This is a genomic window from Hymenobacter sp. NBH84, assembly GCF_014217645.1.
In the GTDB taxonomy this organism is placed as follows: domain Bacteria; phylum Bacteroidota; class Bacteroidia; order Cytophagales; family Hymenobacteraceae; genus Hymenobacter; species Hymenobacter profundi.
This window is the reverse complement of record NZ_CP043644.1, coordinates 4,187,843-4,303,185: the sequence shown is the minus strand read 5'-3', so window position 1 is coordinate 4,303,185 and position 115,343 is coordinate 4,187,843. Positions and strand designations below refer to the sequence as shown.

The following is a 115,343-nucleotide window of genomic DNA, read 5'->3' as shown; positions in this document are numbered from 1 at the left end:
GCGTACGGCGGCCAATTTCTTCGAATTTGTATTTCAACAGTTTGTGGTGGGCGATGCCGCTGTGCCCAATCTTGGCATACAGGCCATTCCAGAGCAATTGGCGGCTCGCCTACCCACCGGCAGCGTGCGCCTCAACTCACCCGTATCGGCCATCGATGGTACCCGCGTGCGCCTCTGGACAGACGAGGTACTGGAAGCCGCTGCCGTGGTCATAGCCACCGATGGCACGGCAGCGCAGCAACTCCTACCCACCCAGACGCTCAGCGCGCCTACCTCCGAGTGGCGCAAGACTACCTGTACCTACTTTGCGGCGCCCCACTCTCCCGGCCATGGCGATAAGCTCTTGCGTCTCAATGCAATGCCGGGCACCCTGGCACACAACGTCGTATTCCCCAGCGATGCGGCCCCCGGCTACGCCCCCGCTGGTCAAACACTGGTTTCGGTGAACACTCACGGCGCGCACGGCCTTACGGAGGAGGACTTACTAAACCGGCTGCGAGCCGAACTGGCTGCCTGGTTTGGGCCGGCCACGGCCCAGTGGCAGCACCTGCGCACCTATGAAATTGCGCACGCCCTCCCCGCCTACCCCGCAGGGCAGCCCTACCGCCAGAGCCTCCGCCTGGCCGACAACCTCTACCAGTGCGGCGACTACACCGCATATCCGTCGCTGAACGCCGCCATGGCGACTGGCCGCGAGGTAGCGGAGATGTTACTGGTGTAAAAGCTACTCCTGCTCACAAACTACCCGTACGGCCGCCATCTACAGCCAGATTGGTGCCTGTGACGTAGCCTGCCGCCGGCGAGGCGAAGAACACAGCCGCGGCAGCTATTTCGTCTGCTTCGCCAAAACGGCGGGCAGGAATTTGTTGCTTGGCGGCGGTTTCTACCTCAGCTACTTGCTTGCCGGCTGATGCAGCCTGCTTTTCCAGCAGACTTTCCAAGCGCTGGGTTTGCGTCATGCCGGGTAGCACGTTGTTGACGGTGATGCCATCGGCCGCCAGTTCGTTGGCCAGCGTTTTGGCCCAGTTGGCCACCGCCGCCCGGATGGTATTGGACACGCCCAGCCCCGGCAGCGGCACCTTCACAGAGGTGCTGATGATGTTGATGATGCGCCCATACTGCCGCGCCCGCATAGCCGGCACCACGGCTTGCACAAGCAAATGGTTGCACACCACATGCTGCTCAAACGCTGCCCGAAAGGCATCGACAGACGCCTCGATAATAGGCCCACCGGGCGGGCCGCCCGTGTTATTGACGAGCACGTGAAAGCCTATTGGGTGCGCCTTGAGGTAGTCGGCCACGCGTGTGGCTACTTGGTCGGGCTGGGTGAAATCGGCCACGATGTAGTCGTGCGGCTGGTTGGTGGGCGTGGGTAGGGCGGCAGCCGTTTCGCGCAGCGTGGTTTCGTTACGGGCCAGCAGCGTAACGGTAGCGCCTTGCCGGGCTAGTTCTTTGGCAATGGCTCGCCCAATTCCCTGCGTGCTGCCGCTCACAAGAGCTTTTTGATCGGAGAAAGGAGTAGTGGAACTCATACTATTAGAAACCGAGATGGAAGCCGATGTTTTGAGATATTTGTTGAAATCATGAGCAAATAGCTTATAGGTCGTCATGTTGAGCGGAGTCGAAGCATCTCGCTCGCGTCGTCGAGTTAGTGACATAACATCAGCATGCGAGATGCTTCGACTCCGCTCAGCATGACGAGCGAATAACCTCCTTCTCTCTTCAAAACCAAACCACATGAATCGACCGATCAATTTACAAAAGTGGGTGGATGAGCACCGCCATCTGCTGAAGCCGCCCGTGGGCAACCAGCAGGTATTCAAAGACAATAAAGATTTTATTGTGATGGTGGTGGGCGGTCCCAATTCCCGCAAAGACTACCACGTGGACGAGGGCGAGGAGTTGTTTTGGCAGCTGGAAGGCGACATCGTCGTGAAAATCATCGAAGACGGGAAGCCGGTAGATATTGAGATTAAGGCCGGCGAGATGTACCTGCTACCTCCTGGTGTGCCCCATTCGCCGCGGCGGCCTGCCAATACCATAGGGCTAGTGGTGGAACGCTACCGCACGGCCGGCGAGCTAGACGGTTTTCAGTGGTACTGCGAAAACTGCGGCCACAAGCTCTACGAGGAATTTGCTGAGATTACCGATATCGTGGCGCAGCTGCCGCCTATCATGAACCGCTTCTGGCAAGACGAGCACAAGCGCACGTGCACCGTGTGCGGCACCGTGATGGCGCCACCCACGCCTGCCCCTGCTCCGTAAGTACTTCCTGGCGGCCCTCGCCTTTGCCCCCTACCTTTGCCCGCATGACCTTTGAACCCACCCCCGCCTTTGCCGCCCACCTCGATGCCCAGGACCCGCTGCGCGATTTTCGCAGCCGCTTCCTGATTCCGCCCGCGCCAGGTGGTGGCGAGAGCCTCTATCTGTGCGGCAATTCGCTGGGTCTGCAACCCCGTGCCGTACGCGAAGCGCTGGATCAGGAGCTGAATACCTGGGCCACGCTGGCCGTAGATGGGCACTTCGAAGGTCCTTCGCCGTGGATGCACTACCACGAAACCCTGGCCGAAACGGAAGCCCTGGTGGTAGGCGCTAAGCCCATAGAAGTGGTGGTGATGAACAATCTGACCACCAACCTGCACCTGCTGCTCACATCGTTCTACCGTCCTACCCCTACCCGCTACAAGGTGCTGATGGAAGGCGGCGCGTTTCCTTCGGACCAATACGCCCTGGAAACCCAAACCAAGCTGCACGGTTTCGACCCCGACGACGCCATTGTGGAGCTGGTGCCCCGTTCCGGTGAGCACACGTTGCGCACGGAGGATATAGAGGCCAAAATTGCTGAGCTAGGCGATTCGCTGGCGACCATTATCATGGGGGGCATCAACTACTACACCGGGCAGGTGTTTGATATGCAAGCCATTACGCGGGCTGGGCACGCGGTGGGCGCTATGGTAGGCTTCGACCTGGCACACGCGGCCGGCAACGTGGAGCTGCACCTGCACGACTGGGACGTGGATTTTGCCTGCTGGTGCACCTATAAGTACATGAACTCGGGGCCGGGTAGCGTGGGCGGCACGTTTGTGCACGAGCGATTCGCTGACCGTCCTGACCTGCTGCGCCTCGCCGGCTGGTGGGGCCACGATGCCGATGAGCGCTTCAAAATGCAAAAAGGCTTTAAGCCAATGGTTGGCGCCGCAGGTTGGCAGCTCGCCAACGGCAACGTGCTGACACTAGCGGCACACCGGGCGGCGCTGGCGCTGTTTGCGGAGGTAGGCGGCATGGGCCCGTTGCGCCGCAAAAGCGAGCAGCTCACGGCCTACCTGGAGTTTCTCATCAACCGTCTGGAGCTACCCACTTCGCGCCTCGAAATCATTACGCCCACTGACCCCGCGGCCCGTGGCTGCCAACTTTCCTTGCTGGTGCACCAGGGCGGGCGTGATCTGTTCGACCACCTTACGCAGGCCGGCGTGGTAGGCGACTGGCGCGAGCCCAACGTGATTCGGCTAGCGCCGGTGCCCTTCTACAACTCGTTTGCCGATGTGCAACGGGTAGGCGAAGTACTGGCCGCCTGGGCTGGACAATAGCGCAGGCAAGAAAATTTGGGCATTTGTTACCTATTCAACACAACTTGCGTTCAGTCTAGTAGCAACCTAGCAGCTGCTTTCATGTTCGGTTTGGCCTTGCAACCCAGCCGCACCCATTTGAGTCTATTTTTCAATTACCGTTTTCACTATCCCAATGGCTGAAGACTACGCGGCCAAGATGGGCCGCAAAACCGACGCCGAACTGCGCCAGTACGTCGACCAGTATACTAACTACCTGGAAGAAGCCGTATTGGCTGCTCTCGATGAGCTGGAACGCCGGGGGAAGGTAGTGGCGGAAGCCAGTGCCATCCGCACGAACGTGCAGCCCGTGGTGGCGCAGCGTGCCGCCGAGGCCGCTACTGTTCGCGCCGCCGAAGCTGCTGTAGCAGAACCGGAGCAAGAACAAGCAGCCGGACCCGCGCTGTACTCGCCGGCTACCATTGCCATTTTCTCCGTCATATTTTCTTTTCTGGCGGGAGGCGTGCTGATGGTTATCAACTTGTTTAAGTTGGACAAGCAAAGCAAGGCGTTACGCCTGCTGTTGTTTATTGTTCTGTATCTCTTGGGGAGCTCCTACTTGCTGCAATGGGCTGTTTTACAGTTTGGTGAGAGTGCCAAATGGATCAGTGCGGCCGTTAACCTAGGTGCTGTGGTGGCGTATCTGTGGTTTTTTTGGCCGCGCTACGTAGGCCGGCGCTCCTACCTTAGTCGGGGTTGGCTGCCTGCCCTGGTGGTCTGCTTGCTGATCTTCGGGATTATGTATTACCTGATGATGCCCATGCTGGGGCAAATGGGCGGTGCCGCGCTGCCGTAGCAGCTACCCTATGCCGCTCACGCTACTACCCTTACTTAACGCCGAAATCTGGCTCGACGAGCGTTTTTTGCCGTTTGATGCTGCTACTGCCCTGTCGCACGAGTTGGAGCAAACCATTGCGTGGCGACAGGAAGCCATTCGGCTCTATGGGCGCGAGGTGCTCCAACCGCGCCTCACGGCTTGGCACGGCGACCCGGCCGCTACCTACCGCTACTCTGGTCTTCAACTTACGCCTCAGCCCTGGACGCCGGCACTGCAAAAACTACGTGGGCAAGTGGAAACCGCTACCGGAACCGCTTTCAATAGCGTACTACTCAACCTCTACCGCTACGGGCAGGATAGCATGGGCTGGCATGCCGACGACGAGCCGGAACTAGGCCCCGCACCGGTTATCGCTTCCTTGAGTTTGGGTGCTACCCGCCGTTTCCGGTTGCGTCCCCGCGATGCCCGCGAAACGCCGCACGCGCCTGTTTCTCTCGATTTGTCCTCTGGCAGTTTGCTGGTGATGCGTGGCCCTACCCAACAGCACTGGCTGCACGCCGTGCCGAAAACTGCCCGGCCCACGGATGCTCGCCTCAACCTAACTTTTCGATTAATTGTAAACGCTATGTAAGCCTCATCGGCTTAGTAGCGGATTTCTGGGTGCCCGAAAAGGTTGATGTCCACGTTTTCGCCAATGCTGTATGTGCCAATCTGTAGCTGGTCGTTTGCTAGCTGCAAGTGTGCAGATGGCATTTTTGGGGTGAAAACCTGCTGATCTTCTGTGAGTAAGGCAGTCCAGATCATGGCCGACCACGTGAGATAAGTAGCTGTTGCCAGCGATGAGTAGGAATGTTGCACAGGCCGATAAGCAGCCTTAGAAACGCAGGGGGTAGAAATTGGCATAGAAACAGAGCAAGTGGTTCGTCTTACAATACAACCCTACGATGCGCTGTAAGCCACCGGATTCTATTTAAGCTTAAACAAATTGTATTACTCGATGAATAGCTTTTCCTACCCGACAAACGACGCTATTTCGTAACCGTTTACCTTCGCTGTTCCATTCCCTTTTTGCCGTGTCTATGTCCGCTCCTGTTCCTGCCGCTACTTCCGAGCCGCTCACCATTATTGGCGGAGGTCTGGTAGGCTCCCTACTCGCCCTCTACCTGGCGCGGCGCGGCTATCAGGTAGCCATCTACGAGCGTCGGCCCGACCCGCGCTACCAGGAAGCCGCCGAGGGGCGTTCCATCAACCTGGCTCTTTCGGACCGGGGCTGGCGGGCGCTGGAAGGCATTGGCGTGCAGGAAGACGTGCGCCAAGTGGCCCTACCCCTCTACAAGCGCGCCATGCACAGCCTAGACGGACAGCTCACCTACCAGGCCTATGGGCAGGAAAACCAGGCTATTTATTCCGTTTCGCGCGATGGCCTCAACCGCACCCTACTCGATCTGGCGGAGGCGCACCCCAACATCACCCTGCACTTCAACCAGCGGTGCCTGGAGGTAGACCTGCGCCGGCGCCAGCTTACCCTGCGCGACACGACCACCCAACAGACGCACACGCTTGCCTACCACCGGCTGTTTGGTACCGATGGAGCCTTTTCGGCGGTGCGGGGGGCTATGCAGAAAACTGACCGCTTCAACTACGCACAGAGCTACCTGGAGTACGGTTACAAGGAATTGCAGATTGCGGCCGACGCAGCCGGCAACTGGCAGCTCGATAAAGAAGCGCTTCACATCTGGCCGCGCGGGCAGTACATGATGATTGCCCTACCCAACCTCGACGGCTCTTTCAACTGCACTTTATTTTTCCCCTACGAAGGCGAAACGTCGTTTGCTTCCCTGCAAACGCCCGCCCAGGTACAGGACTTTTTTGAGCGCGTATTTCCCGATGCGGTACCTCTCATGCCCAATTTGCTACCCGAGTTTGCTGAGCACCCTACCAGCTCCCTCGTCACGGTGCGCTGCTACCCGTGGTCCTACCAAGGCGAGGTGGTGCTGATTGGGGATGCCTCGCACGCCATTGTGCCCTTCTACGGCCAGGGCATGAACGCGGGCTTCGAGGATTGCACCGTGCTCGACCAACTGCTGACAGAGTTTGACGGCGACTGGAACACCGTTTTTGCAGAGTTTCAGCGCCGCCGCAAGCCTGATGCCGACGCCATGGCCGACCTAGCGGTGTATAACTTCCAGGAGATGCGCGACCGGGTGGCCGACCCGCGTTTTCTGCTGCAAAAGAAAATCGAAAGCAAAATCTCCGCGCAGTATCCCGATCAGTGGCTGCCGCTGTACTCGCAGGTCACGTTCTCGCACACGCCCTACGCCGAGGCCCTGGCCAATGGCACCCGACAGGAGCACATTATGCAGCGCCTGATGCCCCTTATTCAAACAGAAGCCGACTACGACACGCCCGCCGTGCAGGAAATGGTGCAGCAGGAAATGGCCCAACTGGCTTAGCAGTAAACTCTGCGTTTTCGCTATTCTTGATGCACTCAACTAATTGATAGCATTTTGCTTCGGGGCTATCTATGCATATTATTTTGGCCGATTAATTGCAACTATCTTGATTAGTACTAACGGTTTTCTCGGCGTAATACCTTCTTTTATAGGTGAGTTGTACCTTTACCTAGTCAAACGCTCCTTGGCCACGGCGGCCATCTACAGTTTCTTTGTGTATGCCTGCTACCTCTGCGCTTTCCTGCCTCATTGTGGATGATGACCCCATCAACCGCCTGACGCTGGAGCATTACATTTCCCTGACAGATTCACTCTCGCTCACCGCTTCCCTCACCGATGGGTTGGAAGGGCTGACTTTCTTTCGCAATGGTAACCAGGTAGACATTCTGTTCTTGGATGTGCAGATGCCCCAGCTTAGTGGCCTGGAGTTGCTGCGGGTGTTGCCCAATCCCCCGCTGGTTATTCTGACAACTGCCCACGAGGATTTTGCCGTTGATGCCTTCAACCTGCAAGTGACCGATTACTTGGTCAAGCCCTTCGACTATGCCCGTTTCAGCCGGGCCGTGCAGCGGGCACAGCAGCAAGCCGGCGCCCTCACCCACGCAACGGCTACGCAGGCACCAGCCCTCCCCGATTCCGACCTGTTTGTGAAGGTCAACAACAAGATGGTGCGCATCAATTTCGATGATGTGCTCTACGTGGAAGCGCTGTCTGACTACGTTATCATCGTGACCGACAAGCAGAAGCATATTGTATACACCACGCTGAAGGCTTTTGTGGAGCGCCTACCCTTCGACCACTTTGTACGGGTGCACCGCTCCTACATCCTGAATCTACGGCGGGTAGAGGCCATTGAAAACAACATGGCGCTGATGCCTAGCGGCCAGGAAGTACCCATCAGCAAATCCTATCAGGACATCGTTTTCCGGAAGATCAACCGCATCTAGCACACCGGAGTACCACAACAAGGCCCGTTTCGTAGCTACGAAACGGGCCTTGTTGTGGAGCAAACTTTCTCGCCTACCTAATAACCAGCGGCCTGCAACTCAGCCACCACCGCCGCGGTGGTATTCAGGAGCGTTGTGGCCGCAGCCTGCAAGGTCGTTTCTGTAGGACGGTCGGCGGGGGATGCGTGGGGGTAGGATTCCAGCAAGCGCACTGGTTCCTCGGTGGTTGTCACGGCCAGCAGCTTCAGCGTGGGTTTCAGGCGGTGCGCTATGGCGGCCGCCGCGGTCCAGTCGGATACGGCGGTGGCAACCTTCAGTTGGTCCAGCGCGGGCGGGGTATGTTGCAGGAAAGTCGTCAGGATTTTTCGCACGAAGTTCTCGCTGCCGTGAGCCGCTTCCTGCAACTGGGCCAAGTGGTAGAGCGGCGCAATGGGCGCGTTGCGCACAGCGGCTACCTCGGCCGCGGCCTCCACTGTACGACCCAGCTGAGCCGCAATTTTCAGGAACAAGTCGCGCTCCTCGAAGGGCTTAAGCAGGTAGTCGTTGATGCCAGCCTTTTGGTACACCTCGTGGTCGGAGCGCATGGCATTGGCTGTGAGCGCAATAACAGGTAGCACGGCTTTCAGCGGGTCGGCGTGCTGCCGAATCAGGCGGGTAGCCTCCAAGCCGCTCATGCCGGGCATCTGAATGTCCATCAGCACCACGTCGTACATGTGCTGGTCTAGGAGCGCCAGGGCTTCGGGGCCGCTGTCGGCGGCATCCACCTCAAAGCCCCACCCTTGCAGAATCAATAACGCCAATTGCTGATTGACGGGGTGGTCTTCTACCAGCAGCACGCGCGTGCCGCGCAGGGTAGCATAGTCGGGTAGGGCGGGCTCAATGGCCAGGGCCGTCTGCTGGGCTTTGGGTAGCGTGAGCACCAGGAAAAACGTGCTGCCGCGGCCTGGGGTGCTCTCTACCCACAGGCGCCCGCCCAACTGCTCCGACAAGCGCCGGCTGATGGTGAGGCCCAGTCCCGTGCCCCCAAATTGGCGGGTAGTATCTGTATAGGCCTGCCGGAAGCTCTCGAAAATGGCTTCCTGCTTTTCGGCCGGAATGCCAATGCCGGTGTCAGTCACCTGAAACTCAATGCTGAGCTTCTCGGGTGAGTCGTGCAGCACGCGGCCGGTAAGCTCCACGAAGCCCCGGTCCGTGAATTTGATGGCGTTGCTGAGCAGATTCAGCAAAATTTGATTCAGGCGGAACGGGTCGCCTACCACCACGGGCTCGGGTAGGGTAGGCGGCTCCACGAAGAACCGAATGCGCTTCTCTTCGGCTTTATAAGCCAGCGTTTGGGCCGCCCCGCGAATCGACTCGATGATATCGAAAGGAATTTCTTCCAGGTGCAATTGCCCCGATTCAATCTTGGCAACGTCCAGCACATCGTTGATAACCGCCAGCAAGTGCCGGCCCGAGCTTTGAATAATGTTGAGGTGGTCGCGCTGGGCCTCCTGCAATTCCGTTTTGGCCAGCAGCCCGGCCATGCCCAGAATCCCGTTGATGGGCGTGCGAATCTCGTGGCTCATGTTGGCCAGGAAATTTTCCTTGGCCTGCGCCGATTCCTCGGCTGCTTCTTTGGCCCGCTTCAACTCCTTTTCCATTAGGATGCGGTCCGTAACGTCTTGCCCGTAGGCAATGACGTAGGGTTCCTGGCCGGTTTCGTCTACTAGGGAATTGTTGTAGAGGATGAAGCGCCGCTCTCCTGTGCGCGACATCAAAGTCATCACGCCGCCTAGCTCGCGCTGCTGCGCAATGGTAGTGAGGTAGGCGCCCATGTCGGCGTGCAACTCGGGCGGCGATACCATCTGCAAGGGCTGCCCGATTATTGCTTCCGCCGGACGGCCAATTACGGCTGCCGCGGTGGGGTTAATGGTCAGGATCCGGCCCTGTAAGTCGTGCGTACAGATGAGCGCCTGACTGAACTGCATCAGGTCGCGGTACTGCTTTTCACTGCGAATTAGCGTTTCGTGGGCCAGGCGGGCCTCCGTGATATCGGTGCTCACGCCCAATATGCTAACGGTGCCATCGGCGCGGCGCAAAGGGCGCTTCACTGACCGCAGCCAGCGGGTTTCGCCATTTCGTAGCGTTGCGGATACCTCGACGGTTTGCTCCTGCCCCGTTGTAATAATCTGAATGTCATCATCTACTACCTTTTGCAGCTCGCGCCAGATCGATAGGTCTTCGGGGGCTACCTCTGCCTCCGTTAAGCCCACCAACTCGATGTGCTTGGTACTCTGCACAAAATCCCTCATTGATTGATTCATGAAGGAAATCTTCGTGTTGATATCACGCACGAAGATGTAGTCAGGCACCGTGTTTACTACCTGCTGCACAAAGGCTTGCTCTTCTTGCAGGCGCGCTTCGCTTTCCCGCAACCGGCTCTCGGCCAAGTAGCGCTCCGTAATGTCGAGGCCATAGCCCAGCATCAAGCGCAGGGAGCCATCGGGGTTATATACGGGCAGCATGTTGCGCAATGCCCGGCGCTGGCCCTGCGGACTTTCCAACGACTCTTCCCACTGCACGGCCTGCTTGGTAGCCAGCGCCTGCTCGAAACGGGCATGGCGCTCCTCGGCCAGCGCCACAGGGCGCTGCCGGTATTCGCAAAACTCGAAGTCGTTGCGGCCAATAATCCATTCGCGCACTTCGGGGTTGGCAATAGCCGCCGGGTTCAGGAACAGGTAGCGGTGCTCGGGGTCGAACACGGCTACATCTACCGGCAACAGGTTTAGGATGGTTTCGTAGAACTCGCGCTGCTGCTGCATCCGCCGCTCGACATCCTTGCCCTGCGTGATGTTGGTGAGGTAGACATCCGCGTACTGCTCGTTGCAGGAAGGCACCACAAACAGCAGGTAGTGGTTGAAGTTCAACGCGATTTCCTGCTGCACTACCTTGTCAGTTGCCAATGCCTGCCCAATGGCTTGCTGCACCAACTCCTCCAATTGCGGCAACATACCCGCCTCTTCTTCACGTTGCCGCAGATTTTCGGCTGCTTGGTTCAGAAAGAGCGTTTCGGCGGTAGCGCTCAGGCGCCACACCGGATTAGGGTTGCGCCGGGGTAGCTGTCCCAGGTCGAGGGTAGGCGAAGAGGGAGCGCACAGCTGCTCCAGCTCCGCTACGCGCTCCTCGGCAAGCTGTCGGGCGGCGCGCTCCTGCTGCAATTGCGCTAGCAGATCGGCCGTTGTAAGATCAGAAGTAGAGGAAGAAGCCATAGCCACAAGCAGACAAATACCGCGCCCAGAGGCAGGGGCGAAAACTGAATTTCGGGAATGATCTATATTGTTGGAGCTCGGGCAAAGCCATGGCTACCAACAGCCACGCTACCTTCTGTAAAGCTACAATTCCAGTGCTACCCTCCTGCTTTTCGGAATGACTTTTTACGGCCGTATAGTCCCGCTCTCCTACCCGTCAGGCCAGTGCTACCCCTACGCCTACCCCCGCCACCAGACTCACGCCCAACACCAGTCCGGCCCACACCTGAGTAGGTGTGTGGGACTGTAGCTGTAACCGGGCACTTAACACAGCCCCCGCTAGCAAAATGCTACCCAGCAGCCACCACAGTGCTTCCTGATCGGCGAGGCCGCTGAGCTGCAACAAGGCCAGCAGTCCCACGGCGCCCCCCACCCCCACGGCATGGGCGCTGATTTTCCAGCGCAATGAGATTAATAGTGTCAGCAGCACGGCAATGGCCATGCCCACCATCATATAGCGCAACAGAGCATCCAGGGCAAAGCCAGTATGCGTGAAAAACCAGGCCGCTACCCCAAAGCTGATGGCCGCAGCCAGAAAGGGTAGGGCGCGTTGCCGCCTGTCGTACAGCTCCAGCGAGTCGATAACGCCGGCCCAATATAGCCCACTCGTGCAGAGGGTAGGCAGCAAAAAGGTAAACCCGAACGCAAACGCTACTACCAGCCACCGGTCGGGCAGCAACGGGTAGAGCACCACGCCCGGCAATTGATAACAAACAATATAGTAGAGATACGATGGGACCAGCAGCGGGTGAAAAATCACCGATAACGCCAAAGCCAGGGAGTTTTTCAACGGAACCGGATTAAAGCCGAATACGAATATAGAGCTTGAATCCTAAAAAAACAGGATAAAGTACATTAGATAAAATGGTGGGATAGTAATTTTGCAAAGATGCGTGTCATCCTGAGCGCAGCGAAGGACCTTATGCCAGTTGAACGAGTCGTTGATACGTCAATCGTTCTAGCGTGATAAGGTCCTTCGCTCCGCTCAGGATGACACGCATCTTCGCAAAATCACTATCTCACTACCCAATATATCAGCACTTTACAACTCTTTCCGCAGGCGCGCTACCGGGATATTCAATTGCTCGCGGTATTTGGCTACTGTGCGGCGGGCAATGTTGTAGCCGCGGGCATTGAGCATCTTTTCCAGTTTGTCATCCGACAGTGGCCGGCCTTTGCTTTCGCCGTCGATGATTTCCTTCAAGATGTGCTTCACCTCGCGCGAGCTAGCATCCTCGCCCGAGTCGGTGGCGATGCCTTCGGAGAAGAAATACTTGAGGGGGTAGATGCCAAACTCCGTTTGCACAGCCTTGGAATTCACTACCCGGCTCACGGTGGAAATATCCATCCCGATTTCTTGGGCAATGTCCTTTAGAATCATGGGGCGAAGGCGGCCTTCGTCGCCCTCGGCAAAGAAGTCGTGCTGGTAGCGCACAATGGCATCCATAGTGCGCAGCAGGGTTTGCTGGCGCTGCCGGATGGCATCAATAAACCACTTGGCCGAGTCGAGCTTCTGCTTCACGAAGGTAACGGCCTCCTTCATCTTCTTGTCCTTTTTCGAGGCTTTGTCGTAGGCCTGAAACATCTCCGTGTAGGCCGGCGACACGCGCAAATCCGGCGCGTTGCGGGCGTTCAGCGACAGGTGAAACTGGCCGTTGTCGTTGGTCAGGATGAAGTCGGGAATGATGTACTGCACCTTGCCCATACCTACCGGGCCAGAGCCGCCGGGCTTAGGATTCAGCTTCAGAATCAAAGCAATAGCATCCCGTATTTCCTCGTCTTCTAAGTCCAGCCGCTGCTGAATGCGGGCGTAGTGCTTCTTGGTGAACTCCTCGTAGGTTTCGGCCAAAATACGCTCGGCGTTTTCCACGTCGGGGTCGGCGGGGCGGCGCTCTAGCTGCAACAATAAGCACTCCTGCAAGTCGCGGGCCCCAATGCCGGGCGGGTCAAACGACTGAATCAGGCGCAGCACGGTTTCGATTTCCTCAGTCGTGACTTCCACATTCTGGGAGAAAGCCAGGTCGTTGGCAATGGCCGACAAGTCACGCCGGATGTAGCCGTCGCTATCGATGGAGCCAATGAGCTGGGTGCCAATGATGCGCTGCTTATCCGAGACGGCCACAAAGCCTAGTTGGTCCAGCAGGCTGTCAATCAGCGAAGCGCCATTGTCGGCCAGGGGCATTTCGCGGTCCTCGTCGGCGTCGCCGGGTCCGTCGCCTTGCATCTTATAGCCGGCTATTTCGTCGTCGTTGAGGTAGTCGCCCAGGTCTAGGTCGTCGCTGGTCTCTTTTTCGGCCGTAGATTCTTCGATTTGCGGTAGCTCCAGCTCGGGCTGCTCTTCGGCACGGTCGAAATCCTCGTCGAGGGTGTTGTCGTCGTTGTCGAACTCGGCGTCTGGGTCGTCGAAATCGTCGTCGGCGTCGTCGTCCTCCCGGTCCTGCTCCTCAAAGTCCTCTGCGTCGTCGCCCTCTTCCAGCGCCGGATTCACTTCCAGCTCTTCCTTAATGCGGGCTTCCAGCTCGGCAGTCGGAATCTGCAGCAGCTTGATAAACTGTATCTGTTGGGGTGACAGCTTCTGCGAAAGAAGCTGTTTCATATCCAGTCGTTGCATACTATTTCGGCGCTTTCTAAATCCTCGGCACAATGCTTGTGGCAGCTCTCAAATATATGCCTTTCTGCACTTTGGCATAGGCAAAAAAGTTGGATAGCGGGCAGCTATTGTATCATTCGAGGGCTGCTCAGGATTTTGAATAGAAAGCTTGGCAATAAGCCAAAATTTTATACATCAATAGCCAATCTCTTCTTTTGTACTGCTACCCCTGCTAAAACTTCTACCTTTGCGGCTCAGAACTTTAACCTGAATCTGAGTCCCAATGACTGTAAGAAGAACGAACGTGCAGGCGCTGCTCGGCAGCCAGGAGCTGGAGCGCGAAGTAGTGGTGAACGGCTGGGTGCGTACGCGCCGCGGCAATAAATACGTGCAGTTCATCGCCGTGAATGACGGCTCTTCGATTCATAATATCCAGGTAGTAGCCGACGCCGAGAAATTCCCGGAGGAGTCGCTGAAGGACGTGACGACGGGTTCGTGTGTGGCCGTGCGCGGCCAGTTGGTAGCCTCGCAAGGCAAAGGGCAAAGCGTAGAAATTCAGGCCGCCGAAATAACGGTGCTTGGGAAAGCCGATGCCGAAACCTACCCGTTGCAGAAGAAAGGGCACACCCTGGAATTCCTGCGCGAAATAGCTCACCTGCGCCCCCGCACCAACACCTTTGGGGCGGTGCTGCGCGTACGCCACGCGCTGGCCTTTGCCGTGCACCAGTATTTCAACGACCACGGCTTCTATTACATCCATACGCCCATCATCACGGGCTCCGATGCGGAGGGCGCGGGCCAGATGTTTCGCGTGACCACCCTACCCGACCAAAACCCGCCCCTCACGGAGGACAAAGCCGGCGTAGACTACAAGCAGGATTTCTTCGGCAAGCAAACCAACCTCACCGTATCGGGCCAACTCGAAGGTGAGGTAGCGGCTATGGCGCTGGGCAAGGTATACACCTTCGGTCCTACCTTCCGGGCCGAGAACTCCAACACGGCCCGCCACCTAGCTGAGTTCTGGATGATTGAGCCGGAAGTGGCCTTCAACGATTTGCAGGACAACATGGAGCTGGCCGAGGACTTCCTGAAGTACCTCGTGCGCTACGCCCTGGACAAATGCGCCGATGACCTGCAATTCCTCAACGAGCAGTACGATAAGGAGTTGCTGGAGCGCCTGCGCTTCGTGGTCGACAATGATTTCCAGCGCCTGACCTACACGGAGGCAGTAGAAATCCTGAAATTGGCGAAGAAGAAGTTTGAGTTCCCAGTAGACTGGGGCACCGATTTGCAGTCGGAGCACGAGCGCTACCTCGTAGAAAAGCACTTCAAGAAGCCCGTTATCCTCACCGACTACCCCAAGGATATCAAGGCGTTCTACATGAAGATGAACGACGACGACAAGACCGTGCGCGCCATGGACGTGCTGTTTCCAGGCATCGGCGAAATCATCGGCGGCTCGCAGCGTGAGGAGGACTTAGAGAAGCTGCGCGCCCGCATGGCTGCTATGCACGTGCCCGAAGACGAGCTGTGGTGGTACCTGGAACTGCGCAAGTTTGGTACGGCACCGCACGCTGGTTTCGGCCTGGGCTTCGAGCGGCTGATTTTGTTCGTGACGGGTATGGCCAACATTCGGGACGTGATTCCCTTCCCGCGCTTCCCGAAAAACGCGGAATTTTAAGTTGCGGATTCGCTCAGATTATAGTGGATTTCACGGATTTTGTGAATGGTTTCCGATGGGCGGCTTCCTTATGGAGCCGCCCGCTTTGTAACAGCGCAAACATATTGCGCTGGGCCTGCGAGTTGTACGGTACAGCGTTACCTTATATTGCACCCTCCGGTTGGTAGCGTAAGAGCCAACTGCTTATCACATATGCTTCTTATTATCGTGTTCTGGGCATGGGCGGCTGGGGTAGGCCTGGGGTTTGGCCTAGGCTTAGAAAAATTGCTGAAACGGATTTGGGGGCCTCTACCTTGCCTGCTAAAAGACAGCCCAGAATTATTAATAGTCGGTGGCTTATCGGTACTAGCGTGGTTAGTAGCAATCCTTAGCTTCGCGCTACCAGTCGCTCTACCTATGCAATTAGGATTAAGCGCTTTATCTAGTGTACTACTCGTCACAAACCGCGTTCGACTGCGCTTATTGCTGCTCACCTACGGTGGTAGTTGGCAAGAAGCGGGGGCCCTTGCTGGCCTGCTGGCCGGAGCGCTGGTGGTACTAATTCTGACACACGCAGCCCAACCACCAACATTTCCTGACTCGGCCCTGTACCATGCGCAGTTTATTCAGTGGATGCATCGCTACCCCCTGGTACCAGGATTAGGTAATCTGCGTGGACAGTTGGCTTTCAACTCACATGCTCACTTATTAACGGCTTTTTTCAGTCCAGCCACCCCCACTTAGCCAAGCTCCAGCATTTCAGCAAACGGTGAGTAGTCTAGGCTTTTTGTTGCTGACCATTCACCACGTACGTCGGGCCGGCAGGCAGCTACGGGTAGGCCCTCGACCCTGGTTGGCCATTTTCTATCTAGGTAGCATACTCCTGCTGCTGATGACGATGCGTCCTTGGATTTCTTCCCCCCTAGCCGATAGCACCGCAGCCGTACTCGGCTTGTTACTACTAGGGCTGTTGCTCGAAACGCCCCGTTTGTCTTCCGCTGGCCTTATTTGGGTAGGCGTAATAGCTGCTACAGCCGTTACTGTAAAGTCATCAGCTGGCACTATGCTGCTGTGGCCGTTGGTGGCGGCTTGGTGGCCCGCACAGGGGCGTTGGCGACGTTTGGGGTTGCTATTGGGTGTCATCGTGCTGGTGCTGCTTCCTTGGGTAGGGCGGAACGTAGGGTTATCAGGCTACCTCGCTTATCCGCTGGCGGGCAGTTTGGGGCCTGTCGTACGCGATTGGGCCGTAACGCCTACCCAACTAACTGCTGATTTAGTAGAGATTCGCCTTTTTGCCCGACGTCCTTTGGGCGACTGGCCCCTGGCAGCGAAGCAGCCCTTAGAGGAGTGGCTACCGTTGTGGTGGATGCAGCAGGAACCAGCTGATAAGCTGCTGCTGCTAGTGGTTGTAGCAGGCATCGGGTTGATAGCAGGATGGCTGGTTTGGCAATTAGTAGCGAAGAAAACTGCTTACAGCGCTTTGATAAAACGCATAGATCTAACACTTTATTTGCTGCTTTTGCTTGGCTGCGGTAGTTGGTTTGTGGCAGCCCCCGCTATGCGTTTTGCTTACGCCTATCTGATTGGGGCTGCTCTGCTGAGCCCGTTGATTATTGCTCGTGAATTGCCCATTCGGTGGAGCCAAATAGCTGGCTGGGGCTTGTGTGCTCTTAGTCTGCTCTACACACTAAACGGCCTGCGCCATGAATTGGCAAAACCGGCCGCCCTAACGGCCCACGTCACTTGGCCAGCCGACTACCCGGAAGTACGCACGCAGGTGGCTGGTCAGATGGGCTCCTACCCTGTACGAACAGGCGCATGGCCCAACAGACGCTGCGGCAACGCCCTACTGCCTTGTACCGATTCGCTGTCACTGGGTCTGCAATTGCGTGGTACTACGCTACGTCAGGGCTTTCGGATGGTGCGATATTAATTATCGCATACATCCTTTTAAAGACACCATATATCAATAGTTTTAAACACAACTACATAGCTTCATTTTAATAGCCAAAAAATGCTGACACAGGAGATAACAGCCCCCTTCCCGCGCTTCCCGAAAAACGCGGAATTTTAAGTTTCGCACAACTGTTTATCTCTTACCAACCGGCCAAGTTTAGTTGCCCATGGGGGCACCTGAATTTGGCCGGTGGCGTATGGAGATACTCGTTATGCAGAACATTATTTTCTTTGGCGACAGCCTCACGGCGGGTTACCAGTTGCCCGGTAGCGCCGCATTTCCTTCACTTATTCAACAGCGTATCAACACGCTTTCCCTACCCTACAAAACCTTTAACTACGGCGTAAGCGGTGAAACCTCCGCTGGTGGTCGGCAACGCATTAGTAGTGTGCTGGCGCGGCAGCCCGTGGATGTATTTGTGCTAGCGCTGGGAGCCAATGATGGCCTGCGTGGTATTCCGCCCCGCGATACCATGCAAAACCTGCAATTCATTTTAGACGAGGTGAGTCGCAGCTACCCACAGGCGCGGCAGGTGCTGGCGGGCCTGGAGTTTCCGTTTGACTTGGGACCGTTGGGTGGGCACCACTTAGGTGCATATGCCACGGAGTTTAAGGCGCTGTTTCGTACGCTGGCCGAGCGTAATCAATTGGCTTTCGTACCCTTCCTGTTGCAGGGTGTGTTGGGCCACCGCAACCTCAACCTTCCTGATGGCGTGCATCCTAACGCGCAGGGCCAGAAAATTCTGGCTGAGAATGTGTGGGAAGTGCTGGAAGGAGTGGTGACATAGGGCGCACGGATAGCATGTACTAAAAAGCGTCTGCCATCCCGACCACAGCGAAGGACCTTCTCATGTTTGAACGAGTCGTTAGTATAACCGTCGTTCTAGTGTGAGAAGGTCCTTCGCTGTGGTCGGGATGACAGACGCTTTTTGTTGTCTTACGATTTACTATTTCACCTTATATAGCTTCTCGTAATACTCAGTAGCCATGCGGTTTGACCCGAACGCAGGCTCTACCTCGTGCATGGCGGTTTTTACGATTTGCAGGAATTTCTTTGGTTCCTGGTAATAGGTAGGTATAGCTTCTTGCTCTAGCACGTCGAGCAGAGCGGTAGCCTCCTGATCATCTTTCACCTTCTCCTCATTCTGCATATCAGCGTGGGGAATCACGAAGCCGTTTTCGCCGTGACGGATGAACTCGGGAATCCAACCGTCGGCGATGCTCAGGTTCACGGAGCCGTTCATGGCGGCCGTCATGCCGCTGGTGCCGCTGGCCTCGCGGGGGTAGCGTGGGGTATTCAGCCACAAATCTGAACCCTTTTTCAGCGCTGCTGATAGACCCAGCTCGTAGCCCGTGAGCACTGCGCAGTTTTTGAACTGGCGGGTAGTTTTGATGATGTTGTTGAAGATGCCAATGGCCCCGAAATCCTTGGGGTAGGGCTTGCCAGCCCAAATCACCTGAATGGGCTGATCCGTATTTTCAATAATGCTGCGGAACCGCTCGAAATCGCGCAGGATGAGGTCGGCGCGCTTATAGGCGGCAAAGCGGCGGGCCCACACCAGCGTCAGCACTTCGGGGTCGAAGAGGTTGCCGGTCTGGTCGGCCACAATCTTGAACAGTTCCTGCTTCAGCTCTTTCTTACGCGCCAGTAAGGCCTCGTCGTTATCAGCTTCTAAGGCCGCGTGCAGGGCCTTGTCGCGCCAGTAGGTGCCGTTTTGGGCGTTGGTGATGGACGTGATGGGGCAGATGCCTTCATAGTGTCCCCACATCTCGTTAGCCACGTCGCCGTGCACTTTCGATACGCCGTTGGCGATGCGTGAGAAGCGGAGGGCCGTGAGCGTGTAGTTGAGCTGGCCGTTTTCGGCACCCGCTACGCGTACGACTTCCTCGGTAGGCACGGGGCCAAAGAAGCTCATTTTGGCGAGGAGCGCCACGGGGTGCTCCTCGTTGCCGGCCAACTCGGGCGTGTGCGTCGTGAACACGAGGTGCTTCTGCACTTCTTCTAGGTTACGACCAAACTTTTTGTAGAGATAGAACGCCAGCGGCAGGCCGTGGCCTTCGTTGAGGTGATACACATCCACCTTACGCTCAATGATATCCAGCAGCTTGCCACCGCCTACCCCCAGCAGAATGCTCTGGGCCACGCGGGCAGCCGTGTCTGGGTCGTAGAGGTGGTGGGAGATGGTGCGCGAGAGGTAGTCGTTTTCCTCGATATCGGTGGTGAGGAAGAACATGGGCGCCGTGCCAAACGTGTCGGGCGCCAGGTAGAGGGCCTTCACGTACACATCGGCATCGTGAATGGTGATGGGGAACACAATGCCCGTATCCTGCAAGAAGGAGTAATACTTGTGGCGGAACTCGGCTTGCATCAGCTGGTTCTGGTCGCGGGTCTGGTCGTAGTAGCCATCCGTCCACAGGATGGCAATGCCTACCAGGTTCTGCTTCAGCTCATACACTGAGCGCATGTGCGAGCCGGCCAGAAAGCCCAGGCCGCCAGAGTAGGTTTTCAGCGCCTGATCGAGCGCGAACTCCATGGAAAAATACGCCGCCGAAGTCTCAAACTCGGGGTTGATAGGGTACATGTTCAGGTCAAATGCCATGAAGAGAAAGTCAGGTGAAAGGAAACAGCCGCTTACCAAGCAGGATAGTTGGCGCGGCTAATATCTACAGATTCTGCCCAATAAAAAGCGGAAGCCAATCTATAGAATTGACTTCCGCTCACAACGGGAGAATAGCCTTCAAGGTTTATGGATGACTTTGGCCACCCATACTTTTGAGCTTATCATAGGTTTGTTGCGACGTTTGATACTGACGCTCTACGGCTTGCTGTACAGGCTGGGGCAGGTCGCCACTGTCGAGAGCTTCTTTGTAGGCTTTCAGAGCCCACTCTTCGCCGTACACGTTGGAATCGAGGATAGCCTTTTCGTCTTTACCGGTTACGGCCGACTTCACATCCATCCAGCCACGGTAGAGCTTGCCTTTGGTGGTGGTGCTATCCTCGCCCTCGCCGCCGTAGTTGCGGGCGAAGCCATTCAGCTCGTCGGCAAACCGCTGGCTCTGGTCGGCCAGCTGCTGGTAATAAGACTTATGTTGCACGTCTTTGGTGTCTTCAGCAGCGGTTTTATATCCTTCGATGCGGTCGTTGACAAATTCGGTCAGCTCGTTAAGCGTACTGGAAACGTTGGAATTAGAAGCCATACTAATCAGAAGGTTAGTAGTGAAAAAATCGAATTACACACTACTTCGCAAACGGCTGATACTACGGGTGGGTTGAGACAGCCCGCAATTTTGCACCTAATACAACCGCAGCCGATTTATGCTCTGTAGAGACGCTGAGGCAATGGTTGCTGTCGGTACGCTGCTTACCCTGGCATAAGGGGTAAGGCGGTACCATCAATCCGTTATTTTACATTGTAAAGCGCTTGCAGATAATGCTTTTCATAACAAAAGCATAACGTCCAGCGGGTGAGGCCGGGAAAAATAGGCTGTAGTTTCGCGGCGCCGAATAGGCTTTTGCGCTCTTCTACCCTTCACTTCCTTTTCATGCACTTCTCTTTTCGCTGGCTGGCTGCTCCTGCGCTGGCTCTCTCGTTGCTGGGCTGCGCCCAGCAGGACACCGACCCTACCCCTACCCTGCTTGCCAGCGTAACGTCGGCCAACGTGGCAGCCACTGGCTTCCCCGAAACCTTCGAAACGGGCACCAAAACCGCCTACTCTACCGGCAGCGTCACGCTGGCATCGGGTAGCTGGACGCTGAACGACGCCCTACTTGGCAACACCACCGCCGACCGCAAAACTGGCAGCCAGTCGGCGCGCGTGCGCAATACCGGCTCGCTCACCATGAACTTCAACACCACTGCCGGGGTAGGCGCCGTTACGGTGCAGCACGCCGTGTATGGCACCGATGGCAGCAGCCAGTGGGAGCTGTGGGCCAGCACTAGCAGCGGCAGCTCCTACACCAAGGTAGGCAGCACCATCACCAGTAGCAGCACCGCCCTCAGCACCGCCTCGTTTGCCGTGAACCTGAGTGGCAGCGTGCGTTTGCAGCTGCGCAAGATTTCTGGCGGCACCAACCGTGTTAACATCGACAACATCACGGTGGAGCAGTACGGCGGCACCACTACGCCCCCGCCTACCACGGGCGGCAAGAAATTTCTGATTGATGCCTCGCACGGCGAGCTGGCCGGCAACGCCGACTGGGTGCTGGACGTGGACAACGGCGCCACACCGCGCTACCCTACCCCCGCAGCCTCGGGCATCACCAGCACCACCGCCGAAACGTACTGGACCGGCGCTATTTCGGCCTGGGGCGTGGCCCTCGTGAAGCTGGGGCACTCTGTGGAGCAGTTGCCCACGGGTACGGCCATCACCTACGGCAACACCTCCAACCCGCAGGACCTAGCCAATTACAACGTATTTGTGGTAGATGAGCCCAATATCATCTTCACGGCGGCTGAAAAAACGGCTATCCTGCGCTTTGTGCAGAACGGCGGAGGCTTGTTTATGATTTCGGACCACGACATCTCAGACCGCAACAACGACGGCTACGACTCGCCCGATATTTGGAACGATCTGATGCAGAATAACTCCGTGAAAACGAACCCATTCGGCTTCAAGGTGAACCTCGACAACATTGTGGAGGACAGTCCTAATGTGCTCAATAGCACCACCAATCCTATTTTGCGCGGTTCGCAGGGCGCTGTGTCGCAGCTTTCTTTTCACAACGGCGCTACCATGACCTTGAGCCCTACCGCCAACAGCACCGTGCAGGGCCTGATCTGGCGCAAGAGCGTGACCCAAAACACCACCAACGTGATGGCGGCCAGCAGCACCTTCGGCACGGGCCGCGTGGTGATTATCGGCGACTCCTCCCCCGCCGACGACGGCACTGGCTCGCCCGGCAACACCGTCTACGACGGTTGGCGCGAGAACGTGAGCCACGCCCGCCTGCACCTCAATGCGTCGCTGTGGTTAGCTAAGGCGCAGTAAGCTATAGCCGCTACTGTATTAAAAAGGAGCTCTGCCGATTGGTAGGGCTCCTTTTTTTGCATCTACCTAGTAACAGATGCGTTGCTGTTGGCCATTGATAGTTGTTGGGTACCGTGAACCACAGTGGCTTTAGTGGCGCTTCTGCACACCTCTGCAGGAAGCAGTATCTTGCATTTCTTTTCCCACACTGCATGAAAATTTCCCACCTACTCCTCGCCGCCCTACTCTGTGGTAGCGCTGCCCCAGTGGCCACTGCCGCCGCTGTTCCTGTGGAAGCTGTCAAGAAGGCTGCTCCCATTGCCCGCATCGACCCTACCTTTTGGTGGGTAGGGATGAAGAACCCCAAGCTGCAACTGCTGGTGCACGGCCCCGGCATTGCCGATAGCAAAGTAGCCCTGGCCGCCTACCCCGGCGTGACGATGGACGGTTTTCAGCGCCTCGAAAGCCCGAATTACCTACTCGTTAACCTCACCATCGGCCCCGATGCCAAACCCGGTAAGCTGAAGCTAAGCTTCGATGGCAAAAGCAAAACGAAATACGAATATGAGCTGCGCGCCCGCGAAACCGGCAAAGGCCGCGTGCAGGGTGTGAATAGCTCCGATTTCATCTATTTCCTGATGCCGGACCGCTTCGCCAACGGCGATACGAAGAACGACATCATCAAAACGGAGCGCGCCCGCACCATTGCCCGCGACTCGATGTACGCCCGCCACGGCGGCGACCTGAAAGGCATTGAGCAGCATTTCGACTACCTGAAATCGATGGGCGTGACGGCCATTTGGCCTACCCCGGTGGTAGAGAACGACATGCCCAAGGCCAGCTACCACGGCTACGCCCTCACCGACTACTACCAGGTAGACCCACGCTACGGCACCAACGAGGAGTATCGGCAGTTTGTGCGCAACGCGCACCAAAACGGCCTAAAGGTGATTCACGACGTGGTACTCAACCACGTGGGTAGCCACAACTACCTGTTCCTCGACCAGCCGGCTAAGGACTGGTTCAACCGCTGGCCTACCTTCACGCGCAGCAACTACAACTCGCAGGCCCTGAACGACCCCTACGGCTCGAAGCGCGACCTGGACCTGTATAACCGGGGCTGGTTTGATACCACCATGCCCGACGTAAACCAGAGTAACCCGCTGGTAGCCACCTATATCATTCAGAATTTTTTGTGGTGGCTGGAGTACACCGGCCTCGACAGCTACCGCATCGACACCTACCCTTACTCCGACCCGCAGTTCCTGATGGCCTGGAACAAGGCGCTGCTGGACGAGTACCCGCAATTGGGCATGTTTGGCGAGGCGTGGGTAGGCAGCACGGCGCAGCAGGCGTTTTTTGCCCAGAACATTTTTCAGCCGGTCGATGGGTTTAAGTCGAACCTACCGGGTGTGCTGGACTTTCAATCGCAGGGCGCCATTTGGGATGCGCTCAAGGAAAAAGGCAACGTAGGCAAGCTCTACGATGCATTGCAGGGCGACTGGATGTACCAGGATGCCACCCGCAACGTGGTATTCATGGACAACCACGACATGAGCCGCGTCTACTCTGTCATCGGCGAAAGTCTACCACGCTTGAAGATGGGCTTTGCCTGGCTGCTGACTACCCGGGGTATTCCGCAGCTCTACTATGGCACTGAGATTCTGATGAAGAACTTCTCGAACCCCGACGGTCTGGTGCGCGCCGACTTCCCCGGCGGCTGGAAAGAAGACAAGCGCAGCGCCTTCACCCAAGCCGGCCGCACGGCCCAGGAAAACGAAGCCTACGAGTACGTGCGCACGCTGGGCACCTACCGCAAGGCGCACCCGGTGCTGCAAACCGGCAAGCTGATGCAGTTCATCCCGCAGGACAACATCTACACCTACTTCCGCTACGACGACCAAGGCAACACGGTGATGGTGATGCTGAATGGCAATGAAGGCGAGAAGTCTGTGGACCTGACCCGCTTCGCGGAGCGGCTCAATGGCTATTCTGCCGCTTCGGACATTATGACAGGCACTACTGTGTCGGATTTGAAAGCGGTGAAAGTACCGGGCTACACGGCGCTGGTGTGGGAGTTGAAGAAATAAGAACGGATGCCGCAAAAGTAGAACCGCATTCTTTGACGCCACCTAATGCCCTTCACCCGTATGAAAACTATCCTGCCAGCCGTAGCCGTTGCGCTTAGCCTGGCCGCCTGTTCCGCTTCCCAATCGCCCCAAGCTACTGTACCTGCCGTGCCGAATACCACTTCCTTAGCCAACGACCCCAACACCACCGCAGAAACGCCCCAGGACCACAAGCTCATCATTTACCAAGTGATGACACGCCTGTTTGGCAACAAGAATACCACCAACAAATTCTATGGCTCGGTGGAGGAAAACGGGGTAGGCAAGTTCAACGACATCACCAACCCGGCCCTGCAAGCCATTAAGCAGCTGGGCGTAACGCACGTGTGGTACACCGGTGTGTTGGAGCACGCCACCATGACCGACTACACCCGCTACGGCATCCCCCTGGACGATGCCGACGTGGTGAAGGGTAGGGCCGGCTCGCCCTACGCCATCCGCGACTACTACGACGTGGCGCCCGACTTGGCTGTGAATGTGCCCCGGCGTATGCAGGAATTCGAAGCCCTGGTGCAGCGCACCCACCAAAACGGCCTGAAGGTGCTCATCGACTTCATCCCGAACCACGTAGCACGCAGCTACAAGTCGGATGTGCGGCCGGCGGGGGTAGTAGACCTGGGCGAGCACGACGACAAAACGCAGGCTTTTAGCCCCAGCAACAACTTCTACTACATTCCGGGTCAGGCGTTTCGGGTGCCGGCGGGCTACAATCCGCTGGGCGATTTGAAAGGCCCCGGCGAGGATAAGAAGTACCAGGAAGTGCCCGCCAAAGCTACCGGCAACGACGTATTCTCGGCCACGCCGACCATCGACGATTGGTTTGAGACCATTAAGCTGAACTATGGCGTCGACTACGCCAACAACCGCCAAACGCACTTCGAGCCCATACCGGATACGTGGCTGAAAATGCGCGATATTCTGCTGTACTGGGCCAAAAAAGACGTGGATGGCTTCCGCTGCGACATGGCCGAGATGGTGCCGGTAGAGTTCTGGGGCTGGGTGATTCCAGAGGTGAAGAAGGTAAAGCCCGACATCATCTTCGCCGCCGAGATCTACAATCCCAAGCAGTACCAGCACTACATTGAGGCAGGCAAGTTCGACTACCTCTACGACAAGGTAGGGCTCTACGACGGTCTGCGCCGCCTGATGTCTGGCCAGGGCACCACCGACGACATCACGCACGTGTGGCGGGAGGAAAGCCGCGGCTTTGCCGGCAACATGCTGCGCTTCCTGGAAAACCACGACGAGCAACGCATTGCCGCTAAGGAGTTTGCCGGCAACCCCCGCGCCGCTATTCCGGCCATGACCGTGACGGCTACCCTCGCCAACGGTCCCGTGATGCTCTACATGGGTCAGGAGGTAGGCGAACCGGGCCGCGGCGCCAGCGGCTTCAGTTCCGACGACGGCCGCACCACCATTTTCGACTATTGGGGCGTGCCCGAACACCAAAAATGGATGAACGGTGGCAAGTTCGACGGTGGTCAGCTCAGCGAAAGCCAGCGCCAGCTACGCAGCTTCTACCAGCGCCTGCTCACGCTCACCAACCAGAGCGACGCCATTCGGCGGGGCCGCTACTACGAGTTGCAGCAAGCCAACCAAAGCAGCTCCGGCTATAATCCGCAGCAACTCTACGCCTACCTGCGCTACACTGACAAGCAGAAGTTGCTGATTGTGGTCAACTTCAGCTCTAGCCAGAGCGCCCAAACGCAGGTACAGATTCCGGCGGCCGCCATGCAGGCGATGGGCCTGGAGGACAGCAACTCCTACACCTACACCGACCTGCTCAACCAAGCGCCCCCCATCGACAATCTGAAGCTGACCGTAGCTCCGCAGAGCGCCTGCATCCTCGAAATAAAAGCGAAATAATAGCTTGCTGCGCCCGTAAACCGTATGCCGGCTTCCTGTTTCAATGGCAGGAAGCCGGCATTTTTGCGTAAAGTGTGTACCTTCAAAGTTGCGTTTGCAAACGATTTCGCGCGACTTTTCAACCCGTTCAATTTTTATGGCAGGTAGCACCGTGGCGGCCCCTTCCGCTACCCACAACAAACCCCGACTCTCCTTCTGGCAAATCTGGAACATGAGCTTCGGCTTCCTGGGCATTCAGTGCGGCTTTGCGCTGCAAAACGCCAACATGAGCCGAATTTTCGAAACCATGGGCGCCAACCCCGACGACCTGGCCTTTCTGTGGCTGGCGGCCCCCATCACGGGGTTGCTGGTGCAGCCGGTTATCGGTTACGTCTCCGACCGCACCTGGAGCCCGCGCTGGGGTAGGCGCCGGCCCTTCTTTCTGATTGGGGCCGTGCTGGCCTCGCTTTCTTTGCTGGTGATGCCCAACGTATCGGCGCTGTGGATGGCTGCGGGTATGCTGTGGATTATGGATTCCAGCATGAACATTTCCATGGAGCCGTTCCGGGCCTTGGTAGGCGACTTGCTACCTTCGGAGCAGCGCACGGCCGGATTTGCGTTTCAAACGTTTCTGATTGGTATTGGGGCCATTATCGGCTCGTCCCTACCCTGGGTGATGACGCATTGGTTCAACGTATCGAACGCGCCGGTGCCGGGCCACATTGCGCCGTCGTTGAAGTACGCCTTCTACATTGGCGGCGGCATCTTCCTGCTAGCTGTGCTCTGGACGGTGTTCAACACCAAAGAATATCCACCGGAAAACCTGGCCGAGTTTGAGGAAGAGAAGCGCCGCACCGCCGGCTTCGCCAACGGGTTCCGTGAGTCGTTTATGGGCATTTTTAACATGCCCCGCACCATGCAGCAGCTGGCGCTGGTGCAGTTTTTTACGTGGTTTGGGCTCTACGCCATGTGGATTTACACCACACCGGCCGTCACTAGCCACATCTACCACACCACCGATACCAGCTCCAAGCTCTACAACGAAGGCGCCGACTGGGTAGGCATTTGCTTTTCGGTATACAGCGGTGTCTCGGCCATTTTTGCGCTGCTGCTACCCTTTGTAGCGCGGGCTACCAGCCGCCGCTTCACGCACATGCTATGCTTGCTGGCTGGCGGCGCTGGCCTGATTTCCATCTTCTTCATTCAAAACCCTACCCTGCTCATTCTGTCGATGGTAGGCGTGGGCATTGGCTGGGCCAGTATTCTGTCGATGCCCTACGCCATGCTGGCCGGGGCGCTGCCCGCCAACCGCATGGGGTACTACATGGGCGTGTTCAACTTCTTTATTGTGATTCCGCAGAGCATTGCGGGCCTAGTGTTGGGGCCGCTCACCAAGCACTTGTTTCACGGCGAAACGGTGTATACGCTGGCGCTGGGCGGCGCATCGCTGCTCATTGCCGGCTTGCTGTCGTTGCGCGTAGATGATGCTGATGACGTGCGCGCCGTAGGCGCGGAACCCGTAACCCTACCCGCCACCGCCTATGAAGCCCCGGTAGAATTGGACCCACGCACGTAACTCGGTCGCCTCAAACAACTGTTGAGCACGGAAAAGGGCCCGGTCTTTCAATAGCTGAAAGACCGGGCCCTTTTCCGTGCTCTTGCCCTTGCAGCCCTACGGGGTAGGATGTGTCTGTTTAGCTCGTATCTTCCGACACGTTTTTACAGCAATTCATCTTTATTTTTTCCTGCATGATTCGGAAACAGCTTTGGCTATTGGGCCTGGGTACTACGCTGGCTATGCAGCCAGCCGTGGCTCAGAAGAAGACGCCCGTTACAACACCTAAACCTCCTACCGTAAAAGCTCCTACCAAAGCTACTAGCGGTAGCGCCAAGCTAGTAGAGAAAGTAACCCGCAAAGGCAACGAGCTGGTAATTCCCTACGAGAAGTACGTGCTGCCCAACGGCCTCACGGTGGTAGTCGCCGAAGATCATTCTGACCCGCTGGTGCACGTAGACGTGACCTACCACGTAGGCTCTGCCAGGGAGCAGATTGGCAAGTCGGGCTTTGCGCACTTCTTCGAGCATATGATGTTCCAGGGCTCCGACCACGTGGGCGACGAGCAGCATTTCAAAACCGTAACGGCCGCCGGCGGGACCCTCAACGGCTCTACCAACCGCGACCGGACCAACTACTACGAAACCGTACCCAGCAATCAGCTCGAAACCGCGCTGTGGCTGGAAGCCGACCGCATGGGCTTCCTGCTGGATGCCGTGACGCAAAAGAAGTTTGAAGTACAGCGCGCTACCGTAAAAAACGAGCGCGGTCAGAACTACGACAACCGCCCCTATGGCCTAGCCCAGGAGCAGATTGCCAAAACGCTTTACCCCTATGGTCACCCCTATAGCTGGCTTACCATTGGCTACCTCGAAGACCTGGACCGCTCGGACGTAAACGATCTGAAGAACTTCTTTCTGCGCTGGTATGGCCCCAACAACGCTACCCTCACGGTAGGTGGCGACGTGAAAGCTGCCGAAGTAGTGAAACTGGCTGAGAAGTACTTCGGCCCCATCAAGCGCGGCCCCGAGGTGAAAGAGCAGAGCTTGCCTGCACCCGTGCTCAACCAGGACCGCTACGTGAGCTACGAGGACAACGTGCGCTTCCCGATGCTGCAAATGGTATTCCCCACCGTGCCCCACGGTCACCCCGATGAGGTAGCGCTGGATGCCATGGCCGAGATTATTGGCGGCGGCAAAACGTCGCTGGTATACAAGAATCTGGTAAAAGCACAGAAAGCCGTGCAGGCGCAAGCCTACCAAAGCAACTCGGAGCTGGCCGGCGAGTTTGTGATGCTAGCCATCAGCTACCCCGGCAAAGGGCTGGACAGCACGCAAGCGCTGTTCCGCAAAACCCTAACGGAGTTTGAGAAAACTGGCGTGACCGACGAGCAGGTGGCCCGTTTCAAGGCCAGCACCGAAGCCAACGTGGTGAACAGCCTGAGCAGTGTGGCGGGCAAGGTGAGCCAACTGGCTGCCTACCAGACTTACGAGGGCAACCCCAACCAGTTGCCCGTGGAAATGCGTCGCCTGCGCGCCGTCACTAAAGCCGATGTGCAGCGCGTGTACGACAAGTACATCCGCGGCAAGCACGCTGTGATTCTGAGTGTGTTGCCGAAAGGCCAGATGGCCCTGGCCGCTGGCAAAGACAACTACACCGTATCGCAGGCGGGCTACAAAGCGCCCAACTACGGGTACGAGGGCCTGAAATACGTGAAGGCCACCGACACGTTCGACCGCAACAAGCAGCCGGCCTCCGGTGCCAACCCCGTTGTGAAGGTGCCCACTATCTGGCAGGATCAGTTTGACAATGGCCTGCGCCTGATTGGCACCAAAAACACGGAAATCCCGACGGTGACCATGCTGATGACCATCCGGGGCGGACACCGCCTGGAGCAGCAAAACCGCAACAAAGCCGGGGGTAGCAGCCCTCACGGCCCAAATGTTGAATGAAGGCTCGGAGAAGTATACCAGCGAGGAGTTCTCGGCCGCCCTCGACCGCTTGGGCAGCACCGTGAGCGTATATTCTGGTGACGACAATACTACGGTGTACGTGCAGTCGCTCACCAAAAACTTGCCTGCTACCATGGCCCTGCTGGAGCAGCGCCTGCTGCACCCGCGCTTCGACCAGGCTGATTTTGACCGCTTGAAAAAGCAGACGCTGGAGGGCATTGCCAACCAGACCACCCAGCCCGTAGTCATTGCCAACAACGCTTATTCACGCCTACTCTACAGCCCCGGCGATATTATGTCGGTGCCGGTGAGCGGCACCACGGCCACCGTCTCGGAGCTGACGCTGGACGACGTGAAGCAGTTTTATCAGCAGAACTACGCGCCCAACGTGAGCTACGTGACGGCTGTGGGTGATGTGGACGAAGCCACCGTGGAAAAGTCGCTGGCCTTCCTGAAAGCCTGGCCGCGCAAAGGCGTAACCATTCCGCCCGGCGAAAGAACCCAGCAGCCCGACAAAACCCGCATCTACTTCATCAATAAAGATGGCGCGGCGCAATCGGAAATTCGGGTGGGCTACCTCACCCCCCTCACCTACGACGCTACCGGCGACTACTACCGCGCCTACCTGGCCAACTACCTGCTGGGTGGTGCCTTCAACTCGCGCATCAACCTAAACCTGCGCGAGGACAAGGGCTACACCTATGGTGCCCGCTCGGGCTTCCAGGGTACGCGCTACATCGGCCCCTACACGGCCTCGGCTGGCGTGCGCGCTGATGCTACGGCCGCTTCGGTGAAGGAGTTTATGAAGGAAATCACCAACTACCGCAACGGTATTACCGACGAGGAATTGGCCTTCCTGCAATCCTCCGTAGGTCAAAGCGACGCCTTGCGCTACGAAACCGGCCAGCAAAAAGCTGGCTTCCTGTCGCGCCTGGTAGAGTATGACCTGGCTCCCGACTACGTAACCAAGCAAAGCGAAATCCTGAAGAACCTGACGAAGGAAGACGTGCTGGCCTCGGCCCAGAAATACCTACCCGCCGATAAGATGTACATCGTAGTGGTAGGCGACCGGACCAAGGCTTTCCCCGGTCTGGCAGAGTTAGGCTACGATGTAGTAGAACTGGATGCCAACGGCCAGCGCGTGACTCCCACTGCTACCCCCGCCCCCACAGCCGAGGCTCCGGCCACTACCGCACCGGCCGTCGATACGGACATCACCGTGAAAGAAGGTCGGCGCAAAGCCAAAGCCAAGGACGAGAAAGGCCGCAAGATCAAAGTGAAGCACAAAGCCGGCGACGAGAAAACAGACGCCGGGCAATAGATTGCCTGTGGTTGCAAACGAAAGCGCCCGGTTTCCAAGGAAGCCGGGCGCTTTCGTTTGCATCTCGCTTGTCCCTTTCAGCAGCTGGATGACACCATAGCATCAACCAATATCTCGTAGCTTTGACGCTAAAGCGGCGCTTGACTGCTCGTCTGCTATATCTGTTTTGCCTTTCTTTATTTTTCGCAGTGTTATGAAGATTTCTATTGTTATACCTGCCTACAACGAAGAGGAAAACCTGCCGGAGGTAGCGGCTCGCATCAAGGAAAACCTAACGGGCCGATACGAGCGGGAGTTGATTTTTGTGGACGACGGCAGCCGCGACGATACCCAACGGGTTCTACGCGAGTTGCACAGCCAGGACCCTGAGATTCACTACGTGGCTCTTTCTCGCAATTTCGGGCACCAAAGTGCGTTGCGTGCCGGTCTGGACTATGCCACCGGTGACTGTATCATCTCCCTGGACGCCGATATGCAGCACCCCCCCCAGCTATTGCCCGAGCTAATTGGGCATTGGTTGGCCGGATATGATATTGTATATACTCAACGAGAAGATGACGAGAAGCTGTCGTGGTTTAAACGGAGCACGTCGAATGCTTTCTACGGCCTGATGAACTCGTTGTCGAGCGTGAGCTTCGAGCCGGGTACGGCCGACTACCGCCTCATTGACCGGCGCGTAGCCGACGTAGTGCGTAACAGCCCCGATGTGGAACTTTTTCTGCGTGGCTTTATTCACTGGGTAGGATTTCGGCGGAAGAAGGTAGCGTACACGCCGGCGGCCCGCTTCCGGGGCAAAACAAAGTACACCCTACACAAGATGGTAAAGCTGGCCCTCAACGGGGTGACCTCCTTTAGCGTTCGGCCCTTGCACCTTGCTACTCTGGCCGGGGCAGTAGTATCAGCCTTGGCTTTCAGCTATGCCTTCTATGCACTGTACATTTTGCTATTCACGGATGACGCTGTGCCGGGTTGGACCTCTACCCTCGTGAGCGTGTTATTTATCGGTGGCATCCAACTTCTGGTGCTAGGCATCATGGGTGAATACTTAGGGCGCTTGTTTGTGCAGTCGAAGCAACGCCCGCCTTATCTCGTGAGCGAGACGGATGGTGGTTTACCTGTACCTCCCCCTCGTGGCTCTGTAACGCCTGACACGACGCCCCGTTCTCCACACTCTACCCCTATTTAGTTTTGGAGCTCAGAAAGCAAAGTATTCATTGAAACAACTATGTGTATATTGCAACTAGTTGAAATTAAAGCATTAACACCTTTTAAAGAGTGCATTTCACGACTTAAATGAGGTAAAAGCTTATTCAATCACAAGTATCTGTATTTGCTTGTATTATGACGCAATAAGACTTGCTTACTTCCTAAGCCCCCATATTTTTACTAGTAGACTCGTTGCTCAACGTACACCTCTACTCTACAGATTTGTCATTCCGCAATGTCACATCGTCCAAGAAAATGGCTTTGTCGCCGCCAGTGCGCCATAAATAGATCGAAAGCCGATTAGTGTCATCTGCTTCTGCTGGTATCGTAAGTTCTCTCGATACATTTACCCAACGACCATATTCCCCCTTTACTTCCTTTTGCAGATTAATTCCTTCCCAAAGCATATTTCCCGGTTTTGCGCCCTGGTTGGAAATAGAAATCACTAGTGTAGCTTGTGCCTGTGCATCGGGCACAAAGACCCATGCATTGACTTTCATTTTGCTAATGCGTGTATCGTGCAGATCACCTAGTGTGGAGCGGTAAGTAAGGCTATACTCATGTTGTGGATCAACCTTCGTTGAATACAGTCCAGAATGAGATTGTTCCCGACTCAGTAAATCACTTTGTGAGGCAGGAAGCCAGCCGTAAAGTGTTTCAAAGCTGGTAGTCATGAGTGTGCTCTCATCAACAACTGCTTTATCACTGCATCCCACCAAAGCAAATAATACTGCGCAGAAGAAAAAACGTTTCATAAGGTGAAAATAGAAGCAGAGGGAGCTTGTTGATGTAATTGTATTTGATACGTAGAGCTGGCTTACCAGAGTTCCGTCAGAGTAATGTCATCCATGTACACTGGCTGCTTCGCGTAGCCTAACCATAGATATACTACTAACTCACTATCGGCGTGAATATCAGCGGGCAAGTCTATGCTGCGACTTACCTTCTTCCATTTTTGAAAATGAATTGGGCTACTATTCGCTAAGTACACGTTTTTGGTAAAGACAGGGTGTTCTCGGTCGTTTGGATGAGTGATGGCTACTACAATCATGGCATCATCAGCAGACCTTGGCACCCATACCCAAGCGCTGATTGTGAGGCGTCGTGGTCGGTGTTTGACTAGCGTTCCTAACGGCACTCGATACGTAGGCGAATAGGGCTCTGCAATGTTAACCCGGACAGCATAGTGCCCCGTATGTGCTTTCTCCGTCACTATTGTAGCTGGTCGCTCACCGTGCCAACCTCCTAGCTCCTCGAAGCTATTGTGCATCAACTCACGCTCCTCCAATTTCTGACGGCCATCTTTAGGCTGACAGCTTATCAGCAGCATTACTGCTGCGAGTAATCCTATTAGCCCGCTAGTAGCGTAGTAATTTATTTGGCCGGTCATTTTTCTAAGCGTCTGCATCCATATACTGCTACCACGAACGGCTCATATCGCGGCGACGCAGTACAACACCCGGCCGCCTAGCTACTATTGTAAATTCCTGCGCCAGACCAGCATGGATAGGCGCCAGCTGCGCGTAGGTTTCCGGGCGCATGATCAGGTATTCCAGACTATCGGCGCTCATCGGATTTAGAAAGTCAGCAGGCGACAGCGCGCTCGGATCACTTGGCTTCCATGCAATGCCGCGGCGGTCGAAGTAAATCTGCGGGGTATTAACGGCTTCTTCTAGAATGAGTACTCGGGCAGTAGGTGATACTCCTGCTTGCTTCAATTCAGCTGCTCCACCCCGCATCCAGATATGTGAGTAGTAGAGAGAAAAGGGTGGGTAGTTATCACTCATGCGCCGATTAAAGCGCTTATAGCCAGACACTACAAAAAAAATCCCCAGTATTCCCAACCCGATGGATGTAGCATAGCGCATTCGTCCTACGTAGCGCCCTATATTCAGTAAGGCGACTACTAGTAGTAATACTGTCGGTGGTCCGAAGGAGCAAATCATATGATAGTCGTGTCCCCCAAGGCCGCCACCCATCACTTGTACAAATAGGTAGGCAATACCAATGGACAGTAGCAACAGCAAAGTGAGAGGTAAGTAGCGCCGTAAAGTTGGTCGTATGAAGACAAACAGTAGTACGATACAAACCGCTAGTGTAAAATAGTGTACGCGAGTGAGATACTCCGTCAACCAGTCCCTACGTATTGACTGTACGATAGCATGCCAGGCATCCGGGTCAGCAACTGGGTTGGGGTTGGCAATAAATTGCCATGACTGATAGGTAGTATTTAAGTGTTGATTATGTAGAAAAAAGAAGCCGATAAGTCCTACGCCACTTACTGCCCATATAACTAGTTCCAAGCGCTGCCGCTGCTGTAGTAGCTGCATATCTACAAAAGCCCATAGCATAGTGATGCCGACTACCGCCCCGAAATGCAGTGCCGTAGTTGTTTTAATTAAGCCCGCCAAAACAAGTAGGCTCAATGCTATGCGCAAGTCTGGAAAGCGTCGTTGCTCAAAAAAGCGCAGCCAGTAATAATAACCGATGAAGCTTAGGCTCAAACTAAACGGATCGGGCACGAAGTTGCCCGCATAAAATGCATATGTAGGCGAAGCGAATAGGAAAGCAGCCGGTAGTAGTCCAGCAACAAAATGCCCGGTTCGATCATAAATTAGGCGAAATAGGTAAAAGAAGCCGACCGTTACCATTAGCACATCCAGCGTGCGAAAGCAGCCACTGATGGCATCGCGACCAAATATGACTCCGCCTAATGCTGCCAGATAGGCCGGTAGTGGAAATTCTACCCCTGTTACACCATCAATAGATGTTAGGCTGGAAGTACGTGGCGTTAAAAAATGAAAGCCGTAGTCGTAGAAATTGATGGCCAGTGCTAGTCTGTCTGACTGCGCCCAAGTATGAACTCCGGTAGGCAACTCGTGCAGGTAAGGAACGTAGAAAAGGGCACTAGTTGCCAGCAATAAAACAGCGGCGGCTATATGATATGGATGCTTTAGCGCCGCTTTATTGGCAGCGGCAAAGGAAGTAAAGGCCAAAGCGGAAAGGTTATGTTAGAAGGTATCTGCAAAAATAACGATGTAGAACTAGCGTTGAAGCTATATCCTGAAAGCAGGTTTAGAGCCTTATAAACTAAGCATCATCCCAAGCAGACGACAAAGAGTAGAGAGATACTCAGCATCAAGTAGTTTAGCACTACTCTTCTTCGCTGATTATCAAATCATCTAAGTACAATGAATTATCGTTGCCATTCCGCTGCCAGAGGTATAGCTTTAGTACATCATCTGATGTGAGTTGCGGACTCATCATCACTTTTTGATCCAAGTGTTGCCAGCTTTTGTAACCTTTTACTGTATTAGCCAACTGAATACCCTCCCAAGATACAACGCCTTTGGAGTTAACAGCAGTTATCACTAATGTGGTATTATTGGTCTCTTCCGGCACCCATACCCAAGCTTGCACTCGCAACTTTCGTGGCTTGGTGAGGCTAAGTTGGTCAAACGGTGCCGAAAAGGTTAGACTATAGTCAACGCCTGGACCAGCTTTCAGAGAAAACTGTCCGCTATGGGCCCTTTCTTGCGTTAAAGAAGCAGTATACTCTCCACCACTCCACCTCTGCAGGTCGTCAAAGTCTTGGTGTATCCATTCTTTCTGACCAGAGCCTACCGGTGGCACGTTGGCCGCACGCTTACAGCCAGCAAGTAGGCCTAGTAATCCTAGCATCAGAAGGCAATACGACGTAGACATATTAAAGCTGATGTTGTATAAAACCAGGGATAAAAAGAACTGAAATTTCACCACTTCACCGGCCGTTGCAAGGGTTGTAAGATGGCGCTTTGATCTTCTATATTCACCTCCCGGAACGGCGTCAATAAGGCTGGGTTTTGCTGCTTTATCTGGTCTAGCAGATCCCGACGCATAATTAAGTATTCTAAGCGACGGCCAGCCATTAAGCGCAATACTGTATCCGCCGTAATTTTGCCGATATCAGGGTTCCATACAATACCAGGTCGGTTGAAGTGGATAAGCGCTAGATTGGATGGGCCTTCCCCCATCACCAAAATAAAAGACGACTCCGGCACACCCAGCTTTCGTAGCTTTTCTGCCCCACCCAACTCCCATCTATATACGTAGCCCTCACTGTAAGGACTGTACGGCTCGTGCATACGAGCCCGGTGGTGGCGTAGTCCTGCCACCGTGGGAGCTACAGTTGCCACTAGCAGCAAGACTGTGATCAGCAAGCGTCCTCGTTCTCCGCTAATTTTGCATAGGATCCACAATGCGCTGCACAACACCATCATCAGCAGCGGAAATAGAGGCGCAATGATGTAGTAGTCATGTGGCACTAGCTGGATACCCAGCAGCAGATACATGATAGTGATACCGAGCAACGTTACTCCAAATAACGCCAGCAGTGGTAGGTAGGCAGAAGCATGCCGCCATTGCACTATGGCATAAACGACCAGCAGCCCCCAGCTAATTTTCAGCAAGGCATAATCGACGTGAGTGAAATATTCCGATATCCAACCAATCCATATTTTCGTCCATATGGCTCGGTGAGCGGGCCAACTACTGATAGGTAGCGTTGTATTCAGAAATAATCCGCTGCCGTACGCCTTATTCAGGTGCTCGTGGTACAGAAAGTAACCTATCAAGGCCAGCACCACTAACATTATCATTCCTAGAAACTGCACCTTCTGCCGGGCAGTGAACAAGGTAGGCCAGAAGTAGGAAATTAATACAATGACGCCGGTGAACGCGAAGAAATATACGCCGGAGGTGACCTTCACCAGCATAGCTAGTCCCGCTAGGACCGTGGCTACTATCAGATGTCGAAACTGCCGGTCGCGGTAGTAAAAACGCCAATAGTGATAAATAGCTACGAATAAAAGAGAGGCGCTGAATGGGTCGGGCGTGTAGTTACCGGAGTAGTAAATAAATATGGGTGACCCTAGCAGAAACGCTGCTGGCACTAGGCCAGCCACGAAATTGCCCGTGCTTTCATACATCAACCGAAATAGGTAATAGAAACCAACTACCATCATCGCCAGATCCAAGCAACGGAAGGCCACTGTGATATGCTGCCGCCCCACCAACAGCCCAAACAAGCTGGCTATATAAGCTTGTAATGGCAATTCGGTCCCAGTTACCCGGTCTACCGTTACCAAGGATAGCGTGCGTGGGTGAAAGAAATCAAATTGGTAATCGTAATATCCTAGCGCCAGCGCTAAACGGTCCGACTGTGCCCATTCGTGTAAGCCACGAGGAAGCCAACTTAGATATGGTGCGTTAAATACCAGTGCAAGCCCGATAAAGAGACATACAGCAATGCTTTGATATAACTTTTCTTTTCGTAAGGAGTCTGTTCTCTCAGATAATAACATGTACATAAATGTTGCGCCGAAACAAATATAGGTCGATTAGCGAACTACAGGCAGTGGCTTTCAAGTAGAACCGAGTAGGAGCTTTTGCATCCTCCTATCTTTGTGATCTATACTTGGTAAGCTTGCTCCCTCATGAACCTATCGATTATCATCCCTATCTATAATGAGGAAGACAACATCCAGATACTTTACGACCGGCTGAATGGCGTACTAGCTTCACTTGGCCGTTCCTACGAACTCATCTTTGTCAACGACGGCTCCCGCGACCAGTCGCTGCGCCTGATTAAGGCTCTTACGGAGCGCGACACGCGCGTACGCTACATTGATTTCAGCCGCAACTTCGGGCACCAGATTGCCGTCACGGCCGGATTGGACTTGTCGCAGGGCGAAGCGGTAGTCATTATCGACGCCGATTTACAGGACCCGCCGGAGCTGATTCCGCAGCTCTACCAGAAACTGCACGAAGGCTACGAGGTAGTATATGCCCGCCGCCGCTCGCGCCAGGGCGAAAGCGCCGCCAAGAAGTTCACGGCCAAACTGTTTTATCGTATTCTGACCAACATCACCAACATTTCCATTCCTGTGGATACCGGTGATTTTCGCATTGTATCCCGTAAGGTAGTGGATGCGCTCAAGCAGATGCCGGAGCAAAACAAGTTTATTCGTGGGCAGATTTCTTGGATTGGCTACCGCCAGACCTACCTCGAATACGACCGGGCCGAGCGGGCCGGTGGTGCCACTGGCTACACCTATAGCAAGATGATTCGGCTGGCATTAGACGGCATCACGGGCTTCTCCGATGCGCCGCTTAAGTTTGCGACCATCAGCGGGTTTGTAGTATCGGGCATTGCCTTTGTGGTCGTCCTCTACACGCTATACGAGCGGTTTGTAGTGCACGACTACCAACCGGGCTGGGCCTCGCTGATGGTAAGTATCCTGTTTCTGGGTGGCGTGCAGCTAATTGCTGTCGGGATTATTGGTGAATATTTGTCGCGGTTGTCGGCCAACGTGCGCCAGCGCCCGCTTTACATTATTTCCGATACCAATATTCCAGTTACCAGCGTTGCTCCTGCCGCTAGTCCTGCTACGCATCCGGGTCCTGTTTTTCCAACGTAGCCAGTAGCTTTGGTCCGCTTTATTTTAACTCCTGTACTAGCCGCTCCAACTCGGCCAGTGTGGTTTCGCGGAAGCTAAGCGGCTCGCTGCTATGGCGCCCGGTTGTGATTTCCCGTACCGCCACGTAGGGCGTGCCGCTCATATAGCGGATACCTAGTAGCACGGCCTTTTTGTTGGCAGGCACGTCCACAAAGTCGTAACCTGTGTCGGTGGGCTGGCCTAGCACAATGGTAGCCGCATCGTGTAGTACCAGCCGTACGCTGGTGTGCGTGTCGGGCTCTACGGCCGCCGTGAGGGTAGTAACGGCTTCGGCCGCGGGACGCGGGCGGGCAGCCGCCACCCACCCTAGCTGCCCTACCCGAAATGCCTGTCGATTAGCGGCCGATGCTTCTTCGTCAGCTACCGGTGGTGTTGGCGAATCAGTTGAGTCGGCGCGGACCAGTAGGTCAGACGTTTCGGGTAGGGTGAAGCGGATGGGCACCAGCACTTTCACCTTCACAAAACGGCCTTCGCGCTGGCCGGGCGTCCAGCGGCCCGAGCTTTGCCGCACTACCCGCAGGGCCTCCACATCGAAGCTGCTACCCAAGCCGCGCAGCACCTTAGGCGTTAGCACCCGCCCTGCTTCGTCAATCACCGCCGATACGTAAACAGTGCCTTGCGTGTGGCTATCGGCTGCGGCGGGGTAGCGCACGAGTTTGTTTAGGGCAGCCGGGCCACTCTCATACGCGGGCATGGGTTGCGCCTCTGGGTATATTTGGTTGTCTACTACTGCTTCCGGGCCAGCCGCCATCCACCGGATAGGCTGCCGGCGCCCGCTCCGCCCATAATATAGCGGCATTCCCGATCGGGCAGAAGCCGGAAACTCTACCTGTACGGCGCGGCCCTCGGCTAGGCGCAGGGACTGGCCGTTGCCCGTGGCCCGCACCAATACTGCGCCACCCGGTATAAGCAGTTGGTCATCATTGGTTTCGGACACAATGTTGGAGAGCAGTACATCAGCCAGCCCGTAGCACTCTTTCAGTTCCACAAACACAGGGCCGGTTACGGGCTCCCCACGCGCGTCGACCAACGTGCCCGCCGGAATACGTACAACGGTGCCTTCCCTACCCCGCACTTCGGCCAGGTGGGTAGGGTCTATCTTATGGTACTCGCTGGCTTTCAGGGTGAGGTCGTAGAGACGCGCTTCGGCGGGTGGCGGCGCGGCGGTGTCGCGGGGCGCTATGGCGCGGCGCGCGGCTCCTGGCCGGATGAGCGGAGCATTAGCTTGGGTAGGGCGCTCTACTCGGTGCCAGGTTAGGGTATCGAGGCGGCGGGGTGTGGGGGCAGGCAGTGTGTCAACGGGTGATTCGGTTTCAGTGTCTGCTACCTCTGTATGAGCGGGCGTGTCGGACTGACAGCTGTAGAATAGGAAAGAAGCTAGGCCGCTGAGCAGCAAAAGGCGAAGGGTAGGCATCGGACAAAATAACGGCTTCAGCAGCTATTCTGGTACAAATAGGGCGAAAGCATCAGCAATGGTACTAGGGTGGGCGATATATACATCGGTTATCGATAAAACCCTATCTCGCTTAAGCAGCTATTTATTCTGCAATCGTCTTTACATCAATTACTTAAAACAAGTACTCAAACATATTTTCAATTTTGAGCACCGGATCAACGTATAAATACGTTATTAAACGTATTTATACGTTATACTTACAACATGGAAGAGCTAACCAAAACGGAGGAGCGCATTATGCATGTGCTCTGGAAGCTGAAACGGGCTTTCGTTAAAGACATTATTCAGCATTTAGACGAAGATCCTGCGCCACCTTACACCACCATTTCTTCGGTGGTGCGCATTCTGGAGCGCAAGGGCTATGTGAGTTTTAAGGCTTACGGCAAGACGTATGAGTACTCGCCTGTCATCAGCAAGCTGGAATACCGCGCGGCTTCTCTTAAGCGTATGCTGACACAGTATTTCGACAATTCGCCGTCGGCGCTGGTGTCTTTTATGGTAGAAGAAGAAAGTCTGAGCCCTGAGGAGGTGCAGCGCCTCCGCCAACTGTTGGACCAGGCTTCCCCCGATACAGCCCCTACCGATGATGCCCACTAGCTTGCTGCTCTATCTGGCCGAGGTTAGCTTCGGCACATTGGTCTTTGCGCTGCTTTACCAACTGGTATTTGCCCGGCTGCCCACTTTCCGCTGGAACCGTTGGTACTTGCTGGTTAGCCTGGCTGCCAGCTTTGCGCTGCCGTTGCTGGTCGGATTTGCTTCTCGGATGGCCCCTACCACTGGTAGTGCCTCAAGCGGCCCGCTGCCTGCCCTACCCCTACAGTGGACGCTGGCAGCCACCTCCACCTCTCCCCTTCTTGATACTCCTGATTATCTGCATAGCCTGGGGTGGGTGGTACTGGCAGTATACGCTGCTGGCGTCTGCTACCAGGTATGGCGTACGAGCCGCAGTTTGCGGCAACTGCATACGCTGGTGACTTCGCACGACAGCATTCGTCTGCCGACGGGCCGCCTGGTGCAGTTGCCTACGCAGACGTTACCAGCATTTTCCTTTGGGCCGTTCATTTTTCTTTCGTCGCTGCATAAGTCGCTTAGTGAGACAGAGCGGCAGCTGTTACTCCGGCACGAACAAGTGCATGTGCGCCAGCACCACACGTTGGATCTGCTGGGCTATGAGGTGGCCGGTTGGCTACTCTGGTTCAACCCAGCTGTGCGCTACCTGGGTCGGCAGGTGCGGCAGGTGCACGAATATCTGGCCGATGCCACTGTAGCACAACTACCCGGCATCGGGATTCGCCACTACGGCAACCTACTACTAAAGCTAGTGGCTCAGCAGCCTCCCTTCCACCTGACGCATACTTTTTCTTCTTCCATTTTAACGCAACGTATTCTTATGCTCACCACCTCTGTTCCTACCCGCTGGCAAAAACTTCGTTTTCTGCTCGTTGTCCCTGTGGCCGCTATGGCATGGGCTGTTACTTCCTACGCGGGCTCCCCGTTGCCGCCTACCTCACCCTCGACAGCAACCGCTTCGTCTTCGCCTACGACCGCACAAACAGGCCCTACCATCCGACGTATCACATGGCGGGGCAATAAAGTGGTATCGTCAGCGCGCCTTACGCAGGCGCTGGGACTAGCCACCGGTAGTGCGTATGACTCGACAGCGCTCAGCCAGCGCCTGAACTATCGTCCCGATGGAGTTGATGTTACATCGCTATACATGGATCAGGGCTACTTGTTTTTCTCGATTGAGCCTAGCGTAGTTCCGCAGCCGAATGGCACCGTAGATTTGGTTTTTACCATTTCGGAGGGAAAGACAGCCCGGCTAGGAAAGATTACGCTACAGGATACACGTACCCCTGCGGTATCTACTGCACCACTGCTGGCTCAATTGCCTCTGCGCACCGGCGACCTGTTCAGCCGTAAAAAGCTCCTCGAAAGTCAGAAGCTGCTAGCAACAGCCAATGCAAGTGCCCCGACCGCCGTGCATGTGAATCCCATACCCGTAATCCAGCCTGGTGGAGCGGCAACAGTGAATATAGAATTTGTGTTGCAGCCGAAGTAAGCGCTCCTGAAAAGACTACCCGGCCGCTTTGTGCGTTAAGGTCGGCAGGCTGGCTTCTTGCGCTATGGTAGCGCAAGTCTGCGCTCGTCTGCCGATCTTTATACCCACTATGCTTCTACGTTTTTCTTTGTGGCTGTTGTTGGGCACGCTGCTCACCGCCTGCCAGCCCGATTTGGATTCTGGGCCGTTGCTCGATTTTGTGGGAGGCTCACGCTACACTGCTTATACGCGCATTATCAACACGCCAGCCGATACACTGACGTATAAAATATTCGCAGCCACGACCAAAGCACAGAACGCAGATACAGCTGACGCGCCTAACCTGACCAATATGCGCATTGAGGTAACATATAATCCACGCTTAAATCCTGTCGACTACACTGGTCTATCAATTTCAGACCATTATGATCGAGGTGATACGCTGGTCGTATTTAACCGAAGTATGAAGCGGAAAACGTTCGCTTTCCAGAATACATTTAGCACGCGTTCAACCCCCGGCTACGAAACCTGGAAGTTTACAAGCACGGATGATCAGAATCAGACAAGCACCGCCAGCTTCCGGATTACCGTACGTCCAAATAATAATGACTCTACGCTTGCCTACCACCGTTACACAGTAGGCTTGCAGGCACCGCGCACATTTACTAGCCGTTCATATATAGCTCTTCTACCGGGCCTGACGTTTCCGCGCTACATAGGATCCCAAACCGACTCTCCTGGGGTTCCTTATTCGGATGTGTACGGACTGATTGATCTAGTCTACCTACCCGGTGCCGATAACTCTGCTGTACTAGCTTCGCCTTCATCGGTACCCGCTTTAAGCACGCTATGGCCCACAGATAGCACCACACGCCGTACCACACGCCTGCGCACTACCGCCTTAAACGCCAGCACCTTCGCCGCAACTGCCTCTCCAGCCGACCTAACCGCTGCGTACAACAGTGCTACTACCCCCGCCTCTACCCGCACCGAAATCCTAGTGAAAGGCCGCGTCTATGCTTTCCGAACGCAGGATGCTAAGTTTGGGCTTATCTATGTAGAAAACCTGATTACTACGCCTATCCCGGCAGCCAAGCTGCAAGTGCATATTACGAAGTAAATGATTAGCCAAGAGCCTCAACACAGAAACGCCGCTACGATGTTCGTAGCGGCGTTTCTGTGTTGAGACACTACCCTTAAAAAGTCGTTCCGATGGTAAGGGAAGTCGTAAAGCGGTTGGAGTCGATGCTTACTACTGGCTGATCACCTGCATTGAGTACATAAGGTGAGTAGTAGTTATTAGCCGACTTGTACACACCCGCTATATCCAGGAAAAAGTTTTGCTGCCGCAGACCCAAGCCCACCGTATAGTAATTCTGGGTACGGTCAAAGTCGTTGGCACGATAAGGGTCGCCGTAGCGGGCATACCCCAAACGAAACCGGAAAGCCTCGTAGCGTGCCTCACCCCCAAAGCGGAGGTTCACAGTAGAGCGGTACAGGTCGCTGATGTATTGGTTCGTGCTGGAGTAGTCGTACCCAGGAGCCGTCCCATTAGCAGTAGCATTATCACGGAAGCGCGGTTGAGAATAATCCACATATTCTACGTCGCCCGTTAGGAAGCCGTACTTACCTAGCAATATTGCTATCCCTCCATTTGCCCGGAAGGGAGTAGTTAGGCTGTAGGAGAATTGTTGGCTGCCCGTTTGCGCATCACCTCCATTAATTGTCTCGACTATTTGCCCTGCGTCGTCTCGTATATATCTGGGTGGGGTGAAAGTAGAGCTTAGCTGTGTGCTATACGTGTCCGTTAGTCGGAACCAAGTAGGTGTTTGCACCGAAGCACCGATGCGTATTCTATCCGTAGCACGATAGATGGCTCCGATACGAGCGTTGAATCCCGTTCCACGTGTTTGCAAGTAGTCACGTAAATACACATTCACATCACTGGTTGTCTCATAGAAATCGCGCGTCATCTCATAGCGCGTGCCCACAACACCAATGGCACCACCGATATACAGCTTGTCGCGGTAGCTAGCCCCGTAAGCAAAGTCGTACTGCGACTGCGAACCAGTATTTAGCGTGCTCTCTCGCTGCGTGATAGGTCCGTTGCGAGGGATGGTAGATACTTCGTTGCCGCCCTCCAGATTATTCAAATATCCACCATAAGCCAGCGCGTCTAGATCAACGTAGGCATTGTTGGCGTATTGGTCATCTATTTCCTGGTTGTCAATGCGTGGCTCCCGCAAACGCTGAAATAACGACTGCTGGTCACCAACCGTACCGGAATAAACGGAATTCTGGTTGAAGTCATTGATGCGCGTAACGCCTATACCGAACGAGCCCGCACGCCAATCCGATGTGTTGTCACTATCAGGACGGCGGTTAGTAAAAATCAATCCTACGTTTCCAATATGTAAGCTATTACGGGAATCGGTAAGGCTACCACTCCCCTGCAAGGCACTACTCGTATTGCCAACACCAAAGCCCGGCGTGAAACTCACCTCCGAACGTTGGAACAAACCCAGGCCAGCTGGATTGCTGCTCAGGTTACCAACGTCTGCACCTAGCGCCACGTTGGCCCCACCGATTCCGAGCGTACGGGCTCCGCCGCCAAACTGTAGTTGAGAATACCGCAAAGCATCTAGCTCACTTTGGGCAAAAGCGTGGCTGGCCCAGCCCACAAGGGCCAAGCCTAGCCAATATTTCATGTTTTTCATTCAGGAAAGAAAGGAAAATGAGACATCTACGAGCATAAGCCCGGATGCATTAGCGTACGCGTCCACGGCTGCCACCGCCGCCACCGCCTACTGAGCTACCGCTGGACGAACCACCGAAGGAGCTGCGTGAAGGCGAAGGCTGGCTGTACGAACGCGAGGGTTGCTGCTGCTCGTACGAACGAGTGGGCTGGCTATATACTTGGCGCTGCGTTGCTTGACCATCGCCACTGAATAGCCGGTTACGACGGGGCTGTGCTACATTGCCCTGGTTGCTGTATCCTTGGCTGCCAGCATCGACACTGCGCCACCGGCGCCCGCCCGAGCGGGTATCCAAGTTGGGCTGATCGGCGGGCACGTTCACAGCATTCTGGCGCTGGGGATTACCAGCGGCACCACCGCTTACAACCCGACCACGGCTCCAACCACCGTTGCTACCATTCACGACTGCACCACCTGAACCATTAGACAAGACCGCGTTGCCACCTGAGCGGCCACCACGTATACCCGTATTGGGAGCCGACGACAACGCGGCGGCACTCCGCTCGCGACGTGGCTGGTAGTTGACGCGGCTACGCGTATCGCCGGTATAGCCATAATTCCCACTGTAGTAAGGAGAGCCATATCCTAGACCACCATAGCCTAAACCGTAGCCATATCCTAAGCCCGGTCCATAGCCATAACCTAGTCCGCCGTAACCCAAGCCACCATAACCACCATAAAAGGGGTCATATAAACCACCGTAGCCTAAGCCGCCATAGCCCAAGCCATACGGCCGATAGAGAGAGCCAAAGCCCAATCCTAAACCAATACTCAGGCCCGAGCCGTAGTAAGGCGAGTAGAAGGGGCTGTAAAGCGAGCCAAAGCCGTAGGGGCTATAGCCACCATACCAAAAGGGGTCGGTATAGGCGAGGCTGGAGTAGCCCAGACCACTGTATGTAGAGCTATTGAAACGACGCAGACGAGAGGCATAGCCATAATCGTCGTCGTAGTATTCTGTAGTTCCGGTAGCGTCCTGCATGGTGCCATCACCGGAGTACTCGGGGTTTACATCGCCCGATGCGGCGTAGCCACCGCTGGTTTGCTGTTGCCCGTAGCGGGCATCCAGCGCCTCCTGGGCGGCAGGGGTCAGTGTAGTTTTATCCTTTGAGGTATAGTACACTCCATCGTCTTCGGTAGAGGTAGTAAGGGCCGATGTGCCCGCGCACCCGCCGAGTGCTAGTGCACTCAGGGCAGATAAAATGAAGGTGGAATATTTTTTCATGGCTAAGTAGAGAAAGAGAGATACAGAAGAAGAAGCAGGCGAAGGTGGAGCGCATTTACTACCCGCTTCACCTGATCGGGAGGAATGCTTCGTTTTAATAACGTAATTTGAGGCCGAAACGGTGCCCTATTGGTAGACAAATGTTCTACCACTATTTCGGACTTTTTTTGCACTTCTACTTTCAAAGATACTCCAAAACATGAGCAAAAGTTTGCCGAAGCGCAGCGAAGATTACTCTTTATGGTACAATGAGTTAGTAAAGCGCGCAGGCCTGGCCGAAAATGCCGCCGTACGGGGTTGCATGGTCATCAAGCCATATGGCTATGCTATCTGGGAAAAAATGCAGCAAACGCTGGACGGTATGTTTAAGCGCACCGGCCACCAGAATGCTTATTTTCCGCTGTTCGTCCCTAAAAGCCTGTTCGAGGCGGAAGAGAAAAACGCGGAAGGTTTCGCCAAGGAATGCGCCGTGGTGACGCACTACCGGCTCCAAACAGACCCCGAAAGACCCGGCAAGTTGCGCGTAGACCCCAACGCCAAGCTGGAAGAAGAGCTGGTGGTGCGCCCTACCTCCGAGGCCATCATCTGGAGCACGTATAAAAATTGGATTCAGAGCTACCGCGACCTGCCGCTGCTCATCAACCAGTGGGCCAACGTGGTGCGCTGGGAAATGCGTACGCGTTTGTTTTTGCGCACAGCGGAGTTTTTGTGGCAGGAAGGCCACACCGCACACGCCACCGCCGAAGAAGCCCTGGCCGAAACCCGCCAGATGCTAGACGTATACGCCGAGTTTGCCGAGGAATGGATGGCCCTACCCGTGGTGAAAGGCGTAAAGTCGGAGAACGAGCGATTTGCCGGTGCCCTAGAAACCTACTGCATCGAGGCCTTGATGCAGGATGGTAAGGCCTTACAAGCCGGTACCTCGCACTTCCTGGGGCAGAACTTTGCCAAGGCGTTCGACGTGCAGTTTCAAACCAAGGAAGGCACACTGGAGCACGTATGGGGCACCAGCTGGGGCGTGAGCACTCGCCTGATGGGCGCATTAGTGATGGCGCACTCCGATGACGAAGGCTTGATACTACCTCCCAAGCTGGCGCCTATCCAAGTGGTAATTGTGCCCATCTACAAAACTGGTCAGCTCGATGAGCTGCTGGAGCGCATCCGCCCCATGCAGCAGGGCTTGCTGGAGCGTGGTATCTCGGTGAAGGTAGACGACCGCGACACCGAGCGGCCTGGCTTTAAGTTTGCCGAGTGGGAAATGAAGGGCGTGCCTGTGCGCTTGGCCGTGGGTATGCGCGATCTGGACGCCGGTACCGTAGAAGTAGCCCGTCGCGACACCAAGGAGAAAATGAACCTCCCCCTGGCCGACATCGTGCAGAGCGTAGACCAATTGCTCCAGGATATCCAGACCAATATCTACAACAAGGCTATGCGTTACCGCGAGCAGCACACCACGCGCGTAACCACCTACGAGGAGTTCAAGCGGGTGCTCGATACCACTGCCGGCTTCGTGCTGGCCCCCTGGGACGGCACCCCCGAAACGGAGGAGCGCATCAAGGAGGAAACCAAAGCCACCATCCGCTGCCTAGCCCTCAACGAGCCCGATGAAGACGGGGTAGACATGCTGACGGGCAAGCCCTCGGCACGCTACGCCTATTTTGCGCGGGCGTATTGATGCACTGCCGGTTACTGCTAAGTTAGGAGTTGTGTGCCCGTAGATTTTTCTAGTGGGCGCGCAACTCCTTTTTTGTTACTCACCCTTACGCTTTTGGCCTTCAGAACCTCCTATTATGCCTACTACCACTGCTCCGCGCTTTTTTTCTCGGCTGCTTAATCCGTGGCTACTAGCTTCTATAGTTATTCAATTAGTACTGGTTCTATACGGGTTCCGCACGCTCATCTTCCATCCTACCCAGTATCTAATTGTTACCCACTTCGATGGCATCAAAAGTTATTTCTCTATTGCGTCGTTTCTACGCCAGCCTCTGAGCGATGGGATGCTAGTGCGCGGACACAACTACCCGTTTGGGGAGTTCATGTACTACACTGACAGCACGCCCTTAGTAACGGAATTGCTGCATGTGCTGGTACGGGTGTTTCCTACCTTAGAGCCCTACGGATTGTACATCTACGATCTGCTTGTGCTGAGCGGGCTGGTCGTAAGTACCTTACTGCTACACAGCATTCTGCGACGCCTTGGCGTGATACCCTGGCTGACACTGCTCCTGGCGGTGGCCCTACCCTGGTTAGGACCCCAAACCCCACGCCTGTATGTAGGGCATATGAGTCTTTCCTACACGCCAGCCATACTCTTCACATTATGGATATTGCTGCGCTTGTACACTAGTTGGACGCAGGGCCGACCCGTGTGGCGTTGGTTTGTGGGGCTGGCCCTGGCAATTTTTATTATTTCTTACCTGCACTTCTATTATTTGGCTATTCTGGGCTTGTTTGCGAGTCTGTTTTTCCTGTGCTGGCTTATCCGGGAGTATCGCCAAAACCACCCCTGGCTCCAATTACTCCTTTATAGTAGCACTACGCTGCTGGCTACGCTTCTCGTTACCTGGGGCTCACTGGCGCTGCTAGATCCACGTTACAGCCTGCGACCGGAGGGAGCCAATGGTTACGATTGGATTGATTGGAAGCTGCAATTCGGGGCCTTTTTCCGGGCGTATGATTTCGACAAAGTTCGTTTCCTGTTCGAGCGAACAGCGGCAGTGCCCTACGAGTCATCAGCCTACCTGGGCGCTTTTGTTTTGTATGGCTTAGTTATAGTAGGTGTTTTATATTTTCTGAAGCGCCTACCAGCTTATCCCGAAAAAAGGGAAAACCATCAGTTTCTGCTCCTGCTATTCGTGGCAAGCCTACCAATGGTGCTTATTGCCTTAGGCGAAAAATATGAGTTAGACAACGGCGCGTATATCATACACAACTACCTGAATCCTTTTCTCTTACTACACAAAATAACCGAGCGGGTTACACAGTTCAGAACCTTAGCGCGCTTCGTGTGGCCGTTTTGGTGGGCTCTGGTACTAGGGTGTAGCTGGTATTTTTCGCATTGGTGGCAGCACCCTAAAATGCGCTGGGTGTTAGGTATCCTGTGTTTGTTGTTGATTAAGGATACGCGTGATGCTGTGTCTGGCTATTCTAAAGAAACGCAGCGCCCGAATATACTCGCGCCCGCTCTGGGGGATCCAATGCAACAACTAGCCGGCTGGCTTGACGGCCGAAAGTACCAGGCCATCCTACCCCTCCCCTACTATCATGTAGGCAGTGAAGGAGACTACAGCTTCACGGTCGATCCGGATGACCCACACTCCAATAACGCCTACCAGTTATCAATGCTCACAAATCTACCCCTTATGTCGAATAAATCCGCCCGTACCGTTTCGCACCAAGCAGAGCTACTGTACACCATCTTCCGGCCCGAGGGTATGGCACCCGAGTTGCGCGCAAAGCTCGACCAGCGACCCATACTCGTTTACTTAGACTCAGCGTATTATGATGGACGCAATAACTACTACCCCGAAACGCTCCAGAACCGTCCTACCATGCTGACTGTGTTTGACCAAAGCCGCTCGTTTATTCAAGACCATCACCTGCGCCTATTACGTCATCACGACGGCAGATCCTTGTATGAGTGGTATCCAAACGCACCAATATATCCAACAACACAACCAGCTCAGTGAGATTTTCACTCGCTTTAAGCTGCTAGATTGTTGTGTTATCGTCTTTTATAATCTATTCATTTGTCTACAGTTAGCTTGATAAGCAATAGATTATCAAAGCGTTGTTTTCTACGTATCTTTCCTTATCACCCTTCTATACTTTTCTACCATGGACTGGCTCACGATTGCTACCCTTCTACTGTTCGGCTTGCTGTTTGTGGCGGCCGAGGTCATTTTTATTCCAGGTACCACGTTTGTGGGCTTTGTGGGCTTCGTGCTCCTAGCGGCAGGCATCTGGTTCAGCTACCGCGACTTGGGCACACCCATCAGCCATTTCATTTTGGGCGGTGCGGTGTTTCTCACAGCTGCGCTGGTGTATGTTGGGTTGAAGCCTAAAAACCTGAACAAATTCGCCCTCACAGAGGTGCACGACAATTACGTGCACGATGCCCGCCGACCCGATGTGCAGCCTGGTACTGCTGGTCGTACCATCTCGGCACTACGGCCGGCCGGCACGGTGCTGTTTGAGAACGACCGGCGCGAGGCCACTACCCGCGGCGAGTTTATTGCGGCTGGCACACCGGTGCGAGTACTGCGCATCGAGCAAAACCGCATTGTGGTGGAACAAGCCTGAGCAGCCGTGTCAGTTTTTAGTTGTTAGTTACATAGCCCTTCGATTTCACTCCCTTTATCCTACCCCATGAATTTTCCGATTCTACCGATTGCCGTGGCGGCCATTGTGCTGCTGGTGCTATTGTACTTCTTCCCGATTAATCTCTGGATAACAGCCATTTTCTCCGGTGTCCGCATCAGTCTGTTGCAACTCGTATTTATGCGTGTCCGCAAGGTGCCGCCGTCGCTGATTGTTAATTCTCTGATTACATCTTCCAAAGCGGGCCTGCAAATCACGCCCAACGAGTTGGAAACGCACTACTTAGCTGGTGGCAACGTGCCTAAAGTTATTAAAGCCTTGATTTCTGCCGACAAGGCCAACATCCCGCTCGATTTCAAGCAAGCCACTGCCATCGACTTGGCTGGCCGTGATGTATTCGAAGCCGTCACAACCTCCGTCAACCCAAAAGTAATCAGCACCCCCAACGTGGCCGCCGTTGCCCAAGATGGCATTCAGCTTATTGCTAAAGCCCTCGTAACGGTGCGCGCCAACATCACGCAACTGGTAGGCGGCGCCGGCGAGGAAACCATTCTGGCCAGGGTAGGCGAAGGCATCGTCACCAGCATTGGCTCGTCGCTCTCACACAAAGAAGTACTCGAGAACCCCGATAAAATATCGAAGTTGGTGTTGCAGAAGGGTTTAGATGCAGGTACCGCCTTCGAAATCCTGAGCATCGACATTGCGGATATCGACATCGGAGAGAACATTGGGGCCAAGCTGCAAACCGATCAGGCATCTGCCGACCTCAAGGTAGCCGAAGCCCGTGCCGAGGAGCGTCGCGCCATGGCTGTGGCTATGGAGCAGGAATTTCGCGCCAAAACCCAGGAAGCTAAGGCCCGGGTAGTCGATGCCGAAGCCGAAATACCAAAGGCCATGGCCGAGGCTTTCCGCTCTGGCAACCTGGGCATTATGGACTACTACAAAATGCGCAACATCCAGTCCGACACTGATATGCGCGACTCTATTGCCAATCCCGACGGACCAAAGTCTAGCTAATGATAAGCTTATAAAGTAGCTCGCCTCCTGTCTGTCATCCTGAACGCAGTGAAGGACCTTCTCACGTTGAAACGAGTCGTTGTTATGACGGTCGTTCTTGCGTGAGAAGGTCCTTCACTGCGTTCAGGATGACAAGAGGCGTGTTACTCTACTACCCTCTTACTTCTTCGTAACCCGGAATTCTACACGGCGGTTAAGCTTGCGGGACTCCTCTTCATCGTTGCTGGCAATGGGCTTGGTATCGCCATAGCCTTCGGTGGTGATGCGGCTACCCGCAATGCCCTTCGATACCAGATACTTCTTCACTTCGTTTACGCGGTCCTGGCTCAGCTTCAGGTTCAGTGCTGGGTCGCCTTGGTTGTCGGTATGACCCTCTACTTTGATTTCCACTTCCGGATAGTCCTTTAGAATGCGTACCAAACGCAGCAACTCGGGGTAGGAGTTTTCGCGCAGGAAGTACTTACTCTGGGCAAAGAAGATATTGTTGAGCTTGATGGTAGAACCCACCGCAAAAGGCACCAGAAATAAATCCTGCGTCACTTCGGAGTAGTTCTGCCGGTCGGTTACGTCCAGGTTGTCGCTTTCTGCCAGATAGTTAGTAGCCTCGGCGCGGTAGCCATACTGTACACCAGAGGGTAGTACAATGGTGTAAGAACCATCCTGCGGGTTCACTTCGGCTACCCCTAGCTCCTCACCAGTAAGCAGGTTTTCATAGTGAATAACGGCACCAACGGGCTTTTTGGTCACAGCATCCAGCACTTGTCCACGCACCAGCGTTACGGTTTCGGGCTTGAAGCGGGGCGTAAGGGCAATACGGAAAATATCCTTAGAACCGCCCGTACCATTGCGAGCTGAAACCAGATAGGCATCCTCGCCAGCCGCCGATACTGTATAGTAAGCGTCGAAGTCAGGAGAGTTAACGTTCGGGCCCAGGTTACGTGGCTGGCTCCACTTGGTCCAGCTATCATCCAGACGCTTGCTGTAGAAGATGTCGCTCTTGCCAAAGCCACCATGGCCTTCTGAGGCAAAGTAGAGCGTCTTGCCATCGGCAGCCAGGAAGGGGGCAAACTCGGCTTTCTTCGTGTTCACCGTAGGCCCCAGGTTGCGGGGGCGGCTCCACGCTTTTCCGTCTTCATTCAGAAAGCTGACGTAAATATCCTGACTCCCCTGACCATCCTTACGCTGCACGGCCATCATCATCACCTTGCCCGACGTACCCAGGCAGTAATCCACATTTTCGGGGTCGTCGTTGTAATAATCCTCAATTACCACCGGCACGGGCTTGCTCCAGCCCGTTACGGTGCGGCGCGTGGTGCTAGGCCCCTTCGGCTCCAGCGCACCATCAGGGCGGTATACGCCAATTACCAGCAACTGCTGCCCGTTGGCCGATACGGCCGCTACCCCGTTGGGGTCTTTGGGGGTATTTACAGGCCCGCCCAGGTTCTTAGCTGGGTTCCAGGCTTTAGTAGTAGCATTGTTGAGGGTAGCATACCATACGTCTTGCGCGTCGCTGGTGCCGCCGGTGTTCTGGGGGCTCTCCTGCCGGGCAAAATAGAGCGTACGCCCATCAGGCGAAATTATGGGGTGCGTATCAACGTATTTAGAGTTGACATTCGGCCCCAAGTTCACCATCGTCGAGTCGAACTTAGCGGCATTGGGGTCGGCTTTGAACTGCTGCTTCACCATGGTTTCGGCCACGTCGGCAATACCAATGGCGTCAATCTGGTTTACTCCATTCACCTCCTTGGTATTCATCGTAACCACTACCCCGATAGTGCGGTAGGTGCCCGGCGAAAACGTTACCTGCAAGGAGCGAAAAGCTTCGCCCAGCGTGCCAGGTTTGGTGTTTTCATATACTTGATGCCGACCACCGCGCGTATCGACCAGCTCAATTTTGGTGACCGAACCCGGATTGAAGTTTTCTACGACTGTTACCTGCTTAGCTACCAACGACTTCGAGAATTTCACCTCGATAAATTCGTCTTTTCCTTCTTTCTTCGGAATCCAGGCCTCATTGCTAATCTGTCCTAGAGGTAGGGCATTGGGTTCGCCCAGCACTTTCTCAGGCGAGAAAGCCTCTTTGCCGCTTGATTTCTGCGACGATACTGTTACTACCTTCGAAGCCCACACAGCGTGCTGTGCCTGCGCCGCGCTACCAATTCCTATCAGCAACCCCAAGGAAAGAAAGAGTTTCCTCATCATTCTTGTACTAAATCTGCGAATAAAGACGTGTCGACCTGCCGACGTATCACCCCAATAACCCTCCTGACTCAACAGATACCTCTACGGACTGGGAGTAGTTCCGGCGCCCCGCGAAAGCCGCGCCAAATTACTACCAAGCACGTAGTTGAGTGGTTATTTTTTGAATAATACCCAGAATGGCACTGCCGCCACCTGTGCTTGTTGCCAGGGTTGCAGGTAAATGGTAAAAGCCCGGTCGCACTTGTTGCGGCCGGGCTTTTACCATGTGGTATGGCCCTAAAGCTAGGGTTGCAGCGTGAATGTGCGCGTAACCGAATTGAACGGGCCTGGTATCAGGTTTCCGCTGTTATCAACCAGCTCCAGCTTCACGGTGTTCTGACCCATCGGCAAGCCTTCCATGGTGTAGGGTAGCCATTCCGTCAGCATAAACTCGGAGCCGTTGATGGTGGCGCGCACCTTATTGCCCTCCGGCGACAGAGTCGTATTCACTAGGTAGAAATCCAGCATCACCTTTTTGGTGTCGTTGCCAGAATACGTGTCTTTCGGGCGGCTATAGAACATGTGCGCCGCCGACAAATCGGCGTTCAGTGGCTGCACAGGCGCCGAACCTACGTTGATAACGCGTAGGTCATAGGCCCCGCGGTGCTTCAGGCTTTCGTGGTAAGAGCGCGAAAGAAACGACAATACAACGTGCTGACCATCGGCTATGTTCTTGGTGAACTCCGTAGTATAGTGCGCCGTGTAGGGCTGGTTATCTACGATGTTGTGAATATGTTGCCCTTTTTCCGAAACGGCCATTTCGTTGCCGGTCATGCCACTGCTCATCTTCGTGAGCACAAAGTTGGTCAGGTCGTAATCGAATGCTACAGCGCCGGAAGGTGATGTAGAGCCCGAAGGGGGCGTTTTCAGGCGCAATTGTGCTTCGGGGTATTTAGGGGAGTCATCGAACGGAGTTAGGCGGATGCCGTTTTTCTCCATCGCTGCCATGGTTGGGGAAGTAACCGTTTCGGCCGTGCTCTGCGAAGTACCCTCCGTTTGCTGGCGAGTCGTGTCGCAGGCGCCCAATGCGAGTAACAGGGAACCGCCTAGTAGAAAAGCAGATGCTTTCATAGGTGAAATGGTAAGGATATTGAAAACTACCGAATCGTATATCCGGCTGCGCCCCACCCCGGGACGACGTGCGATTTTTTTGAGTACTTTGCGCAAGTACGTAACCATTGCTCAAAAGTATATCAATTTTCCGCTATGGACCCAACATTGCTGGAAGAAATTCCATCGCTCGACCTGGCTGATTTCCGTTCCGGCGACCCGGAGCGCAAGGCCCGCTTCGTGCAGCAGCTCGGCGAAGCCTACCAAAACATCGGCTTCGTTGCGCTCAAAAACCATGGCCTGACCGACGAACAGACCACCAAGCTGTACAACGACGTACAAGCTTTCTTTTCACTTCCCGACGAGGTGAAGCAACGCTACGAGAAGCCAGAACTGGCCGGACAGCGGGGCTACATCGGCAAAGGCAAAGAGCACGCTAAGGGCCGCAACACCGGCGACCTGAAGGAATTTTTCCACGTGGGCCAAGAGGTGGACGACCCTACTGACCCGGTAGCGCAGGAGTATCCCGACAATATCTGGCCTGCTGAAGTTCCAGGCTTTGCCCAGCACACCACAGCCGCCTATAAAACGCTGGAAGCAGCGGGCAAAGATGTACTGCGTGCCATTGCGCTCTACCTGGAGCTGCCCGAGAACTACTTCGACGACAAAGTAAAGAACGGCAACAGCATCCTGCGCCAGATTCACTACTTCCCCATCGAAAACCCCGACGCGGTACCCGCTGATGCGGTGCGCGCCGCCGAGCATGGCGACATCAACCTGATTACCTTGCTGATGGGCGCCTCGGCCGACGGCCTGCAAGTGCTGCGCCGCGATGGGAAGTGGATTCCTATCACAGCCCTACCCGACCAGATTGTGGTGAACGTGGGCGACATGCTCCAGCGCCTCACCAACGGCGTGCTCCGTAGCACCATCCACCGCGTGGTGAACCCGCCCCGCGAGAAGATGAACTCCTCACGCTACTCGGTGCCTTTCTTTATGCACCCGCGCTCTGAAATGAGCCTGGCTGCGCTGGAAAGCTGCGTTACGCCAGAAAACCCCAAGCAGCAACCCGACGTGACGGCTGGTGAATTCCTGAACGAACGCCTGATTGAGCTGGGCCTGAAGAAGAAGTAAACCCTTCAGGTTAGCAGAGTAGTACAGTTGCCAGTGAGCAGAGGATTACCCGCCTACTCACTGGCAACTCTTTTTTGGGTCCGGATAACTTTTCCTACCCCCTATCCGAATACTGCACCACGTGTAACGCATAACCGGCACTGCATTGGAAGAGGTTCAGCTGGCACCGCCCCCACGCCGTGGCCAACGCACCCGGCGGGTACGGGGCCTTATTTTTCTGAAGGATGTAGCCGCCCTCAGCCTGTCGTCGTTTGGCGGGCCGCAGGCGCACATTGCCATGATGATGCGCCTGCTGGTGGAGAAACGCCGCTACCTTACCACCGCCGAACTGCTGGAAATATCGGCACTGTGCCAGATTTTGCCGGGTCCGGCCTCTACACAGACTATCACGGCCATCGGATTTCGGCTAGGAGGCCCCAACCTAGCCTACCTCACGGCTTTGCTCTGGGTATTGCCTTCGGTAGTCATCATGACCGTGGCCGGCATCAGCATCAGTTATCTGGACAAGAGCTTGGTCGCCAGATTAATGCAATATATCCAGCCCGTGGCGGTAGGGTTTGTTTTTTATTCGGCCTATAAGATTGGCCGCAAGGTAGTCCAAACCAAAACTTCCACGGCCCTGATTGTAGCATCTGCGCTGATAGCCTATTTCTTTCAGTTACCATGGGTACTACCTCTGCTTTTACTTATTGGCGGGCTCATTACCACCTTTCGTTACCGCAACCTACCCCACCAAGAAAAAAAGCCGCTGCAAATTGAGTGGGCCAACGGGATTCTGTGGCTAGCAGTCCTGCTGGTAGCGGCTGTCGTAGGCTCGTATACCAAGCTACTACCCGTGCGGTTGTTCGAAAATTTCTACCGCAACAGCAGCTTGGTTTTTGGTGGTGGACAGGTGCTGGCACCGCTTTTCTACGCCGAATTTGTGGAGTTTAAGCACTATTTGAGTGGTCCTGAGTTTCTTTCGGGTTACGGCCTGACGCAGGCGCTGCCTGGCCCCAACTTTTCGCTGGCTGCTTACATTGGCGCTCTGGCTATGCGCACCGGAGGCTATGGCTTGAGTGGGCAGTTACTAGGAGCAGCTGTAGGAGCCGTAGGTATTTTCCTTCCCGGCACTCTACTGATTTTCTTTGCCATCCGCTTCTGGGACCACCTGAAACAGTACCGCGTGGTACAGGCCTCATTAGAGGGCATCAATGCTGTAGCGGCGGGTCTGGTGTGGGCGGCAGCCTTGTTGCTCTATCATCCCCTACCCGATACCACTATCAATATTGTGCTGGTAGTAGCGACTTTTTTGGTGCTGCTTTGGGAGAAGATACCATCCTACGTACTTGTAGGCGTTGCGCTGGTAGCAGGTGTTCTCTTTTGAAGTAGTAGATGCCTAGGCTCAAAGCTATTTCGTCCAATTTTAATGTAACCACGTCTACTGTAGTAGTACCTACACCTATCAAACAATCTGTTGACAGAAAGATATTTGAGTTAATTCCGAGTATCGTTGGATCTATGTTTATAGAAGTAAAAGTGCTACAAGCAGGTAGATACTATCAGCTTGCATGAAATCCTCCTAGGCATGAAAAAAACTTCCGCTTGCTGCCACATAATGCGGTAGTAAGCGGAAGTTTTTACTTCACACAGGGCGCAGGACTACAGTAGCTCTGGCAGGTTAAGCAAGTAGTCGCCGTAGCCGCTCTTGCGCAACGGAGTAGCAATAGTACGCAGTTGTTCAGCATCGATAAAACCTTGGCGATAAGCTACCTCTTCGATAGCGCCCACCTTCAGGCCTTGGCGTTGCTCAATCACACGTACAAACTCGCCTGCCTGCATCAGGCTCTCGAAGGTGCCCGTGTCGAGCCAAGCGGTGCCGCGGCCCAGGATACCTACCTGTAGCTTACCGCGCCGCAGGTACTCTTGGTTCACATCGGTGATTTCGTACTCACCTCGAGGACTAGGCTCCAGGTTTTTGGCGATTTCCACTACGTCGTTGTCGTAGAAATAGAGGCCAGGCACGGCATAGTTGCTCTTTGGATTGGCTGGCTTTTCCTCAATGCTGAGGGCCTTCTTGTTTTCGTCGAACTCTACCACGCCGTAGCGCTCGGGGTCGTGCACGTGGTAGGCATACACCACGCCGCCATCGGGGCTGTTGTTCGATTTCAACAGCTCTTCCATGCCTTCACCATAGAAGATATTATCGCCTAATACCAAGGCTACCTTGTCATCCCCAATAAAATCAGCCCCCAGCACAAACGCCTGCGCTAATCCGTTGGGCACCTCCTGCACCACGTACTCGAAACGGCAGCCAATGCTCTGGCCGTCGCCGAGCAATTTTTTGAACTGGGCCTGGTCGTGAGGCGTGGTGATAATCAGAATTTCCCGAATTCCGGCCATCATTAGCACCGATAAGGGGTAGTAAATCATGGGCTTATCATACACTGGCATCAGCTGTTTGGAAACAGCCAGCGTGAGCGGGTGCAGACGAGTGCCGGAGCCGCCGGCGAGGATAATGCCTTTCATAGTAGGTAGGGGCGCCTTGCAGGCGCTCATTGTTACTGGTGTTGTTGATAAATCATTGGTCATCGTTCAACGATTTCGTGCAACGACGTGCGCGTGCAACGCGTCCCTACGACCGTTCTGCAATAAACTCTTGGTGCGTTCTAAACCACGCCAACGTCTGCTGCAAACCTTCTCGAATACGAATCTTTGGATCATAACCGAGTAACGTTTGGGCTTTGCTGATGTCGGCCAGCGAATCGCGGATGTCGCCGATGCGGTCGGGGCCATACTCAGGAGTAATATTGGAGCCAGCTTCTTCCTTCAGAATGTTGAATAGATCATTCAAGGAGGTGCGGTCGGCTACAGCAATATTATAGACCTGGTTTACTGCCTCTTTATTATCGACCAGCGCAGCCTTGATGTTGGCCTGCACACAGTTTTCCACAAAAGTGAAGTCGCGGGTTTGGCCACCGTCGCCATTCATGCGGGGTGGACGAGCCTCCAATACGGCATCAATAAACAGCGGAATTACGGCGGCATACGCTCCGTTGGGGTCCTGGCGCGGGCCGAAGATGTTGAAGTAGCGCAAGCCTATCAACTCCATTCCGTAGGTTTTGCCAAATACATCAGCGTACAGCTCGTTCACGTATTTGGTGACGGCGTAAGGCGAGAGGGGCTTACCGATGCGGTCTTCTATCTTGGGTAGGGCCTTATGGTCCCCATAAGTCGACGACGACGCCGCGTACACAAAGCGCTTCACATTAGCCTCTTTGGCAGCTACCAGCATATTCACAAAGCCACCCACGTTCACGTCGTTGCTCGTGATGGGGTCGTTAATAGAGCGAGGTACCGACCCAAGCGCTGCCTGGTGGAGCACTATATCAATACCCTGGCAGGCGTCGCGGCAGGTTTCTGGGTCGCGAATATCGCCTTCAATGACGCGCAAAGCCGGATTATCCTGAAACAGCGCCACATTCTTACGGAAGCCGTTAGAGAAATTATCCAGCACACGCACCTCTTTGGCGCCGTACTTTAGTAAGTATTCTACTAGATTGGAGCCGATAAACCCAGCGCCACCTGTTACGAGGAAGGCCAGAGTATCGAGCGGCTGGGTATGGAAAGGAGTTTCGTACATAAGGTCGTAGAGGCGCCTTGCGGGCGCCCGTCGTTGAACGATAAGGTAGGCGTCGCTCAACGAAAATCGTTCAACGACGGGCGCCTGCAAGGCGCCCTACCGCGTATACTGCTTCAGGTAGTAGTCCTGATATGCGCCGCTGGTCACGTGGTCGAGCCATTCCTGGTTTTCGAGGTACCAGTCCACCGTTTGGCTCAGACCCTGCTCAAACGTTACAGAAGGTTTCCAGCCCAGCTCATTCATAATTTTGGAGCTGTCGATGGCGTAGCGCAGGTCGTGGCCAGCACGGTCGGTTACGAAAGTGATGAGTTGGCGCGATGTGCCCTGCGGCTTGCCGGTTTTCTCATCCAGCGTGTCGCAGAGTAGATTGATCAGCTCGATGTTTTGCCACTCGTTCACGCCTCCAATGTTGTAGGTTTCGCCTACTTTCCCTTGGTGGAATACGGCGTCGATGGCAGTGGCGTGATCTTTCACGAATAGCCAGTCGCGTACGTTTTCGCCTTTGCCGTACACAGGCACCGGCTGCCCGGTACGGATGCGGTGGATGGCCAGCGGAATCAGCTTCTCAGGGAAATGGTTGGGACCGTAGTTGTTGGAGCAATTGCTCAGCTTCACCGGCATATGGTAGGTGTGGTGCCAAGCCCGTACAAAGTGATCCGACGATGCCTTAGAGGCCGAATAAGGCGAGCGAGGGTCGTAGGAGGTTTCTTCGGTGAACATCTCCGGACCCATTTCCAGCGAACCGTACACCTCGTCGGTGCTCACGTGGTAGAACACGTTGCCTTCGTAGCCTTTCGGTTTCCAGAGATTTTTGGCCGCGTTTAGCAAATGCACTGTACCCAACACATTGGTTTTCACGAAGGCTAGCGGGTCGGTGATGCTGCGGTCTACGTGCGACTCAGCGGCGAGGTGAATCACGGCATCAGGCTCCTCGGTAGCAAACAGATGGTCTACAAACGCTTGGTCCGTAATGTCGCCTTTCACTAGGCGATAATTGGGTTTGTCCTCAATATCGCGCAGGTTTTCCAGATTGCCAGCGTAGGTTAACGCGTCCAAGTTCAGAATCTGATACTCCGGGTACTTGTTTACGAAAAGCCGTACCACGTGCGACCCAATGAATCCAGCTCCGCCGGTGATAATAATCTTCATGTACTTGATATACTGATTTTTGATGTGTTGATATGCTACTTCTTTTGATATACTCCTGGCCGATTCTTCGTATAAACGACAATCAGCGCATGAGCACATCAACAAATCAACCCATTAAGCTTTGCTGCCATTTCCACGAGCTAGCCAGGGCCTCAGCTAGAGTAGCAGTGGTTTGGAACCCCAACTCGTTAGTGGCTTTCGTTACATCGGCGTAAATGGCAGGCACGTCGCCGGCACGGGCGGGGCCAATGGTGTAGTTCAGCTTTACGCCAGTAGCCTCTTCAAACGTCTTCACCACCTCCAGCACAGAGTTGCCGCGGCCGGTACCCACGTTAAAGGTTTCCACGTTGTCGCTGGTGCCATCCAGCAAGCGTTGCACAGCTACCACGTGCGCCTTAGCTAGGTCCACCACATGCACATAGTCGCGGATGTTGGTGCCGTCGGGCGTGTCGTAGGTATCGCCGAAAATCGTGAGTTTTTCTCGGATGCCGGCGGCGGTTTGGGTGATGAACGGCACCAAATTGTTGGGCACGCCCAACGGCAACTCGCCTATCTTGGCTGACTCATGCGCGCCGATGGGGTTGAAGTAACGCAACAGAATGGTGCGCAACGTGCTACCCGGTGTAGCGGCCGTATCAGTCAGGATATCTTCGCAGATCTTCTTGGTATTGCCGTAGGGCGAGTTGGCAGGTTTGCGGGGCGTTTGCTCTGTTACGGGCAACTCGTCGGGTACGCCGTACACGGTGCAGGAGGACGAGAACACTAGGTTGCTGAGCCCAAACTCCGCCATTACCTGCAACAGCGTCACCAAGGAGCCTACGTTGTTGTGGTAGTAGGCCAAGGGCTTTTGCACCGACTCGCCCACGGCCTTGAACGCTGCAAAGTGAATGATGCCTTGCACATCTTTCTCCCGGTTGAACACATCACGCAGGGAGTCAGCATCGCCACAGTCGATGCGGTAACTGGGGATGGCTACCCCCAGAATCGACTGGATGCCATCCAGCACCGACTCCTGCGAATTGCTGAAGTCATCGACGATAATCGGCTGATAGCCGGCATTGTACAGCTCAACTACCGCGTGCGAGCCGATGTAGCCCGCGCCGCCCGTTACGAGAATTTTGGCGCGCATATAAGGGTGAAATGGTGAAGTTATGAGTGATGAAGTTGTGAAGGCAAAGGTGTGCAAAACAAAGCAGTCATCTACAAAAACTGTCTGTCTTCACGACTTCACTACTCACAACTCCACCTATTAAAGGCTCCAGTAAGTGAGTTCCTGAATTTTGTTGCGGTAGAGGCCTTTGATGTCGACCAGCACAGCGTTGTCGGCGGTGATGGACTGGAAATAGGCTTCGTCTTTGGCGAGGTAGGGGGTGTGGCTAACGGCCACAATCACGCCGTCGTAGTCCTGGCGTACCTCGGCTTCGGGTGTGAGGCGGAAGCCGTATTCGTGGTTCAGTTCTTCGGAGTCGGCGTGCGGGTCTACAATGTCTACGTTCACCGAGAAGTTTTTCAGCTCCTGAATGACGTCGGCTACCTTGGAGTTGCGAATGTCTTCCACGTTTTCCTTGAAGGTAGCGCCCATCACCAGCACCCGGCTTTTCGACACGTCCTTGCCCTGCTTGATCATCATCTGCACCGTTTTGCGCGCGATGTAGGCGCCCATCGTGTCGTTGGTGGTGCGGCCGCTCAGGATAACCTTGGCATCGTAGCCTAACTCTTTGGCCTTATAGGTCAGATAGTAAGGATCCACGCCGATGCAGTGGCCGCCTACCAAGCCAGGGAAGAACTTCAGGAAGTTCCACTTGGTGCCGGCCGCTTCCAGCACCTCGTAGGTGTTGATGTTCATGCGGTCGAAAATCATCGACAGCTCGTTCATCAGCGCAATATTCACGTCGCGCTGGGTGTTTTCGATGATCTTGGCGGCCTCGGCTACCTTGATGCTGCTGGCGCGGTGCACACCGGCAGTTACCACCAGCTCATAGAGCTTGGCAATGGTATCCAACGATTCCGCGTCGCATCCCGATACCACCTTCACAATGCGGGCCAGGGTGTGCTCCTTATCGCCGGGGTTGATGCGCTCGGGCGAATAGCCTACCTTAAAATCCTGGGGGAACGACAGGCCCGACAGTTTCTCCATTACCGGAATGCAGTCCTCCTCGGTGCAGCCGGGGTACACGGTGCTTTCAAACACCACGTAATCGCCTTTTTTCAGCACTTTGCCTACCGAGGTAGAAGCGCCTAGCAGGGGCTTTAAGTCGGGTTGGGCGTGCTCGTCGATGGGGGTAGGCACGGCCACGATGAAGAAGCGCGCCTCGCGGAGTACGTCCAGCGAATCGGTGAAGGTGATGTCGCGGCCTTCAAAATCCTGCGCCTCCAACTCCCCGCTGGGGTCGATGCCGTTGCGCATCATATCCACCCGGCCAGCATTGATATCAAAGCCGATAACGCTGAGTTTGCGGGCAAATTCCAGCGCGATGGGCAGCCCTACGTAGCCGAGGCCAATAACAGCCAGCTTGGCTTCTTTCCGGAGTAGTTCGTCGTACACTCTTGGGGAATATTAAGTAGTGAATTAGTCGGAATAGTCTTCGGCCCAAACTTCCGTTTTAGCCTCATTCAACTCATAGCCCTGAAAAGATTCGGGACACCGGGCAAAACCGCTTTGATCAAAATACAGCCGGTGGCCGTGGGCACTCATCCAGCCGCGTTGCCGGGCCGGATTACCATATACCAGGGCAAAAGCCGGCACGTTGCGGGTGATTACGCTACCCGCGCCCACAAATGCATAGCGGCCCAGTCGCACGCCGCACACAATTGTGCTGTTGGCACCTACCGTTACGCCGCGCTCTAACACGGTAGGGAGATAGTGCGCCTCGCCGCGGCGAGGCACGGCGCTCCGGGGATTCTTGACGTTGGTGAACACCACCGATGGGCCTAGAAACACGTCGTCTTCGCAGTGCACGCCGGTGTAGAGGCTCACGTTGTTTTGCACCTTCACGTTGCGGCCCAACGTCACATCATCTGCCACAAACACGTTCTGACCTAGGCTACACGCCTCGCCCAGCACGGCCCCGGCCGATACGTGTGTGAAGTGCCAGATGCGGCAGCCGGCGCCCACGCGACACCCGTCGTCGAGGACGGCGGTAGGGTGTGCGTAATAGGCAGGCTGATCGGTCATGCCAGGTGGAAAGGGAAGTACAGGGTAGTAGGCGGCAAAGGTAGCGGTTTTCGTGGGCCGCTCAGCACAAACCGGGCCACGTGGCTGGCGCTACGGCACTCACAAATCGGTCTTTACCGAACAAATCGGCGTGTACGTGGGCCTGCTGGTAGCCGACGGCGGCCATGGCCGCTGCCACGGCGTGCATATACTGTTCGTTGCCTTCTACATAGAGCATGCCGCCGGGCCGAAGCAATTGGCGCCCTACCTCAGCCAAACGATGGTAGAACAGCAGCGGGTCGTGGTCGGGGACGAACAGGGCCGTGGCGGGCTCGTGTGCCAGCACATTGGACCGCATCAGTGCTTTTTCTTTCTCCAATACATAAGGCGGATTGCTGACCAGCACATCCAGAGAATGCGCCTCTATTTTTGGTAGATCATGCAGGATATCCACTTGCTGAAAGTCAATAGCGGCTTGGTAGGTAGCGGCGTTTTGGCGCGCTACGGTTAGAGCTTCCGCTGAAATATCCACCGCCGTGAGGCGGGCACCGAGCAGATGTTGGCTGAGTGCCACGGGAATACAGCCGCTACCCGTGCCCACGTCCAAAATCCGCAAACCCGGTTGCCGCTGGTGCGCCCGGATAATAAGCTGCACCAACTCCTCCGTTTCGGGGCGCGGGATGAGGGTAGCGGGCGTCACGGCCAATTCCAGATCGTAGAAATGCGCCTGGCCCAGCACGTACTGCACAGGCTCGTGGCGGAGCAGGCGGGCCAGCAGGGTAGGCACTTGCTCGGCTACGGCGGCGGGCACCGGCGTATCGGCTTGCATTCGGCGCTGCAAGGCACTTAGGTGCAGCAGGTTTTCTACCACCAATGCGGCTATTGCCTCCGCTTCCGGCGCGGGATACAAGGCCGTGAGTTGAGCGGCAAAGTCGAGGGTGAGTTGGCGGACGGTGGGAGTGGGCACAGGCAGAATACGCAGCGAGACAAGCGCAAATATCCGAAATCCAACCGGGAGGCCACCAAGCTCAACGGTAGCATCTCCGGCCGGATCTGCCTACCTTGCTTCTGTTCTCTCCGCCCTGTTTGCCACTACCCACCCTGTTTCGCATGACCACTCAGGCATTATCTGCTGCTTCTCCACCTTTCACAGACTTTGACCAGCTGATGATGCGCCGGGCGCTGGACCTGGCGCGCCTGGGCACCGGCTACACCCGTCCCAACCCGCTGGTGGGCTGTGTTATCACCCACAACGGCCGCATTATTGGGGAAGGCTGGCACCGGCAGTATGGTGGGCCGCACGCCGAGGTAAACGCGGTGGCCTCCGTCACGGAGCCGCATCTACTGCCACAAAGCCGCGCCTACGTCACGCTGGAGCCTTGTTCGCACTTTGGCAAAACGCCCCCCTGCGCCGATTTGCTGATTGCCAAAGGCATTCCGGAGGTCGTGATTTGCAACCTCGACCCCAACCCGCTGGTGGCGGGCCAAGGCGTGGCCAAGTTGGAGGCGGCCGGCATCCGCGTTAGTTCAGGCTTACTGGCCGAGCAAGGACGCTGGCTGAACCGGCGTTTCTTTACGTTTCAGGAGCAGAAACGACCTTACGTGGTGCTGAAATGGGCCGAAACAGCCGATGGCTTCCTGGCTGGGCGCTTTCACCAGCCCGTGCAGATCAGCGGGGAGCTGGCGGGACTGGCCGTGCACCAGTGGCGGGCCGAGGAGCAGGCCATTTTGGTGGGCACCCGCACGGCCCTGCACGACAACCCCCAACTAAGCGTGCGCCACTGGCCCGGTCAGAACCCGCTGCGCATTGTCATCGACAAAAACCTGAGCCTGCCCCCTGCCCATCATCTACTTGACTGCCAGCAATCTACCCTGGTGTATACCTATCGCCACCGCGACACGCGCGGCAACCTGGGCTACGTGACGCTCTCCGAGGCCGACGACCTGTTTCCGCAGATTATGCAGAACCTGTACCAGCGCAATGTGCAGTCGGTGTTGGTGGAAGGTGGCCCTACAGTGCTGGAATCGTTGCTGCAAGATGGACTGTGGGACGAAATCCGGGTGATACGCAGCCCGAAGCAGTTGGGGGCTGGCGTGGCGGCTCCGCGCCTGGGTTTTGTGGGACTGCGCGAGCAGTTTCGGCTGGGCGACGATGAAGTGTTCGTTTATTTGCGGGAGCCAAATGCCTAAACGTTGTTTCTCGCAGAGGTTCGCGGAGGTAGGCGCTGAGGTTCGCAGAGCATAGCCAGCCCGCCTATCTATTCAACACTTACCATTCAACATTTTCAACCGTGGCCGAAGAACTTCACCTTGATACTACCCTCAGCAAAGCCGAGCAGTACCGCCAGCTCCTACCCCAGATCGAAGCCCTGACCACCGGCGAGCCGGACCTGACGGCCAACCTTGCCAATATGGCCGCCGCGCTGCGCCAGGCATTTGGGTTTTTCTGGGTAGGGTTTTATTTGGTGAAAGGCGACGAGCTAGTGCTGGGACCGTTTCAGGGCCCTATTGCCTGCACGCGCATCCGGCGCGGTAAGGGCGTGTGCGGCAGTAGCTGGGCCGAAGCCAAAACGCTATTGGTGCCCGATGTAGAGCAGTTTCCCGGCCACATCGCGTGCAGCTCCGACTCTAAATCCGAAATCGTAGTGCCCGTGCTGAAAGACGGCCAAGTAGTAGCCGTGCTCGACGTGGACAGCGACCAGCTCAACGACTTCGACCACAACGACCAAGCAGCGCTGGAGCAATTGATGCAATTGGCGGCCGGGTGGTTTTAGGCTGTCATTCCGAGCAGAGCGAGGGATCTGAGTAGGAAATTGTTTTTGCGCTAATACGCCACAAGCCTCCTTACTTCCAGAACATCCACCAGCTTTTTCTACCAGACTTATTGGTTTCAGATGTTAGTATGTCTGAATCAGCAAGGGTATACGAGGTTACCGGATGACTATAGGTAGCAACAGCCGCAGTTGGCACATACCAATTTGTAACGTTTTCGACTGGCAAACTCTTGCATTCAGCTGCATTGCGGTTGTCTACATATTCTACTTCGTATTTGGATAGTCGTGGTCGTAACTGAATTTTCCCTGTTTCCAACCAATTCGAAATACGCTTGGCCTCTTGTTCTACTGCGGGATAGAACTGTGCTATGTATCTCTTTTTCTGTGATGCTGAAATATTTTCCCATACAGGATTCTCTTCCCAAGCAAAGTCACGGCATGCTGTCATACCATAGGTGAAACCCAAGTTTTCTAAAAAAGAATAGTCGTCGCTCCACCAATCATAGCTATCAACAAGTGCCATCAGTACCTCGTCAGAACTAGCATGGTTGATTATATTTTGAAGTATCTGCTCCAGTTCCTCAGTATATATCTGGCCCCAGTCTATATATTTATCTAGGGGCTTAGGAAGCAAAAAGCGAGGAATGGGGCATAACTTCCTGTTATGCAGCAAACTAACCGCTATTATAAGTGCAGCAAAATTTCCGAGGTCAAATTTCGCTACTTGTTGCGTCTTTTCGCGCTGGATTTGACGGCTTCGGACGCGGCCCGGCTGACGGGTCTGAGCGTACGCGCGGTCAACGACATATACCTGCGCCTGCGCCACCGGCTGCTAGCTTGCAGCCCGGTGCCGGCTGACCTGGACGGGGCCGTCGAACTGGACGAGAGCTACTTCGGCCCGCGGCGCGTACGCGGCAAACGGGGCCGGGGAGCGGGGGGTAAAACCATTGTCTTTGGCCTGTTCAAACGCGGGGCTCAGGTATACACGGAAATCGTCCCGGATTGCTCGAAAAAGACCCTGCAAGCTATTATTCGGGGTAAGATTGATGTCACGGCGATGGTCAACACCGATGGCTGGCGCGGCTATGATGGCTTGGTGGACGTGGGCTACGACCGTCATTTTCGGGTGCATCATGGGCAGAACGAGTTTGTCCAGGGAGCCTCGCATATCAACGGGATTGAATCATTTTGGAGCTTTGCCAAAGCCCATCTGCAACGCTTCAAGGGCGTGCCCAACCATACGTTTTTACTACACTTGAAAGAGGCCGAGTTTCGCTTCAATCATCGCCACGAAGACCTGTACAAACTCTTACTTAAATTGCTTCGTCAACAGCCCCTCTAATTAGTTTTGCTTCCTAAGCCCCTTATCTAATACCTTTTCCAAATTGTAGAGAACTGATTTGTCTTTATAGTTCAAACTGATTAGCTCGAAGTAATCATCGGAGTCAAGAAACTCTTCCAGTTCTGAGGTAGCATAAACCCAAGCCTCAAAATCAGTTATGCCTAATTTCTTCCCTAATACTTGGTGAAATGCAGTTTGTATTTCCATACCTTTAAAATAACAAAAAAGCGCCGCAGCCTCCCAAGGAAGCTGCGGCGCTTTTGTTACACAGATAGCTACTGTGGATAATAAGTTGCTAGCATACGAAGCGGTAGAGATGCTTCGACGCGTTAGCTAAACAAGCCCGGCTGCGCTACCTTCAACTGCGCAATGACCGTTTGGCCGCCTTTCACTTTCTCGCCTAGCCCTACCTTCAATTCTGTATCCAGCGGCACGAAGATGTCGACGCGGGAGCCGAACTTGATGAAGCCGAACTCCTCGCCTTGGTTCACCTCGTCGCCTTCATTTACATACCACACAATACGGCGGGCCATGGCGCCGGCAATCTGCCGGAACAGCACAAACGGACCTGCATCGGACTCCACTACCACCGTGGTGCGCTCGTTTTTGGTGCTGCTCTTGGGGTGCCACGCCACCAGATAGTTGCCGGGGTGGTAGCGGAAGTAGCGCACAATACCCGAAATAGGATTGCGGGTGATGTGCACATTGATAGGCGACATGAAAATGCTGATTTGCTTGCGCATATCGTCAAAATACTCGCCTTCGTGCACGTCCTCAATCACTACCACTTTACCGTCGGCGGGGGCAATGAGCAGGTCTTCGTGGGTGAGCAAATTGCGGAAGGGGCTGCGGAAGAATTGCAGCAGCAGCAGGAAAACAATAACGGAGATGCCCGCAAAAATCTGGTTGAACAGCAGGTGCCGCTCGTTCACGCGGAAGAGCAACAGGTTGACGGCCAGCAAGGCCAACAGCGTAAAGAATAGAATACGTCGTCCTTCTTTATGAATCTTCATATCAGCGCAGATTGTGCAGATTGGACTGATTTCGCAATGTAGGCGTCGTCAGGCCAATAGAGGCGGGCAGCGGGTGTTTAGGGTAGAGAATGAGAGGAACGGGGCAAAATAGGCTAAATCCTTCACAAAGATAGCCCGGCCGAAGCGGTCCGGGCTATTCTTATACACAAATATAAACGTGTGGCTATAGGGACGACGAAGCGTTACCTAGGGTTGCGCCGCCTACCTGTCATTCCGAGCAGAGCGAGGAATCTAAACCACGGATTTGCTCGGATTTGACGAATTACACGGATTTTGTGGACGAACTGCATCACTGCCATTCCGAGCAGAGCAAGGAATCTGGGTGAAAATTGCGACGCTGGCTCTTAACCTCCAGATTCCTCGCCCTTGCTTGATGCGCAACATGCTCGGAATGACAATCATTAATACGCGCCGCGGAACTTGTACGTCTGGGCTACCTTGTCAATGGCCACCACGTAGGCGGCAATACGCATGGGCACTTCGTGCTTCTGCGCCACGGCGTACACCTTCTCGAAGGCTTCGGTCATGATGCGGCTGGCGCGTTCAATCACCATCTGCTCGCTCCACTTGTAACCCTGGCGGTTCTGAATCCACTCGAAGTAGGAAACCGTGACGCCGCCGGAGTTGGCCAGAATATCGGGTACTACCAAGATTCCTTTCTCATTGATAATGGGGTCGGCGGAGGCGGAAGTAGGGCCGTTGGCGCCTTCCACAATCAGCTTGGCCTTGATATCGTGGGCGTTGTGCTCGGTGATGACGTCCTCTACGGCGGCAGGCACCAGCATGTCTACGTCCGAAATTAGCAAGTCATCGGGGTCCATAGGAGTAGCGCCCGTGAAGCCTGCCAAACGACCATTGTGCGCGTTTTTGTAGGCAATGGCCTCGTCGATGTCGATGCCGTCTTCATTCCAATAGGCGCCGCTGATGTCGCTTACACCTTTGATTTTCACGCCTTTCTCGTTGAGCAGCTTCGCGGCCCACGAGCCAACGTTGCCGAAACCCTGCACCACGGCGGTGGTGTTTTCGGGCTTCATGCCCAGCTTGCCCAGCGCCGCAACGGCCGATACCATCACGCCGCGGCCAGTAGCTTCCACGCGGCCCAGCGAGCCGCCCAGCACCAACGGCTTGCCCGTAACCACGGCCGGCGAGGTTTTGCCGGAGGTTTTGGAGTATTCGTCCATCAGCCAGGCCATTTCGCGGGGGCCAGTGCCCATATCGGGGGCTGGAATGTCTTTATCGGGGCCGAACACGTCTTTCAGGGCCAACGTGTAGCCGCGGGTGAGGCGCTCAATTTCGCCGGCGCTCATGGTAGTCGGGTCGCAGATGATACCGCCTTTGGCACCGCCGTAGGGGATGTCTACCACGGCGCATTTCCAGGTCATCCAGGCGGCCAGGGCTTTCACCTCATCAAGGTGCACGTGCATGTCGTAGCGGATACCGCCTTTGCTCGGACCCAGAATGGTGTTGTGCACCACGCGGTAGCCTTCAAACACGCGCACCTGTCCGTTATCCATCGTGACAGGGATACTGACAATCACCTGCTTATCAGGCGCTTTCAGCACGTTATAAGTTTGTTCGTCGAGCCCGAGGATATTGGCCGCTACGTTGAAGCGCGACATCATGGACTCAAGCGGATTTTCGCGGTCCACAATCGGGGCCGGCTCTTTGTACACCGTGGTCAGAACTGCCATGGGGGGTGGGGAAAAAGGGTGGGTGGGTAGGAAAACGTGACGCCTCGTTGCTGGGGGCTGAGACGACACGGGGCAACAATAAGGCCGCAAAGGTAGCGGAATGATGAAGCTGTAAAAGAGATACGCAAAGTGCCGCCCGAACTGGCTGCAAACCATTTCGGGCGGCACTTTGCGTAATACGGTCTTACCCAAATAGTAGCTGCACTACTACTAATACGGGTACCACGAATAAGAAGGCATCGAACCGGTCAAGTAGGCCGCCGTGGCCGGGCATAATGCGGCCGGAATCCTTCACATCCACGCTGCGCTTGAGCATGGACTCGGCCAAATCACCCAGCGGCCCGAATATGGCTACCACGGCGGCGGCCACCAGGCGAGTAGGCAGCGGCATTTCGGGTAGCAGAAAGCCCAGCGCCCAGCCCATACCCAGTGTCAGCAGAAAGCCACCAATGGCGCCCTCCCATGTTTTGCCGGGCGAAATACTGGGCGCCAGTTTGTGCTTGCCAAAGGTCTTGCCAGCCGCGTATGCGCCAATATCGGAGCACCACACCAGCAGCAACAGGCCGAAGATGCGACGGTAATCGTAGCCCTTATCGCTGAAGGCCAATACGTTCAGCAGGCTCATGGGTAGGCTCACGTAGAGCAAACCCAGTAGGGCTACCCCTACGTTGGCAAACGGGGCTAACTCATTCTTACGCGGCCACGAATACATCTCACGTAGAATCAGAATGGTAGGCAGCAGTATAGCTAATCCTAATAGAACGTTTTGCGCAACTTTTCCTATCTGGATAGCCAGAATTATATCTCTTACGTTCCCATCAGCATGAGATGCGGTGTAATGATGTGCATCAGCTACTAAGTAGATAGCACCAAAGAGCATCAAGCTGATACCACCGCCCAACAGCGCCGCCGGCTTGTAGCCCGCTTTGCGCATCATGCGGTAAAATTCCCACAGCATCCGCATTTGCACCAGCCCGAAGAACATGGCAAACGTCCAGGCGCTGTACCAGATGCTGAACAGCAATGCCACGGCCCCCAACACACCGTACAGGATGCGTTGCGTGAGGTTGGACATCGGTTTTTTGCCGGTGGGGTTGGTGGGAGAAGGGGTAGCGTCGGCCAAGGGTAGGGAGAGGTAAGGGAGAGAATAGCCGTCGGCTAAGCAAGAATAATGCGCGAGAATAGCGCGTAACGAATATCCGGAAGATGTACTAGTCGCGGAATCGGCCTACGTCTACGCCATCGCGGCCCAGAGTGCGGGCGGCGGGAACAACGGCAGTTTCCGGCGCGCTAGCCGCTACGCCCTTGCCCCCCAGCGTACGCAGTTGGGTAGGGCCGGTTTCGGTGGTGAGGTGCTCGTGTAGCCAGTACAGTAGGCCTGCTGTGACGAGCAGGGAAGACAGCACCCAGGGCCAGGGCATGGCCTCGTTAGCATCAGGATCCAGCTCGGGGCTCACCCACTGGTTTTGCTGCCAGTAGAGTAGGAGTAGCTGGGTGAAGTTTTGGGTGAAGTGCGCCGCCATAGGCACCAGAATATTGCCGCTCCACTCATACAAATACCCCAGAAGCAGCCCCAGCACAAAGCGAGGCACGAACCCAAAGAACTGCAAGTGAATGGCACTGAAGATGAAGGCCGCCGCCCACACGCCCACGTGCCGCGATGCGAAACTCTGCACCAAATTGCGCTGTATCACCCCTCGAAATACCAGTTCCTCGCTGATGGCCGGCACTATGGCAATAACCAGCACGCCTATCCAGAAGCGCAGCGGCGAGTTGAAATTGGTGAGGGCTTTGGTGAGGGCCTGCGCCTGATCTTCCTTCTCCTTTGCCCATACCTCTACGCCGTGCAGCGCATCGGGCAGGTGCACCTGGGCATTCCAGGCAATGAGGGTCGTCATGAGGGGTAGGCTGGCAATGACCAGTAGTGCGGCCATCAGCAGCCACACGCCGGGCACCGGGCGGCGCGGGGCAAAGTACTCGGCGACATGATACCCGGTGAGCTTCACTAGCGCCAGCGCTGCCCCCGCAAAGCTCAGAAAGAGCACCAACCCTTGCGCAAACATCGACAGTGCCCACCCTTGGGGGTAGCGCTCTGGCTGCTGCATCACGTTGCCGATCTGTTGAAAGTTGATGCCAAACGCCAGGTTGCTGACCGAGGCAATGAAAAACCACGCCACGCAGAAGCCCACAAACAGTAAGACTACCAGCAGAATCAGGTTGGCAATGGGCGGCAAACGGTTGGGTAGGAAACCTTTCATAGCAGTTGGGGGTCTGGAAGTCGTAGGGGTGCCGTGCAGGCACCCGTCGTTGAACGTTTTTTAGTGCACGACGGTGGCCACTTTGCCTCCATCGCGCAACGATAGGCGCCTGCAAGGTGCCCCTACAATCCTAATAGTCGTAAATTTGCGCAAAATCCTGTTATAGCTGCCGTGGTACACATTCGCGACCTTGCCCTTCCTGACTTTCCCTTACTGCTCGCCCCCATGGAGGACGTATCGGACCCGCCATTCCGGGCCGTGTGCAAAGCCAATGGGGCCGATTTGATGTATACGGAGTTTATCTCGTCGGAAGGTCTGATACGCGACGCGGCCAAGAGCCGGCAGAAGCTGGACGTGTTCGATTATGAGCGGCCTATTGGCATTCAGCTCTTTGGCTCCGATGTGGATACCATGGGCGAGTGTGCCCGCATCAGCACCCACGCCGGCCCCGATCTCATCGACATCAACTACGGCTGCCCCGTGAAGCAGGTAGCCTGCCGCGGTGCCGGCGCCGCCCTGCTCCGCGACATTCCCAAGATGGTGGAAATGACGGCGGCCGTGGTGCGCAACACACCCCTACCCGTGACGGTGAAAACCCGCCTGGGCTGGGACGACACTACCAAGAACGTGGAGGACGTGGCCGAGCGCCTACAGGACATTGGCATTGAAGCCCTCACCATCCACGGCCGCACCCGCGTGCAGATGTATAAGGGTGAGGCTGATTGGGAGTTGATCGGCAAAATCAAGAATAACCCGCGCATTAAGATTCCCATCTTCGGCAACGGCGACATCGACTCGCCCCAAAAAGCTGTGGAGTACAAAAACCGCTACGGCGTGGACGGCGTGATGATTGGCCGCGCCAGCATCGGCTACCCCTGGATTTTCCGCGAAATCAAGCACTACATTGCCACCGGCGAGTTGATGGCGCCGCCTACCGTGGAGGAGCGCGTGGCCATGTGCCGCATGCACTTCGAGAAAAGCCTGGAATGGAAAGGCCAACGCGCCGGCATCTTTGAAATGCGCCGCCACTACGCCCAGTATTTCCGCGGCCTGGAAGGTGCCAAGCAGTGGCGCACCCGCCTAGTAGACACCAACGAGCCCGACGAAGTACGCGCCATCATGGACGAAATCATTGCCGCCGAGCCGGTTTTGGTGGGGTAGTATTTTTCGCTTCTGTCATCCTGAGCGCAACGCAGTGGAGCGAAGGACCTTATTACGTGGAACGACTTGCAGCAGATAGTATCTACTGCCTGCTTATTCTACTGTTATAAGGTCCTTCGCTCCACTGCGTTGCGCTCAGGATGACACTCTTTCCCTGTATATGCCCTCCCCTACCCCACCCGCCACCATAGCCGCCCCGGCCCCACCTGCTACCCAATCGCCGGAGCCGCCTATTCCGCTTTCGGCGTGGGTACTGTTGCTGGTGCTGGCCGCTATTTGGGGCACCTCCTTTATCTTGATGAAGAAGGGCTTAGCGGTGTTTTCGCCGCTAGAGCTGGGTGCTACGCGCGTGACGGTGGCTGCGCTCCTGCTCCTACCCTTTGCGCTGCGGCATGTGGGCAAGGTAGAGAAGTCGCGCTTCAAGTGGTTGCTGCTGAGCGGTGTGGTAGGCACGCTCATTCCCGCTTTCCTGTTTGCCTACGCCGAAACGCGGCTGGCTTCGGGGCTGGCGGGTGTGCTCAATGCCCTCACGGCGGTGTTCACGCTGGTAGTGGGCGCGCTGTTTTTTGGGCAGCGCCTCACGGGGCTGCGGGTGCTGGGCATCGGGCTGGGCCTAGCGGGCACGGTGGTGCTGATGGTGCTAGGTGGCAGCGGTGGCGCGGCTACTCCGGCCGGGGAGGGCAATGCGTGGTATGGACTTTATATCGTGCTGGCTACCATTGGCTATGGGGTGAGCGTCAACGTGATCAAGCACCATTTGCAAGGCATTCCGCCGGTGGCCGTTACGGGTTTGCTGCTGCTGTTCATCGGTGGGCCTGCCGTGGTATTTCTACTACTGGGCACCGATTTTCTGCATAAGTTAGCTACGGCACCAGGTGCCTGGACTGCCTTTGGCTATATCGCTCTACTTGCTACCCTCAGCACGGCCGTAGCGATGGTGCTGTTCAACAAGCTCATCCACCAATCCACGGCGCTCTTCGCGTCTTCGAATACCTATCTGATACCCGTTGTAGCGCTAGGTTGGGGCGTGCTCGATGGCGAGTCGTTCAACCTGTGGCACGTGCTGGGCATGGTGATTATTCTGGTGAGCGTGGCGATTATCCACCGGGCGAGGTGAAATGGTGAAGTTGTGAGTTTGTGAATACGATTGTCATCCTGAGCGGAGCGAAGGACCTTATCACGCAAGAACGACAGACGTACCAACGACTCGTTCAACGGGCATAAGGTCCTTCGCTCCGCTCAGGATGACACGCGTATTCACCACTTCACCATTTCATAAACATACGGCCAGTCGTGGAAGCGCGGGGGGAGGCGCAAACGCTGGGCGTGGTGCTGCACATAGGCGAGGATGCGGGTCAGTTCATCAGCGTCCTGCACAGGGTATTCGTAAGAACCGATTTGCCAGAAATCAGCCTCGGGTGGGAGCTGATGGCGCAGGTGGCGGCGGCACTGGGTCGCGGTACGCTGGTGTAGCAGCTTCAGGCTCTTATATATCGACAGACCACTGCCCGCCGGTAGGTGCAGCACGGCGTGCACGTGGTTGGGCAGCACCACAAAAGCCAGCGCCCAAAAACCTTGCTCCTCCAGCATTAGCAGCTCGCCGGCTACTATTTCGGCTAGCTTTTCCTTTTCCAGGTAGGTAGGGCCTACCTCCGCACGGTCCAGCTCGGCATCGAACTGCGCGAAGAAGCGCTTTTGGGCGCGTTGGCGCGCGAGTTGCTGCTGTTCGTCGGTGAGGCCGCCGGCGCGGGACAACTCCATATCCGTCTGCAAATCAGCGTGTAGCTGGCGGCCGATGGCATGGCGCAGGGAGCCAGCCAGGCGAAAGGTGACGAAAAGCGTTTCGCCGGGAGGTAGGGCGTTCATGTGCACGGATGATTTCTCGCAGAGGTAGGCGCAGAGGCTCGCAGAGTTCGTGCTAGTTTTTCCTCAGCACGCCATTTACCTCCACCAATTCGCCTTGGGTCAGCAGGTGCTGCACGGCCCCATCTACTTGCTGGCGCATCTCATCCGATAACCGATTGAAGCCGAGCAAGCGCACCGTAGATAGGTACATGGCTTCGCGAGGTAGGGCGAAGCTATGCGCGATGATGGTGCATATGGCATGGGCCAGCTCTTCTGGGGCAAGCAACGACAGCTTGCGGGAAATGGTGGGCAGGTTGCTCCGGTCGCGCAGAGGTGGCGTTTGCATGGTGTTTTCCCACAGAAAGTCGCCCTGCTGGCGCAGGTGATGCAGGTTAGCGGCCAGCGTGGCAGCGGCCCTACCCGCTTTGCGCATGCGGGCGCCTACCTGCGTGGCGCCGCTGGCCTGGGCCAGCCGCCGCGTGGCCTCGTCCACGTGAATCGGGCTTTCGATGCGTACCACCTGCGCCAACCAGTTAGCCAGTTGGCCCAGGCTGTGCTGATGCAACTCGCGGTGCCCAACGGCGGCGGGCAGTTGCGCTATCTGGTACGGAATAGCCAGAACGGAAGGACCCAACTCTTCACGTTCAATGGTGGCAGGTATTGCGGTTTCCTCGCTCAATAGTACTTCTTCCGCCTCACTAGGTTCATCGAGGGTAGGCAGGCGGCGGGCTTCCTCGATGGCGGCCACCACGCTCTCCAATGCTCGTTGCGGATTGCGGAACCAGTCGGTGCTCCAGATGCGGTGCAGGCGCCAGCCCATTGCCTCCAGCACTTGCTGAGGTAGCCGGTCACGGTCGCGGGCCGAGCGGGCGGCGTGATACAGGGTTCCATCGCACAGAACTCCCAACAGGTAGCGGTCGGGTTGGGTAGGGTCTACCACAGCCAAGTCGAGGTAGAAACCCTGGCTGCCTACCTGCTGGCGCACTTGGTAGCCCCGCTTCGTGAGGGCACGACGCACCACCTCTTCAAAAGGTGCTTCCAGCACGCGGCCGGCTCCCTCGTTGTGGTGAAGGCGGCCATGCTGGGCAAAGGAAAGAAATGTTTTGAGCGCCGCCACGCCTTTCGCTTGCGTGCGACTGAGGTCGAGGTCGTCGGAGGTGAGGTTGGTAAAGACTTCGCAGCGCTGCTTGGCGCGGGTGATGAGCACGTTGAGGCGTCGCTCGCCTCCCTCGCCGTTCAGCGGACCAAAACTCATGGCGAGGTAGCCTTCCTTGGTGCGGCCGTAGCCCAAGCTAATCAGGATAACGTCGCGCTCGTCGCCTTGCACGTTTTCCAGGTTCTTGACAAAGAACGGCTCGTGCGGGTGCCCGTTGAAAAACGCCTCGGTTTCGGGGTGCTGGCGGCGCAACGCCTCCAGCGCATCCTGAATGGCTTGGCGCTGGGCCACACTGAACGCTACCACGCCCAACGTGAGCTGAGGCGTGGTGCGAGCATGGTGCAGCACGGCGGCAGCCACGGCCGCGGCTTCCCGCGGATTCGTGCGCGTAGTACCTCGCTCGTAGTACGTTGTGGATAAGTAGTGGTAGACCAAGCCCAACTTGCCTTTGTCGCCGGGGCTCGAAAAAACCACCAGCTTATCGTCGTAGAATAAGTGGTTGGAAGGTTGAATTAACGCCTCATGCCGGCTGCGGTAGTGCCAGCGCAGCATCCGCTCGGGCATCTGACGGGCTTTGCATAGCTCCATAATACTCTGAATATCAGCCGTCACGTTTTCCTCGTTGGCATCTTCACTAGAGTTGATGAGCGAGTCGAAAAACGAGGTAGGCGGCAGTTGCTTCGAGTCGCCGACTACTACCAGTTGCCGTCCGCGGGCAATGGCGCCCAGCGCCTCCACCGGCTTCACTTGGCTGGCCTCATCAAACACCACTATATCAAACTCCACCGCGCCCGGCGGCAGAAAGCTAGCCACCGACAGCGGCGACATCATAAACACCGGTTTGATGGCCTGCACAGCCTGCCCGGCCCGCTCCATTAGCTGGCGCAGGGGTAGGTGGCGGGCTTTTTTGGCAAACTCGTTTTTGAGCACCAACATCTGCCCCCCGGCCTGCTGATTGGGCAACTGCTCGTAGTGCCGGCGCACGGCCCGCACCCGATGGTGGTAGAGCGAGTCGCGGTCGGCCTGGCGGAAGCGGGCGGCTACCTCCTCGTGCCCGGCCCGCTCGAACTGCCGTAGGGCGGGGTGTTGCTCGTAGGCACTTTTTTGCAGGTATTCCAACCACGTTTGGCGCACTGCCGCTGCTAGTAGCTGTCCCGCCTCGGGCCAGTTTTCGGCTGCATGCAGCAGCTCCGGTAGTTGTTCGGTTTCCAGGGTGGAGGCAGCGTTGTTCCATTCCGCCGTGAGCTGCAAAGCCGGTAGATCGGCCGCCCAGGCGGCTAGTGTGCGTAGTTGATCGTCGAAGGGCTGAAATTGCAGCCGCCCGGCGGGACCAAAGCGGCGCATTTCGTTCAACTGTAAGCTATCCACTACCGCTTGCACGGCGGTGCGCTGCTGCATCAGGGCCGCTTCCACCTGCTGCGTAAGCTGCCCAAGGCTGCTTTGATCTGCCGGCTGCGACGCCTGACCAGAGGAATTGGCCAGGTAGGCAAGCAACACGGGTGGCAATTCCCCGCGCGTAATGCGCTGGTGCGTCAAGGTTAAGTACTCCTGCACCTTGCGCAGGGTACGCCAATCAGAATGCCGCCCCTGCCACATCGACCCAAACAGCGTTTGAAGTAGTGGCTCCGCTTCCGTCAGCGTTTGCTCGTGGCGAGCAGCTTCGCGAATGGCGTCCAGCGCGGCTACTACGTCAGCGGCCTCGGTGGGTAGGGGCGCTTGCCACAGGCTTTGCAGCCGTTTGCGGGCACGACGGTAATCACCGCTCAGAAATTTCCACCACTTGTCTCCGTATTGGAGTAGGGCTGCCCGCTCGGCTAGCAACTCTTGCTGCCAGGCTTCGGGTAACAACTGAGCATCGTATTGCTGATGCAGTTGCTGCTGCTTTTCGCCGGCTTGCCATGCAGCTGTCAAGCGGCTGTGCTGCTGACTCCAGGCAGGGTCAGTCACGGCAACATCAGTAAGCGGCGGGGCCAATTGCGCGTGGCGGGCACTGGGCAGCAGCGCTTCGGCGGCGGCGCGGTCGGGGGGCATGGGTAGGCCTAGGTGGTGCGCCAGCGCTTCGGCGGCGGTTTGCAGGGACACTACGGCCATGTGCGCCGCGTGCAGATGGGCGGTCAGCGCCGTTTGGTCGGCGGGCAGTAGCAATGTCAACGCGCTACCCCAAAAGAGTAGCTGTTTAGGCGCGCCGATTTTTTGCAGCGTGGCCTGTAGCCGGGCGGCTAGGGCCTCAGCGTGGGCGGCGTCGGCATCGGTCCAAGTAATGAGTTGGGTGAAGGGTAGGCGGGGCAGCGCTGCGCTTCCCTGCTCCTCTTGCAGGCGTAGCAGCTCGCCGGCTACCTGCTGCGCGGTGCGTCGGCTTCGGCCAATGGGCGTGTTCACGGCCAGGGCGTAGTCGTTGAGCTGTTGGCGGTAGCGCGGCAACTGCGCCATTTGGTCTTCCACATGGGCGTCCGCAGTAGGTCGGCCTAACGCCAGCGTCGCTTTCAGCTCGTTGTGTAGCGTCTTTTTATTGGCTTTATGACTGTGCAGCTCCAGGCAGGCCACGCCTAGCCCCAGGCCATCCAGGCGGCGCTTTACAACTTCCAGCGCGGCCATCTTTTCGGCCACAAACAGCACTTTCTTGCCTGCCCCAATGGCCTCGGCCAGCAGGTTGGCAATGGTCTGCGACTTGCCCGTGCCGGGCGGCCCTTGAATCACAAGGTTGCGGCCCTCGTGCACGGCCAGCAGCGCCAGTAGCTGCGAGGAGTCGGCATCGAGCACCTGGTGCAGCTCGGCGGCCGGACTCTCGGTATCCAGAAAAGCGGTTTCGCCGAGGGTAGGCGCCGGGTCGCGGAAGCCTTCTGAACCGAGCAGCGCCTCAATGGCCGAGTGGTCGAGTAGGGAGGCATTGGCCGGCCAAGTGGCCGGGTCTAAGTCGCGGTAGAGCATGAGCTTCCCAAAGGAGAAGAAACCTAGCGCAATATCATTAGGATCTACTTGCCAGCGACTTAGGGACGCTATAGCCTCCTGCACAGCAGTATAATATTCGTTCAAACCGCCTTCGCCCTCTGGTTCGGGTAGGGGCAGCCCCAGGCCGAAGGTGGCTTTCAGCTTGGCTTGCAACGACAGGTTGCCTTCCACCTCAGCCCCGGTATAGCGCAGCGTAAACCGCTCGGCCACAGTGCCGCGCTCCAGCAGCACCGGCACCAGCACCAGCGGCGCCCGGCGCGCCTCCTCGCTGCCAGCCGATTCGTACCACGTGAGGCTACCCAGGGCCAGGTACAGGATATTCACGCCCTGCTCTTCCAGGCTGGTGCGGGCTGTGTAATAGGTGTTGAGCAAGCGCGCTTCCAGCTTTGCCAGCGGCTCGGCAGTTTGGAGCTTGTTATCGGAAAGCGCTGTTGTGGATATGGTAACCAGCGGTTCCGCTTCAGCATCGGATGCAACAGTAATTGCTGCGTTCAACGCCGCATCTTCTTGCCCGTGGCGCAAAGTAGAATCGGCCAGAAAATACATGGCCTTGCCTTGGCGTACCAACACGTCGTACACTGCCACCGACTGCTCGCGCACCACCTGTACGCCCCGCGCTTTGGCTACCCGGAAGTTGAGCAGCGGATTGTGCAAGCTCAGGTCGAGCAGCTCCTCGCGGGAGGCGTGGAGCCGTTTAGCCAGGGAAAAATCAGCGGACAGCACGATAGAGGCGCCGGGCTACCTTACCCGCGTGTTCAGTTTACTGTGCTTGTTGCTGTAGCCGAAGTAGATAGCCAACCCGATAATCAGCCAGCCAAAGAACAGCATCCAGTTGCTGATGCCGAGCTGGGTCATCAAATACAAGTTGGTGAGCAGCCCTAGCACCGGCAGCAGCGACAGGCGTTTAGTGAAGGAAACCACCGTCAGCCCCACGCAGAATAGCAGGAACACAAGCATCGGAATCTGGTGGCGGAACTGCTCGTAGTCGCCGCTAGTTATGGCACCCCAAAACTCGTTGATAGCCTCTTGGTTGTACTGCCACAGGCCCACGGCGGCGGCCAGCAAGATCAGGCCCACGGCGTAGCGGCCGCTGAGGTAGGGCACCTTGAAACGGGCATCGGATTGGCCGTGCGGGTCGATGATGAGGATGCCGCCGCACACCAGCGCAAACGCGAACAGGGTGCCGATGCTGGTGAGGTCAATCACCAAATCCATGTTGAGCAGCAGGGCCGGTACGCCCACAAACAAACCCGTGACGATGGTGCTGAACGAGGGCGTGTGAAACTTAGGGTGCACCCGCGCAAACACCGGCGGCAGCAGCCCGTCGCGGCTCATGGTCAGCCAGATACGCGGCTGCCCGATCTGGAACACCAGCAGCACGGAGGTCATGGCAAACACCGCCGACACGGCCACCACGCCTGCCAGCCAATCGACGCCTACCTGCTTGAACACGAAGGACAGCGGGTCGCCTACCCCCAGCTCAGTGTAGCTCACCATGCCGGTGAGCACCAGCGTAATCACCACGTAGAGAATGGTGCAAATCACCAGGGCGTAGATCATGGCGCGGGGTAGGTCGCGCTGGGGGTTCTTGCACTCCTCGGCAGTAGTGCTGATGGCGTCGAAGCCGATGTAGGCGAAGAACACGGCCGACACACCTTTCAGTACGCCGCCGATGCCGTTGGGCGCGAAGGGCGTCCAGTTGGCGGTTTTCACATAAAACGCGCCTACCACAATTACTACCCCTACCACGGCCAGCTTCAACAATACCAATAAGTTAGAAGCCGTTTTTGATTCCTTGATGCCGATGTACACCAACGCTGTCACGAGCACCGTGATGATGAACGCAGGTAGGTCGCAGACCAGCTTGAAGTCGCCGAGCAGGATAGGCGCGGTGCTCCAGATACGGTAGGCTTCCTGCTGGGCGGCGGTGGCCTCCGTGAGTGGCCGGCCGGCTAGCATCAGGTCCAGCACGGCGTGGTAGCCGGCGTAGGCACTTTGGGTTCCTAAGGTCAGATAATCAGGAATATGCAGGCCTACGCCATCCAGCAAACCGGTAAAGTAGTCGGACCACGAAATGGCTACTACAATGTTGCCCACAGCGTATTCCATAATTAAGGCCCAACCAATAATCCAGGCGGCCAGCTCGCCAAACGAGGCGTAGGCGTAGGTATACGCCGAGCCCGACACCGGGATGGTAGCCGCAAACTGCGCGTAGCACAGCGCCGAAAACGCGCAGGCAATAGCCGTGAATACAAAAAGCAGCGACACGGCCGGGCCACCGTCGTGCGAGGCGTTGCCGATGGTACTGAAGATACCAGCGCCAATAACGGCGGCAATACCCAGGGCCGTGAGGTCGCGCACGGAGAGGTGGCGCTCTAAGTGGCCTTCCTGCTCGCCGCCTACCCCAGCGTGGGCATCGGCAGGCGGGTTTGATTGAAGTTGGGCAATACTTTTGCGCCGGAACAGGCCGGCAGTGCGCGTTGGAGGTAGCGGAGTAGGCAATGCGGTAGAATCGGTTTTGGAGGGCAAAAGATACTGAATAAATGCGGCGGACGCGGCGCGGCAGCCCAGACCAGATTGATCCTCAAGGCAAAAAGAATTTTTGACAGCGCGTGTGGAATTCAGCGGCGGGCGGCATCTTATAATTCCCAGGGCTGAAACTCTGGGAACTAGAGCCGGCTGTATACTACATCTTATACTCTATGCCCACGCCCACTATCACCATCCCTACCCCCTGCCACGAAAATTGGCAGCACATGACATCTACCGCCCAAGGCCGCCACTGCGCTGCCTGCCAGACCGTGGTAGTCGATTTCACTCACTTCACCGATACCGAATTGCTGGCCTACCTCAGCCAACCCAGCGGGCTCCCTACCTGCGGGCGGTTCCGGGCCGAGCAGCTTGGGCGGCCGTTGCGGCTCGCAGTGGCAGTTACTGCGGTTTCGCGGTGGCGGGCGTGGCTGGCGGCAGCCGTGGCGGTGTGGAGCCTACGCGAAGCGGCCGCGCCGGCCGTGCGAGCGCAAGTGCCCACGGAGCAGCGGGAGCCGACGGTTAGCACATCTGATACCTTATTCTTTCGGGGCCGGGTTCGTCATATAGGCAGTGCTGATGTGATTCCAGGGGCAATCATCCTACTGCAGAAAACTTCCTTGACTACAACAGCTGACTCAACTGGGTACTTTGAGTTACGAATACCGCCAGGAACCCAGCAGTCCTCTGAGGTATTGGTGGTATCAGCCCTAGGATACAAAAGCGGACTGTTTAGCGCTATCCCTAATAAATCGCTCAATATTGCTCTAGAAGCCGACATTGAGGTAGTGCGCACGATCATAATGGGAATGATACCTTCCTATTCAACTCCAACCCATTCACCATCCTGGTGGCAGCGCGTGAAGCGGCCGTTTCGGCGGTAGTAAAGTTCTGTTTCACCAAACCTTTTCCCCCGAAAATCCTTTATGCGGGGATGAAGAACCTGCTGCTCGCTACCCTCCTATTACTCGGCACACTGTCTGGCTGCGCCGTGAAGCCGACCAACCGCTACGACGTTTTCACCAAAACCGCCCAACTGCCCCAGGAAGAAGCGCCACACGAGCGCAACTCCTTGGAATGGTGGTATTTCACCGGCCACCTGCGCGACAAGACTACCGGCGAGGAGTTTGGCACGGAGTACGTATTCTTTCACTTCAACATGAATGGTAAGCAGGACTGGCAGATGGTCAACTTTGCCGTGACGGACCCTAAGGCCCAGCAGTTTCGCTACGATTATAAGGTGCGCCGCCTGCCTAAGCTGCTGGCCCCTACCCTACCCATCGGCCTGACCATGCAGAAGAAGGCCCAGCAGTGGCAGCTCACGGGCCAGGAGGGCCGCTACCATTTGCAGGCGCGCATGGCCCGCTACGCCGGCACCGCCATCAACCTGACCACCACGCCCACCAAGCCCGTGCTACTGCACAGTGGCACCGGCTACGAGAACTACGGCGGCAAGGCCACGGCCGGCTACTATAGCTACCCGCGCCTCACGGCCACCGGTACCATGGAGGTGAATGGCCAGCTGCACGAGGTAGAAGGCGAGCTGTGGTACGACCGTCAATGGAACTGCAACTCCGTGATGGCCAAGGACGCCGGCTGGGACTGGTTCAGCATTCAGCTGGATGAGCCCAAGGAGGATTTGATGCTCTATCAATTATTCAACCGTGCCACTGGCGAATCGGTAGGCGGTGGCTCGCACTACTCGGCCACCGCGCAGAACACCCACCTCGACGAGACTGATTTTGAGTTGGAAACCCTGGCCGAATGGACCAGCCCGCACTCCCACAAAACCTACCCTAGCAAGTGGCGCGTGCGCATCCCCAGCCAGGGTTATGATTTGGTTGTAGAGCCCGTGATGCAAGATCAGGAGTTGAGTATCAAGCTCCTACCCGGCGTAAAGATGAATTATTGGGAAGGCATGTGTCGCGTATCGGGCACGCACTACGGCAAGCCCGTCACGGGCCGTAGCTACGTCGAAATCACCAATCGCAAGGAAAAGCAAAAGGTGAAAGAGGCAGTAGCTAACGCAAGTGACGGAGTGACGGAGCGGCAGAATGATTGAGTGAAAACAGATGTCATCTTGAGCGCAGCGAAGGACCTTCTCACGCATGAACGACCACCATAATAATAGTTCGTGTGTGAGAAGGTCCTTCGCTGCGCTCAGGATGACACACTTTTATTATTCACCACTCACAACTTCACTATCTACTACCCATTCAGCACAATGCGGAAGGTAGTACCCTTCCCTACCTCCGACCACTTCACGAAGAGCTTGCCTTTGTGATAGTTCTCGATGATGCGCTTGGCCAGCGCCAGACCCAGGCCCCAACCGCGCTTTTTGGTGGTGTAGCCGGGTAGGAACACCGAGGCCATCTTGTGCTTGGGAATGCCCTTGCCCGTGTCCGTGATATCGATGGCAATCTGGTTTTTGCTGCGCACCGGCCGGCGCAGGTGAATGTGGATGCTGCCCCGGCCATCCATGGCATCCACGGCGTTTTTGCAGATGTTTTCTACCACCCAATCAAACAGTGGCACGTTTACCTGGGCAGGTATATCGGTGGGTAGGGAGGTAGTAATGGTGAATGTGACCTTGCGCGACACCCGGCTCTGGAGGTAGGCAATGGCGTTTTGCGTCACCATCAGAATGTTCTCGTCCTTGAGCACCGGCACCGAGCCGATGTTGCTGAAACGCTCCGTAATAATTTCCAGCCGCCGGATATCCTTGCCCAGCTCCTCCACAATCGGCTCGTCCTTAAAACGTTCCGACTCGCGCAGATAGGCCTGCCAGCCTACCAGACTGCTTAGGGGTGTACCCAGCTGGTGAGCCGTTTCCTTAGCTAAGCCTACCCATACCCGGTTTTGCTCGGCCCGCCGCGACGAGCTGAACGAGAAGTAGGCAATAACGGCCAGGCAACTCACTACCGCCAACTGTACCAAAGGGTAGGTTTGCAAACGATCGAGCAGAGCGGAATTTTTGTAATACAGGTAGTTGCGCAAGCCTGCTCCCAGCTCAATTACGATGGGCGGGTGCTTTTCCTTCATCTCCAGCACCTGCTTTTTCAGGAATACCTGGCGCTGCTCGTCATTCAGCCCCTTGGGCACGTCCACAAACTTGTAGTCCACCACGTCGCCGTCGTTGTTCACCAGCAACAGCGGGATGGTTTTGTTGAGCTGAATGATTTCGTCGAACACGAACGTGGTGTTGGCGTCCTCTACCTCCATGTTGATGATGAAGCGCAACGCCTTAGCATAGAGGTCAATCTGCTGCTGTTCGCGCTCAGCCAAGCGACTCACCAGAATGTTGGTATACAGCACGGTAGCCACTGCAATCAGTAGTGCGCTGGCCAGTACTACCAGCTTGCCGCGGGATTTTTGGTCGTAGATCGGAATCAAGGAAAGGCGATGGAGCCTGGCTCCGGGTAGGTGAGACAACGAAGGTAGGAACTCGACGGGGGTTGCCGTGGGTCGCGCCGGCCTACCCCTGCGGTGTTATCCAACCAAAACCTGACAAAAATCATCCACCGGAGCCCATAGAAAAGAAGTGCTATGAGTTGTGCGCACCTCAAAAAGCCCAAATAAAGCCGTTTTGGCACGGGTAAGCTGTTTAGAATAAAATAAATATGTACCTCTAGTAGAGGTGAATATTCTTCAAAAAGGCCGTTTTGCGGGGCTATACCCCCTTCTTTCAGAGAACTTGCTTCCGCCCGAACCTCTACTGGCTGCCTGCTGTTTTCAATCTATCGAATTGCGCCGTAATTTTGCGCCCTACGCTCCGCGTCAGTACCTGCTATGCTCCACCCGTTCAAAGCTGTCAGCCTCTCCTATAAAAAAGCGCCGCTGGAAATCCGCGAGCTTATTGCCCTGGACGAGGCCGCTTGCCGCCGCTTCTTGCACATGCTCCACCACGACCTGCACTTGCAGGACCTGCTGGTGTTGAGCACCTGCAACCGTACCGAAGTCTACTACGCCGCCGACCGCGACCAGAGCCCGGCTATTATCGAGGCCCTGACGCAGCTCAAGCAGCTTCCCGATGCTGCTGCCTACTACCCCTACTTCGATATTCTGGACACCTACGAAGACGCCGTGCAGCACTTGTTTGAGGTGAGCATGGGCCTCGATGCCCAGGTGGTAGGCGACTTGCAGATCAGCAACCAGGTGAAAATGGCCTACCAGTACTCGGCCGATGCTGATGCCGCTGGTCCGTTTTTGCACCGCTTGCTGCACACTATCTTCTTCACCAACAAGCGCGTGCAGCAGGAAACTGCCTTCCGCGATGGTGCAGCGTCTACCTCCTACGCCGCTCTGGAACTGGTAGAGGAGTTGACTGCTGATGTAGCTAACCCGCGCGTGCTGGTGGTAGGACTAGGCGAGATTGGCGCCGACGTGTGCCGCCACCTCGGCGACAGCCGTCAATTCTCGGACGTGACCATCTGCAACCGTACCCGTCACAAAGCCGAGCAGCTAGCCGCCGAATGTGGCGTGAAGGTGGTCGATTTTGAAAACCTGACCCAGAGTCTGCGCGAGGCCGACGTGGTCATTTCTTCTATTGCCCGCGACACGCCGTTTTTCACCCGCGAGCTAGTAGCCCACTTAGATGTGCTGAGCTACAAGTTCTTCATCGACCTCTCGGTGCCGCGCAGCATTGAGGCGGAGGTGGAAACGGTGCCCGGCGTGCTGGTGTATAATATCGACGCCATTCATAGCAAAACCTCAGCAGCGCTGGAACAGCGCTTGGCAGCCGTGCCGCAGGTGCGCGCCATTATTGCCGAGAGCATTGCTGGCCTAGGCGACTGGGCCAAGGAAATGATGGTATCGCCCATCATCCAGAAAATCAAAGGCGCCCTCGAAACCCTACGGCAGGAAGAACTGGAGCGCCATCTCAAAAAAACCAGCCCCGAGGAGGCTAAGCGCCTCGAAGATGTGACCCGCTCTCTGATGAACAAAGTGCTGAAGCAGCACGTGTTGCAACTGAAAGCCGCCTGCAAGCGCGATAACGCCGACCAACTGGTAGACGCCCTCACGGAGCTATTCGACCTGGAAAACCAGCCGACTACGGCGTAGGGTAGCAAGTTGGTGAGTTAGTAAAATAGTAAGTTGTAAAGACGTCTGTCATCCTGAGCGCAGCGAAGGATCTTCTCACGTGAGAACGACAGTCAGAACAACGGCTCGTTCCCGCGTGAGAAGGTCCTTCGCTGCGCTCAGGATGACAGACGTCTTTACAACTTACTATCTCCTTCAAAACACGAAAAGACTGCCCATGAGCAGTCTTTTTTCTTGTCCTTCTGTGCAGAGAGGTTAAATCGCGTCGCAGCAGTCTTCCAGCGAATCGATTACGTCCAGCAGTTTGGGGATGGAGAGCGAGTAGTAGATTTTGGTTCCTACTTTGAAAGACGACAGGATGCCCCGGTCTTTCAGGGTGATAAGGTGCTGAGAGGCAATAGCCTGAGGCAGATCGAGCGAGCGGTAGATTTCCGTTACGGTCATCTTGTCCTCTTTGCCCAGCAAGTCAACGATGGCGAGGCGCTTGGGGTGAGCCAGCACTTTCAGCATCGCAGCGGCCTTATCTACTTTCTTGGATTCGACGCGCGAGAGCAAAGGTTTCATAGTATGGAGTAGAACGTGGATCGGGCGGTTCATCACAAGGTCATTGCCCGGAATATGCGTAATACGCTATTTCACCCTTGCAAAGTTCCTCATAAAGTAGTAGGTGTCGGAAATTTGTACGTCAACGAAGCGCACGAACCAGAACAGCCTTTTTTATTTCGCTGGCACAACTGTTGGCTACCGGCATATAGCCCCCGCTATTGGCTGGGCGGGCAGTACCGAAGTAGCCATTTCTTCTGTTTTGCGTAACCCAATAGCAGGTTGTGTGTTCCTATACGATACGGTTGTTTCACCGCACCCACTCCCGCAAGTTTTTTTGCCTATGACCCTTACTGAAATTTTGCATTACCGCTTTCTGGGCAACGACGTCCAGACGTACTTGATTGCCCTAGGAATTCTGCTGTTTGGCTTGCTGTTTAAGAATCTGATGTCCAGGCTCCTTACCAAGCTCTTGTATCGCTTTGTGCGGGGCAAGTCGGAGGGCGTTACGGAAGACCAATTTCATGCCTTACTGATTCAGCCTGTATCGCTGGTTATCTTCTTCATCAGCATCTATTTGGCTTTTCAGGTGTTGGATATTCCGGTGCGTAGCGCCGAGCTGGCCCGCTCCGACCCGTGGTACGAAGTGGCTATTTTCCGGCTGTACCAGATCTGCATCATCACCAGCATTGCCTGGATTATCACCCGTTTCATTGACTTTTTTGTGCTGGTCTTTCTGCGCCGGGCCGAGGCGTCCCCGCGCGTTGCCAACCAACTGGTGCCCTTTGCCCGCGACCTGCTTAAGTTTCTGGTAGGCGCAGTGGCCTTCCTCATTATCCTAGGCAAAACGTTTGGGGTAGACGTAACGGCGCTGATTGGTGGTTTGGGTATTGGTGGTCTGGCCGTGGCCTTTGCTGCCAAAGAGAGCCTGGAAAACCTTCTGGCTTCGTTCACCATCTTCCTCGACCGCCCCTTTATCGTAGGCGATTTGGTGAGCGTAGGCGATATCACGGGTACCATCGAGCAGATTGGCTTCCGCAGCACGCGCCTGCGCACCGTGGAAAAAAGCTACGTAACGGTGCCCAACAAATCTATGATTGACAAGCCGCTGGACAACCTCTCGCTGCGCACGGCTCGTCGGGTGTTCTTTATGATGTCGTTGCAACAGGGCACCTCCAACGACCAATTGCACAGCATAGTCAACCAAGCGTTTGAGGCCATCAACACGCACCCACTCATTCAGCCCGATGCGCAGGTGAAATTTACCTCGCTTACATCCAACTCCAAGGATATCCGCATTCAATACTACGTGGCTACTGACAGCTACGACGAGTACCTGAACGTGATGGAAGAAATCAACTTCAAACTGGTAGAGATAGTGGAGCGCAACGACAGCGCCTTTGTGGACACTACCCGCCTCACGACTACCGCCTCAGGCAGTGGCTCCAAAGCCCTACCCCGCAGCCTACAGCCCAACCCCGATGGCTCGTCGGTAGCTAGTTCATAACTCTATAACAAGCTGATGGCTGCTGGCCGTTAGCTGTTGGCTTTCGTCACAACGAAAAAACCAACAGCTAACGGCCAGCAGCCATCAGCTTGTTATAGAGCGAATTATCGGTTGCCGTTTAGCAGGCCGCCCAGCACATTACCCATGCTACCGCCCATTAGGCTACCCAAGCCGCCACCGCCGGCGCTACGGGGAGCAGAATTGGGCTGCTGCCCCAAGCCACCCAAGATGGAAATCAAGGAGCCCAAGCCGCCGTTGCCAGCGTGTGAGCCTTGGCGGGGTAGAGAGCTGGTATTATAGGGGTTGGTTACGTCGCTCATAGAGCCGCCCAGCACGTTGCCCAGCAGCGAGCCACCCATCAGGCCGCCCAGGATGTCGCCGAAGCCACTGCCCGACGTATTGCTATTCATCAGGCCGCCTACCGTATCCGAGGAGTTGGTAGCGGCGCCCGTATTGCGATTCGTCACTTTAGACAGAATCATAGGCGCCACCACACCCAGCAAGCCCGACAGCAAGGCACCTTTTGGGATTCCCACGCTAGAAAGCTTATCGGAGAGACCACCCAGGAAGCTCTGCTTGGTTGGGTCGTTGGCATCGTGCGGCACTTGTTCGGCCTGGTCTACCACTTGCTCCAGCACTTGCTGCTGGCCGGCGTTTACCTGCAAGTAGGCTGCTATTTTGTTGATCATAATCTCCTCATCGTTGGTATACGACCCGTCAGCACGGGCAAAGCTGATGAGGTCAGTTATGAGAGAGAAGCGTAAGTCGCTGCCGCGCAGGGCGTCCAGGTTTTGCTGCACACTTTGGTTGGTAGAGTCTTTAGCCGCCGCCAGCACCTGCTGGGTGCCTGCATCGCTTAAGCCAGCGGCTTTGGTAAGCTGGTGCAAGAAATTTTGCTCGGCAGCAGATGCTTCGCGGTCAGCGGAAGACAAGCTGGCAATAGCACCCAGGTAGGCCACTTTTTCCGGCTCAGAATAGTTTTGCAGAAGTTGAGAATTGCTCATGTGAGGACAGGGAGAAGAGAAACAGCAGGAAAAATCCTTGCTATCCTCAAACGGGAATATTTAGGTGCGAGTTATGCGGGCTCTGTCATGTTGAGTGCAGGGAAGGACCTGCTCACGGTAGAACGATGGACGTGCCCACAAATCGTTCTACCGTGAGCAGGTCCTTCCCTGCACTCAACATGACAGATGCAAATAGCTTAAAACTCAAAATATTCGCCGGGCTGCGGCTGCGCAGCGGGTTTAGGAGTTGATTTCCGGGGGACCGTAGCGGGACGGGTATCGGCTTCGCCCGTGCTGGGGCGAGTGGTAGGCTGCAAGATGCGGCCCAGTATGCCCGGCCGGGTAGTAGTGGGCCGCGGTGCGGCCGCAGGGCTGGCTGCCTCGGGCCGCGCCCCGGTTACCAGCTGCGCGCGGGCGCGGTCGTAGCGCACCGTGAAATCCTGCTCGTTGCCGCGCACAGCCAGCAGTAAGCGAGGTCCGGTGGGCGTGCCCCCGGCCGCATCGGGGCGACGCAACAGCCCCGGCAGCAGCGGGATGCTGAGGTGGTAGTCCATCTGCTGATCGAAAGTGTGCGTCCCCGTCACCTGAATAAGGGAAGCCGTGCGCACGTTAGATCGTATATCCATCTCCGGAATATACACCGTACGGCTCTGCACGTAGAGGCTGTTTTTAAGCTCGGCGAAGCGCAGGTGGCGCAGCTGCTCCCGGTTGGCCACCATCGAGAGTTTTTGCAGCGGGGCGAAATTATTCAGCTCGCCGTTGCGCACGGTGGCTTTCACCTCGGCTTCTAGCCGGTCGGTGAGGGGGTAGAGGGCGCCGTCGAGGTACACGTCGGAGTCGATTTGGGCGGTGAGCTGCCCGCGCAGGTGTCGCGCCGTGATAAAGTGTTGTCCAAAATCCTCAAATACATAGAACAAGCTGTCTAGCGGCACTTGCGTGCAGGTGGCGGTGGTGCTTACCTTCACAAGATTGGGCCGGCGCACATCTACGGTACCACGGATGCTGGCCCGCCCACCCGCCGCCCGTACCGACAGCGCCGGCGAAGACACAATTTGATTGCGCAGCCGCACAGTGCCATGTAGCTCGCGCCCACGCAGTCGGCGGAAGCGCAGGTGGCGCACGTTGGTCTGCACATCCAGCGCTAGGGTAGCGGGCAATTCCAGGGCATATTCGCCGCCAGCGCGGCCACCTCGCTTGGAGGTAGACACCGCAGTGGGTAGGCGCAACAACTCATCAAAATCCCACAGACCGGAATTTACCTGAGCCTGAATTAGAAGCGTCTGACGCGGTGTAAGCAGCCAGCTCACGGTATTTTTCAGCGTCCCGTTCACCCGGAAATCAGAGCGGCCCAGGTAGCCGGTCAGGGACTGCATAGTTACGTTGTTGCCGCGTAGTTCCAGACGCCCATTTAGGCGGCGCAGGGGCTGCGAGTAGGCCCGTAGCTGCACGGCCACATCGTGCAGCGTTAGCTCGCCGCGGGCATTTGTTGCGCGCCCGGCGCGCAGCTGCGCCACAGGCCCGGCCACCTGCAACGAAAGCTGAGCCGTACCCGTGGCCCCCCGCACGGCGGCCACCGGAAAAAACCGCGTGGCCCGCGCCATATCGAGGTCGGCTAATAATTGCAGCTGCACGCTGGGCTCTTGAAAATCAGAATAGCGCAGGCTGCCGCTAAACGGCCGCCCGCCTAGTTGACCACGTACGTTGCGCAAATCCAGCACGGCCGTACGCACCGAGTGAGCGGAACCGTTGGTGAAAGCGCCAGTCAGAAACACGTGCTCTGCCTCCTGCTGGTACTGCGGGTGGTAGAAAGCAGCATCGCGGCAGCCAAACTGGAAATCAAGCCGGGGGTTGACTTTCGTAGAAAACTCACCGCGCACCGTTCCGCGGAAGTATACCTCGCCGCGGCTACGGTAGCCGGCCAGCCGGTGGTTGAGGCGGGGCGGCAGCAGTGCCAGCAACGACTGCACATCCGTCTGTCTACCTTCTAACCGCAAATTCAACTTAGTAGCAGGGTAGTAGCCAATGGTACCCGCTACACCATAGGTAGCCTGCCCAATCCGAATTTCAGAGGGTAGCACAGCAATTTGCTGGGTCTGGCGGTTGATGCGCAGATGGGTCGTCAGCATCAGGTCCTTCTCCTGAAAATACGCATCCTCCACCACTCGTAGGGCTTGCACGTGCGTTTCTCCCTCGGCCCGTACGGTCACCTCCTCTCCTTTCACGCTTAGGGTAGCGCGCATCTGGCGCGTGTGCCCCGCAAACTGCTGCTGGCGGCTGGCATCCACATACGTCACGCCAATGCGCCCCAACTGAATACCTTCCAGATCGAAGGCAAATGGCTCGTCTGTTGCCGAGGCAGCTGTGTCCATTTGCAGTACATCATAGTTCGGTCGCCCCTGCGCGTCGAGGCGCACAGCTACCTGCCCGTCGGTGAGCGTGACGGCCCGCACACGGTAGCGCCGGGCCAGCAGGTCCCAGGCATCGAAGGCGAAATACAGCCGTTGGGCACGGGCCAGGGCAGTGGTATCGTGGGGTAGGGAGCCGGTTACCACCACGCGGTGCATGGTGATGGCCACACGCGGAAACTGATCGAACAACGACAGTTCAATCTTCCCTACCCGCACAGGTGTGCGCAGATACTGGTTGGCCTGTTGCACAAATAAGCCAATGATGCGCTCCTGCCCCCACCATAATGCTGCTGCGCCGCTTCCCAGCACCAAGAAACAGCCTGCGAACAAAAAAATGAAAAATTTTTTCAGGTGAATCGGCACCACAAATTTTCTGACAATGAATCGTTTGAGTCTTTTTCTAACTCAAAACCTAAAAAAACTTACCCGAAGTTCGGTAAATATGTTGTGTAATCGAAAACGACCCGCCATATTTGCAGCACCAAACGGCACAACGCCACGAGGGAGATTAGCTCAGCTGGTTCAGAGCATCTGCCTTACAAGCAGAGGGTCACTGGTTCGAACCCAGTATCTCCCACCAAAAAGGACAGTCAGAAATGACTGTCCTTTTTTTATTTTCGGCGCAGTAGGCTTTCTTTACAGTTTAGCAAAAATGGGGCATACTTCCTTTGCTGCTGATTCCTATCCCTTAGAGGGTACAAAGCGGCTGCAGCCCTTGTTATCTTAGCTTGTTCCATTGTCTGTTTTCTCAAGTGTAGTGTCGGTTCGTGTGCAACAACGCTATTATCAAATACTTAGCGTAAGCGGCTTTTTTGGGTTGCTTCTGCTACTTGGGCTATGGCTACACCGCGACTACGGCGTATCCGCCGACGAGCCTAATAACCACTTGAATGGACTAGTGCAGATTAAATATGTGGCGCAGCTATTATTTCCAGAGAAAGTGCAGCAGCAACCCGCCGCCGCCCTGATTCCAGATATTAGGCAGTTCAAAGACAGTGACCACGGCGTGGCGTTTGAATTGCCCCTGGCGGTACTCAGCTTTGTTTTTACGCATAATGATTCGCGGGCCTTTTACTTCATGCGGCATTTGTGCAGCTTCTTCGTGTTTGTATTGGGCGTATATGCGCTTTACACGCTGGCGCGATGGTATCTAGCTGATTGGCGTTGGGGTTTACTTGCTGCTATGCTGCTTGTAGTTTCGCCTCGTTTTTTTGCTGAGGCCTTCTATAACTCCAAGGATATCGTATTTATGGCCTGCTTTACTATGAGCATGGCGACCTTGGCTTATGCATGGCAACGGCCTACCACTGCCCGGATCTTACTACATGCGTTGGCAACGGCACTTGCTATTGATGTGCGTGCACAGGGGTTGCTGATTTTTCTCTTCTCGCTGCCACTTCTGCTACTTGCATCTCAACCGACAGCGCAACAGAGTCCTTTCAAGATGGTAGCGCTGTATGTTAGCGCCAGCCTTGTATTAATTGTGGCCGGCTGGCCTTATTTGTGGTCGCTCTCATTGGCAGAGTTGTGGCAGGCGTCGGATAAAATCAGTCATTATCCTTGGAACGGTCCGGTACTATATTTGGGGCATGTATTTCAGGTACCTATAGAGCAACTGCCCTGGCATTATATTCCGGTTTGGCTGTTTGTGACGACTCCAGTAGCCTACAGTCTCGCCGCCTTCCTAGGTCTTATCGGGGCTTTCGCGGCTCTGCTACGCGCGAAATGGCTGACTCTCCCGCGTGGCATTGACCTGCTGGCCCTAACCTGGCTGCTACTCCCAATCGGCATTGTTATCGTGTTTCGCCCTATCGTCTATAACGGGTGGCGACACCTATATTTTATTTATCCCGCCTTTCTCTTAGTAACAGTACGCGGGCTACGCTTGCTTTATCAGGCAGCCAAAGACTTCCCTATTATTTGGCGAGCATCTGCTTCGCTGCTTTTACTGGGTACGGGTGCTGAAACGGGCTATACGCTCTGGCGCATGGCCAAGGCGCACCCGTACGAGAACGTATATTTCAGTTTCTTATCACCCCAAAAGGCTGAGCAATTGTTTGAGCTAGATTATTGGGGCTTATCCTACCGAGAAGGCCTAGAATGGGTGCTGGCGCATGACAGCGCTCAAATAATAACGTTCTGTGGAAAAGGCGGTTACTTAGAAAACAACAGTTTATTACTGCCTATCAAACAGCGGGCTCGGCTGCATTTTGTACCCAGCGATACATACGCTTCGCCATCGGAAAAAGCACGATACTTCTTAACAGCCTACCATTATTATGGCGGAAAGGCCCAACACTATCCTGTCGATCCTGGTCAGGAAGTGTATACTATCTACGCCGATGGTTTGAGAATCTTCTCAGTATTTCGGCACTAATTCAAACGCATCAATTAGATAAGCTGGAGAGGACGTTGATCCGCCTATCCCTATACCACACAGCACATTTTTCTCAGCTGCTCACACAGTTCGCACGCTATGCCCTTGTTGACTGCCGCACGTTGGTCTGCTATTACTCGTTGGAAAACGGTAATTGTACTGCTATTTTTCAGCGCTATACTAATGCTAGGCCTTTCGGTATACCGCGACTACGGCGTGTCGTGGGATGAGCCCGTAGATCGGGCAAATGGGGCAGTCAATCTAAAATACGTGGCCGAGCGCTTGGCGCCCCAGCTGATTCGTCAGAATGCTGCCTACGCCTCTATTCCGCCCCTCGCAAATTATTCTGATAATGACCACGGTGTGGCATTTGAACTGCCATTGGCAGCGCTGGGTGTACTTTTTGCGCGGGGTGATTCAGCAGCCTACTACCATCTGCGACATCTATTGATTTTTGTTCTGTTCTGGGCAAGTTGCTGGTCCCTGTATGGAATAGCCCGACATTGTGTTGGCAGTTGGCTTTGGGCACTGCTTGCAGTGGGATTATTGGTGCTCTCACCCCGCTTTTTTGCCGAGGCTTTTTTCAATGGCAAAGACATTGTATTTATGGCCTGTTTCACGGTGGCGATGTACACCTTGGTTTGGCTGCTGGTCCGCCCTACCCTAGGGCGGATTATGCTACATGCCCTGACAACTGCTCTGGCAATTGATATGCGGGTTCCAGGCTTGCTAATCATAGGGTTTACGATAGGCATGCTGGGGTGGCAATGGCTGGCGCGCCCTTCTCATCGGCTGGTATGGCTAATCGTTCTTTATGTGGCCCTGACCGCAGTGGGCGTTATTATCGGCTGGCCTTTTCTCTGGGAAAACCCCTTAACTAATTTTTGGTGGTCTTATCAGCACCTCAGCCATTACCCTTGGGGAGGCTACAGCTTGTATTTCGGCCAACTTATCGATAGTCATGTACCCTGGCATTACTTACCGGTTTGGATAATTATCACGACGCCCGTTCCCTACCTACTGGCCGCGTTAGTGGGAATAGTTGTTAGCAGTAGCCACTTATTAAAAGAGCGTTTGACCTGTATGAGCTTCGCGAACCAACTCAATTTACTGCTGATAGGTTGGTTTCTTGGGCCGCTGTTGTTGGTAATTATCTTGCGCTCTACCTTCTATGATGGCTGGCGACATCTATATTTCATTTATCCGGCATTGGTGCTGTTGGCCGTGCAGGGAATTCGCTGGCTGATGCACGTCGCCCACCGACCAAAGTCCATTCGCTATGTGGCGCTTGGAGTATTGCTGCTAAGCTTAGCCGAAACAGTGCACACGGCTATTCGCATGGTACAAATGCATCCCTTTCAGCAAATTTACTTCAGCTTTCTGTCCCCCCAAACTGCCGAGCGTCTCTTTGAGCGTGATTACTGGGGCCTTAGTTATTATCAGGGCTTACAATGGTTGATAAACCATCAACCTGACAATACTCCTCTCTCTGTCAGTGCACCTGTGTTTACACCTATCATTGCTAATAGTCTACTGCTTGCTTCCACTGAACAAGCACGTTTTAAAATTCATCGAGAGCCGCAAAAGGGCCGCTATTTCATAACAAACTACCGCTGGCACCCCCAAACATATGCCGATAGCCTGGGTAAGGAAATCTATTCTATTCGGGCGGAAGGCATCAAGATCTTGTCCATCTTTGACCGCGAGGCGGCTCCCAGTACCAAGACACGGTAAGCCTTTCGTTCCGATCTTTGTTGTCTAAGAGCATGCATAGTTCGCACGCTTTCCGCTAGTTTCTTTTGCCGATGCCTCTATTTGAAGTACACAACGCCCAGCAGGTACGTCAGTTTCTGGACCTGCCTACCCGCCTGTATCAGCAGTATCCGGAGTGGATTTCGCCGCTCGATCATGAGATTGAAGCGGTGTTTAGTCCGCAGAAAAACCGCCTGCTACGCGAGGGCAAAGGCGAAGTCGTACGCTGGATTCTGACTAACGATGCCGGTACCGTTATTGGCCGGGTAGCGGCTTTCACCAATAGCGCCCTACCCCAAGAGATACCCAACTTGCCTGTGGGTGGCATGGGCTTCTTTGAGTGTATCGACGACCAGCAAGCCACCAATACGCTCTTCGATGCTTGCCGCACGTGGCTGGAAACCCGCGGGATGGCGGCCATGGACGGCCCCATCAACTTTGGAGAACGGGACCGGTTCTGGGGCCTGCTCGTGGATGGCTTCACGGAGCCCAATTACGGGATGTTCTACCACCCGCCCTACTACCAGAAACTCTTCGAGCAATATGGGTTTCAGGTGTATTTCAAGCAGTACACATATGATATTCCGACGGATATCAAGCTGCACCCCAACTTTGCCAAGGTAACCGACCGTTTCACCCGCGAAGAGCCTGACTACCGCTTCGCCTACGCCGACGCCAGCGACTCGGAGAAGCTGGCCCGTGATTTTCACCATGTGTACTCCCTGGCCTGGGCGCGGCATTCCGGCGTCAGTGATATGTCGCTGGAGCAGGCGCGCAACATTGTGCGCGAGATGAAACCCGTGCTGGATGAGCGCTTACTGTGGTTTATTTACTACCGCGACGAAGCTGTAGGCTTCTTCATCTCCCTACCCGAGCTGAATCAGATTTTCAAGCACGTGGGTCGCAAGCTGGATACGCTGGGCAAGCTGCGTTTTCTGTGGGAGAAGTATCAGTACCAGCGCCGCCAGCCTAAAAAGGCATTCGGGGTGATTTTTGGGGTAATACCGGAGCACCAGGGCAAAGGAGCTGAGTCGGCTATGATTTACCAGGCACAATCCGTGTATCAGAATGCCGGCTATACCAGCCTGGAAATGAACTGGATTGGGGACTTCAACCCCCGTATGATGGCCGTATGCCGCTCTATTGGCGCCCGCATCGTGAAAACGCACGTCACCTATCGTCTCCTTTTCGACGAAACCCGTCCCTTCGAGCGGTGCCCCATTATTAGGTGAAGTGGTGAATTTGTGAATAGCAAAGATGCGTGTCATCCTGAGCTTGCGAAGGACCTTATCATGCCAGAACGAGTCGTTGTTACGTCAGTCGTTCAACTGGCAGAAGGTCCTTCGCAAACTCAGGATGACACGCATCTTTGCTATTCACAAATTCACAAACGCACCATTCAACCGCAGCACCTGCGGAATAAGCAGCTGTTGGTCATCATTATACACCACAAAATCAGCGCGCTGGAGCCTTTCTTCCTCGCTGAGCTGCTTGCCAATGATGGCCTGCACATCCTGCGCGGTGCGGTGCGGGTCGCGGCGCAGCACGCGGGCTTCGCGGATGGGCTGCGGGGCGAATACTGTGATAATATGGTCGAGCTGCCGGTAGGCCCCCGACTCATACAGCAGCGCCGCTTCTTTAAGCACGTAGGCGTGGCCGGCCTGAGCTTGGTTGGCTGCCCACTCCGCGAAGTCGTGGCCCACATGGGGATGCACCAAGGCGTTGAGGCGGGCGAGTTGAGCAGGATCATGAAAGGCCAGCCGGGCCAGGTAGGGTCGGTCGAGTTGGCCATGCGCATCGAAGGTAGCCGCTCCGAAAGCCATTTGTAGCTCCGCTCGCAAAGCCTCATCGTGGGACATCACCCATTTGGCACGTGCATCCGAATCGTATACAGGCACGCCCAACACCTGAAACAAGCGGCATACCACGCTTTTACCGGACCCAATGCCGCCAGTAATACCTATTTTCTTCATTCGCGTACCATCGATACTTTCACCTGCGACGTGACAATGCGGGCACCGCGCGCCTGTTCTGGCGTTTCAATCAGCATAGGTGTCAGCACAGAGTCAGGTCCTACCAATTGCCCGAAGTATAAGGCTACGCGTAGGCGTTGCAGGTCCAAGGCGGCAGTGTCTTCCGGGAAGCTTTGAAGCTGCACCTGCACCGTAGCCGGCTGTAGCCGAAACCGCCGTTGCGCCGGAAAATCGCGTAGCTCGGGGGTAGTCCACACCGGTACGGTTACTACGGCTCGGGGGCGTAGGCGCACGCGCACGTCGCGCACGTTGGTGCTTACCATGGCAGGGCCACCAATTGGCACACTAATGCTGCCGGAGCTGCTGCCTGCTGGTGCCTGTGGCAGATGCACAGGGTAGGGACTAGCCAGCGCATTTACGACGCTAGCGGGTCCTTCAAACAGAATGGTAGCTGGCTCAAACTGCGCTGCGTAGGGCAGTGCCGAGCCATCGGCAGCACGGCTGAGGGTGAGCGGTACGCGCCGCCGTACTAGTTTATCAAACTCAATCCAGAGCGTATCGCTGAGCAGGTAGTTAAGTTGCAAGCCATCCATAGCGTTCTGCAAGGCCGGCCGCAGGGCCGAGGACAGCACGTAGCGCTGACTAGGTAAGCGCGTCAGGCGCATTTCGGCGGGCCGTACATCGGGCATAATATTTTTACGCAGCAGCTTCCATCCCCTACCCGTCACGTTCACGGTTACTTCTGGGGGTAGCTCCTGCACCGGCACATAGCGAGCTGTATCATACACCCACTCCACGGGGTAGGAAATGCGCGTGGTATAAGTCTTGTTGAGCGCGTTGAGCACCCAGATAGTTGACGCAGCCAGAAAGCACACCAGCACCGGCCGCCAATAGCCCTGCTCCGGCCCGTAGAACGGGCGGGCAAACCAAAATAGCAAACGTTGCGGGCGGGATGTTTTCATGATATGCCTTACGAGTTGCCCGTAAATATATGCGTGTCATCCTGAGCGTGCGAAGGACCCTCTCGTGTTGAACGAGTCGTTGTTACGCCAGTCGTTCTACCATAAAAAGCCCCTTTGTGCGCTCAAGATGACACTATTTTTCACTGACAGCTACTCACTAATTAACCTGCCGGGCAATGGCCGTGCGGTCGAACGTCAGACGAGTGCCTTTGTCAACTTCTACTACGACGGAATTTTCCGCCACGTCTACAATTTTACCGTGTAGACCTCCAATGGTCACTACATTGGCGCCCTTCGTGAGCGATTCGCGTAGGGCTTTGGCCTCTTTGGCGCGCTTCTGCTGCGGCCGAATCATGAAGAAGTACAGTACCACAAACATGGCGCCCAGTAGTAGAAACTGGGTCATGCCCCCGCCGCCGGGAGCCTGGAGTAGAAGAGTGAGCAGCATAGAAAAGAAATCAAAAAAAGAGAAAGGCGCCCTAACGAACGGGAAGCCGCCCGGGGTATAGACACGTTACTCGTGCCTGCCCGCCCAGACGGCTTCCCGCGCCAGTGCGCAACAAAAAACGACTATCGCACCGGACCGTTAGCCCCGTCAGATAAGATGTTGGCTTTAATGGCAATCTGGGTGATGCTGGGCTGGGTGTTGGCCCTTACCGCCACCTGCTTGTTCTGCATCCCGGTTTTACCGTGGCTGTCGAACTGCACTTGCATGGTGCCTTTGGCACCGGGTGCTACGGGCTCTTTGGTCCACTCGGGGGTAGTGCAGCCGCAACTGGCCTGGGCATTCTCAATCACCAACGGCGATTTGCCGGTATTGGTGAACTCGAAGGTATGCTTCACCACATCGCCGGGCTTGATATCACCGAAGTCGTATTCCTGCTCCGTGAAGGTCATTACTGGCGCGTTGGGGTTCGGGGCTTCCGTTTCGCCCAAGACGTTGGGGTTGTCCACAGTGGGGTTGGCAGCGGCGTTGGCATCAGCAGCGGCGGCATTCATGCCCTCGGTACCTACCTCAGTCTGCTTGTCCTGGCTGCAAGCGCCCACCAACAGGGTAGCCGCTAGTAGCGCAGTCGAAAAAAAGGTGCGTTTCATACAGGTAAATAACAGCTGCTGGGCAGCTTACAAAATGGGTGTGAAACCAAAATTACGACTTTCTTCTGGCATTTGGCATCTGTACCGGCACCAGCGAGAGCCGCGTATGCTTACGCCAGATTGTCAATAATGGCCTGTGCAAACTCGCTGGTAGAGGCTTTACCACCTAGGTCGCCGGTCAGCTTTTCGGGCTGTTGCAAGGTCTTGGTCAGCGCGTTTTCGATGCGGTTAGCGTGGTCTTTCTCTCCCAAGTGGTGCAGCATCATTAGGGCCGAGCGCAGCAGGGCGGTAGGATTGGCTTTACCCTGGCCCGCAATGTCGGGAGCCGAGCCGTGTACGGCCTCAAAGATAGCCGCATCGTCGCCGATGTTGGCACCTACTACCACGCCCAGACCGCCTACCAGGCCAGCACACAGATCGGAGAGGATGTCGCCAAACAAGTTGGTGGTCACCACTACATCGAACTGCTCGGGCCGAATCACCAACTGCATGCACATGTTGTCGATGATTTTGTCTTCGTACGTAATGTGCGGGTATTCGGCAGAAATCTCCTTGCCAGCATCCAGCATCAGCTTGCCCGCCAGTTTCAGAATGTTGGCTTTATGCGCCAGCGTCACCTTTTTGCGACCATTCTTATCGGCGTAGGCAAAAGCAGCACGCACAATCTTGTGGCAGCCCTCTACCGTCACGCGCGAAATGGAGTCGGCAATACCCAGGCGGTCATCGTAATACTCCAAGCCCGAGTACAAACCCTCGGTATTCTCCCGAAACAGCACCAAGTCTACGTTCTCGTAGCGCGACTTGATACCGGGCGTGGTTTGGGCCGGACGCACGTTTTGGTACAGGTTGTACTTCTGACGCAACGTGATGTTGATGCTGCGAAAACCCTTTCCTACCGGCGTGGTGAGGGGACCCTTCAGGGCCACACGGGTTTTGTCCAAGGAGTCGAGCAGGGCCTGGGGTAGTAGCTCGCCCGAGGTTTCGAAAGCAACCAAGCCGGCGTTATGCTCTTCCCAAGCAACGGGAACCTGCGCCGCGGCGAAAATATCGGTTACGGCTTTCGTGATTTCGGGACCAATTCCGTCGCCGGGGATAAGAGTGACTGTGTGCATCAGAGAAGGTTAGGTTAGCGTAGGTAGGGCACGCGGCCTGGCAAGAAGCCAGACCGGCCGGTGGTTAGCCAGATAGCCTACCTGGTTAGGGGTAGACACGAAGAAACAAAGGAGCGGATGAAGGAGCGAGGAAGGCAGGTAATAGCACCGTTTTCTCGTTCTCTCATCCACTCCTTATTATAGGGCATAGCGCTTAAATACCTTTGCGCGAGTTGATTTGATTGATCAATTGGTCAACGTCCCCGAGCAGCTGTTCGGCCTTGGTTTTAGCGTCCTGAATCACGCGCTGGCCTTCTGATTTGGCCGACATCGGGCCGGCGTCTACCCGGCTGGTCACCAGATTTTCGGTGAGGTCGGCCAGGGTTTCACGGTAGCGCTCCAACTGGTAGCTGAACCAGCTGCGCACCTCGCGGCCTTTCTCGGGGGCGTATAACAAACCGAATACAGCGCCGGTGAGGGCACCGCCGGCAAAGCATAGAATACCAGTGGTGGTTTTGCTGCTCATATTAGGTAAGGGATTGGAGTAGAAGGGTGGAAAAAAGCGGGGTTTTGCTTCCTGTTAGTACGAAAAACGTAAACTTAACGATGGGATTACGACAAAAAACGTGTACCTCCCGCTTTTTTTGACCTGCTCAGTGGAATCTACTGGTTATCAAGCAAGCCCCTACCCGACTTGCGGATGGCACCGCTGGCCGTGAGGTCCTGGGCCAGCTTGTCAAGGATACCGTTCACGAACTGCTTGCTTTTGGGTGTGCTATACAGCTTGCTGATTTCGATGTACTCGTTGATGGTCACTTTCACCGGAATGCTGCGGAACAGGTGCATCTCGCACAGGGCCATCTTCAGAATAATCTTGTCCAACAGGGCCACGCGTTCCACATCCCAGTTCTGCACCGATTCGGCAATTAGCTTTTCGTACCGCTCATCCTCGTCTAGGGTGTGGCGGTAGAGCGTTTGAGCAAACTCCTTGTCATCCTGCCAGTTGGCCGATAGCGACATCAACTCCAGATTTTCATCGGCGGATTCATCCAGCATTTTCACCGTCTTCAGCGTCAGGTTTTTCACCACCGGGCGGTTTTCCTCCCAGTTCAGGTCGTCCTCCTCCAGCTGGCGCGGTAGTTCCTCCCCTTTAAATACGTAGGTCTTATAGAGGTATTTCAGAAAATCCTGGTCGGCGGCGTAGTCGCCGGCCGGCGCGGCCAAGTAGCTTAGCACCTCTGCATCCTGCTTAACTTCGTTGCGCCAAGCCGTGCGTAGCGCCTCCATTTCCTCTTCGCCGTTCCACAGCAACTTGCGCCGAATGGTCAAGTCTTGCAACTGCTTGTTGTTGATGAGCTTCTGCACGGCCTGATTTTGCTCCAAGCGGGTCGTGTCCAGCGGGGCATCCTTGGGTGCCGTAAAGCGTCGGTTGCCGCGCTCCTGCTCCTCTTCCAGCACTCGCAATAGCGCTGCGGGTAGGTTCAGCAGGTGAATGTACTGGTCGTGAATGCTCTCGGCATTGTGCACCAGTTGGCCACCGTAGAAATTACCATCCTTGGTTTTTTGCTGCTGGTAGTACTTCATGGCGTCGCGCACGGCTTCGTGCACGTCAGCATCATCGGGCTGCTGTTCCGGCTCACTGCCAGTCTTGTGCCACTCCCGGAAGATGACTTCGGCCAGTTTGCGCTGCCCTTGAAGTTTGCGCCGGTCCTGAGGCTCAGGCGAGTTCAGATCGGGCGCAAAGGCGTCCGCAATGCGGTCATTCGCCAGCAAAAAATCAGATCCTACGGCCTGATGGTAGGCATACAGGGCCTGCATGACTTTAATGCGGAGCGTGCGTCGGTTGAGCATTGTATGAAAATGAAACCAGCACCATTTATGCTGATCTTGATGAAGTTGAGAATCTGAGCGAAAAGCGGGGTAGGGTAGGTACCTTTGAGCATCGAACTGCTCGGAGCGTATATCCGGCGCCTACCAGAACAGTGCGACCGTCCTACCCTTAAGTGGGGTATTGAACGTACGTATTATAGAGGTGGAGCGCCCCGCAATTCGGGCGCAAAAGTACCGGTTTTTTCTGATTAAGGCTAGTCGAAGCGTATCTTTCCTACCTATTTAGGAGTTTGGCAGCTAGTCGGTTAGCGTCGGCTGCATCTTGTCTGAACTGCATCCTGAAAACCGTTTGCCTGCTTTTTAACTTTCTACTACTCAAACTGCTAAACTACTTCCCTCCTGCCCCGTGAGTGCCCTCTCCGCTACCAATAAGTACTTATTTCGCTACAAATGGCATTTCCTCGGTGGCGTGCTGTTTGTGGCCCTGAGCACATTGCTGGCCATTTTCCCGGCCCAAATTGTGCGCTACGCCTTCGACCTCGTGAGTGAGGGCATCGACCTCTACCACCTCTACGCCGGCACCGAGGCCCAAAGCAGCGTGTATAAGCTATTCGGGCGCAACGTGCTGCTCTATGGTGCCCTCATTATTCTGCTGGCCGTGCTGCGCGGCATTTTTCTGTTCTACACGCGCCAGACACTCATCGTGATGTCGCGCCTAATTGAGAACGACCAGAAGAACGAAATCTTCCAGCATTATCAGTCCCTACCCCTCTCCTTCTACCGTCGCCACAGCACCGGCGACCTCATGTCGCGCATTTCTGAGGACGTAGGGCGTGTGCGCATGTACATCGGGCCAGCCATCATGTATTTCTTGCAGCTGGTTATTCTGTTCGTGCTCATCGTACCGCTTATGCTGATGGTGAATGTGAAGCTGACCGTGTACACGCTTCTACCCCTACCCATCCTGAGCGTCAGCATCTTTTATATCAACAACATCATCCAGCGCAAATCCGACGAAATCCAACGCTCCCTGGCCGGCATGACTACCTTTGTGCAGGAGGCCTTTTCGGGTATTCGGGTGCTGAAGTCATTTGTGCGCGAGGAAGACTCGCACCGGCAGTTTACGGTAGCCAGCGAGAACTACAAGGAGAAGTCGTTGAGCCTAAACTTTGTGAACTCCCTATTTTTTCCGTTGATTCTGTTCTTGGTGGGCCTCAGCACCATCATCACCGTATGGGTAGGCGGCCAAGAAGTAATCCGCGGGACTATCACTACGGGTAGCATCGCGGAGTTTCTCATTTACGTGAACCTACTTACGTGGCCCGTTACGGCCCTGGGCTGGACGTCATCGCTGGTACAACGTGCAGAAGCCTCACAAGCCCGCATCAACGAGTTTTTGCACCAGAAAACGGATATCATTTCTCACCGCAACGTGCAGCGCGAAATGCAGGGCGACATCGTATTCGACCACGTATCATTCACTTATCCCGATACCGGCATTGAGGCCCTGCGCGACGTGTCGTTCCGCATCCGACCGGGCCAGACGCTGGCAGTCATTGGCAATACCGGTTCGGGCAAAAGCACCGTGGCCGCCCTCCTCTGCCGCCTCTACGACGTGACGCAGGGTACCATCACCGTAGATGCTACCGATGTGCGCGACTACGCCCTTACGTCGCTCCGCAGCCAGATCGGCTACGTGCCGCAGGATGTATTCCTGTTCTCCGATACCATCCGCAACAACATCAACTTCGGCCTCGATAACCCCAACGAGGAGCGTATGAAGCAAGCCGCCCAGGACGCCAACGTGTACGAAAATATTATTCAGTTTCCCGAAGGCTTTGATACCAAGCTAGGCGAACGAGGCATTACGCTTTCAGGCGGGCAAAAGCAGCGTGTGAGTATTGCCAGAGCTTTGGTGAAGGAGCCGCGCATCCTGATTCTGGATGATTCGCTTTCGGCCGTAGATACCAATACCGAAAACGCCATCCTCAACAGCTTACAACGAGTGATGGAAAACCGCACCAGCCTCATCATCTCCCACCGCGTCAGTTCTGTGAAGCTAGCCGACGAAATCCTGGTGCTCGATGATGGCCAGATCGTGCAGCACGGCACTCACGATGCCCTTATGGCTGAGACTGACGGCCTCTACCGCGCCCTTTACGAACGCCAACTGCAAAGCGAAGAGGCGTAAGTGGTGAGATAATGAAGTTGTGAGTAAAAAAAGGTACCTGTCATCCTGCGCATGTGGCTTGATGCGCCACATGCGCAGGATGACAGGTACCTTTTTTTACTCACTATCTCGCCTTATTGCCCCAGATGCACGCGGCGGACGCCGCTTCGCTCACCGCTGGTGCAACGCACAATGTAGAAGCCGGTGGGTAGGCGGCTAACGTCGATGTTGGCGGCCTTGTCACCCGAAATCATATCCTTGGTCATCACGGGCCGGCCCTCGTCGTCGTTGATTTCCACTCGAACAGGGCCGGGTACGTCCGTACGCACAGTCAGGCGCTTACTAACGGGATTTATTTCCGCCTTCACTTTCACGGCATCGGATGAGGTAGCGGGAGCTTCCATTTTATCCGTTACCAAGGCAACTGGTTCCGACGTAACCTTCGCTGCGGCAGCTGTCTGGTTGGCGGCTGTTTGGGCATTAGCAGTAGTGACTAGCATCAAACAAAGTATGCTTGCCAGCATTGATATAACTATTTTCATATCACCTTTACGTTAAACATGTACAATGATAACTTAAAAACAAAAGTACGAATTGTATTTATTCGCGACCCGACAGTTAGTAAGTCTCCTCGATTAACAGCAAAACCATTGCCAAGAATAGCTACCCTCTAACTACCTCATTCCCAACCCATCGCTAGATACTTTGCTTTCAGATGTAAAAACAAGCATTTATTTCCTTTCAAAAATTGCAGTGATATCAAATCTTCTATTACCTTTGCAGCTCAATTCTATCGGGGTGTAGCGTAGCCTGGTATCGCGCCAGCATGGGGTGCTGGAGGTCGTAGGTTCGAATCCTGCCACTCCGACAGAAGAGCTTACGGCTCGAAAAGCCGCTGGACTTTGGTTCGGCGGCTTTTTTCGGCCGATAGCGAAAATTTTCCTGATACGCTGTGTGCTCAGGCTGCACCAGCAACTCGGGGTGTAGCGCAGCCCGGTAGCGCGCGTCGTTCGGGACGACGAGGCCGTAGGTTCGAATCCTGCCACCCCGACTTTTCTTTGATTCCAGCTAAAATAAACGGCCCGCTAAGCTTTGTGCTTAGCGGGCTTTTTTATTTCAAAATATATAAATAAATATATTATACAATATGTGCTTTACGACACCGTTAGCAGCAGCACATATTCACTAAATTTTCTTCGTTATGAAAAAAATAATTCTAAGTGGGGCTCTACTTAGTATAGCTTCGCTCAATGCGTATTCTCAAATTTCTGCTGGTACTGTCTCAATAGGAGGTGCGCTTAATTACGTAAGGTCATCTGTTAAAAATGAGATACCACCAACAGCTATAGGGATAAATAGCAATTACACTACCTCCTCACTGAACATTCAACCTATTGTAGGCTATTTCATAAGCGACAATTTATCCATAGGAATAAATACAGGTGTTAGTTTCGGCAACTCTGAACAAGCTGAATCTGGGCGTTTTGCTGATTCAAATCAGAACTACGAGCGCAACAGTAGCAGAAAAGAACGCATAGTATCCCTGGGCCCCGTTGCGCGTTATTACAAATTCATAGGAGATAAATTTGCCTTATTCGGACAATTTGGAGCAGGATATAAAAACAACTATTTTTCTGATTATAGTAATTATAGCAATTCGGTATATTCTTACAATGGTCGTTCACAAGGATTTTATGCTAATCTATCTCCAGGTATTACGTTTTTTCCTACTAAGAAACTAGGCATAGAAATATCTGTAAACGGTTTGAGTTATGATCGTATAACGCAGAAAAAGGATGGATTTAAATGGTCTAATAGTTCTTTATATACAAACTTTGGTTTAAGCTCTTTATTTATAGGAGGGTCTATCTATTTAGGTCGCAGTTAACAAGCATCGCACAAGAAAATGCCCCGACAGTATATACTGTCGGGGCATTTTCTTGTGCGATGCTTGTCATTTCACCACAGCCATTACCTCGGCTGGTGCATCAGCGGGAAACTGCTCCAAATAGATTTTAGCCGAAGTCAGTTTCTGCTCTTGCATAAAGTTTTTCGCGCCGGAGTACAGCTTATCCGGCGCTACCATGTAGCTGGCGTTTAGGCGGGCCTGCACCACGCGCTGGCCCGCCGGGAACGTGCGGTAGCGGTAGCCGGGGGGCAACTGTTGGGAGGTGGTATCGGCTACCACCAGGCCTACAAAGGCGCGTACGGTATCGTCGGATGCTTCTGGGTCGCTGTAGTAGATGTTGCCTAGCGCGCCACGTAGCTGGCCATTGTCGAGCACTTGCTGGGCCTGCCGAAATAGTGGGCCAAACTCGGTGCTATTTGCTTTGCCCTCAAAATAGCGACCAGCTAAATAAATGGGTTGGGTAGTGGTCTTGAGCTGCACATCTGGGCTGCGGAAACCGCCTAGGTAGGCATACCACACAGCCACGCTTAGCGACACAAGTAACAACCCTAAGAAAAGCCAACGAGTCATAGAAGGTGAATGAGAAGGATAAATATCATCATGAGCCTGTGAAGGATCTTATCAGATGAGATTGGGCCATTGCTACATGATAGGATCCTTTGCAAGCTCAGAAGGACAGCTATACTATTCGTTTACATACTGCATCTGGTAGAGTTGGGCGTAGAAGCCACCACGCCGCAACAGCTCCTCGTGCGTACCAGATTCCTGAATTTCGCCCCGGTCCAGCACAATGATGCGGTCGGCTTTCTGGATGGTGCTGAGGCGGTGCGCAATGACCAGCGACGTGCGGCCTTCCATCAGCTTGTCAATAGCTTCCTGAATCAACTCTTCCGTCTCCGAATCAACGGAGGAAGTGGCCTCGTCCAGAATAATAATGCGCGGCTGGTAAACCATGGCGCGCACAAAGGAAATCAGTTGTCGCTGGCCTACGGAGAGGGTAGCACCACGCTCCATTACCTGATAGTGCAGGCCACCGGGTAGGCGCTCAATAAAGCGACGGGCACCCACCAGCTCGGCAGCTTCCCAAATTTGCTCTTCCGTAATATCCTTGTTGCCCAACGTGATGTTGTCGGCGATGGAGCCCGCAAAAAGGAACACGTCCTGCAACACTACCCCAATCTGCTGGCGCAGGGCCTTCAGATCGTATTCGTGCAGGTCGTGGCCGTCGATGCTGATGGTGCCTTTGTTGATGTCGTAGAAGCGGGAGAGCAGGTTGATAATGCTGGTTTTGCCCGCGCCGGTAGCGCCTACGAAGGCGATGGTCTGGCCGGCCTTTACCTCAAAGTTGATGTCTTTGAGCACGTAGTTTTCCTCGTTGTAGGCAAACCACACGTGGTCGAAGCGGACGTCGCCGCGCAGGGTAGTAGGCAGGAAGTTGCCGTTGTCGGCAATTAGCTCCTTGCTGTCCAGCAGCTTCAACAGACGCTCCGTGCTTACCAAGCCGAGCTGCAACGTATTGAAGCGGTCGGCAATTTGGCGTATTGGCCTAAAGAACAGGCTATTATACAGAATAAAGGCAATCAGTGCTCCTTTAGTTATCGTGCCCTCAATCTGCCCTTGCGCTGCATACCATACCAGCAGGCCGATACCTACGGCGCCCAGCACCTCAGCTACGGGGTAGTACACTGAGTAGTACAGAACAGACCTGATGTTGGCGCGGGTGTGCTCTTGGTTGATCTTCTCGAACTTTTGTTGCTCGCGAGCCTCGTTGTTGAAAATCTGCACCACGCTCATTCCCGTGAGGTGCTCCTGCACGAAGGAATTCAGGCTAGCCACGGCCGTGCGCACCTCCTGAAACGACTTCTTTACCTTCTCCTTGAATACATAAGTGCTGAACAGCAGCGGCGGAATCACGGACAAGCTCACCAGCGTCAGGCGCCAATCGATGTAAAACATGAAGGCTATGATGAACACCAGCTGCAAAATGTCGCCAATCATGGCTGCCAGCCCTTCACTAAACACATCGGACAGTGTTTCTACGTCGGAAATATTGCGCGTTACGAGCACCCCGATGGGCGTACGGTCAAAAAACTTCAGGCGCAGATCGAGGATGTGCTTGTAGAGGTCTACCCGGATGTCGCGCACGATGTACTGACCCAGCCAGCCACCGTAGTAGGTTTGCAGATAGCTCACCAGCGTGTGTCCTACCAGCAAAACAATCAACCAGATAAACATGCGGTTCACTCCCGTCATATCACCCTGGTCGATGCTGACATCGACCATTTTCTGGATCAAAAAGGGTCGCAGCGTACCCAAGGCTGCCGTGGCAACCGTCAGGAAGATGAGGAAATAAAATACGCGCCGGTAGGGCCGCACGTACGCCATCAGCCGGCTCAGCACCTGCCAATCGAAGATATTGCCGGTTTTGGTGGCAGTAGTGGTTTGCTCCACGGAATATAAACTTGAAGGGGAATCGATTAGCTAACCAGTAGTATACGGGGAAGGTTATGCGTTGCTATGTATGAAGGTAAATACGTCTGTCATCTTGAGCGGAGCGAAGGACCTTCTCACGCTAGAACGAGTCGTTGTTATAACCGTCGTTCTGGCATGAGAAGGTCCTTCGCTCTGCTCAGGATGACAGATGATTGCCCTACCCCGCAAAATACGGCAGGCCTGTAGGTAGCAACTCCGTAGGCACCAACCCGGCTGGATACTCTACCCGACACAAAAACAGCCCCTGCGCCTTGGCTGCGCCGCTGGCGTGCACTCGATTCAACGACTGAAAAACTTCCCGAAACTCGTCGGGTGTCAGCTTGCCTTTGCCTACCGTCAGCAAGGTGCCTACTACCAGCCGCACCATACCCCGCACAAACCGGTTGGCCCGGATGCGGAATATTACACCACCCGGCGTGGGGTGCCAACCGGCCTCGTAGCAAAGGCAACGGTAGTGCTTTTCGCTACCTCCTACCTTAGAGAAACTCGTAAAATCATGGTCGCCGATGAGGTAGGCGGCGGCTTCGTTCATAGCCGTTACATCGGGAGAACGGTCGAGGTAGAGGGCGTGGGGAGCCGCAAACGGGTCGGGCACAAGGCGCACGTGGTACTCGTAGGTACGCACCCGCGCATCGAAGCGGGCGTGCGCCGTGGGCGGAACCGGATGCACCAAGTAGCCCCGCATATCGGCAGGTAGGGCGCGGTTGAGGCGGTAAAGTAGCGTATCAAGGTCGAGGCCCTCGGGCAGTTCCGCGTCGAAGTGCGCTACCTGGTGGCTGGCGTGCACCCCTGAGTCGGTGCGGCCGCTGCCCAGCGAATACACTGGCTGTCGCAATATCTGCGACAGGCATCGGTCTAATTCCTGCTGCACCGTGAGTGTACCCGGCTGAATCTGCCACCCATGAAAGCGCGTGCCATCGTAGGCGAGGTGAAGAAAGTAGCGCAACGTGGTTTTTGGTTGGTTGTTGTTGGTTTTTGGCTATCTACAAACAGGTGTTCCTCTGGCCAAAAACCAACAACAACCAACCAAAAACCGACTCAGTTACAGCTTCTCGTAAATAGCCGAAGCACCTTGCCCTACCCCTACGCACATGGTTACGAGGCCGTAGCGGACGTTTTCGCGGCGTTGCATTTCGTGCAGCAGTGTGGCTGTGATGCGGGCGCCGGCGCAGCCCAGTGGGTGCCCAATGGCAATGCTACCGCCATTAACGTTGACTTTGGCCGGGTCCAGCTCCAAGTCGCGCATACAGGCAATGCTTTGGGCCGCAAAGGCTTCATTCAGCTCAATCAGGTCGATGTCATTCATCGTCAACCCAGCGCGCTGAAGCACTTTCTGGGTAGCCGGTACCGGCCCAATGCCCATGTAGGCCGGATCGACGCCCGCCACGGCCGACGCCACAATGCGGGCCATCGGCTTCAGGTCATAGCGCTTCAGGGCTTCTTCGCTTACTACCAGCACGGCGGCGGCACCGTCGTTGATGCCTGCCGAGTTGCCGGCCGTTACGGTGCCATTCTCAATAAACGCCGGCCTTAGAGCAGCCAGCTTTTCCATGCTCGACAGGCGCGGGTGCTCGTCGGTATCAAACAGCGCCGTATCGCCTTTAGGCTGGGCAATGAATACGGGCGCAATTTCCTTCCGGAAGCATCCTTTCTCGTAGGCGCGCTTGTATTTGCGTTGCGTATCGTAGGCAAATTGGTCTTGCTCCTCGCGCGTGATGCCGTACTTAGCAGCCACGTGCTCAGCAGTTTCGCCCATCGTATAGGGCAAGTGCATGGCTGAGAGCTTGGGGTTCACGAAACGCCAGCCCAGGGTAGTATCGTGGGCGGTGAAATCGCGGCCGAACGCCGTGACGGATTTCGCCATCACGAAGGGAGCGCGCGTCATGTTCTCAGAGCCACCCGCCAGGTACACGTCGCCCTCGCCGGCCCGAATAGCGCGGAACGAATCCATAATGCTCTGCAAACCCGAGGCGCAGAGGCGGTTTACGGTGTTGCCGGGCACCGACAGGGGTAGACCAGCCAGCAGAGCAGCCATGCGGGCCACGTTGCGGTTGTCTTCGCCGGCCTGGTTAGCGGCGCCCATGATTACGTCTTCAATAGCGGCGGGGTCGATGCTTTTGTTGCGGCGCATCAGCTCGCGCAGTACGTGCGCGGCCATATCATCGGGGCGGACGCTGCTAAGTGCGCCGCCAAATTTACCAATCGGGGTGCGGACAGCGTCCACGATATATGCTTGGGACATCAGAAGGGTTGGAAGTGCGGTTATTCCGGTCGTTGTTGGCTACTTTTGCGGCTTCGGTACCTGTTAGCACCCGCCCAAAACTGTTCAACTACAAAGATGATACAAAGAATTCAAAGCGTATTCCTGCTTTTGCTGGCCCTGGCGATGGGCAGCGTTTTATTTCTGCCTATTTGGAGCAAAACTGATCCTACCACCGGGCAGCACCTTGTGCTCACGGCTTTTGAACTAGGCTATGTTCCTTCTGACCCCGGTATGTCCGTCTCCACCAGCGCCTGGCCGATTGCGGCGCTGGCAGCGGCCGCAGCGGCTATAGCCTTCATCGAGATTTTCCAGTATCGCAGCCGTTTGCGGCAGTTGCAGTTGGGCCTGCTGAACCTATTGTTCATGCTCGGTACCATTGGCACCAGCTATTACTACTCTACCCTGGGCGAGCAAATGCTGAACCTGAAGCTTACGGGCAGTTTTCATGCCGGCTTCTACCTTCCTACCCTCGCGCTACTGCTGAACATCCTGGCCAACCGCTTCATCCGCCGCGACGAGCAACTGGTGCGTAGCATGGACCGCCTGCGGTAAGTGGTGAGTAACGGTTGTCATTCCGAGCGCAGCGAGGAATCTGGGCAACAGGTATATAAATCCAGATTTTTCGCTGCGTTAGGAATGACATAGACGTAATAAACAAGGGCTTCCGCGATGCGCGGAAGCCCTTGTTTATTACGTCTATGTCATTCCTAACGGTTTCCTACTTATCTCACGGCCGTTGCATATCACCGCTTAGGCGTTGCAACTCCTGAATGCTGGCTTCAAAATCGAAGACGTCGTAGACGCGGCTGAAATTTTGGGGGTCGGCTACATAGGGGTAGGCATATTTGGCTAGTGCCAAGCGGGAGCCTTCCATGCTGAGCGTCTGAAGCAGACGTACCAAGTCGTTGCTTTGAATGCTGGTTTGATTGATGGTTTGGCGCGCTAGGCTCAGGCGAGTTTCGTCGGAAGCTGTGCGCTGCATCGACTCGGCGAGGTTTGTTACTTCTGTCTGCGTGAGGGAGCGGTAGCGGGTGGCGTTGTTGTAGCCGCCGCTGCTGGGGTAGTTAGGGGTAGGGCTACCTGCTTGGTTAGGGTAGGGAGCATTGGGCGTCGGGTACGAATTGTTGGGCTGGTTGCCTGTACTCGGAGGGTAGCCGTGGCCGCCGGGGTAGGCCGCGCCTGGTACTGGCTGCGGTGCGGGGCTAGCATTTGGGTACGCATTGTCGTTGCGACGGTAGCCGTAGTCGTCGGAGTATTGACCGTAGGGCGTGGCGGGTGGGTAGGGAACGGATTCCCCGATAGCATACCCGCGTCGGATGGGCGCTTCCGCCACTTTGCGCAGCTGCAACCCATAGCCGGGGCGAGCCAGCAGCACATAGCTGCTTTCCAAGCCAGGGTCGAGGAACACGCGGGTGCGGTAGGCCACCACCCGGCCGTAGCCGGTCGGAATCAGAAACTCGGCCCAATGAAAGCCCGCCGTCAGGCGGTCGATGCGCACGGCGCGGGCGCCGGGCTGCGTGAGCGGGCGACCATCAAAAAACAACTGAAACGCCACGCCGCGCTCCGACGAGAAGTTAACTACAGCTGGCGCCGCTCGTAGCTCTCCACCTAGCAACAGGAGCAGTAGCAAAGCAAAAGCAGATAAGAGCTTTTTCATGGCAGTAGAGAACAGAGGAGGAGAGAAGAGAAAGCAGACTGCAAAACAATTACGTTCTATAAAAGCCAAGTATTGTGCCAAATCCAGCTTTCTTTTTTTGCGGCTGCCTCGTGGCTCTACCTGTCTTACAGCTGACCTAAAATACAAAAAGTCTCGACAATTTGCCGAGACTTTTTTCTGATAATGAGCAGTTTACCTACTAGTCTGCAATTCGCGTCACCTGGAACTCGGTGCGGCGGTTCTGCTGATACTCGGCTTCTGTCTTGGCGTTTTTGATGACGGGTCGAGTTTCGCCGTAGCCCTTGGCCGTCACCCGGTTTGCTTCAATCCCTTTCGATATAATATAGTCCACGGCCGACTGTGCCCGGCGTTGCGAAAGGGCCAGGTTATAGGCATCCTTACCCCGCGAGTCGGTGTGGGAGCTGAGTTCGATGGTGATTTTTGGGTTGTCCGTCAGCGTTTCTACCAGCTTATCCAGTTCCACGGCTGCATCAGGGCGAATGTTCGCTTTGTCATAGTCGTAGAAGATGTTTTCGACCACAATCGCCTTGTTCTTCACAATCTCCGTCAGCGTCAGCGTCACGGGTATGCGAATCTCCGTCAGGTCGTTGGTGAGCTG

At 55.5% G+C, this 115,343-nt stretch carries 93 protein-coding genes and 3 tRNA genes (2 of these 96 running past the window's edge); 46 read left to right on the top strand and 50 right to left on the bottom strand.

The genetic code is table 11. The features are described from left to right. Window positions 1-721, top strand: partial view of an NAD(P)/FAD-dependent oxidoreductase gene (locus F1C16_RS18035; RefSeq protein ID WP_185281978.1) — the 3' portion only. It extends 554 nt beyond the left edge of the window; only the last 721 of its 1,275 coding nucleotides appear in the window; the start codon falls outside the window, past its left edge; the stop codon is at window positions 719-721. 13 nt (window positions 722-734) lie between these two features. On the opposite strand, the gene F1C16_RS18030 is transcribed toward F1C16_RS18035, so the two are convergent. Continuing rightward, window positions 735-1,532 carry an SDR family oxidoreductase gene (locus F1C16_RS18030; RefSeq protein ID WP_185281977.1) on the bottom strand — a complete coding sequence of 266 codons (798 nt, stop codon included), beginning with the start codon at window positions 1,530-1,532 and terminating at the stop codon, window positions 735-737. 205 nt (window positions 1,533-1,737) lie between these two features. Between F1C16_RS18030 and F1C16_RS18025 the strand changes: the two genes are divergently transcribed. The 4 genes from F1C16_RS18025 to F1C16_RS18010 all read left to right on the top strand — a co-directional run bounded on the left by F1C16_RS18025 (window position 1,738) and on the right by F1C16_RS18010 (window position 5,014). After that, window positions 1,738-2,265, top strand: coding sequence for a 3-hydroxyanthranilate 3,4-dioxygenase (locus F1C16_RS18025; RefSeq protein WP_185281976.1), 528 nt, complete (start codon window positions 1,738-1,740; stop codon window positions 2,263-2,265). Window positions 2,266-2,309: 44 nt separating this feature from the next. Beyond that, a complete protein-coding gene (kynU, locus tag F1C16_RS18020) occupies window positions 2,310-3,587 on the top strand; it encodes a kynureninase (protein WP_185281975.1) in 1,278 nt (425 codons plus the stop codon). Between the two features lie 154 nt (window positions 3,588-3,741). Continuing rightward, window positions 3,742-4,401, top strand: coding sequence for a hypothetical protein (locus F1C16_RS18015; RefSeq protein ID WP_185281974.1), 660 nt, complete (start codon window positions 3,742-3,744; stop codon window positions 4,399-4,401). A 10-nt stretch (window positions 4,402-4,411) separates the two neighbouring features. After that, complete coding sequence (locus F1C16_RS18010) at window positions 4,412-5,014, top strand: alpha-ketoglutarate-dependent dioxygenase AlkB (protein WP_185281973.1); 603 nt, start codon at window positions 4,412-4,414, stop codon at window positions 5,012-5,014. A gap of 11 nt (window positions 5,015-5,025) precedes the next feature. Here F1C16_RS18010 and F1C16_RS18005 read toward each other — a convergent pair whose 3' ends face one another. Then, window positions 5,026-5,241, bottom strand: a complete 216-nt coding sequence (locus F1C16_RS18005; RefSeq protein WP_185281972.1) for a hypothetical protein — start codon at window positions 5,239-5,241, stop codon at window positions 5,026-5,028. A gap of 221 nt (window positions 5,242-5,462) precedes the next feature. On the opposite strand from F1C16_RS18005, the gene F1C16_RS18000 reads away from it, so the two are divergent. Both F1C16_RS18000 and F1C16_RS17995 read left to right on the top strand, forming a co-directional pair. After that, on the top strand, window positions 5,463-6,836 hold the full coding sequence (locus tag F1C16_RS18000) for an NAD(P)/FAD-dependent oxidoreductase (protein ID WP_185281971.1): 1,374 nt from the start codon (window positions 5,463-5,465) through the stop codon (window positions 6,834-6,836). Window positions 6,837-7,054: 218 nt separating this feature from the next. After that, window positions 7,055-7,783: a LytTR family DNA-binding domain-containing protein gene (locus F1C16_RS17995; protein WP_185281970.1), complete on the top strand. Its 729-nt coding sequence runs from the start codon at window positions 7,055-7,057 to the stop codon at window positions 7,781-7,783. Between the two features lie 77 nt (window positions 7,784-7,860). Here the strand turns inward: F1C16_RS17995 and F1C16_RS17990 are convergent, their stop codons facing one another. From F1C16_RS17990 to rpoN, 3 genes are all read right to left on the bottom strand, one after another. Beyond that, a complete protein-coding gene (locus F1C16_RS17990) occupies window positions 7,861-11,031 on the bottom strand; it encodes a PAS domain-containing protein (protein ID WP_185281969.1) in 3,171 nt (1,056 codons plus the stop codon). A gap of 196 nt (window positions 11,032-11,227) precedes the next feature. Then, entirely contained in the window at window positions 11,228-11,860 is a 633-nt protein-coding gene (locus tag F1C16_RS17985; protein WP_185281968.1) for a hypothetical protein, read from the bottom strand. Between the two features lie 252 nt (window positions 11,861-12,112). Continuing rightward, a complete protein-coding gene (gene rpoN / locus F1C16_RS17980) occupies window positions 12,113-13,681 on the bottom strand; it encodes an RNA polymerase factor sigma-54 (RefSeq protein ID WP_185281967.1) in 1,569 nt (522 codons plus the stop codon). A 262-nt stretch (window positions 13,682-13,943) separates the two neighbouring features. On the opposite strand from rpoN, the gene asnS reads away from it, so the two are divergent. From asnS to F1C16_RS17965, 4 genes are all read left to right on the top strand, one after another. Then, window positions 13,944-15,341 carry an asparagine--tRNA ligase gene (gene asnS / locus F1C16_RS17975; protein ID WP_185281966.1) on the top strand — a complete coding sequence of 466 codons (1,398 nt, stop codon included), beginning with the start codon at window positions 13,944-13,946 and terminating at the stop codon, window positions 15,339-15,341. 45 nt (window positions 15,342-15,386) lie between these two features. Beyond that, window positions 15,387-16,064: an LIC_10190 family membrane protein gene (locus F1C16_RS23395; protein WP_374940585.1), complete on the top strand. Its 678-nt coding sequence runs from the start codon at window positions 15,387-15,389 to the stop codon at window positions 16,062-16,064. A 25-nt stretch (window positions 16,065-16,089) separates the two neighbouring features. After that, entirely contained in the window at window positions 16,090-17,253 is a 1,164-nt protein-coding gene (locus F1C16_RS17970) for a hypothetical protein (protein ID WP_374940584.1), read from the top strand. A 220-nt stretch (window positions 17,254-17,473) separates the two neighbouring features. Then, window positions 17,474-18,064 carry an arylesterase gene (locus F1C16_RS17965; protein WP_258048956.1) on the top strand — a complete coding sequence of 197 codons (591 nt, stop codon included), beginning with the start codon at window positions 17,474-17,476 and terminating at the stop codon, window positions 18,062-18,064. A gap of 159 nt (window positions 18,065-18,223) precedes the next feature. Here the strand turns inward: F1C16_RS17965 and glgP are convergent, their stop codons facing one another. Together glgP and F1C16_RS17955 are read right to left on the bottom strand one after the other, a co-directional pair. Beyond that, a complete protein-coding gene (gene glgP / locus F1C16_RS17960; RefSeq protein ID WP_185281964.1) occupies window positions 18,224-19,876 on the bottom strand; it encodes an alpha-glucan family phosphorylase in 1,653 nt (550 codons plus the stop codon). Between the two features lie 145 nt (window positions 19,877-20,021). Further along, window positions 20,022-20,474: a PA2169 family four-helix-bundle protein gene (locus tag F1C16_RS17955; protein ID WP_185281963.1), complete on the bottom strand. Its 453-nt coding sequence runs from the start codon at window positions 20,472-20,474 to the stop codon at window positions 20,022-20,024. A gap of 345 nt (window positions 20,475-20,819) precedes the next feature. On the opposite strand from F1C16_RS17955, the gene F1C16_RS17950 reads away from it, so the two are divergent. From F1C16_RS17950 to F1C16_RS17925, 7 genes are all read left to right on the top strand, one after another. Beyond that, entirely contained in the window at window positions 20,820-22,265 is a 1,446-nt protein-coding gene (locus tag F1C16_RS17950; RefSeq protein WP_185281962.1) for a hydrolase, read from the top strand. A 191-nt stretch (window positions 22,266-22,456) separates the two neighbouring features. Next, window positions 22,457-24,334, top strand: coding sequence for a glycoside hydrolase family 13 protein (locus tag F1C16_RS17945; protein ID WP_185281961.1), 1,878 nt, complete (start codon window positions 22,457-22,459; stop codon window positions 24,332-24,334). Between the two features lie 60 nt (window positions 24,335-24,394). Further along, window positions 24,395-26,239: an alpha-amylase family glycosyl hydrolase gene (locus F1C16_RS17940; RefSeq protein WP_185281960.1), complete on the top strand. Its 1,845-nt coding sequence runs from the start codon at window positions 24,395-24,397 to the stop codon at window positions 26,237-26,239. A gap of 136 nt (window positions 26,240-26,375) precedes the next feature. Next, on the top strand, window positions 26,376-27,794 hold the full coding sequence (locus F1C16_RS17935) for an MFS transporter (protein WP_208309376.1): 1,419 nt from the start codon (window positions 26,376-26,378) through the stop codon (window positions 27,792-27,794). Window positions 27,795-27,967: 173 nt separating this feature from the next. After that, window positions 27,968-29,725, top strand: a complete 1,758-nt coding sequence (locus tag F1C16_RS23115) for a pitrilysin family protein (RefSeq protein ID WP_258048955.1) — start codon at window positions 27,968-27,970, stop codon at window positions 29,723-29,725. Next, entirely contained in the window at window positions 29,715-31,046 is a 1,332-nt protein-coding gene (locus tag F1C16_RS23110) for a pitrilysin family protein (RefSeq protein WP_258048954.1), read from the top strand. Before F1C16_RS23115 ends, F1C16_RS23110 begins: the two co-directional genes overlap by 11 nt. 193 nt (window positions 31,047-31,239) lie before the next feature. Further along, on the top strand, window positions 31,240-32,232 hold the full coding sequence (locus tag F1C16_RS17925) for a glycosyltransferase family 2 protein (RefSeq protein WP_185281959.1): 993 nt from the start codon (window positions 31,240-31,242) through the stop codon (window positions 32,230-32,232). A 229-nt stretch (window positions 32,233-32,461) separates the two neighbouring features. Here F1C16_RS17925 and F1C16_RS17920 read toward each other — a convergent pair whose 3' ends face one another. The 4 genes from F1C16_RS17920 to F1C16_RS17905 form a co-directional block, all read right to left on the bottom strand. Next, complete coding sequence (locus F1C16_RS17920) at window positions 32,462-33,007, bottom strand: hypothetical protein (RefSeq protein ID WP_185281958.1); 546 nt, start codon at window positions 33,005-33,007, stop codon at window positions 32,462-32,464. A 663-nt stretch (window positions 33,008-33,670) separates the two neighbouring features. Then, a complete protein-coding gene (locus F1C16_RS17915; RefSeq protein WP_185281957.1) occupies window positions 33,671-35,248 on the bottom strand; it encodes a glycosyltransferase family 39 protein in 1,578 nt (525 codons plus the stop codon). 157 nt (window positions 35,249-35,405) lie between these two features. Then, window positions 35,406-36,008 (bottom strand): hypothetical protein, encoded by a 603-nt coding sequence (locus F1C16_RS17910; RefSeq protein WP_185281956.1) that lies wholly within the window; start codon window positions 36,006-36,008, stop codon window positions 35,406-35,408. Next, on the bottom strand, window positions 36,005-37,594 hold the full coding sequence (locus F1C16_RS17905; RefSeq protein ID WP_185281955.1) for a glycosyltransferase family 39 protein: 1,590 nt from the start codon (window positions 37,592-37,594) through the stop codon (window positions 36,005-36,007). The genes F1C16_RS17910 and F1C16_RS17905 overlap by 4 nt, the downstream gene beginning before the upstream one ends. 132 nt (window positions 37,595-37,726) lie before the next feature. Between F1C16_RS17905 and F1C16_RS17900 the strand changes: the two genes are divergently transcribed. Continuing rightward, on the top strand, window positions 37,727-38,710 hold the full coding sequence (locus F1C16_RS17900) for a glycosyltransferase family 2 protein (RefSeq protein ID WP_185281954.1): 984 nt from the start codon (window positions 37,727-37,729) through the stop codon (window positions 38,708-38,710). A gap of 19 nt (window positions 38,711-38,729) precedes the next feature. On the opposite strand, the gene F1C16_RS17895 is transcribed toward F1C16_RS17900, so the two are convergent. Continuing rightward, window positions 38,730-40,163, bottom strand: coding sequence for an energy transducer TonB (locus F1C16_RS17895; protein WP_185281953.1), 1,434 nt, complete (start codon window positions 40,161-40,163; stop codon window positions 38,730-38,732). A gap of 246 nt (window positions 40,164-40,409) precedes the next feature. On the opposite strand from F1C16_RS17895, the gene F1C16_RS17890 reads away from it, so the two are divergent. From F1C16_RS17890 to F1C16_RS17880, 3 genes are all read left to right on the top strand, one after another. Next, on the top strand, window positions 40,410-40,802 hold the full coding sequence (locus F1C16_RS17890; RefSeq protein WP_185281952.1) for a BlaI/MecI/CopY family transcriptional regulator: 393 nt from the start codon (window positions 40,410-40,412) through the stop codon (window positions 40,800-40,802). Continuing rightward, window positions 40,789-42,267 carry a M56 family metallopeptidase gene (locus F1C16_RS17885; RefSeq protein ID WP_185281951.1) on the top strand — a complete coding sequence of 493 codons (1,479 nt, stop codon included), beginning with the start codon at window positions 40,789-40,791 and terminating at the stop codon, window positions 42,265-42,267. Before F1C16_RS17890 ends, F1C16_RS17885 begins: the two co-directional genes overlap by 14 nt. Before the next feature lie 109 nt (window positions 42,268-42,376). Continuing rightward, window positions 42,377-43,366, top strand: coding sequence for a hypothetical protein (locus tag F1C16_RS17880; protein ID WP_185281950.1), 990 nt, complete (start codon window positions 42,377-42,379; stop codon window positions 43,364-43,366). Window positions 43,367-43,442: 76 nt separating this feature from the next. Here F1C16_RS17880 and F1C16_RS17875 read toward each other — a convergent pair whose 3' ends face one another. Next, on the bottom strand, window positions 43,443-44,954 hold the full coding sequence (locus tag F1C16_RS17875; RefSeq protein WP_185281949.1) for an OmpP1/FadL family transporter: 1,512 nt from the start codon (window positions 44,952-44,954) through the stop codon (window positions 43,443-43,445). A 58-nt stretch (window positions 44,955-45,012) separates the two neighbouring features. After that, window positions 45,013-46,224, bottom strand: coding sequence for a hypothetical protein (locus tag F1C16_RS17870; protein ID WP_185281948.1), 1,212 nt, complete (start codon window positions 46,222-46,224; stop codon window positions 45,013-45,015). Window positions 46,225-46,423: 199 nt separating this feature from the next. On the opposite strand from F1C16_RS17870, the gene proS reads away from it, so the two are divergent. From proS to floA, 4 genes are all read left to right on the top strand, one after another. Next, on the top strand, window positions 46,424-47,899 hold the full coding sequence (proS, locus tag F1C16_RS17865; RefSeq protein WP_185281947.1) for a proline--tRNA ligase: 1,476 nt from the start codon (window positions 46,424-46,426) through the stop codon (window positions 47,897-47,899). A gap of 115 nt (window positions 47,900-48,014) precedes the next feature. Next, window positions 48,015-49,913 carry a hypothetical protein gene (locus F1C16_RS17860; protein WP_185281946.1) on the top strand — a complete coding sequence of 633 codons (1,899 nt, stop codon included), beginning with the start codon at window positions 48,015-48,017 and terminating at the stop codon, window positions 49,911-49,913. Window positions 49,914-50,061: 148 nt separating this feature from the next. Then, window positions 50,062-50,526, top strand: a complete 465-nt coding sequence (locus F1C16_RS17855) for an NfeD family protein (RefSeq protein ID WP_185281945.1) — start codon at window positions 50,062-50,064, stop codon at window positions 50,524-50,526. Window positions 50,527-50,592: 66 nt separating this feature from the next. After that, window positions 50,593-51,561 carry a flotillin-like protein FloA gene (gene floA / locus F1C16_RS17850; protein WP_185281944.1) on the top strand — a complete coding sequence of 323 codons (969 nt, stop codon included), beginning with the start codon at window positions 50,593-50,595 and terminating at the stop codon, window positions 51,559-51,561. Between the two features lie 159 nt (window positions 51,562-51,720). Here the strand turns inward: floA and F1C16_RS17845 are convergent, their stop codons facing one another. Continuing rightward, on the bottom strand, window positions 51,721-53,733 hold the full coding sequence (locus F1C16_RS17845) for an OmpA family protein (protein WP_185281943.1): 2,013 nt from the start codon (window positions 53,731-53,733) through the stop codon (window positions 51,721-51,723). 312 nt (window positions 53,734-54,045) lie between these two features. Then, on the bottom strand, window positions 54,046-54,873 hold the full coding sequence (locus F1C16_RS17840) for a hypothetical protein (RefSeq protein ID WP_185281942.1): 828 nt from the start codon (window positions 54,871-54,873) through the stop codon (window positions 54,046-54,048). A 135-nt stretch (window positions 54,874-55,008) separates the two neighbouring features. On the opposite strand from F1C16_RS17840, the gene F1C16_RS17835 reads away from it, so the two are divergent. Beyond that, entirely contained in the window at window positions 55,009-55,986 is a 978-nt protein-coding gene (locus F1C16_RS17835) for an isopenicillin N synthase family oxygenase (protein ID WP_185281941.1), read from the top strand. A gap of 145 nt (window positions 55,987-56,131) precedes the next feature. Continuing rightward, the gene (chrA, locus tag F1C16_RS17830) at window positions 56,132-57,352 is read left to right on the top strand and encodes a chromate efflux transporter (protein WP_258048953.1); all 1,221 of its coding nucleotides are present in this window, start codon (window positions 56,132-56,134) and stop codon (window positions 57,350-57,352) included. A 275-nt stretch (window positions 57,353-57,627) separates the two neighbouring features. Here the strand turns inward: chrA and rfbA are convergent, their stop codons facing one another. The 7 genes from rfbA to prmC all read right to left on the bottom strand — a co-directional run bounded on the left by rfbA (window position 57,628) and on the right by prmC (window position 64,878). After that, window positions 57,628-58,494: a glucose-1-phosphate thymidylyltransferase RfbA gene (gene rfbA / locus F1C16_RS17825; protein WP_185281940.1), complete on the bottom strand. Its 867-nt coding sequence runs from the start codon at window positions 58,492-58,494 to the stop codon at window positions 57,628-57,630. A gap of 106 nt (window positions 58,495-58,600) precedes the next feature. Continuing rightward, on the bottom strand, window positions 58,601-59,608 hold the full coding sequence (locus F1C16_RS17820) for an SDR family oxidoreductase (RefSeq protein WP_185281939.1): 1,008 nt from the start codon (window positions 59,606-59,608) through the stop codon (window positions 58,601-58,603). Between the two features lie 96 nt (window positions 59,609-59,704). Next, window positions 59,705-60,757: a dTDP-glucose 4,6-dehydratase gene (gene rfbB, locus F1C16_RS17815; RefSeq protein ID WP_185281938.1), complete on the bottom strand. Its 1,053-nt coding sequence runs from the start codon at window positions 60,755-60,757 to the stop codon at window positions 59,705-59,707. A 106-nt stretch (window positions 60,758-60,863) separates the two neighbouring features. Continuing rightward, window positions 60,864-61,886 (bottom strand): UDP-glucose 4-epimerase GalE, encoded by a 1,023-nt coding sequence (galE, locus tag F1C16_RS17810; RefSeq protein WP_185281937.1) that lies wholly within the window; start codon window positions 61,884-61,886, stop codon window positions 60,864-60,866. A gap of 120 nt (window positions 61,887-62,006) precedes the next feature. Then, a complete protein-coding gene (locus tag F1C16_RS17805; RefSeq protein WP_185281936.1) occupies window positions 62,007-63,302 on the bottom strand; it encodes a nucleotide sugar dehydrogenase in 1,296 nt (431 codons plus the stop codon). Between the two features lie 24 nt (window positions 63,303-63,326). Beyond that, on the bottom strand, window positions 63,327-63,932 hold the full coding sequence (locus tag F1C16_RS17800) for an acyltransferase (RefSeq protein ID WP_185281935.1): 606 nt from the start codon (window positions 63,930-63,932) through the stop codon (window positions 63,327-63,329). Between the two features lie 61 nt (window positions 63,933-63,993). Then, the gene (prmC, locus tag F1C16_RS17795; protein WP_185281934.1) at window positions 63,994-64,878 is read right to left on the bottom strand and encodes a peptide chain release factor N(5)-glutamine methyltransferase; all 885 of its coding nucleotides are present in this window, start codon (window positions 64,876-64,878) and stop codon (window positions 63,994-63,996) included. A gap of 143 nt (window positions 64,879-65,021) precedes the next feature. Here prmC and ribD point away from each other — a divergent pair, with 143 nt between their 5' ends. Further along, on the top strand, window positions 65,022-66,101 hold the full coding sequence (gene ribD / locus F1C16_RS17790) for a bifunctional diaminohydroxyphosphoribosylaminopyrimidine deaminase/5-amino-6-(5-phosphoribosylamino)uracil reductase RibD (RefSeq protein WP_185281933.1): 1,080 nt from the start codon (window positions 65,022-65,024) through the stop codon (window positions 66,099-66,101). 101 nt (window positions 66,102-66,202) lie between these two features. Beyond that, window positions 66,203-66,685, top strand: a complete 483-nt coding sequence (locus tag F1C16_RS17785) for a GAF domain-containing protein (RefSeq protein ID WP_185281932.1) — start codon at window positions 66,203-66,205, stop codon at window positions 66,683-66,685. A gap of 70 nt (window positions 66,686-66,755) precedes the next feature. On the opposite strand, the gene F1C16_RS17780 is transcribed toward F1C16_RS17785, so the two are convergent. Beyond that, on the bottom strand, window positions 66,756-67,319 hold the full coding sequence (locus F1C16_RS17780; RefSeq protein WP_185281931.1) for a hypothetical protein: 564 nt from the start codon (window positions 67,317-67,319) through the stop codon (window positions 66,756-66,758). Window positions 67,320-67,349: 30 nt separating this feature from the next. On the opposite strand from F1C16_RS17780, the gene F1C16_RS17775 reads away from it, so the two are divergent. Further along, entirely contained in the window at window positions 67,350-68,027 is a 678-nt protein-coding gene (locus F1C16_RS17775) for an IS1595 family transposase (protein WP_185281262.1), read from the top strand. On the opposite strand, the gene F1C16_RS17770 is transcribed toward F1C16_RS17775, so the two are convergent. The 5 genes from F1C16_RS17770 to F1C16_RS17750 all read right to left on the bottom strand — a co-directional run bounded on the left by F1C16_RS17770 (window position 68,028) and on the right by F1C16_RS17750 (window position 73,010). Next, window positions 68,028-68,234, bottom strand: a complete 207-nt coding sequence (locus F1C16_RS17770) for a hypothetical protein (protein WP_185281930.1) — start codon at window positions 68,232-68,234, stop codon at window positions 68,028-68,030. Between the two features lie 122 nt (window positions 68,235-68,356). Next, window positions 68,357-69,040, bottom strand: coding sequence for a phosphatidylserine decarboxylase family protein (locus tag F1C16_RS17765; RefSeq protein WP_185281929.1), 684 nt, complete (start codon window positions 69,038-69,040; stop codon window positions 68,357-68,359). Between the two features lie 422 nt (window positions 69,041-69,462). Beyond that, window positions 69,463-70,752: a Glu/Leu/Phe/Val dehydrogenase gene (locus F1C16_RS17760; protein WP_185281928.1), complete on the bottom strand. Its 1,290-nt coding sequence runs from the start codon at window positions 70,750-70,752 to the stop codon at window positions 69,463-69,465. Between the two features lie 184 nt (window positions 70,753-70,936). Then, on the bottom strand, window positions 70,937-71,875 hold the full coding sequence (locus F1C16_RS17755) for a phosphatidate cytidylyltransferase (protein ID WP_185281927.1): 939 nt from the start codon (window positions 71,873-71,875) through the stop codon (window positions 70,937-70,939). A gap of 88 nt (window positions 71,876-71,963) precedes the next feature. Further along, on the bottom strand, window positions 71,964-73,010 hold the full coding sequence (locus F1C16_RS17750; protein WP_185281926.1) for a CPBP family intramembrane glutamic endopeptidase: 1,047 nt from the start codon (window positions 73,008-73,010) through the stop codon (window positions 71,964-71,966). Between the two features lie 171 nt (window positions 73,011-73,181). On the opposite strand from F1C16_RS17750, the gene dusB reads away from it, so the two are divergent. Together dusB and F1C16_RS17740 are read left to right on the top strand one after the other, a co-directional pair. Beyond that, entirely contained in the window at window positions 73,182-74,171 is a 990-nt protein-coding gene (gene dusB / locus F1C16_RS17745; protein ID WP_185281925.1) for a tRNA dihydrouridine synthase DusB, read from the top strand. Between the two features lie 160 nt (window positions 74,172-74,331). Continuing rightward, window positions 74,332-75,288: a DMT family transporter gene (locus tag F1C16_RS17740; protein WP_185281924.1), complete on the top strand. Its 957-nt coding sequence runs from the start codon at window positions 74,332-74,334 to the stop codon at window positions 75,286-75,288. Window positions 75,289-75,428: 140 nt separating this feature from the next. Here F1C16_RS17740 and F1C16_RS17735 read toward each other — a convergent pair whose 3' ends face one another. From F1C16_RS17735 to F1C16_RS17725, 3 genes are read right to left on the bottom strand one after another with little or no spacing between them, the layout of a single operon-like run. After that, window positions 75,429-76,037 carry a transposase gene (locus F1C16_RS17735; RefSeq protein ID WP_185281923.1) on the bottom strand — a complete coding sequence of 203 codons (609 nt, stop codon included), beginning with the start codon at window positions 76,035-76,037 and terminating at the stop codon, window positions 75,429-75,431. 52 nt (window positions 76,038-76,089) lie between these two features. Further along, a complete protein-coding gene (locus F1C16_RS17730; RefSeq protein WP_219733349.1) occupies window positions 76,090-80,844 on the bottom strand; it encodes a DUF3320 domain-containing protein in 4,755 nt (1,584 codons plus the stop codon). 15 nt (window positions 80,845-80,859) lie between these two features. After that, complete coding sequence (locus F1C16_RS17725; protein WP_219733531.1) at window positions 80,860-82,569, bottom strand: amino acid permease; 1,710 nt, start codon at window positions 82,567-82,569, stop codon at window positions 80,860-80,862. 254 nt (window positions 82,570-82,823) lie between these two features. Here F1C16_RS17725 and F1C16_RS17720 point away from each other — a divergent pair, with 254 nt between their 5' ends. Both F1C16_RS17720 and F1C16_RS17715 read left to right on the top strand, forming a co-directional pair. Continuing rightward, window positions 82,824-83,534: a carboxypeptidase-like regulatory domain-containing protein gene (locus F1C16_RS17720; RefSeq protein WP_185281922.1), complete on the top strand. Its 711-nt coding sequence runs from the start codon at window positions 82,824-82,826 to the stop codon at window positions 83,532-83,534. A 50-nt stretch (window positions 83,535-83,584) separates the two neighbouring features. Continuing rightward, a complete protein-coding gene (locus F1C16_RS17715; protein ID WP_185281921.1) occupies window positions 83,585-84,712 on the top strand; it encodes a lipocalin family protein in 1,128 nt (375 codons plus the stop codon). A gap of 146 nt (window positions 84,713-84,858) precedes the next feature. On the opposite strand, the gene F1C16_RS17710 is transcribed toward F1C16_RS17715, so the two are convergent. Then, window positions 84,859-86,043, bottom strand: a complete 1,185-nt coding sequence (locus tag F1C16_RS17710; protein ID WP_185281920.1) for an ATP-binding protein — start codon at window positions 86,041-86,043, stop codon at window positions 84,859-84,861. A 396-nt stretch (window positions 86,044-86,439) separates the two neighbouring features. Between F1C16_RS17710 and hemA the strand changes: the two genes are divergently transcribed. Then, window positions 86,440-87,711 (top strand): glutamyl-tRNA reductase, encoded by a 1,272-nt coding sequence (hemA, locus tag F1C16_RS17705; RefSeq protein ID WP_185281919.1) that lies wholly within the window; start codon window positions 86,440-86,442, stop codon window positions 87,709-87,711. A gap of 234 nt (window positions 87,712-87,945) precedes the next feature. On the opposite strand, the gene F1C16_RS17700 is transcribed toward hemA, so the two are convergent. Next, window positions 87,946-88,254 carry a helix-turn-helix transcriptional regulator gene (locus tag F1C16_RS17700; RefSeq protein ID WP_185281918.1) on the bottom strand — a complete coding sequence of 103 codons (309 nt, stop codon included), beginning with the start codon at window positions 88,252-88,254 and terminating at the stop codon, window positions 87,946-87,948. 322 nt (window positions 88,255-88,576) lie between these two features. Between F1C16_RS17700 and F1C16_RS17695 the strand changes: the two genes are divergently transcribed. After that, entirely contained in the window at window positions 88,577-89,740 is a 1,164-nt protein-coding gene (locus F1C16_RS17695; protein WP_185281917.1) for a mechanosensitive ion channel family protein, read from the top strand. 104 nt (window positions 89,741-89,844) lie between these two features. Here F1C16_RS17695 and F1C16_RS17690 read toward each other — a convergent pair whose 3' ends face one another. Beyond that, window positions 89,845-90,744 carry a TerB family tellurite resistance protein gene (locus F1C16_RS17690; RefSeq protein ID WP_185281916.1) on the bottom strand — a complete coding sequence of 300 codons (900 nt, stop codon included), beginning with the start codon at window positions 90,742-90,744 and terminating at the stop codon, window positions 89,845-89,847. Between the two features lie 197 nt (window positions 90,745-90,941). Further along, entirely contained in the window at window positions 90,942-93,482 is a 2,541-nt protein-coding gene (locus tag F1C16_RS17685) for an AsmA-like C-terminal region-containing protein (RefSeq protein ID WP_185281915.1), read from the bottom strand. 172 nt (window positions 93,483-93,654) lie between these two features. On the opposite strand from F1C16_RS17685, the gene F1C16_RS17680 reads away from it, so the two are divergent. The 4 genes from F1C16_RS17680 (at window position 93,655) to F1C16_RS17665 (ending at window position 98,513) form a co-directional block, all read left to right on the top strand. Continuing rightward, window positions 93,655-93,732: transfer RNA gene (locus tag F1C16_RS17680), tRNA-Val, on the top strand. A gap of 156 nt (window positions 93,733-93,888) precedes the next feature. Continuing rightward, window positions 93,889-95,529 carry a hypothetical protein gene (locus F1C16_RS17675; RefSeq protein WP_185281914.1) on the top strand — a complete coding sequence of 547 codons (1,641 nt, stop codon included), beginning with the start codon at window positions 93,889-93,891 and terminating at the stop codon, window positions 95,527-95,529. A 99-nt stretch (window positions 95,530-95,628) separates the two neighbouring features. Beyond that, window positions 95,629-97,263, top strand: a complete 1,635-nt coding sequence (locus F1C16_RS17670; protein WP_185281913.1) for a hypothetical protein — start codon at window positions 95,629-95,631, stop codon at window positions 97,261-97,263. A gap of 71 nt (window positions 97,264-97,334) precedes the next feature. Further along, on the top strand, window positions 97,335-98,513 hold the full coding sequence (locus tag F1C16_RS17665) for a hypothetical protein (RefSeq protein WP_185281912.1): 1,179 nt from the start codon (window positions 97,335-97,337) through the stop codon (window positions 98,511-98,513). Window positions 98,514-98,657: 144 nt separating this feature from the next. Here the strand turns inward: F1C16_RS17665 and coaE are convergent, their stop codons facing one another. The 7 genes from coaE to nusB form a co-directional block, all read right to left on the bottom strand. After that, complete coding sequence (coaE, locus tag F1C16_RS17660) at window positions 98,658-99,254, bottom strand: dephospho-CoA kinase (RefSeq protein WP_185281911.1); 597 nt, start codon at window positions 99,252-99,254, stop codon at window positions 98,658-98,660. Then, entirely contained in the window at window positions 99,251-100,216 is a 966-nt protein-coding gene (locus tag F1C16_RS17655; protein ID WP_185281910.1) for a hypothetical protein, read from the bottom strand. The genes coaE and F1C16_RS17655 overlap by 4 nt, the downstream gene beginning before the upstream one ends. 157 nt (window positions 100,217-100,373) lie before the next feature. Beyond that, window positions 100,374-100,664 (bottom strand): preprotein translocase subunit YajC, encoded by a 291-nt coding sequence (yajC, locus tag F1C16_RS17650; RefSeq protein WP_185281909.1) that lies wholly within the window; start codon window positions 100,662-100,664, stop codon window positions 100,374-100,376. Window positions 100,665-100,786: 122 nt separating this feature from the next. Then, entirely contained in the window at window positions 100,787-101,311 is a 525-nt protein-coding gene (locus tag F1C16_RS17645; RefSeq protein WP_185281908.1) for a DUF1573 domain-containing protein, read from the bottom strand. Between the two features lie 110 nt (window positions 101,312-101,421). Continuing rightward, window positions 101,422-102,423, bottom strand: coding sequence for an isocitrate/isopropylmalate dehydrogenase family protein (locus tag F1C16_RS17640; RefSeq protein ID WP_185281907.1), 1,002 nt, complete (start codon window positions 102,421-102,423; stop codon window positions 101,422-101,424). Between the two features lie 193 nt (window positions 102,424-102,616). After that, entirely contained in the window at window positions 102,617-102,928 is a 312-nt protein-coding gene (locus F1C16_RS17635; RefSeq protein ID WP_185281906.1) for a YtxH domain-containing protein, read from the bottom strand. 137 nt (window positions 102,929-103,065) lie between these two features. Next, a complete protein-coding gene (gene nusB / locus F1C16_RS17630; RefSeq protein WP_185281905.1) occupies window positions 103,066-104,253 on the bottom strand; it encodes a transcription antitermination factor NusB in 1,188 nt (395 codons plus the stop codon). Between the two features lie 385 nt (window positions 104,254-104,638). Here nusB and F1C16_RS17625 point away from each other — a divergent pair, with 385 nt between their 5' ends. Next, complete coding sequence (locus F1C16_RS17625) at window positions 104,639-106,423, top strand: ABC transporter ATP-binding protein (protein WP_185281904.1); 1,785 nt, start codon at window positions 104,639-104,641, stop codon at window positions 106,421-106,423. Window positions 106,424-106,536: 113 nt separating this feature from the next. Here the strand turns inward: F1C16_RS17625 and F1C16_RS17620 are convergent, their stop codons facing one another. Further along, a complete protein-coding gene (locus F1C16_RS17620) occupies window positions 106,537-106,902 on the bottom strand; it encodes a T9SS type A sorting domain-containing protein (protein WP_185281903.1) in 366 nt (121 codons plus the stop codon). 294 nt (window positions 106,903-107,196) lie between these two features. Here F1C16_RS17620 and F1C16_RS17615 point away from each other — a divergent pair. The 3 genes from F1C16_RS17615 to F1C16_RS17605 all read left to right on the top strand — a co-directional run bounded on the left by F1C16_RS17615 (window position 107,197) and on the right by F1C16_RS17605 (window position 108,290). Further along, window positions 107,197-107,270: transfer RNA gene (locus F1C16_RS17615), tRNA-Pro, on the top strand. A 109-nt stretch (window positions 107,271-107,379) separates the two neighbouring features. Further along, a tRNA-Pro gene (locus F1C16_RS17610) sits at window positions 107,380-107,453 on the top strand. Between the two features lie 150 nt (window positions 107,454-107,603). Beyond that, window positions 107,604-108,290: an outer membrane beta-barrel protein gene (locus F1C16_RS17605; RefSeq protein ID WP_185281902.1), complete on the top strand. Its 687-nt coding sequence runs from the start codon at window positions 107,604-107,606 to the stop codon at window positions 108,288-108,290. 66 nt (window positions 108,291-108,356) lie between these two features. On the opposite strand, the gene F1C16_RS17600 is transcribed toward F1C16_RS17605, so the two are convergent. The 4 genes from F1C16_RS17600 to F1C16_RS17585 all read right to left on the bottom strand — a co-directional run bounded on the left by F1C16_RS17600 (window position 108,357) and on the right by F1C16_RS17585 (window position 113,046). Next, window positions 108,357-108,881, bottom strand: coding sequence for a hypothetical protein (locus F1C16_RS17600; RefSeq protein ID WP_185281901.1), 525 nt, complete (start codon window positions 108,879-108,881; stop codon window positions 108,357-108,359). Between the two features lie 114 nt (window positions 108,882-108,995). Beyond that, a complete protein-coding gene (locus F1C16_RS17595) occupies window positions 108,996-110,696 on the bottom strand; it encodes an ABC transporter ATP-binding protein (protein ID WP_185284389.1) in 1,701 nt (566 codons plus the stop codon). A 265-nt stretch (window positions 110,697-110,961) separates the two neighbouring features. Next, entirely contained in the window at window positions 110,962-111,750 is a 789-nt protein-coding gene (gene truA / locus F1C16_RS17590) for a tRNA pseudouridine(38-40) synthase TruA (RefSeq protein WP_185281900.1), read from the bottom strand. Between the two features lie 96 nt (window positions 111,751-111,846). Then, on the bottom strand, window positions 111,847-113,046 hold the full coding sequence (locus F1C16_RS17585) for an acetyl-CoA C-acyltransferase (protein ID WP_185281899.1): 1,200 nt from the start codon (window positions 113,044-113,046) through the stop codon (window positions 111,847-111,849). A gap of 96 nt (window positions 113,047-113,142) precedes the next feature. Here F1C16_RS17585 and F1C16_RS17580 point away from each other — a divergent pair, with 96 nt between their 5' ends. Then, on the top strand, window positions 113,143-113,619 hold the full coding sequence (locus tag F1C16_RS17580; RefSeq protein ID WP_185281898.1) for a DUF4293 family protein: 477 nt from the start codon (window positions 113,143-113,145) through the stop codon (window positions 113,617-113,619). Between the two features lie 175 nt (window positions 113,620-113,794). Here F1C16_RS17580 and F1C16_RS17575 read toward each other — a convergent pair whose 3' ends face one another. After that, a complete protein-coding gene (locus tag F1C16_RS17575; protein ID WP_185281897.1) occupies window positions 113,795-114,724 on the bottom strand; it encodes a DUF4476 domain-containing protein in 930 nt (309 codons plus the stop codon). A gap of 199 nt (window positions 114,725-114,923) precedes the next feature. Beyond that, on the bottom strand, window positions 114,924-115,343 hold the final stretch of the coding sequence (locus F1C16_RS17570; protein ID WP_185281896.1) for an OmpA family protein. Its footprint extends 1,518 nt past the window's final position; the window shows 420 of its 1,938 coding nt (coding positions 1,519-1,938); its start codon lies off the right edge, out of view — the gene reads right to left on this strand; its stop codon occupies window positions 114,924-114,926.

What these genes read in the sequence shown, in the direction of transcription:
- F1C16_RS17655 (WP_185281910.1), bottom strand. Translation starts at nt 100,216, where the DNA reads ATGAAAACATCCCGCCCGCAACGTTTGCTATTTTGGTTTGCCCGCCCG.
- F1C16_RS17855 (WP_185281945.1), top strand. Translation starts at nt 50,062, where the DNA reads ATGGACTGGCTCACGATTGCTACCCTTCTACTGTTCGGCTTGCTGTTT.
- F1C16_RS17740 (WP_185281924.1), top strand. Translation starts at nt 74,332, where the DNA reads ATGCCCTCCCCTACCCCACCCGCCACCATAGCCGCCCCGGCCCCACCT.
- F1C16_RS17645 (WP_185281908.1), bottom strand. Translation starts at nt 101,311, where the DNA reads ATGAAACGCACCTTTTTTTCGACTGCGCTACTAGCGGCTACCCTGTTG.
- coaE (WP_185281911.1), bottom strand. Translation starts at nt 99,254, where the DNA reads ATGAAGAAAATAGGTATTACTGGCGGCATTGGGTCCGGTAAAAGCGTG.
- F1C16_RS17720 (WP_185281922.1), top strand. Translation starts at nt 82,824, where the DNA reads ATGCCCACGCCCACTATCACCATCCCTACCCCCTGCCACGAAAATTGG.
- F1C16_RS17935 (WP_208309376.1), top strand. Translation starts at nt 26,376, where the DNA reads ATGGCAGGTAGCACCGTGGCGGCCCCTTCCGCTACCCACAACAAACCC.
- F1C16_RS17750 (WP_185281926.1), bottom strand. Translation starts at nt 73,010, where the DNA reads ATGAAAGGTTTCCTACCCAACCGTTTGCCGCCCATTGCCAACCTGATT.
- F1C16_RS17990 (WP_185281969.1), bottom strand. Translation starts at nt 11,031, where the DNA reads ATGGCTTCTTCCTCTACTTCTGATCTTACAACGGCCGATCTGCTAGCG.
- F1C16_RS17595 (WP_185284389.1), bottom strand. Translation starts at nt 110,696, where the DNA reads ATGGCGTACGTGCGGCCCTACCGGCGCGTATTTTATTTCCTCATCTTC.
- F1C16_RS17840 (WP_185281942.1), bottom strand. Translation starts at nt 54,873, where the DNA reads ATGAAAGCATCTGCTTTTCTACTAGGCGGTTCCCTGTTACTCGCATTG.
- F1C16_RS17950 (WP_185281962.1), top strand. Translation starts at nt 20,820, where the DNA reads ATGCACTTCTCTTTTCGCTGGCTGGCTGCTCCTGCGCTGGCTCTCTCG.
- ribD (WP_185281933.1), top strand. Translation starts at nt 65,022, where the DNA reads ATGACCACTCAGGCATTATCTGCTGCTTCTCCACCTTTCACAGACTTT.
- floA (WP_185281944.1), top strand. Translation starts at nt 50,593, where the DNA reads ATGAATTTTCCGATTCTACCGATTGCCGTGGCGGCCATTGTGCTGCTG.
- F1C16_RS17715 (WP_185281921.1), top strand. Translation starts at nt 83,585, where the DNA reads ATGAAGAACCTGCTGCTCGCTACCCTCCTATTACTCGGCACACTGTCT.
- F1C16_RS17620 (WP_185281903.1), bottom strand. Translation starts at nt 106,902, where the DNA reads ATGCTAGTCACTACTGCTAATGCCCAAACAGCCGCCAACCAGACAGCT.
- yajC (WP_185281909.1), bottom strand. Translation starts at nt 100,664, where the DNA reads ATGCTGCTCACTCTTCTACTCCAGGCTCCCGGCGGCGGGGGCATGACC.
- F1C16_RS17890 (WP_185281952.1), top strand. Translation starts at nt 40,410, where the DNA reads ATGGAAGAGCTAACCAAAACGGAGGAGCGCATTATGCATGTGCTCTGG.
- F1C16_RS23395 (WP_374940585.1), top strand. Translation starts at nt 15,387, where the DNA reads ATGGTTTCCGATGGGCGGCTTCCTTATGGAGCCGCCCGCTTTGTAACA.
- F1C16_RS17965 (WP_258048956.1), top strand. Translation starts at nt 17,474, where the DNA reads ATGGAGATACTCGTTATGCAGAACATTATTTTCTTTGGCGACAGCCTC.
- F1C16_RS17940 (WP_185281960.1), top strand. Translation starts at nt 24,395, where the DNA reads ATGAAAACTATCCTGCCAGCCGTAGCCGTTGCGCTTAGCCTGGCCGCC.
- F1C16_RS17835 (WP_185281941.1), top strand. Translation starts at nt 55,009, where the DNA reads ATGGACCCAACATTGCTGGAAGAAATTCCATCGCTCGACCTGGCTGAT.
- proS (WP_185281947.1), top strand. Translation starts at nt 46,424, where the DNA reads ATGAGCAAAAGTTTGCCGAAGCGCAGCGAAGATTACTCTTTATGGTAC.
- F1C16_RS17900 (WP_185281954.1), top strand. Translation starts at nt 37,727, where the DNA reads ATGAACCTATCGATTATCATCCCTATCTATAATGAGGAAGACAACATC.
- F1C16_RS17600 (WP_185281901.1), bottom strand. Translation starts at nt 108,881, where the DNA reads ATGACTCGTTGGCTTTTCTTAGGGTTGTTACTTGTGTCGCTAAGCGTG.
- F1C16_RS18015 (WP_185281974.1), top strand. Translation starts at nt 3,742, where the DNA reads ATGGCTGAAGACTACGCGGCCAAGATGGGCCGCAAAACCGACGCCGAA.
- F1C16_RS17860 (WP_185281946.1), top strand. Translation starts at nt 48,015, where the DNA reads ATGCCTACTACCACTGCTCCGCGCTTTTTTTCTCGGCTGCTTAATCCG.
- F1C16_RS17585 (WP_185281899.1), bottom strand. Translation starts at nt 113,046, where the DNA reads ATGTCCCAAGCATATATCGTGGACGCTGTCCGCACCCCGATTGGTAAA.
- F1C16_RS17640 (WP_185281907.1), bottom strand. Translation starts at nt 102,423, where the DNA reads ATGCACACAGTCACTCTTATCCCCGGCGACGGAATTGGTCCCGAAATC.
- F1C16_RS17870 (WP_185281948.1), bottom strand. Translation starts at nt 46,224, where the DNA reads ATGAAAAAATATTCCACCTTCATTTTATCTGCCCTGAGTGCACTAGCA.
- F1C16_RS17575 (WP_185281897.1), bottom strand. Translation starts at nt 114,724, where the DNA reads ATGAAAAAGCTCTTATCTGCTTTTGCTTTGCTACTGCTCCTGTTGCTA.
- F1C16_RS17895 (WP_185281953.1), bottom strand. Translation starts at nt 40,163, where the DNA reads ATGCCTACCCTTCGCCTTTTGCTGCTCAGCGGCCTAGCTTCTTTCCTA.
- hemA (WP_185281919.1), top strand. Translation starts at nt 86,440, where the DNA reads ATGCTCCACCCGTTCAAAGCTGTCAGCCTCTCCTATAAAAAAGCGCCG.
- F1C16_RS17695 (WP_185281917.1), top strand. Translation starts at nt 88,577, where the DNA reads ATGACCCTTACTGAAATTTTGCATTACCGCTTTCTGGGCAACGACGTC.
- F1C16_RS17920 (WP_185281958.1), bottom strand. Translation starts at nt 33,007, where the DNA reads ATGAAACGTTTTTTCTTCTGCGCAGTATTATTTGCTTTGGTGGGATGC.
- F1C16_RS17875 (WP_185281949.1), bottom strand. Translation starts at nt 44,954, where the DNA reads ATGAAATATTGGCTAGGCTTGGCCCTTGTGGGCTGGGCCAGCCACGCT.
- rfbB (WP_185281938.1), bottom strand. Translation starts at nt 60,757, where the DNA reads ATGAAGATTATTATCACCGGCGGAGCTGGATTCATTGGGTCGCACGTG.
- F1C16_RS18030 (WP_185281977.1), bottom strand. Translation starts at nt 1,532, where the DNA reads ATGAGTTCCACTACTCCTTTCTCCGATCAAAAAGCTCTTGTGAGCGGC.
- F1C16_RS17700 (WP_185281918.1), bottom strand. Translation starts at nt 88,254, where the DNA reads ATGAAACCTTTGCTCTCGCGCGTCGAATCCAAGAAAGTAGATAAGGCC.
- F1C16_RS17670 (WP_185281913.1), top strand. Translation starts at nt 95,629, where the DNA reads ATGCCCTTGTTGACTGCCGCACGTTGGTCTGCTATTACTCGTTGGAAA.
- F1C16_RS17770 (WP_185281930.1), bottom strand. Translation starts at nt 68,234, where the DNA reads ATGGAAATACAAACTGCATTTCACCAAGTATTAGGGAAGAAATTAGGC.
- F1C16_RS17735 (WP_185281923.1), bottom strand. Translation starts at nt 76,037, where the DNA reads ATGAACGCCCTACCTCCCGGCGAAACGCTTTTCGTCACCTTTCGCCTG.
- F1C16_RS18000 (WP_185281971.1), top strand. Translation starts at nt 5,463, where the DNA reads ATGTCCGCTCCTGTTCCTGCCGCTACTTCCGAGCCGCTCACCATTATT.
- F1C16_RS17925 (WP_185281959.1), top strand. Translation starts at nt 31,240, where the DNA reads ATGAAGATTTCTATTGTTATACCTGCCTACAACGAAGAGGAAAACCTG.
- F1C16_RS17820 (WP_185281939.1), bottom strand. Translation starts at nt 59,608, where the DNA reads ATGTACGAAACTCCTTTCCATACCCAGCCGCTCGATACTCTGGCCTTC.
- F1C16_RS17905 (WP_185281955.1), bottom strand. Translation starts at nt 37,594, where the DNA reads ATGTTATTATCTGAGAGAACAGACTCCTTACGAAAAGAAAAGTTATAT.
- galE (WP_185281937.1), bottom strand. Translation starts at nt 61,886, where the DNA reads ATGCGCGCCAAAATTCTCGTAACGGGCGGCGCGGGCTACATCGGCTCG.
- F1C16_RS17690 (WP_185281916.1), bottom strand. Translation starts at nt 90,744, where the DNA reads ATGAGCAATTCTCAACTTCTGCAAAACTATTCTGAGCCGGAAAAAGTG.
- F1C16_RS17800 (WP_185281935.1), bottom strand. Translation starts at nt 63,932, where the DNA reads ATGACCGATCAGCCTGCCTATTACGCACACCCTACCGCCGTCCTCGAC.
- rfbA (WP_185281940.1), bottom strand. Translation starts at nt 58,494, where the DNA reads ATGAAAGGCATTATCCTCGCCGGCGGCTCCGGCACTCGTCTGCACCCG.
- F1C16_RS17880 (WP_185281950.1), top strand. Translation starts at nt 42,377, where the DNA reads ATGCTTCTACGTTTTTCTTTGTGGCTGTTGTTGGGCACGCTGCTCACC.
- F1C16_RS18010 (WP_185281973.1), top strand. Translation starts at nt 4,412, where the DNA reads ATGCCGCTCACGCTACTACCCTTACTTAACGCCGAAATCTGGCTCGAC.
- F1C16_RS17955 (WP_185281963.1), bottom strand. Translation starts at nt 20,474, where the DNA reads ATGGCTTCTAATTCCAACGTTTCCAGTACGCTTAACGAGCTGACCGAA.
- F1C16_RS18025 (WP_185281976.1), top strand. Translation starts at nt 1,738, where the DNA reads ATGAATCGACCGATCAATTTACAAAAGTGGGTGGATGAGCACCGCCAT.
- kynU (WP_185281975.1), top strand. Translation starts at nt 2,310, where the DNA reads ATGACCTTTGAACCCACCCCCGCCTTTGCCGCCCACCTCGATGCCCAG.
- F1C16_RS17995 (WP_185281970.1), top strand. Translation starts at nt 7,055, where the DNA reads ATGCCTGCTACCTCTGCGCTTTCCTGCCTCATTGTGGATGATGACCCC.
- nusB (WP_185281905.1), bottom strand. Translation starts at nt 104,253, where the DNA reads ATGCTCAACCGACGCACGCTCCGCATTAAAGTCATGCAGGCCCTGTAT.
- F1C16_RS17605 (WP_185281902.1), top strand. Translation starts at nt 107,604, where the DNA reads ATGAAAAAAATAATTCTAAGTGGGGCTCTACTTAGTATAGCTTCGCTC.
- F1C16_RS17885 (WP_185281951.1), top strand. Translation starts at nt 40,789, where the DNA reads ATGATGCCCACTAGCTTGCTGCTCTATCTGGCCGAGGTTAGCTTCGGC.
- F1C16_RS17665 (WP_185281912.1), top strand. Translation starts at nt 97,335, where the DNA reads ATGCCTCTATTTGAAGTACACAACGCCCAGCAGGTACGTCAGTTTCTG.
- F1C16_RS17765 (WP_185281929.1), bottom strand. Translation starts at nt 69,040, where the DNA reads ATGAAGATTCATAAAGAAGGACGACGTATTCTATTCTTTACGCTGTTG.
- F1C16_RS17635 (WP_185281906.1), bottom strand. Translation starts at nt 102,928, where the DNA reads ATGAGCAGCAAAACCACCACTGGTATTCTATGCTTTGCCGGCGGTGCC.
- F1C16_RS17580 (WP_185281898.1), top strand. Translation starts at nt 113,143, where the DNA reads ATGATACAAAGAATTCAAAGCGTATTCCTGCTTTTGCTGGCCCTGGCG.
- F1C16_RS17775 (WP_185281262.1), top strand. Translation starts at nt 67,350, where the DNA reads ATGCAGCAAACTAACCGCTATTATAAGTGCAGCAAAATTTCCGAGGTC.
- F1C16_RS23110 (WP_258048954.1), top strand. Translation starts at nt 29,715, where the DNA reads ATGTTGAATGAAGGCTCGGAGAAGTATACCAGCGAGGAGTTCTCGGCC.
- F1C16_RS17760 (WP_185281928.1), bottom strand. Translation starts at nt 70,752, where the DNA reads ATGGCAGTTCTGACCACGGTGTACAAAGAGCCGGCCCCGATTGTGGAC.
- glgP (WP_185281964.1), bottom strand. Translation starts at nt 19,876, where the DNA reads ATGGCATTTGACCTGAACATGTACCCTATCAACCCCGAGTTTGAGACT.
- F1C16_RS23115 (WP_258048955.1), top strand. Translation starts at nt 27,968, where the DNA reads ATGATTCGGAAACAGCTTTGGCTATTGGGCCTGGGTACTACGCTGGCT.
- asnS (WP_185281966.1), top strand. Translation starts at nt 13,944, where the DNA reads ATGACTGTAAGAAGAACGAACGTGCAGGCGCTGCTCGGCAGCCAGGAG.
- rpoN (WP_185281967.1), bottom strand. Translation starts at nt 13,681, where the DNA reads ATGCAACGACTGGATATGAAACAGCTTCTTTCGCAGAAGCTGTCACCC.
- F1C16_RS17945 (WP_185281961.1), top strand. Translation starts at nt 22,457, where the DNA reads ATGAAAATTTCCCACCTACTCCTCGCCGCCCTACTCTGTGGTAGCGCT.